Raw genomic sequence first — 112,314 nt, 5'->3', positions numbered from 1 at the left:
TTTCAAGACGCCGCTCAAGGTGGCGATGCAGGGCGGCTCAGGCGCCGGTGCCAGCGATAGTGTGCTCAAGGGCGGCGGCAACGACATGACCAAGAAGCAGGGGCAGATCAGGAAGGCCGAGGATATCGAGGCCAAGAAAAAGCCCGACCTGAAGACGGCCAAGGAAGAAGTGGCCAAGGCGGAGCTGGAAAAGCTCAAAGAGCTGAAGAAGCGCATTGAGGAAGCCATCGAGGCCAGCACGACGTTGCGCCAGTTCAAGAAGCAGCTGTTGCTGGACATCACCACGGAGGGCTTGCGTATCCAGATCGTGGATGAGCAGAACCGCCCGATGTTCGCTTCCTCCAAGGCGGAACTCCAGCCGTACGCGCGCCAGATCCTGCACGAGATCGGCCAGTTGCTCAATGACGTGCCGAACAAGATCAGCCTTTCCGGCCATACCGACTCGGCCCCCTATCCGAGCGGTGAGCGTTATTACAGCAACTGGGAGCTATCGTCGGACCGTGCCAACGCCTCGCGCCGTGAACTCGTTTCCGGCGGCATGAAGGAAGAAAAGCTGTTGCGGGTAGTGGGCTTGTCCTCTGCGGTGCTGTTCGATAAGGACAACCCGCTCAATCCCATCAACCGCCGCATCAGCATCATCATCATGAACAAGAAGGCGGAGGAAGAAACGATTAACGACAATGGTTCGGCGGAAGTGGAAGCCGCCGACGATGTGCCTGCGCTGACCGAGACTTTCAACAAGTCTTGATATTGATCAAGCGGGACTTTTCTCTTGTTTTTTACAGATTGAATACGGTCTGGACAGGATAGTGTATATGGCAAGTCAGACTATACCGATAGATGAATTAAAAGAGTTGCTGGTCAGCCTTGGCGGCTGGGGCGAAGAGCACCTGGAGCACGTGGAGACTGACCTGGGCCAGGCCAATGCGCTGCTGCGCGAAGCGATCAGCATGCTGGTGGATGGCTTCATGTCCATCAACCGGGCGGCGCAGGCGCAGCAGCAGATATTGTTGAGCCTGAGCGTCAGCACGCAATTATCTCAACAGCATATTGCCGAGGTGGCGATGTACAGCCGCCAGATCGAGAGCGAGGTAAACCGCGTCGTCACCGGCATGCAGTTCGAGGATATGACCAACCAATTGTTGACGCGCGCGCTCGCCCGAGTCGGCGGGCTCAAGCTATTGCTGCTGGCAATGGCGGACCAGCATGAGTCCCTGGTTGCCGGACATTCGCATCAAGATATCGCCGTCATTTTGCAAAAGATGAGCGAATCTCTCAACGAAAAACGTGCCTCCATGCATCGCGATTTACAGTCGTCCGTGAATCAGCAGCATATGGGGGCGGGCGATATCGAGCTTTTTTAGGTTTCTCTTTTAACAATGTCAGGAACGTGCCGGAGCGCACAGGCGCGCAAGAACGGGGATTGAAAGATATGGGAAAAACAATACTGGCTGTGGATGACTCCGGGTCGTTGAGGCAGATGGTGGTATTCAGCCTGAACGCCGCAGGCTACCAGGTGATCGAGGCCGTGGACGGCGAGGATGCCTTGAACAAGGCGCAGACCCAGGTCGTGGACCTGGTGCTGACTGACCAGAACATGCCCAGAATGGACGGGCTGACGCTGATTAAATCACTGCGCAGCCTCAGTTCTTACCAGAAAGTGCCGATATTAATGCTAACAACAGAGTCCAGTGACGAGATGAAGGCATTGGGCAAGGCAGCGGGTGCGACAGGATGGTTGGTCAAGCCATTTGATCCCAAGCGTTTACTAGATGTTGTTCAGCGCGTCATCGGGTAGGCCGTGCATTGCACAAGACTTATCCCAGTGAGCGTGGACAGCATGAATCAATGTGGAGTTGAACAATGACAATTGACATGAGCCAGTTTTACCAGGTGTTCTTCGACGAGTCGGACGAACTGCTGGCGGAAGCTGAGCGTTTGCTGCTCGAGCTTGATATCGAGAACCCGAGCGCCGAAGACCTCAATGCCATTTTTCGTGCGGCACACTCCATCAAGGGCGGGGCCGCGACTTTCGGCATGACGGACATGACCGAGATCACCCATGTGCTTGAGAACCTGCTGGACCGCATCCGCAAGAACGAGATGAAGCTGCAGGCGGAGCATGTGGACGTGTTCCTCTCCGCCAAAGACATTCTCAAGATGCAGCTGGATGGCCACCGCAATGGAAGCGCCGTGGACCAGGACGCCGTCAGGGAGATCAAGGCGACATTGCATAGCCTGGCCCAGGAGGGCGGCCAAGCTATTTCTTCCCCACCACAAACATTGTCACCGGCTGAAAAAGCGCCTGTAGAGGCGAATAGCGCCAAGGCTGGCAATGTGCCAGTTCAAGCCGCCAGTGCAACGAAGCAATTCCAAGTGCAGTTGCCGGAATTGCCGGAAAAGGATGTGACGGCATTGACCGAGGAGCTGGCCTTGCTGGGCGCGGTGGAGGCATTGCCTGCGGTCGGCAACCGCCATGTGCTTAAGTTGGACACGGACGAGAGTCTGGATAACATCGTGGCGATCTGTTCTTTTATTCTGGACCCGGACGATCTGGTCATCACCGAGCTTGATGCCGGCGCACGCAATGTATCCTCGGCGAAGCCAGCTGTCGCCGGCAGCCAGGGCTTTTTGATCGAAATCCCGGAAATCCTGGACAAGGACTGGAGCACATTGGTTTCGGAGCTCGAATTGCTCGGCAAAGTCGTCGTGCAGCCTGTGGTCGGCAACTTGCATTCGCTCTGGCTGGAAACCGAGGAGGACCGTGACAGCATCCTCGCGGTGAGCTCTTTTGTCGTCGACATCGACAAGATCAAGGTGACGGACAGAGGCGAGGCTCCGTTAACAGAAAGCGTCCAGGCAGCCCCGGCCCAGGCCAAGGAAAAGCCGCTGGACGAGGGGGATTTCGGCCTGTTCGATGCGGGTGCCGTCAAGCCGGCACCTGAGGAAAAGCCTGCCCCCGCAGCAGCGGCCAAGGCGAGCGGCGAGCCGCTGGAAAACAAGCGGGTGGCGCCGCGCCGCGAAGCCGACAAGGCGGCAGCAAGCCAGGAAACCACTTCCATCCGTGTCGGGATCGAGAAGGTGGACCAATTGATCAACCTGGTCGGCGAGCTTGTCATTACCCAGGCCATGATAGAGCAGCGTACCAGCACGCTGGACCCCATGCTGCATGAGCGTTTGCTCAACAGCGTAGGCCAGCTGACGCGGAACACCCGCGACTTGCAGGAAGCCGTCATGTCGATCCGCATGATGCCGATGGATTACGTCTTCTCTCGTTTCCCGCGCATGGTGCGCGATCTTGCGAGCAAGCTCGGCAAGAAGGTGGAGTTCGTCACCAACGGTGCGGCCACCGAGCTGGACAAGGGCCTGATCGAACGCATTGTCGATCCGCTGACCCACCTAGTGCGCAACAGCATCGACCATGGCATCGAATCGCCGGAAGTGCGCGCCGCCGCAGGCAAGAACCCGATCGGCCGTTTATCGCTGTCGGCTGGGCACCAAGGCGGCAACATCATCATTGAGGTGAGTGACGACGGCGGCGGCCTCAACCGTGAACGCATCCTCAACAAGGCCAAGTCCTCGGGCCTGAGCGTTTCCGACAACATGCCGGACGGCGACGTATGGCAATTGATCTTCGCCCCAGGTTTCTCTACCGCCGAGCAGGTGACCGACGTGTCGGGCCGCGGGGTCGGCATGGACGTGGTCAAGCGTAACATCACCGCGATGGGCGGCGTGGTCGATATACGTTCCGCCGCCGGATACGGCACCACTATTTCGATTTCACTGCCGTTGACGCTGGCTATCCTCGACGGCATGTCCGTGCGGGTCGGGGATGAGGTCTACATCCTGCCGCTCAGTTTTGTCATGGAGTCGCTGCAGCCCTCTGCGGGCGACGTCAAGGATGTGACCGGCCAGGGCCGCCTGGTCAAGGTCCGTGAAGATTACCTTCCGCTGATTCCGCTATACCAGATGTTCGGTATCGAGCCACTCTATCGCGAGCCCGAGGACGGCATCCTCGTGGTCTTGCAGGCGGACGGCAAGAAAGCCGCATTGTTCGTTGATGAACTGGTGGGGCAGCAGCAAGTCGTGGTGAAGAATCTTGAATCCAACTATCGCAAGGTGGCGGGCATTTCCGGCGCCACCATCCTCGGCGATGGCGGTGTCTCGCTGATTCTGGATGTTGCCAATTTGCTGCGGTCCAGCAGGCAGTTGATCACTGAACCTTCCATTCATTAAGAGGTGTTGTCATGTTAGAACCAACAAGCAGTAAAGCAGAGAGCCAGTCGCAACCGGTTCCATCAGGGGCAGCGCAAGGTGAAAGCAGCGAGTTCCTCGCGTTTACGCTGGGCAGCGAGGAGTACGGGATCGATATCCTCAAGGTGCAGGAGATTCGCGGTTACGAGAGCGTGACCCGGATCGTCAACGCGCCGGAATTCATCAAGGGCGTGATCAACCTGCGCGGCATCATTGTCCCGATCGTGGACATGCGCATCAGGTTCAACCTGGGCACGCCTACCTACGACCAGTTCACGGTCGTCATCATCCTCAATATCAACGGGCGCGTGACCGGGATCGTGGTGGACAGCGTTTCCGACGTCACGACGCTGAGCGCGCAGCAGATCAAGCCAGCGCCGGAAATGGGCTCCATTCTCAGCACCGACTACCTGATTGGCCTGGGAACGCTGGATGACCGCATGTTGATCCTGGTCGATATCGATAAGTTGATGACCAGTTCGGAAATGGGCTTGGTCGACCATATCGTTGCCGACGCTTAACCACCAGATAACGATAAAAACAGACATATTGAACTCGAAGGGCGGAGATTAGAAATGAAGCTACTGAATCCATTGATGAATTACATGTATGGTCAGAGGATCACCAAGCGCCTCGTGATCGGTTTTGGATCCCTGCTGGTGCTGCTGGCGGCGATTGTTATCCTCAGTTTTGTGCTGATGACATCCATGAATAACCGTACGGACGCGATTGTCGCGGAATCGGCGACCAAGCAGACATTGCTGAACGACTGGAAGCTGTATACCAGCATGAACATCATCAATGCTGCGGCTTATATCAAAAACCGCAGCCAGAGCCAGGAAGCATACTTCCTCGAGAGAATGAGTGAAAACTCTCAAGAGGTGGACAAGCTGCAGGCGCAGGCTCTCGAACTAATGAAGGGCGACGAGTACCAGCCCCTGTTGCAGAAGATCAGCAAGGCGCGCGAGGAGTACCGCAACGTGCGCAGCGAAGCCTTCAAGATACGGGTCGCGTTGAACGTGCGTGCGGCCGCGCTCGAGAACTGGCTGACCAACGAGCAGGTGAGCCTGGAGGAAAAGCGTAATGTCAGCAATAAGCTGGCCGCCGATGAAAAGGCATATTACGAGAGTGTCGACGGCAATTTCCAGGCTGCCCGCGACGCTTATCAGGGCGCGATGAACGAGATTTTGCAGTATGAGCGCGACCGGGCGTTGGAATTGGCGACGGCCAACAAGAGCGCCAGCATCCAGGGTCGCACCTTGGTGATCGTGCTGGGCTTGTTGGCCATCCTGATGGGCGTGGTGTTCGCGAGAGTGATTACGGTATCCATCATCGAGCCGATCAATTACGGCATCCGCGTGATCGGCCGTGTTTCCAAGGGTGATCTGGCGCCGCGCCAGAATGACCTGCTCGACATGATCAATGAAAACGCTTCCGATGAGCCTGGTAAGCTGCTGGTTGGCATCCGCTTCATGATCCAGGAGCTGCGCAAGCTGGTGACGGAAGTGCGCGGCAGTACAGACACGATGCTGGTCGCGACCAGCGAGATTTCCTCCGGCAATGCCGACCTCTCCTCGCGTACCGAGTCGCAGGCTTCCAGCCTGGAGGAAACCGCCAGCTCCATGGAAGAACTGACTTCCACCGTACGCCAGAATGCCGACAACGCAAGGCAGGCCAACCAGCTGGTGATCACCGCTTCGGAATCCGCGGTACGTGGCGGGCAAGTGGTCGACCAGGTCGTCAACACCATGGGCTCGATCAAGGAAAGCTCGCGCAAGATTGTCGACATCATCGGCGTCATCGACGGTATTGCCTTCCAGACCAATATCCTCGCATTGAATGCCGCGGTTGAAGCGGCACGGGCAGGCGAGCAGGGACGCGGGTTCGCGGTAGTGGCGAGCGAGGTGCGCAATCTTGCCCAGCGTTCCGCGGCGGCGGCCAAGGAAATCAAGGGCCTGATCGGAGACTCCGTCGAGAAGGTTGATATCGGCAACAAGCTGGTGGATCAAGCCGGTACCACGATGAGCGAAATCGTGAGCTCGGTTCAACGCGTGGCCGACATCATGGGCGAGATCACCTCAGCCAGCCAGGAACAAAGCTCCGGCATCGAGCAGGTGAACATTGCCATCGGGCAGATGGACGAAATGACTCAGCAGAATGCCGCCCTGGTTGAGCAGGCGGCGGCAGCGGCAGAAAGTCTTGAGGAACAGGCGCAGAAACTGTCCTCCACGGTCAGCGTATTCAAGATCAGCTAAAAATAAAATACTTGTTTTGATTAAAAGGCAGAAAAACGCAAACAGGGTGGTTGCATTGCCATCCTGACAATAGGAGAAAAAGTAACATGCGTATCAACATGCCTGTGACAACGAATGAGTATTTGCTGCAGGACGGCCAGTCGATTCTGTCGACGACCGACCTGCAGGGAAAAATCACTTATATAAACCAGGATTTCATCGAGGTAAGCGGCTTTACGGAAGAAGAGCTGATTGGCGCGCCTCACAACCTGGTGCGTCATCCGGACATGCCCTCCGAAGCTTTTGCCGACATGTGGGCGACGCTGAAAGCCGGATTGCCCTGGACGGGGATGGTCAAGAACCGGCGCAAAAATGGTGACTATTACTGGGTGTTGGCGAATGCCACGCCCATGCGCCAGAACGGCAGTGTCGTGGGATATATGTCTGTACGCGTCAAACCCACGCGCCAGCAAGTCGAGCAGGCCTCGCGGATTTATGCCAGCCTGCGCGAAAACAAGCGCCATGGCCTCAAGCTGTACCGTGGCGAGGTCCTGAAAACAGATTTAATCTCGCGGGTAAGAAGAGCAATGCAAATGACATTGAAAACAAGAGTGACCGTGACAACAATCGCCATCATTCTGGCGATGATTGTCGTCATAGCGGCGGCGCTCGGCGGGCTGGGTGTCGGCTTCGTGATCGGTGGTGCCTTGGTTGCCATCGTGGCGACCGTGGGGCTTGCCATGTCGCTTTCCGCCTCGGTGATCAAGCCGCTGCGCGAAGCGACCGACATCGCCAATTCGCTCGCGAGCGGCGATCTTTCGCATAAGTTCAGCAGCAGCAAGACGGACGAGACCGGCATGCTGTTGCGGGCGCTCAACCAGATGAATGTCAACATCGTCGCCATGATCTCCGACATCCGTACCAATATGCAGCGCATCAATATAGGGGTGAGCGAGATCGCCAAGGGCAACAACGATCTCTCTGCGCGTACCGAATCCCAGGCCAGCTCGCTGGAGGAAACCGCCAGTTCCATGGAAGAGCTGGCTTCCACCGTGAAGCAGAATGCCGACAATGCGCGCCAGGCCAACCAACTGGTGATATCCGCCTCCAGCGTCGCTGCCCGCGGCGGCGAGGTGATTGGCGAGGCCAGGGACAGGATGCGCCTGATCAGCGAGTCTGCCAACAAGATTTCAGACATCATCGGCGTGATCGACGGCATCGCCTTCCAAACCAATATCCTGGCATTGAATGCCGCGGTCGAGGCGGCCCGTGCCGGCGAGCAGGGGCGCGGGTTTGCCGTGGTCGCTGCGGAGGTGCGCAACCTGGCCCACCGTTCCGCGGCGGCAGCCAAGGAAATCAAGGGGTTGATTTCCGACTCGGTCGAGCGGGTCGAGGCGGGCGTGGTGTTTGTCGACCAGGCCGGCACGACGATGACGGAAATCGTGGCTTCGGTGCGCAGCGTCACCGATATCATGGGGGAAATATCGGCAGCCTCTACCGAGCAGAGTTCAGGCATCGACCAAGTGAACCACGCGGTCAACGACATGGACGAGGTCACCCAGCGCAATGCCGCGCTGGTCGAAGAGTCTGCCGCTGCGGCGGAGGCGTTGAAGCGGGATGTATTGCAGCTGGAGCGTGCCGCCAGCGTATTCAAGCTGGGCAACGGCAGGGATACGGTGCTGGAGCAACAGCCCGCGGTTCAGGCTAAAGCATCCGCGCCGGCACCTGCCAGGCCCAAGGCCGAGCTTGCGCCAAGCGCTCCCGTAAAGCCAAAAGCGGCTGCCGCAGCACATGATGCAAAAACAAAAACCAAAGGCGTTGCGGCACAAGCAGCGCCTGCGCCCAAATCCGCAATACCTAAGAAAGTGATTGGGCCGGATCTTTCCAGCGACGAATGGGAAGAGTTCTGATCGCGCAAGCGCATACGCAGAGGAATGTGTAATTGAATTCAAGCACAGTGAGCAAATCAAGTGCGGGCAAGGAGTTTGATTTTACAGAAGCGGATTTTGCCCGCGTACGCAAGCTGATCTATCAGGCGGCTGGCATTTCGCTGTCGGACTCCAAGCACGAGATGGTCTACAGCCGTCTTGCAAGGCGCTTGCGCGCGACCGGCATATCCAGCTTCCAGCATTACCTGGACGTGCTGGAAAGCGGTTCCGGCTCTGATGAGTGGGAAGCCTTTACCAATGCGCTCACTACCAACCTGACATCATTCTTTCGCGAACACCACCATTTCCCCATCCTCGCGGAACATCTCCGCAAGGCGGCGCAGCCTATTTCCATCTGGTGCTGCGCGAGTTCCACCGGCGAGGAGCCGTACAGCCTCGCGATTACCGCTTGCGAAGCCTTCGGCACGCTGCGCCCCCCAGTCGAGATCATTGCCACCGATATTGACACCAACGTGCTGGCAACAGCTGCCGCCGGCATATATACCTATGACCGCATCGAGAAATTGCCCATAGAGCAGAAGAAGAAATTCTTCTTGCGCGGAACCGGCAAGCAGCAGGGCTTGGTTCGGGTGCGCGATGATTTGCGCAAGCTGATCAGCTTCAGGCCCTTGAACCTGCTGAGCAACAGCTGGCCTGTCAGCGGGCCGTTCGATGCGATCTTCTGCCGCAATGTCATGATCTATTTCGACAAGCCGACACAAGCGACGATTCTCAAGCGCTTTGCCCCGTTGATGAAGCGCGACGGGCTATTGTTCGCCGGGCATTCGGAAAATTTTCTTTATGCCACTGACGCATTCAAGCTATTGGGCAAGACGGTATACACCCTCGACCAGCGTGGAGGCTGAACATGGCCAGCCCGATAGAAGAGCAGTTGGCCACCAACCTGTATTTCGACAAGACCTTCAATTGCGAGGCGGCCAAGATTTTGCCTGGGGAGTATTACACGACCAACCAGGACATCGTGATCGTGACGGTGCTGGGTTCATGCGTATCCGCATGTATCCGCGACAGGGTCTCCGGCATAGGCGGCATGAATCATTTCATGTTGCCGGAGAGCAGCCCCGCGGATGCCAATAACCCGGTGTCGGAGTCGGCCCGGTACGGTACTTACGCCATGGAAGTGTTGATCAACCAGCTATTAAAGAACGGCGCGCGCCGGGAGAACCTGGAAGCCAAGATTTTTGGCGGAGGCAACGTGTTGAGCGGCTTCACCGCCATCAATATCGGCGAGAAGAATGCGGCATTTGTACGCAAATATCTGCGCGACGAAAATATCCGCGTGGTCGGCGAGGACCTGAACGACGTCTATCCCCGCAAAGTGTATTTCTTCCCCAAAACCGGGCGCGTATTGGTGAAGAAGCTGAAGCAGATGCATAACAATACCTTGATCACGCGTGAAGAGAGCTACGCCAAGAAGCTCAACACGAACAAGGTGGCGGGCGATGTGGAATTGTTTTGAGTTCAGGCTCCAAGGTGGTGGCTGGGAGGAGACCAGATGCCAAGTGATAGTTAAATAAAAAGGCAATGTCATGACCATAAAAGTTCTTATCATCGACGATTCAGCGCTGATCCGCAGCCTATTGACGGAGATCATCAACCAACAGCCGGATCTCGAAGTGGTGGGTGCGGCTCCCGACCCGTTGATCGCGCGGGAAATGATCAAGCAAAAGAATCCTGACGTGCTGACGCTGGATGTGGAAATGCCCAAAATGGACGGGCTGGATTTTCTCGAGCGCCTCATGCGGCTGCGCCCGACGCCGGTGGTGATGATTTCCTCGCTGACCGAGCGCGGCTCAGAAATCACCATGCGCGCGATGGAGCTGGGCGCGGTGGATTTCATTACCAAGCCGAAAATGTCGATTGCCAGCGGCATGCATGAATACAGCGAGATGATTGCGGACAAGATACGCGCCGCTTCCAGGGCGCGCCTGATTGCCAGGAAACCGCTCACGCCGGCGGCAGACGGCGCCGGCTTGCCTTCGGTCGGCAACCCTCTCATCAGCAGCGAGAAGCTCATCATCGTCGGTGCCTCCACGGGCGGCACGGAGGCGATCAAGTCCTTCCTGATGCAGATGCCGTCCGACTGTCCCGGCATCCTGATCACGCAGCACATGCCCGCAGGCTTTACGCAATCCTTTGCCAATCGCCTGAATACCTTGTGCAAAATCTCGGTGCAGGAGGCGAAGGGCGGCGAGCGCGTCCTGCCTGGCCATGCGTATATCGCCCCTGGGCATTCGCACCTATTGCTGGCGCGTAGCGGCGCCAATTACGTGACGCAGCTGGATGACGGCCCGCCAGTGAGCCGGCACCGTCCTTCAGTGGATGTCTTGTTCAGTTCTGCCGCTAGCAATGCGGGCAAGAATGCGATTGGTGTTATTCTCACGGGCATGGGCAAGGATGGTGCCGACGGCATGCTGAAGATGAAGCAGGCCGGGGCCTACAATTTTGCGCAGGACGAGGCGAGCTGCGTCGTCTTCGGCATGCCCAAGGAAGCAATTGCCATGGGCGGGGTGGACGAGGTGAGCTCATTGTATGATATGCCTGGCAAAGTGCTGCAATACCTTGCAGCCAACAGCGCGCGGGCATTGCGTGTTTAATATGGAAGTGCCGCAGCATGATCGACCGGCATTTCCGGCAATACAAATAAAAGTTGAAATGGAGTAACAAATGGCAAATCCCAATACCAAATTTCTGGTGGTCGATGACTTTTCGACCATGCGGCGTATTGTGCGTAACCTGCTCAAGGAGCTGGGTTACAACAATGTCGATGAGGCTGAGGATGGCGTCATGGCCCTGGCCAAGTTGAGGAGCGGAAACTTCGACTTCGTGGTATCCGACTGGAACATGCCCAATATGGACGGGTTGACCATGTTGCAGCAGATACGCGCCGACCCGGCGCTGTCATCGCTGCCGGTATTGATGGTGACCGCCGAAGCGAAAAAGGAAAACATCATTGCGGCTGCCCAGGCAGGCGCCAATGGCTACGTGGTGAAGCCGTTCACCGCTGCGACATTGGATGAGAAGCTCAGTAAAATTTTTGAGAAGCTTGAAAAATCAGGGGGCTGATAATGAGTAACCCACTTCAAAACGTAGAACCCGTCCAAGGCGAAGCCGAGAATATGCAATCCCAGCATGATGAAATGCTGCACCGCATCGGCCTGATGACCAGGAACCTGCATGAAAGCCTGCGCGGACTCGGCTTCGACAAGCTGCTCGAGCAGGCGGCGCACGGAATACCTGATGCCAGGGATAGGCTCAATTACGTAGCGCGCATGACCGAGCAGGCGGCGGAGCGCGTATTGAATGCGACCGACATTGCGACGCCGTTGCAGGATGAGTTGAACCAGCAGGCCGTCAGTCTGGAAGAGCGTTGGAAAAGCATCCTGGCCGTGCCTTCGCTCAAGAAGGATTATGACCAGGTGGCCGACGAGACGGTGGCGTTCCTCACCAAGACGGTAAGCCATACCGATGCGACCAAGGCGCAATTGCTCGACATCATGATGGCGCAGGATTTCCAGGACCTGACTGGGCAAGTGATCAAGAAAATCACTGAGCTTGCGCAGGAAATAGAACAGCAACTGGTGCAGGTGCTCATCGACTTCTCCCCAGGCACAGGGGGGAAAAAGGAAGACAACAGCCTCATGAACGGCCCGCAGATCAATCCTGATACCGCCATCGACGTGGTCGCGAACCAGGAGCAGGTGGATGATTTGCTCGACAGCCTCGGTTTTTGAGCCGCTGGCATCCGATGGCGATGGACGGCTAGTCCGATTGGCCTATTGTCCGCCAATTAAGGATGAGCGACCATGCGTACCCAAGAGCAGTACAAAATAAAATGTGCAAAAAAGCACGCAGTACATCACATTTTCCAGGGGAGCTTCCGCGTTATACGCATAGAAGCGACAAGTTGCGCTTAACCTAATGGTAAATGACAATCGAGAGGTGGGGAGGCTGTGGAGATCACGGCCTTTTTAGTACGTGCCGTGATTGAAGGCACTGCTATTTGCGGAACTTGGCGACGGCCTGTGCGCGATTCAGCACATTGAGTTTTTTGAAGATGCGTTGCAAATGGTTTTTGACAGTGAAGGCGCTGATGTCGAGGATCATGCCGATTTCCTGATTGGTCTTGCCTTTGGTGACCCAGTCCATGATTTCCAGCTCGCGGCCGGAAAGAATGTTCAGGCTTTCATCCTTGGGCTCGGGTTCGACCTTGACGGGTGTCGGCTGCTGTTCAGGCAAATGCTCGATCTGCCGCAACGCACTGTCGATGTAAGGCAGTAGCGCTTCCAGCATGGGGCGCGAGGCCGGAGGAAAACTCAAGTTGGAGCTGAGCAACACATAAAGGCAATCGTGCCGGCCACGGTGATCCTTGATGGCATGCACCAACGCCGATTTCATGTTTTTTAAGTAATAGCTTGATTCTACGTTCGAGAACTCGCAGTCGTGCAAGATATTGTCGGCTGCGGCAAGCGTAAAGGGGGCCTTGGCATGGTTCAGCCAATAGTTGAACAAGTTCTGCAGGAACTTATTGATTTCGTGGCTGGCAATCTTGTCGGAGCGGATGCCAGGCAGGGGCGAGACAACATTGAAGTATATGACTCCAAGTGAAAAATCTCCCCAAGCCGTGATCATGATCTCATGCGGAAGGAAAATCTGCAGTTTCCCCTGCATCCAGAGAAAAAGCTCGAAGTGCGAGCGAATTCTCAAAGATTCGTGCATTAGCTCAATTAACTGGCTTTTCTCGATATCGTTTAAGTTTTTATTTAAGGACATGCGCTCGGTTATAATTTACTAAGCAATTCAGGTCTAATTTTTTGTGTCATATATATACTCTTGCATTATTATGACGCAAATAGCTTGAGTATGAGAGTTTTTGAGAGCATTTATCTATTAATTTCCATAAATATTTTACGGTTAATTAATAAATTCCTTTAAATCTAAGGACAAAAATTACATGTATCCTGATTTGGTGCATCTGGGCGGGGCCGATAAATACGTAGAAGAAATCCTTGAAATCGTCAATACGATCAAGCTGTTTGGCGATTTCACCGATGAAGAAGTGCGTTATTTGTGCTCTTACATGCAATGCTATGCTGCGCCCAGGGACTGTCAATTGCTGACCGAAGGCGATCCGGGCGATTACCTGCTCCTGATCCTCACGGGCGAAGTCAATGTCATCAAGGACATTCCGAATAAAGGCATCCAGACCATAGCCCAGGTTGGCGCCGGCGCGATTATCGGCGAAATGTCCATGATCGACGGCATGCCGCGTTCAGCCAGCTGCGTCGCCAGCTTGCCCACGGACTTTGCGGTGTTGACCAGGGAAGCGCTCTATCAGTTGTTGGCCAATATGCCAAAGCTGGGTAACAAGGTGCTGGTAAGGTTGCTGCAATTGCTCACGGCGAGGTTCCGCGAAACCTCCGACAGATTCCTGCCGAAAACTTTGGGCGAGCTGGTCTGACCGGGCAATGTCAATGTAAGGACTAGGCCGCTGGCGTTGAAAAGCGCGTCGAAGAATAAAGCCATCGAAATCCCGCTATGCGGGATTTTTTTCGCCTAGCAAAAATAGTAAATCTTCACCTTCACCCATGAATAGCGTCATCAATCCTGGACGCTATTCTCAAGATTCGCTTGCCAGTTAAATTGGCAGTTTTACGCGGTGGCGCAAGAATCAATTTTGACTCAAGCCTGCATAGCAAAAGCAGGTATTCACACTATGTCATCAGGCATTTCTACCAGGCGATTCCGGCAAATCGATCCATCCAAGCCCTATGGCCGTATCTTCTCGCCATTACATTAAAATAAATTTGTCAAATAAATTAACATTTTATATAGTAAATAATATGCATTAATAGTAAAAATGGATTGTGTGCGATAAGTCGATACGGGAGGAAAGGCTGGCATGTCCAATGGCGATGAATTCGTCTTAACCCATAATGCCAAGTATGTCATCGAGAAGAATTTCAAGGGTGTAGATATATTTTCTCTTTATTTGGAAGCTAAAGTGCTGGGCAAGAAAAGCAAGGTCAAGCGCCAAATACGTGAATTCGCCAGGGTGCGCGATATTGCATTGATGCTAAACGGCTTCAAGGGCAGGTATTTCAAAGCCACGTCATGCGGCGTGGTGTTTGTCATGGCTGTTCCCGAGATATGCATCACTATTTTCAGGTTGAAAGACCGGCAGCATATTGGCAATAGATTTGCCAATTCAAAAGACCAATCACAGTTGCCCTGAGGGAAAACGTTGGGTTCGAGTCGATGATCGTTGCTTGCAACCGGGGTCAAGCTCGAGACTAATTTGATTAAATTATTGTTTTTAAGGAGAGCCCGCCAATTTTGGCAGTGTTGCGGAGAGCAACAGGAGAGGCAGAAAAACAAAAGGCTTGCAAATATGCAAGCCTTGGTATGATTGGTGGGGCATGTAGGGGTCGAACCTACGACAAACGGATTAAGAGTCCGCTGCTCTACCAACTGAGCTAATGCCCCAATCGAGAAGCGAGATTATGCGTGGGTTTCGAGCCGATGTCAACTTGAAAGTGAGTAGTTAATCGAGTAAGTTAGCTGCTTGCATTAAACCTTAACCACCCCCGAAAGTATATTGCATGGCAATTCATATCATTACCACTCAACCGTTCAGCGACCAACGGCCGGGAACCTCAGGCTTGCGCAAACGGGTCACGGTTTTTCAGCAGCCGCATTACCTTGAAAATTTCGTACAAAGCGTGTTCGACGCGGTCAAGGCGCCTGTCGGCGCGTCATTGGTTGTTGGAGGGGACGGGCGTTTCTATAACGTCGAGGCGATACAGATTATCCTCAAGATGGCCGCTGCCAATGGCATCGGGCGCGTATTGGTCGGCAGGAACGGCATCTTGTCCACGCCGGCAGCTTCCTGTGTAATCCGCAAATATAAGACGTTCGGCGGCATCATCTTGTCGGCAAGCCATAATCCCGGGGGGCCGCAGGGCGATTTCGGCATCAAGTTCAACTCGGCCAATGGCGGGCCTGCGCCGGAAAAAGTGACGGAAGCGATTTTTGCGCGCAGCAAGGAATTAGTGCAGTACAAGATCGTGGATGCGCCGGACGTGGCGCTGGACGTCGTGGGGGAAACCGAGCTGGCCGGGATGAAGGTCGAGGTCATCGATTCCGTCAGCGATTATGTCGACTTGATGGCGACATTGTTCGACTTCGATGCCATTCGCAAGTTGCTGGCTAGCGGCTTCCGTTTGCGTTTTGATGCCATGCATGCCGTGACTGGGCCTTATGCGCGTGCCATTCTGGTCGACCGGCTCGGCGCTCCACCGGATGCTGTGATGAATGCCGAGCCGTTGCCTGATTTTGGCGGCGGCCATCCCGACCCTAACTTGACCTATGCGCATGACCTGGTCGAGATCATGTATGGCGATGACGCGCCGGATTTCGGTGCGGCGTCGGATGGCGACGGGGACCGCAACATGATCCTGGGCAAGCGTTTCTTCGTGACGCCTTCAGACAGCCTGGCCTTGATTGCCGCCGATGCGCGGCTGGTGCCGGGATATGCGCAAGGAATTGCCGGCGTCGCACGTTCCATGCCGACCAGCGCAGCGGTGGACCGCGTGGCGCAGGAGCTGGATATCCCCTGTTTCGAGACGCCGACCGGCTGGAAATTCTTCGGTAACCTGATGGATGCGGGCAAGGTGACATTGTGCGGCGAGGAAAGCTTCGGCACCGGGTCGGACCATGTGCGCGAGAAGGACGGCCTGTGGGCAGTACTGTTCTGGCTCAATATCCTCGCGATCAAGCGCCAGTCGGTGGAAACCATCGTCAAGCGCCACTGGGCGAGGTTTGGCCGCAATGTCTATTCGCGCCATGACTACGAGGAGCTGCCCAGCGATGCCGCCAACGGCTTGATCGAGCATATCCGCGCCCAGTTTGCGTCGTTACCCGGGAAAACCCTGGGCCGCTATACCGTGAAGACATGCGACGACTTCAGCTATACCGATTCCGTCGATGGCAGTGTGAGTGAAAAGCAGGGCATACGCATCTTGTTCGAGGACGGTTCGCGTATTGTGTTTCGCCTCTCGGGCACAGGCACCGCTGGCGCAACGCTGCGTATCTATCTTGAGTCTTTCGAGCCGGATGCCTCCAAGCATGATCAGGATGCGCAGGATGCCCTGGCGGAGCTGATCGCGATTGCCGAGCAAATCTCCGAGCTGAAGCAGCGCACAGGGCGAGAACAACCTACCGTCATTACCTAATGCCGTATCTTGCGGTCCCGACCGACAGATTGATGTTGAGGCAATGGCGTGAGGCGGATCTTGCGCCATTTGCTTTACTTAATGCCGACCCTGAAGTCATGGCGTATTTTCCTGGCACTCTGGATAGTCAGCAGAGCGACGCCATGGCAAGGCGTTGCGCCAGTTTGATCGAAGAACGCGGCTGGGGCCTATGGGCAGTGGAGGAGAAGCTCAGCCATAGTTTCATCGGTTTTGTGGGCTTGCATATCCCGGCCCATGATTTACCTTTCCAACCTTGTGTCGAAATCGGTTGGCGCTTGGCGCGGACGTATTGGGGACAAGGGTACGCCTTCGAGGCTGCGCAGGCTGCCTTGAGTATCGGGTTTGTAGAATTGGGGCTGGAGGAGATCGTGGCATTTGCCACTGCGGGAAATCGCCGCTCCATCGCGTTGATGGAGCGCCTCTCCATGCAGCAGGATATCGCAGGAAGCTTTGATCATCCCGCCGTTGCCGATATTCCGAGGTTAAGGCCTCATCTGTTATACCGCCTGAGGCTTCAGCAATGGCGGCAGGCGCAAGGCGCGCCTGCTATTCCTCAACCTGCGTAATCGTCATCTTGCCCTGGAACAGGCGTACGTCCATGCGCGCCAGGAACGACATCCCTAGCAGCACGTCGCCATCCAATCCAGGGGCAATCACCGCAGCGACATTCTGCGCCTTGACGCCGCCCAGCTGTACGGATTGCAGCCGGGTCATATAGGCCACGGTGTCGCCATTGGCGGTGGAGGTGCGGATCGCCTGGTTGCTTTGCAACTGCAGGCGTTCGGCAATGCGTTGCGAGATGGCAACGCCGGTGGCGCCGGTGTCCACCAGCACATTGACCACGACGCCGTTGATGAGCGCCTCGGCACGGTAATGTCCATCCATCCCACGCTGCAGGGTGACGCTGGGCGCGTCACCCAGGATGCCGACGCGGTTCGGGTTGATGGCGCGGTCTGCCAGGTGGTAGACGCCGCCCGCCAATGCCAGCCAGACGATCCACCATAGCAGCCGCGAGTTGCTCATGCTTAGAAGGGCAGCCTGGCGTCAGGTGCGGCAGCAAGGATGACGCTGCGGAATTGCTCCTGGATGCGCTTGAGCGCTTCCGCGTTGTCAGCCTCGAAGCGCAGCACGATCACCGGCGTGGTGTTGGAAGGGCGCATGAGGCCGAAACCGTCGCTGTATTCCACGCGCAGCCCGTCGATGGTGATGACTTCCTCGGCGCCTTCGAACTTGGCGCTGGCCTGCAACTGGCTGATGAGCTGGTGCGGCTCGCCTTCCTTCATGTTGATATGCTGTTCCGGCGTGCTGACGCTGTCCGGCAACGCATTGAGCACGGCGGATGGATCATCGAACTGGCTGAGGATTTCCAGCAGGCGCGCGCCGGAATACAAGCCGTCGTCGAAGCCGTACCAGCGCTCCTTGAAGAACACGTGGCCGCTCATTTCGCCAGCCAGCGCGGCACCGGTTTCTTTCATCTTGGCCTTGACCAGCGAGTGCCCGGTTTTCCACATCAGCGGCTCGCCGCCGCGCTGCTTGATCCAGGGAGCCAGGTTGCGGGTGGATTTGACGTCGTAAATGATGGTGGCCTGGGGATTGCGCTTGAGCACATCCTCGGCAAATAACAACAACTGGCGATCCGGGTAGATGATGCTGCCATCCTTGGTGACCACGCCGAGACGGTCGCCGTCGCCATCGAAAGCGAAGCCGATTTCGGATTGGCCTGTCAGCAGGTTCTCAATCAAGTCCTTGAGGTTTTCCGGCACGGACGGGTCGGGATGGTGATTGGGGAAATGCCCGTCCACTTCGCAGAACAGCTCTTCCACTTCGCAACCGAGCGCGCGGTAAAGCTTGCCTGCAAATGCGCCGGGCACGCCGTTGCCGCAATCCACGGTGAGTTTGAGCGGGCGCTTGAGCTTGATGTCGGAGGCGATGCGGTCGATATATTCAGGGGCGATGTCGTAGCTGCTTTCCGTACCGTTGCCATGCGTGAAGTCGTTGTTGTCGATGCGTGCGCGCAGCTTTTGAATGGTGTCGCCGGACAAGGTCTCGCCCGCCACGACCATTTTCAGGCCGTTGTATTCGGGCGGGTTGTGGCTGCCGGTGACCATGACGCCGGAACCGGTATCCAGGTGGTAGGCGGCGAAATACACCATGGGGGTGGCTACCAGCCCTAGGTTGATCACATTGAGGCCGCTCTTGCGGATGCCGCGCGAAAGCGCTGCGGCAAGCTCGGGGCCGGAAAGGCGGCCGTCGTAGCCAATGCAGATGGTTTTCTGCTCGCGCAACGCGGCTTCGCTGCCGATCGCATGGCCGATGGATTCTACAATGTCCGGGGTCAGGGTTTTGCCGACGATGCCGCGGATATCGTAAGCCTTGAAGATTTCTTTTGGTGCTGTCATGGAGTGCTTTTGATGAGTGGTAAAGATGCTTGAATTGTGGGTTATTCCGCTTCTTCTATCCATGCCATCTGGATGGCTTCCAGAATGCGCTCGCCGCATTTTTCCGGTTCGTCGTCGAAATCATCCAGATCAAGTATCCAGTCGTAGAGGTCGGTGAATCTTAGCGTTTTTGGATCCACGTCAGGATATTTGTCGTATAGCTCTTCAGCGATTCGCTGGCTGTCAGTCCATTTCATCATGTTTCCTTTCTTAGCTATGCCAGTCCAAGCTGGCACCTGCAATCGTTAAATATGCTTGGCACGCACATATTGCTCCGGCCATACAACATCGGTGCGCAATTCCTTGGCCGCATGCAGCGGCCAATGCGGGTCGCTCAGCAGTTTGCGCGCGAGCATGACGACGTCGGCCTGGCCTGTGACCAGGGTATGCTCGGCTTGCAATGCTGATGTAATCAGGCCCACCGCGCCAGTGGCAATGCCTGCCTCGTGGCGGATACGTTGTGCGAACTCGGTCTGGTAGCCGGGCCCGGCGGGAATCTTGGCATCCAGGACCAGGCCGCCGCTGGAGCAGTCTATCAGGTCGATGCCGATGTCCTTGAACCATTTGGCAAACTGTATCGATTGCTCGATGTCCCACCCACCCTCCACCCAGTCGGTCGCGGAAATACGCACGAAGACAGGCTTGTCCTGCGGCCATAATCCGCGCAAGTCGCGCGCGATATTGAGCGCTAGGCGGCAGCGGTTTTCCAGGCTGCCGCCGTATTCGTCCTCACGACGGTTCGACAAAGGAGAAAGAAACTCGTGCAACAGATAGCCGTGGGCACAATGCAACTCTAATACTTCAAAGCCTGCTTCCAGCGCGCGTTCGGCTGCTGCATGGAATTGTGCTGCGATCTGCTGGATTTCCTCACGGCTGAGGGCGCGGGGCGTGCCATGCTCAGACGTGACGGGAAGCGCGGAGGGCGCCACGGTCTGCCAGCCGCCTTGTTCCGGGCTGAGGAATTTGCCATCGCGCCAGGGCACGTCGCATGATGCCTTGCGTCCGGCATGGGCGATCTGGATCGCGGGAACGGCGCCTTGCTGCTTGATGAATTCCACGATGGGCTTGAACGCCTGGGTATGCGCATCGGACCACAACCCGAGGCAGGAAGGGGTGATGCGGCCTTCGGGTGCAACCGCTGTCGCCTCGGCGATGACCAGGCCCGCGCCGCCTACGGCCAGGCCGCCAAGGTGAACCAGGTGCCAATGGTTGGCAATGCCATCTTCGGCGGAGTACTGGCACATGGGCGAGACGAAAATACGGTTCTTGATTTCAGTCTCGCGGAAACGGATTGGGGTAAATAGTTTGGCCATGCGTGAATCCTGCCTATGTGCTGAAAATGGGGATGTCGGCAATCCGGGGGCGCCATTCGGCAGGGCCGGAGTCATGCACGGAGTGCCCCTGGCTGTCCACGGCCACGGTCACTGGCATGTCTTCCACCGTGAATTCGTAGATGGCTTCCATGCCCAGGTCGGCAAAAGCGACGACGCGCGATGCCTTGATGGCCTGCGAGATCAAGTAGGCCGCGCCGCCAATGGCAATCAGGTAGACCGATTTGTGCCGCTTGATCGCCTGCACGGTGGCTTCGCCGCGTTCGGCCTTGCCTATCATGCCGAGCAAGCCGGTCTTGGTCAGCATGGTTTCCGTGAAGCGGTCCATGCGCGTCGCGGTGGTGGGGCCCGCCGGGCCGATGATCTCGTCCCCCACCGGGTCGACCGGGCCGACGTAGTAGATGAAGCGGTTGGTGAAATCCAGGCCTTCCGGCATGGGTTCGCCGCGCGCGATTAGGTCGACGATGCGCTTGTGGGCGGCATCGCGGCCGGTGAGCAACTTGCCCGAGAGCAGCAGTTTCTCGCCCGGCTGCCATTGCGTGATGTCGTCAGGCGTCAGCGTATCCAGGTTGACGCGGCGCATGGGCGTGCTGGCATCCAGCGCAATCTGCGGCCAGTCTTCGAGCTTGGGCACAGGCAGCCGGGCCGGGCCGCTGCCATCCAGCGTAAAGTGCACATGGCGGGTGGCCGCGCAATTGGGAATGATGGCGACCGGCAATGAAGTCGCGTGGGTCGGGGCCTCGAGTATCTTCACGTCCAGTACGGTGGTGAGGCCGCCGAGGCCTTGGGCGCCGATGCCGAGTCGGTTGACCTTCTCGTAGATTTCGAGGCGCAGTTCCTCCGCGCGCGTCTGCGGCCCGCGCGCCTTTAATGCCTGGATGTCGATGGAGGCGAACAGGGATTGCTTGGCGAGCAGCACAGCTTTTTCCGCCGTGCCGCCGATGCCGATGCCGAGTACACCGGGCGGGCACCAGCCGGCACCCATGTCCGGCACGGTCTTGAGCACCCATTCCACGATGTCGTCGGAAGGTTCCAGCATGGCGAGCTTGGATTTGTTTTCCGAACCGCCGCCCTTGGCGGCGATATGGATGTCGACCGTGTCGCCGGGCACCATCTCGACATGCACGACAGACGGCGTGTTGTCGCGGGTATTGAGGCGTTTGCCCGCCGGGTCGCGCACGATGGAGGCACGCAGGCGGTTATCCGGGTCAAGATAGGCGCGGCGTACGCCTTCGTCCACCATTTCCTGCAAGCTCATGCTGGCCTGCCATTGCACGTTCATGCCGATGGAAACAAAGGCCACGACGATGCCGGTATCCTGGCACAGCGGGCGTTGCCCCTGTGCGCAGAGGTAGGAGTTGATGAGAATCTGCGCCATGGCATCGCGCGCTGCCGGGGAAGGCTCGCGTTGCCATGCATCGTGCATGGCCGCGAGAAAGTCCGGCGAATGGTAGCAGGCAATGTATTGCAACGCCTGGTGGATGCTGTCGATGAAGTCTTCTTGGCGGATGAAGGCCATGATGCGGAATTCGATATGAATATTAGGTAGAGATTATACCTGACCGGGGGGAAAAGGCCGCCAGCAACATCAGACGAAGAGGCTGCCGGCGGAGAGAGAGTGTGATGAGATGGGAATACATCTCAGGATGATCGTAGCAATCGATGTGCCAATTGTTAATTTATTTATATTTCAATTGGTTAAATATTTTATTGCTGAGCGGTCCGGCTGTATTGGTGCAAGTGGTGGTTGCAAGTTGGCTGCAGGCAGGCAATGAATCATTTTCATTGGCTGTGAATCTGTTTCAAAGCTGTTGTGCAATGAACATGTTAAAATCCCGCCTATTCATTTTCATCCCCGAGATATAGAACATGTTTAGCACGGCCAAAAACCTGAGCGTTGTTGATCCCGATCTGTGGAAATATGTAGAAGCCGAGCGTCACCGCCAGGACGAACACATCGAACTGATCGCCTCCGAGAACTACACCAGCCCTGCCGTCATGCAGGCGCAGGGTTCGCAACTGACCAACAAGTATGCAGAGGGTTATCCGGGCAAGCGTTTCTATGGCGGCTGTGAGTTCGTTGACGGCGTCGAGCAATTGGCGATCGACCGCCTGAAGAAGCTGTTCGGCGCAGAATACGCCAACGTGCAGCCGCATTCCGGCTCCCAGGCCAACCAGGCCGTGTATTTCTCCATCCTCAAGCCCGGCGACACCGTCATGGGCATGAACCTGGGCCACGGCGGCCACTTGACGCACGGCTCCCCGGCCAACCTGTCCGGCAAGCTGTTCAATATCGTGCCTTACGGTCTCAATGACAAGGAAGAGATCGACTACGACGAAATGGAGCGCATTGCACTGGAGTGCAAGCCAAAGCTGCTGATCGGCGGCGCTTCCGCTTACGCGCTGCGTTTCGACTGGGCGCGCATGGCCGAAATTGCCAAGAAGGTCGGCGCCTATTTCATGGTGGATATGGCGCACTATGCCGGCTTGATCGCGGCTGGCGTCTATCCCAACCCGGTTCCGCATGCTGACTTCGTTACCTCCACAACGCACAAGACCTTGCGCGGCCCGCGCGGCGGTCTGATCATGGCCAAGGCCGAGTTCGAGAAGTCGCTCAATTCCAGCGTGTTCCCAAGCCTGCAGGGCGGTCCGCTCATGCATGTGATCGCGGGCAAGGCGGTCGCCTTCCTCGAAGCGGCGCAGCCAGAATTCAAGGCTTACCAGGAGCAGGTGTTGAAGAACGCCGACACCATGGCCAAGACCCTGGCTTCGCGCGGCTTGCGCATCATCTCCGGCGGCACGCAGTCTCACGTGTTCCTGGTCGACCTGCGTCCTAAGGGCTTGACCGGCAAGGCCGCCGATGCCTACCTCGGCCAGGCGCATATCACCGTGAACAAGAACGCAATCCCGAACGACCCGGAAAGTCCGTTCGTCACTTCCGGCATACGCATTGGTTCGCCAGCGATCACCACGCGCGGTTTCAAGGAAGTGGAAGCCGCCGAAGTGGCCAACCTGATTGCCGATATCCTGGATAACCCAACTGACGAGTCGGTGATCGCCGCGACCAAGGCCAAGGTGCATGCCTTGACTTCGCGCTTCCCGGTATACGGCGCTTAGCGCGACTAACAAAACTCTCCTGGCGTTGTTGTGGTGCCTGTCGTACGACTTGTACTGTCTGCGGCAGAGCGCCTAGCCAGGAGCGCTACGTTGCGTTCTGTTAACGGGCTTGTACATCACTCATACAGAACGTGCCTTGCCGTAGGTGAAGGCTTTCTTCTTTAAATTGTAAGAATTGCGGGGCAGAATTACTCGATGAAATGTCCGTTTTGCGGTGCCGACGATACGCAAGTGATCGATTCCCGTGTCAACGAGGAAGGGGATTCCATTCGCCGCCGCCGGCGGTGCAATGCCTGCGACAAGCGTTTCACCACCTATGAAACGGCGGAACTGCATTTGCCGCAGGTGGTGAAGCAGAACGGCAACCGCGAGGAATTCAACCGGGATAAACTGCGCTTGTCTTTCACACGCGCCTTGCACAAGCGCCCGGTGCCGACCGAATACGTGGACAGGGCGCTCGAGCATATCGTGCAGAAAATTCTCGCCAAGGGCGAACGCGAGATCATTGCGCGCGATCTTGGCGAAATCGTCATGCAGGAATTGAAGGCTATCGACAAGGTGGCTTATATCCGTTTCGCGTCGGTTTACCGCAGCTTTCAGGATGTTGATGATTTCAGCGATGTGATTCGCGACCTGGATTGATTGCAGGGCTGGCGACAAGCCAGCAGCCTGAGTGAAAAGCACCGCTACCAGTGATCTGGGGCGGTGCTTTTTTATTTGGTATTGACTGGTGATAGTTGGGGTGGGTGCATCCTTGATTATTAATGGCGGGAGAATGCATTTCGCTTGGCCGGGTGAGCTCCTTTTCTTTATTAAGGGCGAGCGCAGCGAAGCCAAGTCGCCGTTGACTTTCCTCCCGTCTGGCTGCGCCGAGTAGCGCAGCTTTTAATGGAAACAGGACTGGCGTCTGTCTGAGCGCAGCGAGTTCAGCCAGTCCCCATTAAAAGCGAGCAACACAGGTTGCCCGGAACAACGTTCCGGGTCGCAGACAATCGGGTCGCCTTTTGGCTCCGCCGAAACTTCGTTTTCTTTCGTATCTTTCTTTTGGCGAAGCAAAAGAAAGATACTCGCCCGGCGAGGCGAAACCCATCCTCTCGCTAATCACAATATGGATGCAGACTAAAAACCGTTGAGTTTGATGGGGTTGAAGATTGGGGCTTGGATAGTGAATTAAGCAACCATGGTCTTGACCACTATCGCAGGTGATTGAACCATTGCCTTTCGCTTGTCAGCGAGTCCCTTTATTTTGCTTCGCCAAAATAAAGGAACCAAACAAAAGGCGACCCCGGAGTCTGCGCCGGGAGCAAGCTCCCGGTCCCCTGCGTTGCTCAATCTGTCTGGGCGCTTGCTGAACTCGCTACGCTCAAACAGACGCAAGCGCTTTTTCCAGACAGATTTGCGCTACTCGGCGCAGCCAGACGGGGAATCCAAACCCAAGGTCAAAAGCAACAGCGACTTGGCATCGCTACGCTCGCCCTTGGGTTTGTGGCGGGCAGGCACGCTGGCTATTAAGGACTAAACACTGCTGTTCTCTGCTTGTCTCCCGCCCTTGCCAGCACTTATCATGACAGCATGAACGCCTTTATTTCCCCGGAATTTTCCGCCAGCGACCATCAGTATATGAATCTTGCCTTGCGCGAGGCGGAGCGTGGTTTGTACGGCACCAGCCCCAACCCGCGCGTTGGCTGCGTGATCGTCAAGGATGGCAGGGTGGTCGGACATGGCGCGCATCTCAGGGCGGGCGAGCCGCATGCGGAAGTGCATGCCTTGAGGATGGCCGGGGAGCAGGCGGCAGGCGCCGACGCCTACGTTACCTTGGAGCCGTGCAGTCATTTTGGGCGTACGCCGCCATGTGCCGATGCCTTGGTCAAGGCGGGCGTCAGGCGCGTAGTCGCCGCCATGCAGGATCCTAATCCGGTGGTGTCGGGCAACGGGCTGAGGCGCTTGGCCGAACATGGCATCGAGGTTGCTTCCGGCTTGCTCGAACATGAAGCCAGGGCATTGAATGCCGGGTTCATTTCGCGCATGACCAGGCAACGCCCCTGGGTGCGCAGCAAGATCGCCGCCAGCCTGGATGGCAAGACCGGCCTGAGCAACGGGCAGAGCAAATGGATCACCGGGCCTTCGGCCCGCCAGCATGTACAGCAATGGCGGGCGCAATCCTGCGCGATACTCACTGGCGTCGGCACCGTGCTTGCCGACGATCCGCTGCTAACCGTGCGGGATGAAGGGCTTCTGCAGGCGCGGCATGGCGTCCAGCCCTGGCGCGTGATCGTCGATAGCCAATTGCGCACCCCGCCCTCTGCTGCAACGCTGTCGGCCGGCCGGGTGCTGGTCGCCCATGCGACAAGCCTGCCCGCGCAGGAAAAGGACTTGCGTGATGCCGGTGCCGAATTGGTAGCTCTACCTGGCCAGGCAGGGCGGGTAGACCTCGAGGGCCTGCTGCAAGCCTTGGCCCAGCGGCAGATCAACGAAGTGATGGTGGAGGCGGGCGCGGTGTTGAATGGCGGCCTGCTGCATGCCGGGCTGATTGACGAGTTGCTGCTGTATTACGCGCCGGTGCTGCTGGGCGCGGAGGCGCGCGATATGTTCGCCATGCCTGCGCTGCAGGACATGCAGCAGAAAATTCAATTGCAGATGCTGGATTCGCGCCAGGTGGGTGCAGACTGGTTCGTGCGCGCCAAGCCTGTGAAGTGACGGCGGGGCTCATGCTGATCGATACCCACTGTCACCTGGATGCGCCCGAGTTCGACCATGACCGTGCAGAGATGGTGCAGGCTGCTTTGCAGGCGGGAGTCGGCATCATCGTGGTTCCCGCGGTCGTGCGCAGCAATTTCGTTGCGGTGCAGGAGCTTGCAGCGCGTTACCCGGGCTGTGCCATGGCACTGGGCATACATCCTTTATTCGTCGACCAGTCGCAACCGCAAGACCTGGAAATCCTGGCAGGGGAAATCGCGAGCAACCGCGACCATGTGGTAGCCGTGGGAGAAATCGGCCTGGATTTCTTCATCGAGCATTACGATCGCGAGCGCCAGGAGTTTTACTTCGTCGAGCAGCTCAAGCTGGCGCGGGAATACGACCTGCCGGTGCTGCTGCATGTCAGGCGCTCTGTGGACCAGGTATTGAAGCAGGTGCGGCGGTTCAAGGTGCGGGGCATTGCCCATGCGTTCAACGGCAGCTTGCAGCAGGCGCAGGAATTCATCAAGCTGGGCTTCAAGCTGGGGTTCGGTGGCGCCATGACCTATGACCGCGCGCTCAAGATACGCCACTTGGCGCAGGCGTTGCCGCTGGAAAACATCGTGCTGGAAACCGATGCGCCTGACATTCCTCCTTCATGGCTGGGTCATCATGGACGCAACCAGCCGGATCAGCTTGTGCGGATTGCCCAGGTGCTCGCGGAAATCAGGCGCGAAGATGTCGAATCGATCATGAAAAAAACCACTCAAAATGCACTTGACATTTTGCCCGGGCTGGCGAATTTATACACACCACCTCAAGTGATACTTTAAAGCCTGTTAAAAAATGTTAACAATCCAATGGCTTACAATAAACCATTGATTTTAAATAGTTAATAAATAAGTTCATTTTTTGGGCGATTAAAAAAAACCATTATGGATTGGGAAGTTACACTTTTAAGTCACAGCTATCCACAAAATTATCCACAGAATTTGTGGATAGCTCAGCAGATAGCCAGCAGGCGCAATTTGAAGCAACACGGTTGGCTAAAAGTGGAGAATGCACGACCTGCATTGATGAGTCCAAAATCGGGATTACAAAAAGATGAAATTAAAGTTGCATTTTTACGGCAGATTTAATTTCACTTTTGCTGGATTGATCTATTGCCATAGTTCTTGTCGATCAATTTATGGTCAGTTGTGCACACAAGCTCAAGTATTACTTCAGCTTTTTGCAAGAACCTTAATGAATCCAAAGACATACTAAATTTTATTAAAAATCAATAACTTATTATTTAGTGCAAAAAGTGGGCAAATTGAAAAATTCCTTTTAATTACAATAGTTACAATTTCAAGTCACCCCTATCCACAAAATTATCCACAGATTTTGTGGATAGTAATATTTCTTGTTTCCAAATAGAAAAATGAAAATAGGTCAACAACAATTTCGCACCATCTGGCCGCTTGTTGCAGAAGGCGGAGATGCTTCGTATCGCGTGGGCATTATCGACCAGACGGCGCTGCCGCATGAATGGCGTATCGTTACGCTCGATTCGGTGCAGCAGGTGGCGGATGCCATCCGCCGGATGCAGGTGCGCGGCGCTCCATTGATCGGAGCCGCCGCTGCCTATGGAATGGCATTGGCAAGCCAGCATTCCGCCAGCGACGGAAACTTGCAGGCGGCGGCCGCGAGCTTGCTGGCAAGCCGGCCAACGGCGGTGAATTTGCGTTGGGCGGTGGAGCGCATGATGCTGAAATTGATGGCGGTAGCTGAAGCCCGGCGCTGCGAATACGCCTGGCGGGAAGCTGCGCAAATCGCCGACGAGGATGTCCGCACCAACCAGGCGATCGGACAGCATGGGCTGGCCTTGCTGCAAGCATTGGCGGTAGCCAAGTCGGGCCGGCTTAATATCCTTACGCACTGCAATGCCGGCTGGTTGGCGACCGTGGATTGGGGAACGGCGCTGGCTCCTGTCTATGCTGCCTTTGATGCTGGCATGGATATCCATGTATGGGTGGATGAAACCCGGCCGCGCAACCAGGGCGCCAGCCTGACGGCCTGGGAGCTGCAGCAGCACGGCGTGCCCTATACCGTGGTGTGCGACAATGCAGGTGGGCACCTGATGCAGCAAGGCAAGGTGGATTGCGTGATCGTGGGAGCGGATCGCGTTACGCGCACCGGCGATGTCTGCAACAAGATCGGCACCTATCTCAAGGCGCTGGCTGCGGCGGACAACGAGGTGCCGTTCTACGCTGCAGTGCCGACGCCGACAATAGACTGGCAGATTGCCGATGCGAAGGATATCCCGATCGAAGAGCGGGACGCCGATGAAATCCACATGGTGGTCGGGCGGGCGGAAAACGGATGCACGGCCAGCGTGCGCGTGACGCCGGAAGGCAGCGCGGCCGCAAATCCCGCGTTCGACGTGACGCCCGCGCGGCTGGTGACTTCCATCATTACCGAGCATGGTTGCTATGCACCAGGCCGTCTAGGCGATATCCTGCAGATTGTCGACGCAACAATCAATCCAATAACCAGCAATCATTAAGCCAGCCCATGAATCCTTTATATGATCTAGCTCAACTGCGGGAAATCGAGCAGCAGCATGCTGCCGATGGTTTGATGGAAAAAGCCGGCCTAGCGGCTGCCGATATGGCGCGCAAGCTGCTGTGCGAACATGAATACAGCGTGCTGGTACTGGCAGGGCCGGGAAACAACGGCGGCGACGCACTGGTTGCCGCACGCCATCTGAAGGCGGCTTGGCACCAGGTGACCGTGGTGTTTACCGGCGACAGGGCCAGGCTGCCTGCCGATGCCGCCGCAGCCTACGATGCATGGGTTGCCGCAGGCGGCGAGTTGCGTACTGAAATCCCGCCACACGGGCGTTGGCAATTGGTGATCGACGGCCTATTCGGGATCGGTTTGTCCCGCGAGCTGGATGCCCATTACAGCGGGCTGATTGCTCAAGTGAACGCGCTTGGCTTGCCGGTGCTGGCGCTGGATGTTCCCAGCGGCTTGTGCACAGCGACAGGGCGCGTGCTCGGCGCCGCCATCAAAGCAAAACATACGTTGAGCTTCATCGGCCTCAAGCCCGGCTTGTTTACCCTGGACGGCCCTGATCATGCGGGCGAAATTCACCTTGAGGCACTGGGACTGGAGATCGAGGATTCAAGTGCCGCTGGATCGTTGGTCGACCAACCTCCGGCCTTGCCCTTGCCGAGAAAGCTGAACAGCCACAAAGGCAGCCATGGCAGCGTTGGCGTGATCGGCGGCGCTGAGCATATGGCAGGGGCCGCCATCCTCGCTTCCAGGGCAGCGCTGCTGCTGGGGGCGGGGCGGGTGTATTGCGGTCTGCTCGCAAAACAGCCTTTTGTGCTGGATACGGTACAGGCGGAACTGATGCTGCGTGATACCGCCAGCGTACCGACGTTGTCCAACGTATTGGCAGTCGGGCCCGGCATGGGGGTCTCGAGCGCGGCGATGGCGGTACTGCACGAGGTGCTGGCACAGACTCAACCCCTGGTGCTGGATGCGGATGCGCTGAACCTGGTGGCGGAACACCCCGAACTTCAGCAGAAATTAAAATGGCGTGCCGCAGGCAGCACGGTACTGACCCCGCATCCCGGCGAGGCCGCCCGCCTGCTCGGATGCAGCAATGACGAAGTGCAGGCCGACCGTATTGCCAACGCGTTGAGGCTTGCCCATGCATACCAGGCTGTCGTCGTGCTCAAAGGCTGCGGCAGCATCATCGCCTTGCCGGACGGGCGCTGGTTCGTCAACCGGAGCGGCAATCCCGGCATGGCAAGCGCCGGCATGGGCGATACCTTGTGCGGCATCATAGCTGCCTTGCTTGCGCAGCGCATGGCCATGGAGCAGGCGGTGCTACTCGGGGTTTACCTGCACGGTGCTGCCGCAGATGCCTTGGTTCTGCGCGGTATCGGCCCGGTCGGGCTCACTGCCGGCGAAGTGGCATTGGCTGCAAGGGAACTGCTCAATGGCTGGGTATACGGCAAGGCTTGATGCCATGCCGCAGGCATGGTCAAAACAGCTCCTGAAGCGATCATTCAACTATTGAACCTTACCGATTGAATATTAATCATAACGGCTTGCCAAGCGCCGTGTAGGCGGATTTTCCCATTTGTCGGCAATAGGCGTTTGCAGTAAAATCTAACCCCGTCCGCAATGTCCCAAAGTTTTTATTCCATGACCAAATTCGTATTCGTTACCGGCGGGGTTGTTTCCTCATTAGGTAAAGGCATTGCAGCTGCCAGCTTAGGCGCAATTCTAGAGTCGCGTGGCATCAAGGTGACCATGCTCAAGCTTGACCCCTACATCAACGTCGACCCGGGCACCATGAGCCCGTTCCAGCACGGCGAGGTGTTCGTCACCGACGACGGCGCCGAGACCGATCTCGACCTCGGCCATTATGAGCGCTTCATCAGCGCGCGCATGGGCAAGCGCAACAACTTCACTACCGGCCAGATCTACGAAACCGTGATCAAGAAGGAGCGCCGCGGCGAATACCTGGGCAAGACCGTGCAGGTGATTCCGCATATCACCGACGAGATCAAGGCGCACGTGAAGCGTGGCGCCGAAGGCGCCGACGTGGCGATTGTCGAAGTCGGCGGCACGGTGGGCGACATCGAGTCCCTGCCTTTCCTCGAGGCGATCCGCCAGATGGGCATCGAGGAAGGCCGCACCAATACCTGTTTCATGCACCTGACGCTGCTGCCGTGGATTCCCACCGCGGGCGAGCTCAAGACCAAGCCTACCCAGCATTCCGTGAAGGAACTGCGCGAGATCGGTATCCAGCCCGACATTCTGCTCTGCCGTGCGGACCGCGCCATCCCCGAGGATGAAAAGCGCAAGATTGCCTTGTTCACCAATGTGCCGCATGAGGCGGTGATCTCGGTGATGGACGCCGACAGTATTTACAGCATTCCTCGCATGCTGCACGAGCAGATGCTGGACGAGATCGTCTGTCATAAGCTCAACCTGCTTGCGCGCGCGGCGGACCTGTCGAGCTGGAACCGCATCGTACATACGCTCAAGAACCCCAAGCATGAGGTCAATATCGCCTTCGTCGGCAAGTATGTAGACCTGACCGAATCCTACAAGTCGCTGACCGAAGCCTTGATCCATGCCGGCATCCATAACGAATCCAAGGTCAATATCCACTATATCGATTCCGAGGACGTGGAAAAGCAGGGCACTGGCGAACTCGAAAAGATGGACGCCATCCTGGTGCCGGGCGGTTTCGGCAAGCGCGGGACGGAAGGCAAGATCGCCGCGATCCGCTATGCGCGCGAAAGCAAGACGCCATATTTAGGCATTTGCCTGGGCATGCAGCTGGCTGTGATCGAGTTTGCGCGCAATGTCGCCAAGCTCGAGAATGCCAACAGCACCGAGTTCGACCCCAAGACTCCGCATCCGCTGGTGGGCCTCATCACCGAGTGGAAGAACGCCGACGGCAAGGTGGAGCAGCGCAGCGAGGATTCCGACCTCGGCGGCACTATGCGCCTGGGCGCGCAGAAGTGCCCCATCGTGCCGGATACCAAGGCGTTTGCCATTTACGGCGCCGAAGTCAACGAGCGCCACCGCCACCGCTACGAAGTCAACAACAACTATGTGGAGAAGCTGGAAAAGGCCGGCCTGGTGGTGTCGGCGCGTACGCCGACCGAGCAGCTCTGTGAAATGGTCGAGCTGCCAAGCGGCGTGCATCCCTGGTTCGTTGCCTGCCAATTCCACCCTGAATTCACCTCCAATCCACGCAGCGGGCATCCCTTGTTCAATGCCTATATTGCAGCGGCCCTGGCCAACAGAAAGGCGTAACCAACATGCAGCTTTGCGGTTTTGAGGTTGGCATAGACCAGCCCTTGTTCCTGATTGCCGGCCCATGCGTGATCGAATCGCAGGAAATGGCGATCGAGACGGCAGGCCAGCTCAAGGAAATCACCACTGCGCTGGGCATCAACTTCATCTACAAATCCTCCTACGACAAGGCCAACCGCAGTTCTAACAAGACCTTCCGCGGTTTCGGCATGGACGAGGGCTTGAAGATTCTCGACGAAGTGCGCCGTCAGCTCGGCGTGCCCATCCTCACCGACGTGCATACCGAAGAACAGGTGCCGCATGTGGCCGCGGTGGTGGACGTCTTGCAGACGCCGGCCTTCCTCTGCCGCCAGACCGATTTCATCACGGCCTGCGCCAAGTCCGGCAAGCCGGTGAATATCAAGAAGGGCCAGTTCCTGGCGCCTGGCGACATGAAGCAGGTGGTGCAGAAGGCAAAAGAAGCCAACGGCGGCGCGGATACCATCATGGTGTGCGAGCGCGGCGCTTCTTTTGGCTACAATACTTTAGTCTCTGACATGCGTGGACTCGCCATTATGCGCGAGACGAATTGCCCGGTGGTGTTCGATGCCACGCATTCAGTCCAGCAGCCTGGCGGCCAAGGGGACAAGAGCGGCGGCCAGCGCGAGTTCGTGCCTGTGCTGGCGCGCGCCGCAGTCGCCAGCGGCGTGGCAGGGGTGTTCATGGAAACCCATCCAGATCCTGCCAAGGCCTTGTCCGACGGACCGAACGCCTGGCCTTTGTCCAAGATGAAGGCGTTGCTGGAAGTGTTGGTCGACCTCGACCGTGTGGTGAAAAAAGCTGGCTTCATCGAACATACGGTGTAAGCCGGAACAAAAAATCCAAATCTAAATTGAGGAAATAAAGCATGAGTGCAATTGTTGATATTATTGCCCGCGAGATCATCGATTCCCGCGGTAACCCCACAGTCGAGGTAGATGTCCTGCTCGAGTCCGGCGTGATCGGCCGTGCGGCCGTGCCTTCCGGCGCCTCCACTGGTACCAAGGAAGCGGTTGAGTTGCGCGACGGCGACGCCGCGCGTTACCTCGGCAAGGGAGTGTTGCAGGCGGTCGAGAACGTCAATACCGAAATCACCGAAGCTATCATCGGCCTCGACGTGGAAGAGCAGAGCTTCATCGACCAGACCCTGATCGACCTCGACGGCACCGAGAACAAGAGCCGCCTGGGCGCGAATGCGATCCTCGCGGTCTCCATGGCCTGCGCCCGTGCCGCGGCTGAAGAGTCCGGCCTGCCGCTCTACCGCTACCTCGGCGGTTCCGGCTTCATGCAACTGCCTACCCCGATGATGAACATCATCAACGGCGGCGCGCATGCCGAAAACAGCGTGGACATGCAGGAATTCATGATCATCCCCGCCGGCTTGCCGACATTCCGCGAAGCCCTGCGTGCTGGCGCCGAAGTGTTCCATGCCTTGAAGAAAATCCTGCACAACGAAGGCTTGGCGACCACCGTGGGTGACGAAGGTGGCTTTGCGCCCGACCTGCCGTCCAACGAAGCCGCGATCCAGTACATCCTGCAGGCGATCACTGCCGCCGGCTACGAGCCGGGACGCGACATCCTGCTGGGTCTGGATTGCGCCAGCTCCGAGTTCTACAAGGACGGTCTCTACCACCTGGAATCCGAAGGCCTGCAACTGACGTCGGAGCAGTTCACCGACTACCTGGCGACCTGGGTCGACAAGTACCCCATCGTCAGCATCGAGGACGGCATGTCCGAGCATGACTGGGACGGCTGGAAGCTGCTGACCGACCGCATCGGCAAGAAGGTGCAGCTGGTGGGCGACGACCTGTTCGTGACCAACGCCAAGATTCTGCGCGAAGGCATCCAGAAGGGCGTGGGCAACTCCGTGCTGATCAAGGTTAATCAAATCGGTACACTGACCGAGACTTTCACTACCATCGAAACGGCCAAGCGCGCCGGCTACACCGCCGTGATCTCGCACCGTTCCGGCGAGACCGAGGACACCACGATTGCGGATATCTCCGTGGCAACCAATGCATTGCAGATCAAGACCGGTTCCTTGTCGCGTTCCGAGCGCATCGCCAAGTACAACCAGCTGCTGCGTATCGAGGAAGAGCTCGGCGATGCCACCAGCTATGCAGGCAAAGAAGCGTTCTATAACCTGAAGTGAAATTCCTCACCCTCATCTTCGTCGCCTTGATTGCCTTGCTGCAGTATCCGCTGTGGCTGGGCAAGGGCAGCTGGCTGAGGGTGTGGGACCTGAACCAGAAGATCGTTGCGCAGAAGAGCAGCAATGCCGAGTTGAAGCTGCGCAACGATACCCTGGACGCTGAAGTGCGCGACCTCAAGCAGGGCAATACCGCGATCGAGGAGCGTGCGCGTAGCGAACTGGGCATGATCAAGCAGGACGAAGTGTTCTATCAGGTGATAGACCAGCTTCCCAGCAAGCCGGCTCCCCAGCCTGTGGCGCCTCCCGGCGCGCAATGAGCTTTTGTCTAGCCGACTTCCATGAGCAGACATAAGCTAATTTTCCTCATTATCGCCATCCTGGCAACCGGTTTCATCGCCACCTCGGTGGTGAGCTACCAGGTGTCGCGGATGTCCATCCACAACGCGATCGTCGATAGCACGCTGCCGCTCAGCTCCGACAACATCTATTCCGAAATCCAGAAGGACCTCATCCGGCCGATTTTCGTGTCGTCCATGATGGCCTCGGATACCTTCCTGCGCGACTGGATTCTCGACGGCGAAGAGGATGTGGACAGAGTCAGCCGCTACCTGCAGGAAGTGCAGAGCCAATACGGCGCATTCATCAGTTTCCTGGTGTCGGAGCGCACGAGCAACTACTACTACGGCAAGGGCTTGCTGAAGCAAGTGCAAGCCGGTGAAGAACGGGATGCCTGGTATTACCGCGTACGCGACATGCGCAATCCCTATGAGATCAATGTGGACCGGGATATGGCGCATGCCGACGCCCTGACCATCTTCATCAATTACCGGGTGCTGGATTATGACAACCAGTACCTGGGCGCGGTAGGCGTCGGCCTGACCGTGGACTCGGTGCAAAAGCTGATCAGCCATTACCAGCGCCGCTTCAAGCGCGACGTCTATTTCGTCGATGCCTCCGGCCTGATCCGCCTGTCGGGCAGCAAGCACCAGGTGGTCGGCCAGAACATCAACCAGCAGCCTGCGCTTGCCGGCATCTTCCAGCAAGTGCTCGATACGGCAAAAGACGACACTCACGGCGGCAGTTTCCAGTACGAGGACGCCGAGACGAAGCAGCTCATCAATATCCGCTACATCCCGGAGCTGCACTGGTACTTGTTCGTCGGGCAGGATGAGCTGGAAGCAACCAGCGATATCCGCCAGGCGCTGCAGATCAATCTGCTGCTATGCCTGGTCGTGACCGCGATCGTCGTCGCGCTGACCCATGTGGCATTGCGGCGCTACCAGGACAAGCTGGAAACCATGGCAACGACGGATACCCTCACCGGCTTGCCCAACCGCCGCGCATTCGACGTGGTGATCAATGTCTTCCTCAATGAAAACGAGCGTGCGCGCAGCACCTTGGCGTTCATCGTTCTGGACGTGGATCATTTCAAGTCCATCAACGACAAGCTGGGGCACCTGGGCGGCGACCATGTGCTGAACGTGGTGGCGCGTACCATCAAGGCCAATACCCGCGCCGCGGATTTCGTGTGCCGCTGGGGCGGGGAGGAGTTCCTCATCGTGATCAAGGATTGCGACGAGCACAACGCCATGCTGCTGGCCGAGAAAATCCGCAGCGCCATCGAGGACGAGCTTGTCGCCTACCAAGGCAGCCAAGTCGCGATGACGGCCAGCCTCGGCGTCGCCGTTGCACGCGCTGGAGAGAAGCTGGAGCCGGTGCTGGAGCGTGCCGACAAGGCCATGTACGCCGCCAAGACGGCAGGGCGCAACCAGGTCCATTTAGGCAGTATTTAGGTCGGGTTGGGGTATTGCCGCATCAGCGGCATAATGCCGGAATCCGCGCCATATCCTCTGGGCTCAATGCCCCGGTCTTACGGAAACAGATCGCTTGTCTGCTATCTAGCACTACGGTAAAGGGCAGCGCGCCGATCTTGTTGCCGGCCTTGCGCATCAGGCCTGCGACATTCATGCCCGGCCGCAGCACGGTGGATTTCACTGGGTGCTGCTCCAAGAAGCGCTGCGCCATGGCGGCGCTATCCGTATTGACTAGCAAAACGCTCCAATCCGGGCGTTGGGCCGCGAATTGATCGAGCATTGGCAGTTCGGCCACGCACGGCGGACAATCCACACCCCAGAAATTGACCAGCACCGGCTTGGCGACCTGGCGCAATTCGACAAAGCGCGTGCCGTCCAGCGTCGGCAATTTGAAATCCAAGGCCGGTTCCGCTGCGGCATGGCTGCCCAATAGCAATAGCAGGATGAAAAGCGGTGCGCGCATCTGGTAGGAGATTCCGTCAGAAATTCAGCTTGAGCCCGGCATAGAGATAGCGGCCGCGTCCTGGCCCCCATAAATGCGTGAAGTCCACGTTGCCCGCGCCGTCGATCCAGAGAAAGTTTTCCTTGTTGACCTGCTGGTAGTCGAACAGGTTGTCGGCACCGGCATAGAGCGCCACGGTCTTGTTGACCTGGTATTCCGCGCGCACGTCGGTGGTGGCGTAGGAAGGGCTATGGCCGCGCTTGCGGCTGCCGTCGAAGTTGTAGCGCGGGTTGTTGGCATAGTCGTAGAACTTGGCGAGGTCGTGCGGCCCGGTCCAGTTGACGCGCAGGTAGGCGGTCCAGGGGCCTTGCTCGTAATCCACGGTGAAGAAGGCGCGCGCCTTGGGACGGGAGAATATCAGCGTCCCAGGCGTGAACTGGTAATGGAAGCGTTCGCCGCCGATGCTGACCACGGTGCTGGGCGTGAGCTGGTAGGAGAGATTGATGTCCACGCCTTGCACCACGACCTTGTCGGGCGAGTTCTCGAACAGCGTCACCGTGCCGGTGCCGCCGGCGGGGTCCGCCACGCCCGGCGTCAGGATCGCCATGTCGTGGATGCGGTTATAGTTGTAGGAGCCGACCACTGCCAGCCTCTCGTCGGCATAACTCAAGGCATAGCTGAGGTTGTCGGATTTCTCCGGCTTGCTCAGCAGCCGGATGATGCGGATGTCGTCGAGGATGCCGTGGTCCTGTTCGAAGAAGCTGGTCGGCGCGCGGAAGCCGCGCCCCACGCTCAGGCGGCTCGCGATTTTGTCCGTGTGGTGGTAGAGCAGGTTGAGCCGCGGCGAGGTGATGGTGCCGAACACATTGTGGTCGTCCGCGCGCACCGAGGCATTGAGTTCCAGCTTTTCCTCAAGGAAGGTGCGGTAGGCCTGCAGGAACATGGCCGGGGTGCGGTAGCGGTAATTGTCCACGCCCCGCACGAAGTCATCCTGCGCTGCGGAATAGCCGTGGCTGCGCAGGTCCTCGTAACGGTAGTTCAGCCCGGCGGTCAGCAGCCAGTCCGCCAGCGGGAACTGGTAGGATGCCTCCAGGTAATATTGCTGCTGCTTGGCCTTGTAGGTGGTGATTTCGTAAAAGCTGTCCTGCTTGTGCTGGGCGGCCCCGACAGCAAGGCGCAGCTTGCCGTCGCCGATTTGTTTTTCCGCCGAAGTGGTGAGCTGCACCCGGTCGGTGAAGATGATTTCCGACAGTCCCGCCCGGCCCAGATCCCAGGGCAGGAATCCGCTGCCGTCCGGTGCGAACCAGCCGTTGCTCACAGGCGAGCCATGCCGTCCGCGGCTGAAGTCGAAAGGATTGCCCGACTGGTCCGCCTTGATGGCGCTGTAGTGTTTGCCGAGCGCGCCGCCGTTGCGTTTTTCGTCCACGATGTCCAGGCGGCCGCGTACGGTGAATCCGCCCAGGTCGTCGGCGAACCAGCCTATGCCCAGCATCTTGCGGTCGTAACCGGTATATTCGGAAACGCCTTCGCCGCTGGCATCCACCGCATCATGGCGGTTCTGGCTGAACGTCGCGGTCAACGCGCCGCTTTCCAATGTTTTTGCCAGGTAGCCCTCATACAGCCGCGAGCCGAAGCTGCCGCCTTGAATGCGCAGCTTGGCGCTATCCTGCTGCGGACGCTTGCTGACGATATTGACCGAGCCCGCGAGCGCTTCCGGCGCGATCAGGCTGGCGCCCGCGCCGCGTGCGATATCGATGCGTTCTATGCCCCAGACGCTGACGCTGTCGAGGCCATAGGCCGAGGAGACGGACGAGTAGATGGGGATGCCGTCGATCAGCAATGTGGTATAGCGGCCGGGCAGGTTGTTGAGCAACACGTTACGCACGTTGCAGATCGAGCATTCCACCTGCACGGCAATGCCCGGCTGCTTCTCCAGCGCCTCCGTCAGGTTGACCGCGCCGGATTGCTCGATGCGGCGCTCGCTGATGGACTCGGTCTTGACGATGTCGTCGCGCAGCGCGCCGGGCCTGGTCGAACCCTGGTTGGTGCGGCTCTTGATGGTGATCGGCGGGAGCTGTATCTGGGAGGTGTCCTCTTCGGCGCGCGGGCTGGATAGGGGCAGTAATCCCAGGCAGAATGAGGCTAGCCATGCGGCAAAAAGTTTAGTGGGTGTCATATGCATCCCTTGAATAAGCGATAATTTATGAAAATGATAATTATTATCGTTTGTTGATGCAATCCCTTTTTGACGAAATGGCTTTGGCACGCTCCTGAAAGCGGATTATTTTTCCAAGGCATAAGGCAGGGATAATAGGGCTAGCTCCTGCCCCTGCCAGCTCAAGCCGCCAGCTTCCACGCTCTCGAGCCGTAATTCGGCAAGGACATCCTGCCCGTTAGCGGGGTTGCGTGCGCTGCGCACGATTTGGCCTGCGGCAATGCCATTGGCGTCAACGATTTCCTCGCCTGCCGCAGGCTGGGCGTCACCGGCGATATGGGCAAGATGCGTGCGGCGCTTGACCTTGCCCAAGTAGTGGGTGCGCGCGACGATCTCCTGGCCGGTGTAGCAGCCTTTCTTGAAGTTGATGCCGTTCAGCAGGTCGAGGTTGACCATCTGCGGCACGAACGCTTCTTGGGTAGCCGCCACGATCTCGGGAATGCCTGCCTGGATTTCGCGCCAGTCCCAATCGGCCTTGTTCGCCGGGACAAGGTGCTGGCTAAATGCGGTCCAGAGTTCGGCAGCCTGCGCGGCCGGGCTGACCAGCTCATAACGCGACAACGCGCCGGGCAGACGGATGACAGTGATGCCGTCCTGGCTCAACTGGGCATATTCGGTTTCAGGGATATGGCAGAAACGGGTTTTCAATGCCGCTTCCGCCGCATTGCCCGCAATGCCGATGCGCACGGTTTCGTCGCTGCGGTCCGCAACCACCACCTTGGAGCGCAATATGTACATGCGCAGCCGCTTGGCGATGGGTTCGAGTAGGCCGCGATCGAATTGCAGGTACAATTTTCCATCCTGGGCAAAGGCGAGGAACAGCGCCAGCAAGCGTCCCTTGGGCGAGCAATAGCCGCTGTAATGGCTGCTGCCGCCATCCAGCTTCTTGACGTCATTGGTCACTTGGCCCTGCAGGAACGTGACCGCGTCTTCACCCTCCAGCGACAACAGGCCATAATGCGACAAGTCGGCGATGATGCTGTCGTCAGCCTTGGCCTGGCCGGGAAATTGAATGATGCCGTCCTGCACTGTCGCGCCTTGTTCGGACAGGAATTGCTGCCATGAAGTCATGAATCATCCTCTGAATGAATAAACTGCAGAAAACACCGCACCATTATAGCGTGAAGCCGGTGACCCTGATCCTTGGGCCGTCGCGCTGGCTTGCTTTCCTGTTCCTGTCGATGGGTGCCATCGCCGGTGTTTCCATCATCCTGCTGCCGTGGGCATGGTGGCTGAAAGCCATCCTCATCGCCGCTATCACTGCCGCGCTTGCCCGGCAGATCTGGCGCGACGCCTGGCGCAGGCACCCGGCCTCGCCCGTGATGATCGAGCTGGATCATACAGGCAAGTTCTGGCTCGCCACGCGCAACGGCATGCGTTATCCCGCCCAAGTGCAGGGCAGTACGTTGGTGATGGCGGGCCTGACCGTGCTCAACCTCAAGCTGGAACATGGGCGGGTTGCATGCGTCATCTTGCCGGACGCCGTGGATGCCGAAGCATTCAGGCGTTTGCGCGTGTGGCTGCGTTGGCGGTACGATAATGCTTATGGTGCTGGATTCAACGACGAATGAACCAAGTCAATTTATGATGATCACATCAGGATGTTTTTAGGTCAGTTTTGAAGAAGTCAGGATATGGGCATGATGAACATGGCGCTATCACGCTGTGAGTGGCTGGCGGTGTTTTTGCCGCTGATAATGATACAGGTCGCAAATGCGGGAGTGGAAGAGGATGGCGCATATTGGTTCAACGTCCATATGCAGGGAGCCTTGCCTGTAAAGCACTTTAACTGGAGCATGGATACGAACCCCCGCTGGCGCGATGAAGGTAGTCATTTGGATCAGCTGTATCTACGGCCTTCCGTATTCTACAAATTCAATTCCAAAACCAGTATCTGGCTAGGGCATGACAACATCATCAGACACTCCGCTGGCAAGTCGCCCGCCCATGAATACCGCTTGTGGCAGCAATTCCAATATCAATTCGACCCGGTCTCCGCTGTTACATTCACCAACCGAACCCGCATCGAGCAACGCCGTCGCGAAGGTTTTCATGGTCTGGGATATCGCTTGCGGCAGATGGTCAAGGCCAGCGCTCCGGTCATGAGCGTCCCCCATCTTTCCCTGGTCGCTTCTGATGAACTATTTATCAATCTCAATCAAACCGAATGGAGCAGCGAGCGCGGGTTTGATCAGAATCGGTTGTTTGTGGGGTTGAACTGGAAATTCAACCAGTCCTCAAGTATCGAGGCGGGCTATCTGAATCAATTTATCCATACCCAAGCCCTCGATCGTGACAACCACGTGCTGGCGACTACGTTGGGGTTTAGTTTCTAAAGTTTGATCGTAAACATATGATTGGGAAAAAGCTCCATTTGTAGCAAGCCGCCTTCCATGGGTGATTACCTGATGCCGGAGCATCGGCGATCCCAATAGGTCTCGAACTGGTTTTTCTTGAACTCTTCAACCTCGTATGCAGAATCAGCAGGCTCTATCCACACTGACTCAAAACGCCCGGCTTCCTTGTCGAAAATCTTGATGAAGCGCGCCCATTCGGGTTCATCTGGCCGGTTCACCTCGCCACAGAGATTTAGGCTGTCGTCGAATTCCGTCACGATCAGCCCGCGGAATTGAATACTGTCACGGTTGGATTGCCCATTCAGCATATCCTGCTTGGCAGCTTCTTCGAATGTTTTTTTGTCGGCATACGGGCTTGCATGGGCTTGGTATTGAAATACCAATATCCAGGCAGACAAGGCGATTGCAATCAACTTCATACAACTTCCTGAGCATCCAAAGATTTTGGATTGTAATACATTGCTGAGATTGACTAATGGTCAATCCCATATTGGAGAGCACGGTATAAACCTGGGCGAGATGTTCCTATCATTGCGGCGCAATGCTTATTGTGATTTCGTCCTATGCGGATTGGAAATTTAAAACTGCCCTAATTGCCGGCGCAATGCCGCTACTTCTTCCATCAGGTCGACAGCGAGCGCGGCCAGTTGCGGGTCGGCATCGAAGCTGTGCTCCAGGTCGGCAATACGGCGGGCACGCAACAGGGTGGCGCTGGCAAACCGCCATTCGGCGGCAGCGTTGCCGTGAGCGGGGTGCAGTACGCCGGCTTCGACATGGGTGAGCACCCATTCGGGTGCCTGGCGCACGCAGCGGGCCAGTTGTTCCAGCGTCAGCGCTGCGTCTTCCAGCAGTTCTGTCAGTTCAGCGGGTACGAGGATAGGGGTGTTGGTGGTCATGGGATGGCTCCACAGGTAAGGTTCAGCGCGGATCAAAGCCGGGGTAGGCGGCGGCCAGGGCGTTCCAGGCGGCCTTCTGCGCATCAGTGACGGCGCCGGGCACGGCGATGTCCAGTTCTAGGTACAAATCGCCTGGGGCGCTGGCCGAAGGAATGCCGCGTCCCTTCAGGCGCAGCTTGCGTCCGCTGCCCGAGCCGGCGGGCACATTGACCTCGACCGTGGCGCCGTCAGGCGTGGTGACCTGCACGCCGCCGCCCAGTGCAGCCTCCCAGGGCGTGACCCACAGCTTTTGCGTGATGTCGCGGCCCTCGATGCGCCAGCGTGTATCAGGACGGAAATGCACTTCCAGGAACAGGTCGCCCTCAGCGCCGCCGCCGAAGCCGGGGCTTCCTTGGCCCGCCAGGCGGATAAGCTGGCCTTCCTTCACGCCCTTCGGAATCTTGACTTGCAAGGTGCGTTCCTCCGGTACAGGCTGGCCTTGCTCGTCCAGCTGCACGCCGCGTAGCGTGATGCCGCGCTCGGCGCCCCTGTAGGCATCAATCAATTCCAGCTCGATGCGGGCATGGCGGTCCTCGCCGCGCATCTGGGCAGAGCCTCGGCCTTGGCGGCCGCCGGTGCGCGCGCGACCCGCGCGGCCAAACAACTGCTCGAAGAAGTCGCTATGCTCGCCGTCTTCACCAAACTGGCTGTGGAAGGCATGGCGGAAAGCCCCGGCATTTCCATCGCCGCCGGAGAACTCGAAGCCCTCGTTCCAGCCTGGGGGCGGCCGGATATCGTCACCCGAGCGGGCGCCTGCAGCCCAGTTCTGCGCACCCACGGTGTCATAGGCCGCACGCTTCTCGGGGTCGGATAGTACGGTGTTGGCCTCGTTCACCTCGGCCATGCGCTCCGTGGCATCGGGTTCCTTGCTCACGTCGGGGTGGTATTTGCGCGCCAGCTTACGGTAGGCTTTCTTGATGTCGTCGGCGCTGGCTGATTTGTCCACGCCGAGAATCTGGTAATAGTCCTTGAATTCCATAAATAAACTTGCCTCAGTGCGCTGCGGTGGATGGTTTTCTAGTCTCGGGACTGCGTGCTCGTTTGCTGTAAGGTTGTTTCGCTGTTGAAAGCAGCATACTGGCCGAGCATATCTTTGTCGAGGGATGGACGTAGGTAGTGGGCGAGCGGATTGGCTGGAGCTGCCTGACCCGGTGCCGCACCTATGTAGTATCGTGCGCCCGCACTGAGCCAATTGCTGCCAGCGTAATGAATCCGGCGTATGAAGCAGCTGGAGGAGTTAGCGTCTAATTTGCTGCCTTGCGATGCAATAGACGCTTGAGCAGCCTCCTCAACCGTTGCGGCGTATACGAGGCAAGTACCAATCCCCCAGCGACAATCGCAAGCAGCCAATCGATATGCATAGGCGCAAAGTCGCGTCTGCTGGGCTTGAGCCGGTGCACCGCGGTTTTGACATCCTCGACATGGTCGCCGTTGACGTAGGCAGCGCCGATTTCCTCGCTGAGTTTGATCAAGTATTCCTCATCCAGGGTGGACTGGTAGCGGTCATTCTCGGAGACAGCCGTGCCCTTGTCGCGCGTGCCCAGGTTTTGCTGCGAAATCTGTGCGACGCCGGGTTGCAGGACGAAGTTTTCTGCCGACCAGTAACCCAGAAGCTTGTTGTTTTCATCGAATTTGGGGATGGGTTGCGGCTCCTTGCTGCCTATGCCGACCAGCAGCCAGTCGCCGTCTTTCTGGAAGTTGCTGAGGTCGCGGGTGTTGAAGGCATGCAGGCGCGGAGCTTCTTCGCCGTCGGTGAAGAAGATCGCCTGGGTGGGTTCGGGCATGGTGCGCAGCAGGCGCGCCAGTGAATCGATGCCTTCGCGCAGGCGGGTGTTGCCGGACCAGGCTTGGCGCCATTCTATGCGGGCGATGGTGTCCTGGATGGCGGCGTAGTTCTCGCAGACTTCGATCGGCGTGTAAAGCGCGGCGACGCTAAGGCCGGAGAAAAGCGCCAGGCTGACGCGGCTGCCGCACGGCATGCTGGCGACCAGGTCGTGCGCAACATGCTTGGTGTATTCCAGGCGTGAAATATCCTCGCCGCGCCAGGTCATGCCCTTGGTGTTCATGCTCTGGCTGATGTCGATCACCAGCATGGTGCTGTAGATGTTGTGAGGCACCGGGATGGTGGGCTTGAATGCGGCCGTCAATAGCAGCAGCAGCGCCAGCATCGGCAGCAGGGTCTCGCGGTGCATATAAGGCTTGAGGCGGGCGGGCAGCATGGTCTTGTTACGGCAGTCCTACCGGGATGTTGCCCATGATGAGGCCGGGCGAGTCTGATTCGCCCGATCCCGGCGTGGGGGTCGAGGGCAGCATGCTGAGCACGCGGTCGAGGTTATGGCGCGCATCCCAGAAGCTGTGGTCGAGACGCAGGGATTGCTCGTAGGCCGTGCGTGCCTGGTTGAGCAGGTATTCCGTCTCGTCTCGCACCGTGATGTCCCGCCCGTTCACCGCCAGGCCGCGCAGGAAGAAGATATTGCCGGTGTTGAACTGCACTGCGGATTTTTGCGTGCTGTCGCCTTTTTCCAGCAGTTGCCCGAACAGTTGCGTGGCTTCCTGGTAGCGCCCGTTGCGGGCCTGCCAGTAGGCCACCGCGAACTTGGCCTCATAGCTGTCCTGGCGCGTACTGGGGGATTTGCCTTGCTGGATGGCCTGGTTGAAGGCGCGGATTTCCTGGATCTGGTAGGCCTGCCATCCGGCCAGGCCGAGAGAGCCGATGGCGAGTAGGGCGAATCCCCAGGTAAGTTTTCTGGCGCTTAGTGCCATGTTCTGACCTCGATGAATTTGGCCAGCAGCAGCAACGACAACAGCACGGCTGCCAGCAGGTAGCAATAGGGAGCGAAATCGCGGCCGGGAATTTCTTCCTGGTAGCGGATGGGTTTCTTTTCCTTGCGGTTGATGTCCTCGATCGCGGCGGCTAGCGATTTCGGGTCTTCGGCCTCGTAGGCCTGGTAGCCGGTGCGCAGGGTCTTGAAGAAGTCGTTGAGCTCGAGCGCGGGCGGCAACGGCTTGTCTTCCGGCGGGACGTAGCTGGTATCGAAGATGCTGGTGGCGCCCGGTTGGCGCAGCACGATCCAGTACAGCGTCACGTTCATGCGCTCCAGCCAGTCGCGGATTTTCTGCTGGGTGTTGGCGCCCATGCGGCCGCCGCCGTCTGAGAGCAGGATAATGGCGCGCGAACCCGAGTCGGGGGTCTTGTCGAACTGGGCGAGGCCGGTGGTGAGGCCGCTGCCGATATTGGTCTGGAACAGGGCTGCGCCACCGGCAGCACGAATCGCCGCCAATATGGCCTCGCGGTTGTCCGTGAGCGGCAAGGCGTGCATCGCGGAGTTGCTGAAGGTGACCATGCCGAACATGTCGTTGCTGCGCTCATTGACGAAATGCGTAATGAGGCGTTCGGCCGCCGCGGCCTTGGATTCCCCGGCGACGCCGCTGGTTTCCGCACCGGAGAAGGCTTCGTCCATGCTCGCGCTGCGGTCGATCACCAGCACCAGTTGCGCGCCCTGGCCAATGCGCTCGATATATTGCGCATCGGTCGCCGGCCCGGCGGCGCCCAGCAACATGAAGCACAGCGCCAGCGCGGCAAGTATTTTCAGCAATATGCCCAGCAAATCCGAGAGGCGGTCGCGCGGCAGCAGGCTCAGCCAGGAGTAGCTGCGGCTATGCTGGCGGTCCAGCAACAAGGGCACCAGGCTGAGCGGCAGCAGCATGAGCAGCCAGGCATGGTTGAAGTTCACTTACTTCATCCCCCGCTCGATGTCGCGGCAACGGCGGGCGAACTGGCGCAGCCATGCATGCGGGTCGGCCGGGACGTTCTGCTCGGAGCTGTCGAAGAATATCGCGCGTGACAACAAGAAGAAGCGCGCAATATCGTCCGTAAGCGGGATGAAGTCGGGCTTGATCCGGGTGATTTCCTCGGCACTGAAGACGCTTTGCCTGCAACTCTGCTTGAACGCCTGGTGCAGGTGGTTGACGGCCGCCTCCAGCCCATTCGCGTCATGGCTGGTTTGCCTCAGTTTGCGATAAGCCTTGGCGAACGGACCGCCCATGCGAGGCAGCCAGGCGTGGTTGCCCAGGATGTACAACAGCCCGAGCAGGCTCAGGCCGAAGATGACGAATGCGCCGTAAAGAACCTGCCGTTGCCTATGATCGCTGATCAGCAACGGGCCGCGCAGCGGGCTCATGTCCTTACTGATATTGACCGAGCCATAGACGGCCAATGGCGAAATGCGGAAATTCCAGCTTGGGATGCGCACCTGGAACAGCTTGCCGTTGCCGGTGAACTTCACGAACTCGGGCGGCAGCGCCGCCGGCTTGGCGACGATGCTGGAGGTGAATACCTGGTAGCTGAGTTCCAGCGTGTAGATGTTCTGGCCGTTCTCATGCGACTCGCTGAGCTTGCTGGCGTAGAGCTCGATGCCTTGTTCCTTGTTGCGGTAGCGTTTCTGGTTGCCGGGAATGGGCAGCGAGGTCGGCAGCAGCTTGTACTGGTCGTTGACCTTGAGCGTGATGGTGCGACTGAGGACGTCGCCCACGTGGTATCCCACTTCGCGTACCGGGTTTTTGTCGATGATCTCGACAGGCGGGTCGTCGGCCTTTGCGGCAGTAGTTTCAGCCGCTGGAGCCTCAGCTGCTTGGGCCGGGATGATTGCCAGCATGACGGCCAGCAAGAGGAAGGTGTTGAATCTGTGGAGTGCGATCATGTTCATGCCGTCACAAACTGGTAGAAGTATTCCGTCAAGGCGTCTGCGTCGAAGCCTTGCTCGATAAAGAAGGGCGGGACGTCAAAGCGCATGAACAATGCGTTGAGTGCGGCATGGCGTTCTGCAAATGCCGCTTGGATGCGGGCGTGGGTGGATTTGCGCAACATCAGCGTGCGCTTCTCGCCGGTCTCGCTGTCGGTGACATGCGTCAGCCCGAATTCGGGGATGGCGCTGTATTCGGCGGCATCCCACAGTACGATCGGCACGATATGGTGCCGCTGCATGGAAACCAGCGCCTCCTCGAGCGCTTCCAGCGGCATGTGGAAGTCCGAGACCAGCAGGACCAGCGCGCGTTCGCGCGGCAGGTAGCGGCTGACGTGCAGGATACCTGCGCCGCCGACATGGGGAGGACGGTAGTCTTTCAAGGACTCAGCCAGCAAGTAGGCCGCCTGTACCCGCGTGCTGGCAGGGATCACCCAGGCGTCGTTGACCTCCTCGTCGAAGCCGATGAAGCCGAACGGGTCGTTGACGCGCGAGGCCGACTGTGCGGCGGAGGCGGTGATTTCCGCGGCAATCCTGAGCTTGTTGAAATGGCCGGAAAACCCCATGGAGCCGGACAGGTCGCAGGCGACGAACACGGGTACCGCGCTGCGCTGGTTGTAGATGCGCACATAGACCTGCTCCATCGGGTCGCGCAGGCTGAGGCGCAAATCGATACGGCGCGGGTCTGGATAGGAGATCAGGGGCGCATGCCCGACGAAGTCCATGCCCAGTCCGCGTTGCGCGCTGGCATGGCGGCCAGGATGGCGGCCGCGGGAACGCCAGCCGATCTGGTAGCTGAACTCCTTGGCTAGCTCGTTCATGGCGTTCAGGTGGCGCTGATGGTGTGAATGGCCTGGCTGAGCAGTTCGCGTGCAATCTCGGTGCGGCGCATTTCATAAATCGGGTTGAAGACCAGGCGGTGCGCGATGGTTTCGTGGAACACGGCATGAATGTCTTCGGGCAATACCGCCTCGCGGCCATTGAGCCAGGCGTTGACGCGCGCAGCGCGCATCATCATGGCAATCCCGCGCGGACTGGCGCCGGCCACCACCAGGCGCTTGATGTCCACGCCTTCCACCTGGAGGCCGTAATCGGTCGGGCTGCGGGTCGCCAGCCATAAATCGAGCGTATAGCGGCGCAGGGCCGGGCTGGCCTGCACGCTGGACTGGATCAGCGATGCGATCTGGTTGAGCCCGTCGAACTGCAGGATGTCCGGATTCACCTGGTCTACCAGGGCATCGACGTCGTGGAAGCGCGTCTCGAAAATCAATGCCTCCATGATGTCGATGTCGGCCGGGACGGTAATGGGGATTTCCATCATGAAGCGGTCGCGCGCGGCGGAGGGGATCTCGAACGTCTCTTCTTTTTCCACCTGGTTGCGGTCGGCGAACACCAGCATGTGGGGGAAATGGTGCTCGCGGTTGAAGGCGGACAATGTGCGTTCCGCCATTACGCGCAACAGCAGCGAGTGCACCTGCGGGCGGGCGCGGTTGATTTCGTTGAAGAAAAACACCGACAGGTTGGTGCCGTGCGACAGCAGCGGGCCCGGGCTCACGTGCGGGCGCCCGTCATCGCCGAGGTAAGTGTGGTACACCAGGTCGTTGGGCATCAAGTCTATGGTGCCCTCGATACGCTGGTAGCCGCCGCCGATGCCTCGCGTGAAGGCGCGCAGCAATGTCGTCTTGCCGACGCCGACATCGCCCTCGAGCAGTACGTGGCCGCGGGCAAAGATGGCGGTGGTGATCAGGCGTATCGCATTGGCCTGGCCGACCACGACCTGATTGACGTTGTTTTCCAATTGCAATGCCTGCGCACGCCAGTCGGCCAATTGACGGTCACTCATGTGGTGGATTCCAGTACTAGGTTGAATGGTTAATGGGGAAAATTTCCCGTATGGTAGGGTTTTTAATTCATGGTGTAAACAGATCGGTATAGTTTTGGCGCGGGCTTGCCGTTTTGTGCCGTCATACACGGCAAGCCGGTGGAATCTAGACTGGATTTGCGGAGATTTATTAATACTTTCACAGCTTAGGGCTTTTGTTAAAAAGCATTTCAGGCGAAAATAACGGGATTATCAGTACAGAATAATTAAATGCAAAAACAGAATAGTTTCACCTTTGAAGAATTGCTTTCCTGTGGTCGTGGCGAAATGTTCGGGGAAGGCAATGCGCAATTGCCATTGCCGCCGATGTTGATGTTTGACCGGATCGTCTCCATTACTGAGGATGGCGGTCAATATGGTAACGGGCAGATTATCGCGGAGCTGGATGTCAGGCCCGACCTCTGGTTCTTCAACTGCCATTTCGAGGGCGACCCGGTGATGCCGGGCTGTCTGGGCCTGGATGCCATGTGGCAATTGGTAGGTTTCTACCTCGGCTGGATGGGTGGCAAGGGCCGCGGCCGCGCACTGGGCGCGGGCGAAGTGAAGTTTACCGGCCAGGTGCTGCCTACTGGTAAACTGATTACTTATCGTATTGACCTCAAGCGCGTGATTATGCGCAAGCTGGTCATGGGCATCGCCGATGCCCACATGGAAATTGACGGTCGCGAGATTTATGCAGCCAACGACTTGCGAGTCGGCCTGTTCACACGCACCGACAATTTCTAGCAGATACATTCTGCTGAAACAGCCTATCGCTATTGATTGAATTAATGTGGGAGAACACGCAATGCGTCGTGTCGTCGTCACCGGGATGGGCATCATTTCCAGTCTCGGTAACAACAAATCTGAAGTCCTGGACAGCCTGAAGGCAGGCCGTTCCGGTATCCGTTTTCAACAGGAATATGTTGATCAGGGGCTGCGCTCGCACGTCGCCGGCTCGATCGAGAACCTCGAGCTGGAAGCCTTGATCGACCGCAAGCTCATGCGCTTCATGGGCAAGGGGCATGCCTATGCCTGGCTGGCCATGCAGGAAGCGATTGCCGATGCCGGCCTGCCGCCCGAACTGGTGTCCAATATCCGCACCGGCCTGATCGTGGGCCAGGGCGGCGCCTCGCACGAGAACATCCTGTCCGGCGTGGATACCTTGCGTGCCAAGGGCGTGCGCCGCGTCGGCCCTTACATGGTGACCAAGGCCATGGCGAGCGGGGTGTCCGCATGCCTAGCGACGGGTGCCGAGATCAAGGGCATCAACTATGGCATCAGTTCCGCCTGTGCGACCAGCGCCCACTGTATCGGCGCAGCCGTGGAGCAGATCCAGCTCGGCAAGCAGGATATCGTGTTTGCCGGCGGAGGCGAGGAGGAGCACTGGACGCTGTCCTTCATGTTCGATGCCATGGGCGCATTGTCCAGCAAGTACAACGCGACGCCGGAGAAAGCATCTCGCACGTATGACGTCGACCGCGACGGCTTCGTGATTTCCGGCGGTGGCGGCATCGTGGTGGTCGAGGACTACGAGCATGCCAAGGCGCGCGGCGCGAAGATCTATGCAGAAATCGTCGGTTACGGCGCGACTTCCGATGGCTACGACATGGTGGCGCCGAGCGGCGAGGGCGCCGAGCGTTGCATGCGCCTGGCCTTGCAAGGCGTCGAAGGCCCGGTGGATTACATCAATACCCACGGCACCAGTACGCCGGTGGGCGACGTGAAGGAACTGGAAGCGATCCGCGCCGTGTTCGGCGGCAGCGATGTCGCGATTGCTTCCACCAAGTCGCTGTCCGGCCATGCGCTTGGCGCTGCGGGCGTCAATGAGGCGATCTACACCCTGCTGATGATGGAGAATAACTTCATTGCGGCGTCGGCCAATATCGACCATCTCGACCCGGCAGCCGAAGGGCTGAACATCGTGCGCGAGCGCATCGACAACGCCAATATCCAGACCGCGGTGTCGAACAGCTTCGGTTTCGGCGGTACCAATGCCACCCTGACGTTTTCGCGCAGGCAGCTTGCTTGATCTGATTGAACGGGGCCGATGGCCCCGTTGTCATGTTGGAGTCTGGGGTTTGTATCAAGGGCTGTAGGTATGAAACGCTATGAGAAGCTGGTGCACGACATCGCGACCGCCATTCGCTCCGGCGTGCTCGCTCCAGGCGAGAAGCTGCCTTCTGTACGCCAGGCCTGCCTCAATCACAAGCTGAGCCCGGCCACCGTCTTCCGCGCCTATTACGAGCTGGAAAACCTGGGTCTGATCCGCGCCCAACCCAAATCGGGCTATTACGTCAGCAACCATGCCATCAAGCAGCTGGCTTCCAAGACCATACCCGCGCCCGAGCATGAAAGTACCGCTGTCAGCATTTCCGACATGGTGTTTTCCATCCTTAGCTCGATCAAGGACCCAGACACGGTGCCGCTCGGGTCGGCTTTCCCCTGGCCGGGATTGTTCCCGCTGGAGCGCCTGTCCCGCTCATTGGCGTATGCCACGCGCGACATGGGCCCGGCCGCCATCGTCGAGTCATTGCCGCCCGGCAACCGCGACCTGCGCCGGCAGATTGCGCGCCGCTATCTCATGCAGGGCATAGAGGCGGATGTCGATAGCATCCTGATCACCAATGGCGCCTTCGAGGCATTGAATCTGTGCCTCGAGGCTGTCACCAAGCCCGGCGACCTCGTCGCCATCGAGTCGCCGGCTTTTTACGGCTGCTTGCAGGCATTGGAGCGCCTGCAGTTGAAAGCGGTGGAAATCCCGGTAGACCCGGTATTGGGCATGGACCTCGAGTACCTGGAAAAAATGCTGGAAAAGTGCCCGATACGCGCTTGCTGGAGCATGACCAGCTTCCAGAACCCCATGGGGGTTTCCATGCCTGCGGAGCGCAAGCAGGCGCTGGTCGAGCTGTTGACGCGGCACCGCATTCCCTTGATCGAGGACGACGTATACGGCGAGCTCTATTTCGGCATGCAGGAGCACAGGCCCGCCAAGGCGTATGACAAGGAAGGCTATGTCATGCATTGCAGCTCGTTCTCCAAGACGCTGGCGCCCGGCTATCGCATTGGCTGGGCGTTGCTGCCAAGCCGCTTCGAGCGCGAAGTGGAGCGGCTCAAGGTGATCACTTCCTTATCCACCAGCACGATCGCCCAGGCGGCGATAGCGGATTTCCTGCAGCATGGCGGTTATGACCGTCACTTGCGCAAGCTGCGTACCAAGTTCGAGTTGCAGCAATACCAGTATTTGCACTTGATCGCACAGCACTTCCCCGCTGAGGCGCAGGTGACGCGCCCCCATGGCGGGTATTTCCTCTGGGTGGCCTTGCCGGATGAAGTGGACGCCTTGCTATTGTTCCAGCGTGCGCTGGAGCAGGGGGTGAGCATTGCGCCCGGCCCGATCTTCTCTGCCCGGCGTCAATGCTGCAATTGCATCCGCATCAATTACAGCAAGCCGGTGGATGCGGAGATCGAGCGGGCGTTCAGGATATTGGGAAGCCTGATGAGTAGGCTGGATGAACCTAATACGGCCAACAATGCAGGCGGAAGGTAATGCAAAGCCGCCTGGCTGCTATACCGGTCCGGCTCTGACAAGCTTTACTCCTTGATCGTGACGGACTGGATCACGATGTTCTGGAATGGCGCGTCGCCGCCGTCCGTGGGCATGATTGCGATACGCTGCACCACATCCATTCCCTTGATCACGCGGCCGAACACGGTATAGCCCCATCCCGTCTCGGAGCGTTCACTGAAATTGAGCGAGGCGTTGCTGGCTACGTTGATGAAGAACTGGTCGGAAGCCGAGTGGGGATCCCCGGTGCGCGCCATGGCGATCGTGCCGGTGGCATTGGTCAGGCCGTTGTCCGCCTCGTTCCTGATCGGCGGATGCGTAGGCTTGGGCTCGAAATTGGCATCCAGCCCGCCGCCCTGGATCATGAAGCCTGCGATCACGCGGTGGAATATCGTGCCTGCGTAATGGCCTTCCTTGGCATAGCGGATAAAGTTGGCCACGGTGTTGGGGGCTTTTTCGCTATTGAGGTCGACGACGATCAGGCCCTCGCTGGTCTGGATTTCGGCAAGCGGCTCGGCCATGGCCGGCATGGTTCCCAATAGCAGGGCTAGGAGTGTTGGCAAATGCAGGAGTTTGGACAGCATAGAACAATTTCCTCAATGACAGGTTGGGGCTGAAGATACGGACAGCGGGGCAAACAAATACACCAGGCCTTCCAGGTCGACGTGGTTGAGCGCGTAGGTGGCTTGCTGCTGCACAACGGGTTTTGCATGATAGGCCACGCCGCATCCGGCGGCAGACATCATCTTGAGGTCATTGGCGCCGTCGCCGATGGCGACCACCTGGTCGGGCCGCAGGCCTAGCTCCTGGCGGAAGCGCTCCAGATAGTCGGCTTTGGCCTGGGCGTCGACAATATGGCCGAGCAAGCGGCCGGTCATCTTGCCATCGACGATCTCCAGCGAGTTGGCCTTGGCGACGTCCAGATCCAGCATGGCTTTGACCCGGTCGGCAAAGAAATCGAAGCCGCCCGACACCAGCATGGTCTTGATGCCGTGCTGCTTGCACGCCGCGATCCAGGCTTGCGCGCCCGGCGTCAATTGCAGGCGCTCGTCGATCACGCGCTGCAAAGCCGAGGCGTCCAGCCCCTGCAACAGCGCCACGCGGCGGCGCAGGCTTTCGGCAAACTCGATCTCGCCGCGCATCGCGCTCTCCGTAATCGCCGCGACTTGGGGCTTGAGGCCCTGCATGTCGGCAATCTCGTCTATGCATTCTATGGTGATCAGGGTGGAGTCCATGTCCATCACTGCCAGGCCCAGGTTGTTCAGCGTGTGCCTGTCGTCCACCAGGGCAAGGTCGAGCGCCTGCTCCAGGCAGAACGCGCGCAATTCCTGCGGAATGGCGTGTTGGTTGGGCAGGCTATAGGCATGCTCGCCGGTCTGGATGAACTGCTGGTGCTGGCTGGCGCTGGTAAGCTGGTGGATATGGGCGAGTTGCTGGAAGCTGACTGCAGGGCCCTGGATGACGAGACGCATGTGTATGAACCGCTTGGGGTTAGTCAAATTAAGCCATTATTATACATAGCGGCAAGCGTGTTGCAGCTGTATGTTGAATAGCCTGCCGGCATGCCGCCGACGGCAGACATATAAGCCGCCATTAGCCAATTCGGATCATGGACAAGCTGGATAGATATTCTTAAGCTAACAACCTACTTCTATATGCACATGAAAAATATGGAAGTGATCCCCCCTGGCAAACTAATTAAAAGAAAGGATGATCATGCTGCAACAGTTGAAACGTGCTGCTACCGCCATGACAATTTCAGCGCTCGCTTTTTCGGCTTTCAATGCGAACGCGGAAGATTTTTCATTCACCGGCAATTTCTCTGCCGATAACGAAGTGCAAACCTTCAATTTCACCATTACCGAGGCGTCATTCGTCACCTTGCGTACCTGGTCTTATGCCGGCGGCGTCAATGCTGCCGGGCAAACCATTGCCCGAGGCGGCTTCGATCCCATCCTGGCGCTGTTCGATGCCGCAACCGGCCAGTTGGTCAACACCAATGACGACGGCGGCTCCAGCCTTGTGGCGAACGACGCGGTTACCGGCAACGCTTGGGACACCTACCTCAGTGCCGAGCTGACGCCGGGCGAGTACATCGTCTCCATCCAGCAATACGACAACTTTGCGGCGGGCAATAATATTGCCGATGGCTTCCGTTACGACGGCGCCGGATATGCCGACTTCCGCAACGGCTTCTACGACGTCAGCGGAGACCAGCGCGACTCGCACTGGGCATTCGACATCCTGAATGCCAATGTCGCGGTGGCCAATCCGCCGGCAGTGCCCGAGCCAGAAACCTATGGCATGCTGCTGGCCGGCCTGTTGGTGGTGGGTGCGGTCGCACGCCGCCGGAAAACTGGCTTAGTCTAAATCTTACTGCGGTCGATTGCAGGCCCTGCCATATGGCAGGGCTTTTTATTTGCCGCTTTCCTTACGACCTTGTCATTGGTGCTGACATGAAATTACCTACCGGACATTAAACAGGGAGTCCGCCCGGCATATGCCGATTGTGCGCAGGTGGCGGCGCATACCGTCATTGCCCGCCATTGCCGCCATGCTGGCGCAATACGGGGATTTGCGCGAAAATACGCTATTAGTCCATCACAAAAGTAAAAACATGAATTTGCATGAGTATCAGGCCAAGGCGCTGCTGCAGCGTTACGGCGTGAACGTGCCGCGCAGCCAGGTGGCGGAAACGGCACAGGCAGCGGTGGAAGCCGCACGAGCCCTGGAAGGCGACGCCTGGGTGGTCAAGGCCCAGGTGCATGCCGGCGGCCGCGGCAAGGCCGGCGGCGTCAAGCTGGTGCGCAATCTGGACGAGGTGCAGGATATCGCCGTCAGCCTGCTTGGCAAGCGCTTGGTCACCTACCAGAACGCTCCGGATGGCCAGCCCGTGGAAAAGGTGCTGGTCGAGGAAACCCTGCCGATCGCCCGTGAGCTTTATGTATCCATGCTCGTGGACCGTTCGCTGGAGCGTGTCGTGCTGGTGGCTTCGGCTGCGGGCGGTATGGAAATCGAGGAAATCGCCAAGGACAGCCCGGAAAAAATCCTGCAGGAGGTCTGCGACCCGCTGAACGGGCTGGTGGATTACCAGGCGCGCAATATCGCCTTTGCCCTGGGTCTGGCCGGCGACCAGATTGCGGCGTTCACGCGGCTGGCCAAGGGGCTGTACCGCCTATTCAAGGAAAACGACCTAGCCTTGCTCGAGATCAACCCGCTGATCGTTACCGCGGAAGGCGCCCTAGTGGCGCTGGATTGCAAGATGAGCGTCGATGACAATGCGCTCTACCGCCGCCGCGAACTCGCGGAGCAGCGCGACTGGAGCCAGGACGACGCCAAGGAGGCCGAGGCGCATAACGCCGGGCTCAACTATATTGCATTGAACGGCAATATCGGCTGTATGGTGAACGGCGCCGGCCTGGCCATGGCGACCATGGACCTGATCAAGCTGCACGGCGGCGCGCCCGCCAACTTCCTTGACGTCGGCGGCGGCGCTACCGCGACCACGGTGGCGCGAGCGTTTAAGATCATTCTTGCCGACCCCAACGTCAAGGCCATTCTCGTCAATATTTTCGGCGGTATCATGCGTTGCGACATCATTGCCGAAGGCATCATCACCGCAGTCAAGGAAGTGGGCATCGAGATTCCCGTGGTGGTCCGCCTGGAAGGCACCAATGTCGAGCTCGGCCGCAAGATGCTGAGCGAGAGCGGCTTATCCATAATTTCTGCCGCAGGTCTCACCGATGCCGCGCAGCAGGCAGTAGCAGCAGTGAAGGTGTAACGATGGCAATACTGGTCAACAAGCATACCAAGGTCCTCTGCCAGGGCTTTACCGGCAAGCAGGGCACATTCCATTCCGAGCAGGCGCTGGCCTACGGCACCCAGATGGTGGGCGGCGTCACCCCCGGTAAGGGCGGTCAACGCCATCTCGATCTGCCCGTTTTCAATACCATGCGCGCCGCAGTGGGCGAGACGGGGGCCAATGCCTCGGTGATCTACGTACCTCCCGCATTCGCCGCGGATTCCATCCTCGAGGCCTGCGATGCGGGCATCGAGCTGATCGTCTGCATTACCGAGGGTATCCCGGTGTTGGACATGCTCAACGTCAAGGCGGCACTCCAGGCCAACGGCGCCAGGCTGGTCGGCCCCAACTGTCCTGGCGTGATCACGCCGGACGAATGCAAGATCGGCATCATGCCCGGCAGCATCCACCTGCGCGGCAAGGTCGGCATCGTGTCGCGCTCCGGCACCTTGACCTATGAAGCCGTGCACCAGACGACGGCGCTGGGCCTGGGGCAATCCACTTGCGTCGGCATCGGCGGCGACCCGATCCGCGGCATGGACTTCGTCGACTGCCTCGAGCTGTTCGAGGCCGATCCGGAAACCGAGGCCATTATCATGGTGGGCGAGATCGGGGGCAGCGATGAAGAGGCCGCGGCGGAATACATCAAGCAATACGTGAGCAAGCCGGTGGCGGGCTACATCGCCGGCCAGACGGCGCCAGCGGGCAAGCGCATGGGGCATGCCGGCGCGATCATTTCCGGCGGCAGCGGCAAGGCCGAGGACAAGATCAGGGCATTGGAGCAAGCGGGGGTCGTGGTGGCTAGTTCGCCGGCGGGGCTGGGCGAAGCGGTCCAGGCTGCGATCAAGGCCAAGCAATAAGCTATCGGGTAGGCAATTTGGGTTCAATTTATCAGCCATGGAAATCTCTATGTTGCGTCGTTTAACTGCAGTGGTGCTCTGCAGCATGTTGCTGGGGGCGGCAGCGCCCGCCGTTGCGCAGGACCAGGTGCCTTACCTCCTGACCGTGTCGTCCAAGGGCGATCTCGCCACTGTCAAGTCATTGCTGAACAGCGGGGTCAACCCCAACACCAAGGATGCGGAAGGCATCACCGCCCTGATGTACGCGGCGCGCAAGGACAAGGCGGATGTCGCGCGCGCCTTGCTGGAAAAGGGGGCGGACGTGAACGCCAAGGATGCGGGCGGCTGGACGGCGCTGATGTTCGCGGCCAAGAAGAATTTTGTCGCCACCGCCAAGGTATTGCTCGAGCACGGCGCGGATGCCAAGGTGCGCGACGAATCCGGCTGGAGCGCATTGGGCATGGCGGCGACTTCCGGCTACAGCGAAATGGTGGGCCTGTTGGTGGAACGCGGCATCGACCCTAGCAGCAAGAGCGACGACGGCAAGAGCATTCTCATGTATGCCGCAAGAAACGGCGATATCGACACCATCAAGACCTTGCTGGCCCAAGGCGCCGACATTGCCGCACGCGACCGTTTCGGCCTCACCGCGCTCATGTATGCCGCGCGCGAGGGGAATGCAGAGGCGACTACATTGCTGCTCGACAAGGGCGCCAAGGTGGATGCCCAGGACAAGACCAAGTGGACCGCGCTGGGCTGGGCTGTCAAGAAGTCTCAGGAGGCAACGGCCAAGGTGCTGATCGAGAAGGGTGCCAACGTCAACCACAGGGATTCCGAAGGCACGCCCATCCTCCAATATGCAGTGAGCGAAGGCAATGTCGAGCTGGTCAAGCTGCTGCTGGCCAGCGGCGCCGACGTGAAGGCCAAGGACCAGTACGGCCTGACCGCGCTGGTCTATGCCCTGAAGGGCAAGAAACCCGAAATCGTGCAGTTGATCAAGGATGCAGGTGGTAGCTACTAAAGTGCAGCGCTATGTCAGATGCAGCAATATCGCGGATGCCGCCTCTCGCAAGTCGCAGGCGTGACATGAAGATCGCGATTGCGCAACTCAACGCCACGGCCGGCGACTTGGCTGGCAACGCCGCCAAGATCGTCGAACAGGCCCGGCGTGCCGAAGCGGCCGGGGCGACTTTGCTGCTCTGTCCCGAATTGGCGTTGTCGGGCTATTCTCCTGAGGACCTGTTATTGCGGGACGACTTCAACCAGGCATGCGAGCGTGCGCTGCATGCCTTGGCGCAGGAGTTGCCCGTTGCATTGACCGTGGTGGTCGGGCATCCGCGCAAGCATCTTGGCAATCGCTATAACGCTGCCTCGGTGCTGGAGGGCGGCAAGGTCCGCCTTACCTATCATAAGGAGCTGCTGCCCAACGACAGCGTGTTCGACGAGGTGCGCTATTTCAGCGAAGGCAGCGAAGCCCTGGTGATCGACCACCTGGGCCACAAGCTCGGCATCGTGATCTGTGCCGATGTCTGGGCGCCTGAGCCCGCCCGACGCGCGCGAGATGCGGGTGCGGACTTGCTGCTGGTGCTGAATGCCTCGCCGTATCATATCGGCAAGCAACAGGAACGCCATGCCGTGGTGCGCGACCGCATCAAGGAAACCGGGTTGCCCGTGGTCTATGTCAACCTGGTCGGCGGCCAGGATGAGCTGGTATTCGACGGCGCGTCGTTCGTGATGAACGATGAAGGCACATTGACGCAGCAACTGCCGTCATTTGAGGAGGCATTGGGCATCGTGTCCTTCAGCGATGGGGCGCCCGAGCTGGCGGAGGTTCACCCTGTGCCCGAGCTGGAACCGGCGGTTTACCAGGCGCTGAGCCTGGGGTTCCGGGATTACGTCGTCAAGAACAATTTTCCCGGCGTGCTGCTTGGCTTGTCGGGAGGCATCGATTCCGCGCTGACGCTGGCGATTGCCGTGGATGTGCTGGGTGCCGACAAGGTGCAGGCGGTGATGATGCCTTCGGAGTTCACGGCTTCCATCAGCATGGAGGATGCCCGTGCGATGGCGGGAGGGCTCGGCGTGCGCTATAGCGAGATTGCGATCGGCCCCGTATTCGAATCGTTCTGTGCTGCCTTGGCGCCGGAGTTTGCCGACAAGCCGTTCGATACTGCGGAGGAAAACCTGCAGGCGCGCATTCGTGGCACCTTGCTGATGGCGATTTCCAATAAGTTCGGCAGCATCGTCGTGACCACCGGCAACAAGAGCGAGACTGCGGTAGGATATTCGACATTGTATGGGGATATGGCGGGCGGTTTTGCCTTGCTCAAGGACGTTTCCAAGACCTTGGTCTACCAGCTGGCCAAATACCGGAATATGATCAGCCCGGTGATTCCCGAGCGTATCATCGTGAGGCCGCCGTCAGCGGAATTGCGCCATGGGCAGACCGATCAGGACAGCTTGCCGGATTATGCCGTGCTGGACGGTATCATGGAGGCTTACGTCGAGCACGACTATAGCTGGGAAGAGATATTGGCCCTGGGTTACCGTGAGCAGGATGTGCTCCGGGTCACCCGGTTGATCGACCGTAACGAGTACAAGCGGCGTCAAGCTCCTATTGGAGTTCGTGTGACGAAACGCGGGTTTGGCAAGGACAGGCGCTACCCATTGACCAACAAGTTTGCGTTCAATGGATAGCTTCAAGCGGAAAGCAAACAGGAGAAGGGATAAGAGATGAAGAAAATTGAAGCAGTGATCAAGCCATTCAAGCTAGACGAGGTGCGCGAGGCGCTGTCCGAGATCGGGGCGAACGGGCTGACCGTGACCGAAGTGAAGGGGTTTGGCCGGCAGAAAGGCCATACCGAGCTTTACCGCGGCGCAGAATACGTGGTGGATTTCCTGCCCAAGATCAAGGTCGAGCTGGTAGTGACCGATGATATCGTCGATGCGGCTGTGGAGTCCATCATCAAGGCCGCGCGTACCGGTAAGATCGGCGACGGCAAGATTTTTGTCACGCCCGTGGAGCAGATCATCCGTATCCGTACCGGCGAGACTGACGAGGCTGCCATCTAATTAGCCTACGCGTTCGTTTTACCCAAATGTTTGCCTTGAATGGAGGGTGAGCTGTGATCAAGATCAAGCAGATGCTGCATACCGGCATCATCGTGTCCGACATGGAGCGTTCGCGCGCTTTCTACGAGGGCTTGCTCGGCTTGGTGCCGAGCGACAAGCGCCCGCCATTGAGCTTTGACGGCGCTTGGTACGATATCGGCATCAACCAGCTGCACCTGATGGTCGTGCCCGACCCCTATGCAGATGCCGAGCTTCCCGCCCACGGAGGACGGGACTATCACGTGGCCTTTGCCGTGGACGACGTGATGGAGATCAAGCAGGCATTGGACGAGGCCGGCGTGGAGTATTCCATGAGCATGTCCGGGCGGGCGGCCTTGTTCTGCCGCGACCCTGACGGCAATGCGCTCGAGTTCTCCGCCGTGAAGATGGATTGATCGCGCTGTTCATTGCGTCGATCAGTCCGGGAGCAACTGGCTGATCCTGTCAAGCAGACAAAAAAGCCTGGCACGATGCCAGGCTTTTTTTTGCGTTTAATGTTTTTCCTGCTGCCGGCTGAGCAGCGTGCCGGCGACGATGAGCGCCAGCACTATGCCTTGCGCGGTAAGCGTCTGGATGGTGGGATGTATGCCCAGCAGCGGCAGGCTGAAGAAGTGGATGCGGTCTGCGGCAATGACGCCCGCCTCCTGCAACGCTGCGATGCCATTGCCTGCAAACACGACGGCCAGCAAGGCCAGCAGGCCTGCCGTGGCGGCAAAGAACTTGCCCAGCGGCAGGCGGACGCTGAATTTGAGGATCGCCCATGAGATGATCGCCAGCAGGACGGCGGCCGCTACGATGCCGCCGACCACTGCGCCCTGGCCTTCCGCTCCTGCCTGCGCCCACAGCGCCTGGTAGAACAGGATAACCTCGAACAGTTCACGATACACCGCGAGGAACGAAACCCCGGCAATGGCCCACCAGGTGCGCTTGTTGAGTGCGGCGGTTACGTGGTGGCTGATGAATTGCTGCCAGGCGTGGGCGTGCGACTTGCTGTGCAGCCAGTAGCCCACGTACAGCAGCATGGCGGCGGCAACCAGGGCGGTGACGCCCTCTGTCATCTCGCGACCCGCGCCGGAAATGGTGAGCAGGTAGCTGGCGACGAACCAGGTGACGCCTCCCAGCACGACTGCGAAGATCCAGCCGAGGTGGAAGTAGGGCAGGGCATCACGCCTGCCGGTCTTGCTGATGAAGGCGCTCAATGCGGCGAGAATGAGGATGACTTCCAACCCTTCGCGCAACAGGATCAATAGCGAACTGACGAATGCGGTCACGCCGGTCAGGCTGCCTGATCCCAGCCTTTCATCGGCTTCGTCCAGCAGGTCGTTGATCTGGTCGATTTGCGCTTCGACTTCATCAGCGCTGGCATTGCGCGCAATGGCGCTGCGCAGGTCCATCATGTGGCGCTCGATCTCAAGGCGGAGCGGCTTGTCGATGTTGTCCAGGCTGTTTTCCACCAACTCGAAACCTTCGAGGTAGGCGCTGATGGCATGCTGGCGCGCATTGGCATAGTCCTTTTCTCGGTAAGCTGCCAGCGCGGCCTCCAGCTTGCTGCGTGAAATATTGAGCGGGTTGCCGGCAACCGCCTGCAATGCGGAAGGCTGTGCGGCGAGGTAGGTTTGCACGTCGCTGAGGCCGGCCTGCTCAAGCTCGGCAGGGGCCTGCATCACCAATTGCTTCAGGCTGCCCAGTTCCGCCTTGCCGCGACCCTGTTGCCATGATTGCTCGCCAGCGGCCTTCTGCTCGTCGGTGGCGCGCAAGGTGCTCACATAGAACGCCAGGCTCCAGCGGTCGGCCTCGGGCAATTGTGCATAGGATTGCATCGGGGTGCCGTTCACGCCCAGGGTGATGGTGTTGTACAGGCCGTAGATGCTGCGCATGCGCATGCGGTCCTGGTCGTGGAAATTGCTGGGCTCCGGTTCCAGCCCCTTTGCCAGCGGGCCATCCCCGTGGCCGGTGGCGCCGTGGCAGGAGGCGCAGGTTTCACCGAACAATTGCGCGCCGCGGTTGAGGTCGGGAATGTCCTTGGGCGCGACGGTGATCTTGTACGCCTGGATCACGGCAAGACGCAGGTTGTTGGCGGTTGCAGATACGGCTTCGCCTTCCGCTTTTGCCAGGATCTGCTCGCGCAGCTTTGCCGCCTGCTTGAGCAATTCCGCCTGCTGGGTAACGGCAGGCAGTTCCGCGATCAGGTTGGCGGACTGGGTGGCGAACTCGAGCTGCTCTTCATATTCCTCGGGATTGAGCACTTCTCCGCCCTGCACGAACTCGGGGTAGTCCACGCTGACGTAATCCAGCATATGCACCGCAGTCTGCGCTTTTTCTTCGTTGGTGACGGCGAAGGCAGGATGCTGGCCAGCCAGCCAGATCAAGCCGCCGATCACAAGCGCAGGCAAGGAGGGCAGCAGGCGGGACAGGGCAATGGATGTCATGGGTTCTAACCTTGTGTAATGCAAGTGCGGGGAATCTAGTATTTTATCAACTTATGGCAAGCCAGTCCTGCCGCAATTGGTCCTGTGCCGGTTTGCGTTTGTCGTCCAGTGCGAGCGTAGCGTCGGCCAGCGCATGGTCGCGCGGCTTGATGACGGTCGTCATGAGTTCGTCGCGGCGGAAGAAATGCAGGCCGATTTGGTTGCGCCCGCGCTTGAGCTGCTGCTTGAGCCCTTTGGCGCTGGCCTTCAGGTTGTCTTGCGCGACGAGCACGTCGCCTGCCGCCAGGCCTGCCTGTTCAGCCGCGCTGCCGCTGAAGACATGGCTGATGCGGGTGTCGTCGTTCGCGAGCTGCAGGCCCAGCCATTGGCGTGCCAGGTCAGCGTCGCTGGCTTTGGGCGCGATGAAGCGGATGCCGAATTTCGACAACAGCTTTTCCAGCGGCGGGTCCCCGCAGCCTTGCACGCAATCGCGGAACAGCGAGGCGAGCCTGTCGCCGCAGGTTTCCCTGACCAAGTCCTGCATGCTGCCTTCATCCACGAGTACGCCGCGCTTGTAGTTGTCCCATAGCGCCAGTATGACGTCGTCGAGCGAGCGCCCTTTGAGCCGCAGGCTGAGGTCTATCGCCAAGGCGACCAGCGAGCCCTTGAGGTAATAGCTGATCTGGCTGTTGGGCGTGTTTTCATCCGGCTTGTAGAGCTTGATCCAGGTGTCGAAGCTGGACTCCTCCAGCGCTTGCACTTGGCGCCCCGGCGTGCGCAGGTAGCGCGTGAGATCCTTGCTCAACGCGGCAAGGTATTCCTGCTCGCTCATGAGGCCGCTACGCACCAGCGCCAGGGTGTCGTAATAGGCGGTGAAACCCTCGAACACCCATAGCAGGCGCGTGTAGGCCTCGCGGCTCAGGTCCAGGCTGGCAAAGGCGCTGGGGCGGATACGCTTGACGTGCCAGGCATGGAAATACTCATGGCTGCACAGGCCGAGAAAGTCCTGGTATTGCAGCTGGTCGTGCTGTTCATGCTTCACCGGCAGCCAGCTGCGCGGGCAGATCAGGCTGGTGGAGTCGCTGTGTTCGAGCCCGCCGTACTGGTTGTCGGCCGCGGCATAAAGCAGGAAGTCGTAGCGCTTGAACGGGGCTTCGCCGAAAAAGCGGATATGGTGCTCGCAAATTTTCTTCAGGTCGCGGCTGATGGTTTTGAGGTCCGCTTCGTGCCTGCCCGAGACGACCAGGCGGTGCGGCACGCCCATGGCCTTGAACTCTGCAATGGCCAAGGTGCCGATCTCGACCGGGTAGTCGATCAAGGCCTGGTAGTCGCTCGCCTCGTAGCGGCCAAAGCCGTTCGAGCTGGTTTTGCGGGCCGGCAGCGTGGTGGCGATGGTCCAGCCTGCATAGGCCTTGCCTGGGTGGTGGATCTCGACGCTGCAGCGCTCCTGCTCCTGGCCTGCTACTTGCAGGAACAGGCTGCTGCCGTTGAAGTAGGCGCGGGTGTGGTCGAGGTAGGCGGTGCGCACAGAGAGGTCGTAGGCGTACACTTGGTAGCTGACGACGAGCGGACGCTTGCAGGGCGCCGCGACCCAGGTGCTTTTGTCGACCTTGCGCAGCTCGACTTCTTGCCCATCGCTGCTGGCGCTGATACTGACGATGTGGCGCGCGAAATCCCTGACCAGGTAGCTGCCGGGCAGCCAGGCCGGCAACGACAGGCGCTGTCCTTCGGCAGCCGGGTTGGCGATGCGGCATTCCAGCTCGAACAAATGGCTTTGCGGCGTATCGAAACGCACGTCATAGTGGATATTGTGTGGCTTCATTGACGGTCGGCTCTATCAGGTCAGTATCAGTATGAAAAAAGCCCGCCGCCGGGCGGGCTTTTCAGGTCAAGCAAGGATCGCTTAAGGATTACTTGGCAACAGTGGCGCCGGCGGGAGCCTCGATCTTGGCCTTGCTGCGCAGGTCGGTCAGCAGCTTTTCCAGGTTGCGCTGCTGCAATTGCTTCTGCAGGCCATCCTTCACGTCGTCATAGGACGGTGGTTGCGTGGTGCGGGTATCTTCCAGCTTGATGACGTGCCAGCCGAACTGGGTCTGTACCGGCGTCGTGGTGTATTTGCCCTTTTGTAGCTTGGCGACAGCATCGCTGAACGGCTTCACCATGCCGGCCGGTGCGAACCAGCCCAGGTCGCCGCCTTTTTCCTGTGAACCGGGGTCCTTGGATTTTTCCTTGGCCAGCTTGGTGAAATCACCGCCCTTGCCGAGCTGGGCGATGATGTCCTTGGCTTCGGCTTCGGTCGGCACCAGGATGTGACGCGCGTTGTATTCCTTGTCTCCCAGCTCCTGCTTGTATTTCTCGTATGCCAGCTTGGTGTCGGCCTCGCTCACGGGATGCTTCTTGATGTAGTCCTGCAGGAAGGTGTTGACCAGCAGTTCGCGGCGGGTCAGTTCTTCCTTGGCAAGGTAGTCAGGCTGCTTGTCCAGGCCAGTGCGCTGTGCTTCCTGGTAGATCAGTTCACTGCCGATCAGCTTGTTGATGATGACGTTCTTGACGTTGTCGTCCACATTCTGGCCGCGGGAAGAGGCTTCCTTGGCAATGTAATCGTACAGGGATTGCTTGATCGGCTTGCCGTTGACGGTGGCAACGCTGCCGTTGGCGCCAGCAGCAAAAGCGGGTTGCAGGATACCAAAGGCAACCGTGGCAATCAGGGCGCTGGTAGTGAGTTTCATGAGAATTCCTTGGCTGGTTAAAATGGATGTCATAAAATTGAGCGTGCTAACGTATCAGTCAATTGTGACAACAGGAGGTTCATCTGCCGCAATTGCCTGGATGCTGAGTGCATGTATTTTCTGTGGAATCAGGTCGCCCAGTATTGCATAAACCTGGCGATGCCGCATGACCTGGGACTTGCCGGAGAATTGCGCGCTGGCAATGGTCAGGAAGAAATGCCCGCCGCCGTTGTTGCCGGCGTGGCCCCTGTGCAGGGCGCTGTCGTCACGGATCTCCAGCGCGGTGGGTTCCAGTATCGAGAGTCTGCTGCGGATTTCTTCTGTCAGGGTCATGCTGGCAATGTCTTGCGGAAAGGTTTGACTGTGACAGCCGAATAAACGCCTGCGTTCACGAACGGGTCGTCATTGGCCCATTCCTGCGCCGCCTCCAGGCTGTCGAACTCCGCCACGATCAGGCTGCCGGTGAAGCCGGCCGGGCCGGGATCATTGCTGTCGATCGCGGGGAAGGGGCCGGCCAGCAAGAGTCGGCCCGCATCCTGCAAGGCCTTCAGGCGCTCAAGGTGGGGAGGGCGGGCGGCTAGGCGCTTTTCCAGGCTGTTGGGGACGTCTTCCGCGATGATGGCATACCACATTATTTTTTATCCTGTTCGGTGATGTGCTTGTTGAGCAGCAAGGTCTGGACGATCACGAACACGAACATCAGGCCCATGGTGCCAAACAGCTTGAAATCCACCCAGAGGTCGGTGGAGTAGTTGAAGGCGACATACAGGTTGAGGAAGCCCAGCAGCAGGAAGAACATCGCCCAGGCCAGGTTGAGGCGGCTCCAGATCGGGTCCGGCATGGCAATCTGCTTTTCCATGAAGCTGCGGATCAGGTTGCGCTTGAACAGCCATTCGCTGCCCAGCAGGCCGACGGTGAATACCCAGTACAGGATGGTGGGCTTCCACTTGATGAAGCTTTCATCGTGCAGCCACAGGGTGGCGCCGCCAAACACCACGATGATCACGCCGCTCATGATAAGCGCGTTGTCCACCTTGCCGGTCTTGAGTTTGGCCCAAACGATCTGGGCGATGGTGGCGACAATCGCAGCGGCAGTGGCTTCGTAAATGCCGAACAGCTTGTAAACGATGAAAAAAAGAATAACCGGGAATAGATCGTAAAGAAACTTCATGTGTCGTCCGCTGGCCGTGCGCTAGAGTGCATCGGGATTAGGTTTTAAGTTGATGCGGTATTTTGCTATGATTCGGCAAGACTAACAAGCTGTACTGCCAACCCGCCTCCATGCCATCCCTTATCGACTTGCATAGTCACTCCACGGTTTCTGATGGACTGCTTGCGCCGGAGGCGCTGGTAGCGCATGCCGCCGAGCAGGGCGTAAAGGTATTATCCCTGACGGATCATGACGATACGGCGGGCCTGGCCACGGCCGCCAGCGCAGCGGCCGGGTACGGCATGCAGTTCATCAACGGCGTGGAAATTTCCGTGACCTGGCGCAGGCGCACCATTCATGTCGTGGGCTTGCGGGTGGATCCGGATTACGTCCCGCTGCGCGACGGGCTTGAAAAAATCCGCGCAGGACGCCATCTACGAGCGGAAGGCATCGCCGCCAGCCTGGAGAAGTTCGGCATCAAGGGCAGCCTGGAAGGCGCCTACGCCCATGCCAGCCAGGGCATCATCAGCCGCGCGCATTTCGCGCGTTACCTGATCGAGCAGGGATATGCCTCCAATATGAAGAGCATATTCAAGCGCTACCTGGTCAAGGGCAAGCCCGGCTATTTCGAGCACCACTGGGCCACGCTGGAAGAAGTCATCTCCTGGATCAACGGCAGCGGCGGCGTGGCGGTGCTTGCCCATCCCGGCCGCTACGATATCGGGCGCAGCAATATGCTGTTATTGTTGGAAGAGTTCCGCAACCTGGGCGGTGCGGCGATCGAGGTCGTCACCGGCAGCCATACCGCAGACCAGTTTCAAGAGTATGCGAAGCTCGCGCACATGTACGGCCTCAAGTCTTCCATGGGGTCCGATTATCACGGCCCGGGCCATGGCTATATTGAAATGGGCCGGCTGCCGGATTTGCCGCGCGGCTGCATCCCGGTCTGGCAGGATTGGCCGGAAACCCGATCGCTTAACAGTTAAGGTAGAGTCAAGTTGGCGCAATATTTTGTTATTCATCCTGAAAACCCGCAGACGCGACTGATCAACCAGGCGGTCGCCATCCTGCGCGATGGCGGCGTGATCGCCTATCCCACCGATTCCAGCTATGCGCTGGGCTGCATTTTGGGCAACAAGGAGGCGCAGGACCGCATTCGCGCCATCCGCGGCGTGGACGACAGCCATCATTTCACGCTGGTCTGCCGCAACCTGGCCGAGCTTTCCACCTATGCCCAGGTGGACAACAGCCAGTTCCGACTGCTGAAAGCCAATACGCCTGGGCAATATACCTTTATCCTCAAGGCCACGCGCGAGGTGCCGCGCCGCCTGCAGCATCCGAAGCGCAGCACCGTGGGCCTGCGCGTGCCGCAGCATGCTGTCACCCTGGCATTGCTGGAAGAGTTGAATGAGCCGATGTTGAGCATGACGCTGCAATTGCCCGGAGATGACGCGCCCCTCAACGAAGCCTGGGAAATCCGCGACCGGCTGGAGCACCAGGTGGAACTGGTGATCGATGCCGGCGCATGCTCGATTGATCCGACCACGGTGATCGACCTCACGGCGGAGAGCCCCAGCCTGATTCGCCTGGGGGCGGGCGACCCGGCGCCATTCGGATTGGAGGCATGATGGAGCTCACCCTGATCCAGAAAATCGCCATCTATGCCTTGCCGGTGATTTTCGCGATTACCGTGCATGAGGCGGCGCATGGCTACATCGCCCGCTATTTCGGCGACACCACTGCGGAAAGCATGGGCCGCATCACGCTCAACCCGATCAAGCATATCGATCTGGTCGGCACTATCCTGGTACCGGCATTGTTGGTGTTTTCCGGTACCGGCTTCCTGTTCGGCTGGGCCAAGCCGGTGCCTGTCGATTATGCGCGCCTGCGCAACCCCAAGCACGACATGCGCTGGGTGGCGGCTGCAGGCCCTGCGTCCAATTTCCTCATGGCGATTTTCTGGGCGATGGTCTACAAGTTTGCCACCACCATCTCGGGCGACTTCGCCGTGCCGCTCAGCTTGATGGGGCAGGCCGGCATCCTGGTCAACGTGGTACTGATGGTGCTCAATCTGCTGCCATTGCCGCCGTTGGACGGCGGCAGGATCGCGGTCAGCCTGATGCCCAACCAGATGGCGTACAAATTTGCCCAGGTCGAGCGCTACGGCTTTATCATTCTGCTGGTATTGATGTTCACTGGCGTGCTGTCCAAGATCATGATGCCTTTCATCATGCTCTTGCTGGCGATGTTCGCCGGTATTTTCAGCTGAGCTATCGAACCAAGAATCAGCAGATCAACAATCACCACACCAAGAATCACCAAGGAGGCTGTATGGCGATGCGGATTGTGCTCTGGTGCTGGCCTGACTCCACGGCTTGCCTGCGAGCTGCCCATTGAGGGCCGTGTGAGCAATGGCGACGCAACTTGCATTCGATGTGCGCATCTATGGCGAACAGCTGGACGCCATCCCGCAGGATCTCTATATCCCGCCTGACGCGCTCGAAGTCTACCTGGAGGCTTTCGAGGGCCCGCTGGACCTGCTGCTGTACCTGATCCGCAAGCACAATCTCGATATCCTCGATATCCCCATGGCGCAACTGACCCGCCAATACATGGAATATGTCGAGAAAATGCGCGAGAGCAAACTCGAGCTGGCGGCGGAATATTTACTCATGTCGGCAATGCTGATCGAGATCAAGTCGCGCATGCTGCTGCCCAAGCCGGAAAGCATAGAACAGGAAGAAGACCCGCGCGCCGAGCTGGTGCGCCGGCTCATGGAATACGAGGCGATCAAGCTGGCGGCGGAGCGTCTGGACGCCTTGCCGGTGGCCGGCCAGGAAATCCAGGTGGCGCGCGCCTATTACGAACATATTGCCGAGACGAGCTGGCCCGAGGTCGGTTTCGATGAACTGATGGCCGCCTGGCAGTCGGTGCTCAAGCGTGCAAGCCATTTCCAGCATCACAAGGTCGGACGTGCCGAACTCTCGGTACGCGAGCATATGAGCCTGGTATTGCGCCGCCTGCAGCAGGAGTCGCTGGTGGAGTTCACTGCCTTGTTCGACGTGGTGCACGAGGGGCTGCCGAAGCTGGTGGTGTATTTCCTTGCCATCCTCGAGCTGGCGCGCGAGGGCCTGGTGCGCATCACCCAGCAGGAACCCTTCAGCCCGATTTACCTGCAGGCCGCGGACATGCCGCTGGCGAGCGTCAACTAGGCCATGAGCGCAGCGCAAAACATCAATGAAATGAAGCAGGTGCTCGAGGCCGTGTTGCTGACGGCGGGCGAGCCCCTGTCGCTGGACATGTTGTTGCGCCCGTTCGAAGGCCGCATGGAGCGCGCTACCCTGCGCATGCTGCTCGACGAGCTAAGGCTAGAGTGGCAGGGCCGCAGCATGGAGCTGGTGCAAGTGGCGAGCGGCTGGCGTTTCCAGGCGCGCGCTGACCTTGCCCCCTTTATCGCCCGCCTCAATCCGGAGCGGCCGACGCGCTATTCGCGTGCCGCATTGGAGACCCTGGCGATCATTGCATACCGCCAGCCGGTGACGCGCGGCGACATCGAGGAAATCCGCGGCGTGGCGGTCAACCCCAACATCATGCGCCAATTCCTCGAGCGCAACTGGATCGATGTCGTCGGTCAGCGCGACGTGCCGGGGCGGCCTTCGCTCTACGCGACCACCAAGACCTTTCTCGACGATCTCGGATTGCGTTCCCTGTCCGAATTGCCGCCCATCCAGCATTTCACCCAGCAGGAAATTCCGCTCGATATCGGATAATCGGAACCCGTACGGCGGAATCGGTGCGCCTGGCTTATAATACGCGCAATATTCTCAAGGTTGATTCCATGGCCCGTCCGTTCAAGCAACAACGCAATCCCCGCAATACTTCTCCTGCCAAGCCCGCCGCGGCAGATCCCAATGCCTTGCCGCAAAGGCTGCACAAGCTCCTGGCGCTGGCGGGATTCGGCTCGCGCCGCGAGATGGAAACCCTGATTGCGAGCGGCCGCATCACCATCAATGGCAAGACTGCGGAAGTCGGCGCTAGCGTGGTGTCCAGCGACGTGGTGCGCATGGACAGTCGCCCGCTGCACCTGCCGTTCGAGCCGGAGTTGCCGCAAGTGCTGCTGTACCACAAGCCGGAGGGCGAGATCGTGAGCCAGGACGACCCGGAAAATCGGGCTACCGTGTTCGACAAATTGCCACGTATCCGCAACGGCAAGTGGATCGCGATCGGCCGCTTGGACATGAACACGTCGGGGCTGCTGATCTTCACCACCTCGGGCGAGCTGGCCAACCGCTTCATGCATCCGCGCTACGAAGTCGAGCGCGAGTATGCCGTACGCATTTTCGGCGAACTGACCGAAGGCGAGATGGCGCAACTTACCTATGGCATCGAGCTCGATGACGGCCCGGCCAATTTCGACAGCATACGTCCGCAAGGCGGCGAGAGTGCCAACCACTGGTATGAAGTCATTTTGCGCGAAGGCCGCAACCGTGAAGTGCGCCGCCTGTTCGAGGCGTTCCAGAAGCCCGTGAGCCGCCTGATCCGCGTACGCTTCGGCCCGGTCAACCTGCCGCCGCGCCTCAAGCGCGGGCAGATGCTGCATCTTGGTGTCAAGGAGGTGACTGGTTTGATGGAGTGGGCTGAATTGGAATTGCCGAAAGGTCCGCCACGGCAACTTTCTCCCAGAGAAAAGGAAAGTCTTGGCAAAACCTTCACGCCCAAGGCCAGAAAATCCCGCTTCGATTCTGAAGCCAGGCTGGAGGCCCGCGGTCCGCACCGCGTGACCAAGACACGGGAAGAAGCCATGCGCGAGGAATTCGCCCAGCAAGCGCCGGAAGGCCGCCAGAACAACAGAAGTCGGCGCGGGGAAGGCAGGCAAGCCAGCGAAAGCAGGACTAGGCACGAAGGGGCCGCCAAACCTGCAAATCCAAGGGCAACAAAGTCGCCTCAACGCCGCCGCGTACGCCAGACGTCGGATATCCCTGCCGCGCCCAAGCGAAGAAGTAGATAGGCATCAACCTGTGTACACACTAAAAAGCGGCCTTTGTAGCCGCTTTTTACTCACGTGCAAGTATGTATCAAGTGAGTTGGCGCTATTGTGCAGCAAGCCCGCTGAGTACTTTCCGAAAGCTGTTCAAGCCAGCCTCTAGATTCTCGATAATGGCTTCTGCCAACTCATCCGGCTCCGGCAGGTTGTCCAAATCGGTAAGGCTTTTGTCTTTTAGCCAGAACAGATCAAGACTGGTCTTGTCGCGGGCGATCAAGTCTTCATAGCTGTACTTGCGCCAGCGCCCTTCGGGGTTGTTCTCTGCGTGCCAAGTCTCGACGCGATCGGCAGGGTTTTGCGGGTTGTAGCACTGAATGAACTCTGCTAAATCCTCGAAGCGCAGCGGTTTTTTCTTCAATGTGTGGTGAATGTTGGTGCGGTAGTCGTAGTACCAGACTTCTTTCGTCCAAGGCTCCGGGCTGGCGGGCTGGTTGTCGAGAAACAGCACATTGGCCTTGACGCCTTGTGCGTAAAAAATGCCGGTGGGTAAACGCAGGATGGTATGCAGCCGGGTGTTGTCCAACAGTTTTTGGCGGATGATCTCGCCTGCACCGCCTTCAAATAACACGTTGTCCGGTACTACCACGGCAGCCTTGCCAGTGGTTTTTAACATGCTGCGAATGTGCTGCACAAAGTTAAGTTGCTTGTTGGATGTGGTAGCCCAAAAGTCCTGACGATTGTAAGTCAAGTCGTCGCTTTCCTGCTCACCGTCCTCGTTGGTGAAGCTCATGGCGCTTTTTTTGCCGAATGGCGGATTGGCCAGAACATAATCCACGCTCACCGGGCTGGGGGAAATCAGCGCATCGTTGGGAGAAATCAGGCTGTCGCCGTCCATCTCGCCGATGTTGTGCAGGAACATGTTCATCAAGCACAGGCGGCGGGTGTTGGCGACAATCTCGTTACCATAAAAGGTGTGGTGCTTAAGGAACGCTTTTTGTTCCTTATCCAGCGGCTGCGCCGCAAGAAAGTCATATGCAGCAAGGAAGAAACCACCCGTACCGCAGGCCGGGTCGGCAATGGTCTTTCCTGGTTGCGGGCGCACGCATTCCACCATCGCCCGAATCAAGGCGCGGGGCGTAAAATATTGCCCCGCGCCGGATTTGGTGTCCTCGGCGTTCTTTTCCAGCAAACCTTCGTAGATGTCGCCCTTCACATCCGCGCCCATCACCAGCCAGCCCGTGCTGTCGATCATGTCGATCAGCCGGTACAGCTTGGCCGGGTCTTGAATCTTGTTCTGCGCCTTGGTGAAAATTTGCCCCAACATCCCGCGCTGCTTGCCCAACTCGCGCAGCATTTCCACATACAAGACTTCCAACGCGGCACCCTTGGTGTTTTTCAGCGCCTGCCACGAATAGCGTGCCGGAATGCCCACATCGCGGTTGTAGGGTGGTTTGCCGTATTCGTCTGCCATCTTCAAAAAGATCAGGTAAGTGAGCTGCTCCAGATAGTCGCCATAGCCCACGCCGTCATCACGCAGGGTGGTGCAGAAACTCCAGACTCTGGAAACAATGGAAGACGCATTCATTCAGTACTGATCCTTGTCGGCAAGCGCTTGCCTGCCTTGCTCGGTTAAACGGTATTTTTGTGTGGGGCTGCGCGGCGAATCCGGCTGGGTCATTTCGATCAGACCCTGTGCCAAAGCAGGCTGCAAGTAATTCTGGATAAGCGTTGGGCGATGGCTCAGCTCAAGTTGCTTGAGCAAATCTTTGGTGCCCATGGCCCTTGTGCTCAAAGTGGACAACAAGCGGGTTACTTGTTCGGTTACTTGTTCGGTTACTTGTTCGGTTACTTGTTCGGTTACTTGTTCGGTTACTTGTTCGGTTACTTGTTCGGTTACTTGTTCGGTTACTTGTTCGGTTACTTGGCCGTACACCTCATCACGAGCTTGAGCCTTTTCTTCTATTGGAGCGAATGCCTCATGCACCGGCAGGCGAATCAGAAAATAGCTGTAGTCTTCATCCGTCTCGAAAACGGGCAGCGGTGAGCCGTTGGCCTGCATCACCCGCAGAATCTTGGGGATGCCGGTGGAGCGGCCTTCGGTCAGGTCCAATTCTTTCAGAAACTCACCGATGCGGCGATTGCGATAGCGGCGGCTGACGGCGCGGCCTGCCTGCAAATCCGTCAGGCGGATGGAACGATCCGGGCCGGGAAAGCTCAAGACCACCAATTCTTCCGAGGTGATGCGCACCTCCACTGGCTCGCGGATTTCGTAGGAACGGTGATATACCGCATTCACCACCGCCTCTTCGATGGCGGCCAGCGGGAAATTCCAAAAGCGTTCAGCTTCGGGGCGGTCAGGGTGCTTGACCACCATCTCGGTCAGGTAATTGCGCCCGATGTAGTCCACCGCATCGCGAGTGATGCGCCCCAGCGGGCCGCGAAACTCCTTCTCCTCAAAGCGGTCGCCACCCGGCCCATCAGGGAAATACACCACGTCGATCTGCGTGGCCGGGAAGAAGCGCTCCGGGTGCTCGTTGAAAAACAGCAAGCCCACATTCTTGGGAAACGCCCGCTCCGCCGGCCCACCGATCACGCCCATGCGCCGTCCCAAGGCTTCTACGTCCAGCGACTTGGCCTCTGCCGCCAGATCACTGCCCACTTCCTGCAAGAACTCGCGCATCAGATACGGTGAAAGATCATCCAGGCTGGCCGACTGCTGGTAACGGTCATCAAAAGGCATTGTTGCCGCCAGCGACAACAACTCCCGCTCATCATTTCCCCTGGCGCGTACCGTGCTGCTGTGCTTGCGCAGGTAAAATGCCCAATCCGTCTTCTTGTCGCCCAGACTCACCCGTGCCTTGTAAGGACGGGTTTCACCGCCTGGCGCCCACAACACCAAAATCAACCGGCCCTGCACTTCGTAAACAGCGGTGAGCGGATGATATGGTGGCTGGATGGCCGAGTTACCCAGGTTCAGCAACTCCTTCTGAATGGCGTCGATCTGCTCCGCTTGCAAGCCAACAGGCGGCAGTACCGGGCGACCGCCTTGTTCCGCAATTCCCACCAGCACATAACCGCCACCCAGGTTGTGAAAGTCATTGGCAAAGGCGCAAAGGCTGTGCAGGATGGACTCCGGGTTCCAACCTGCCTTGTATTCAACGCGCTCGCCTTCCACTGTGCGCTGGTGGAGGAGGTTATCGAGGTTGATGGGGAGTTTTGGTTGTTTCACAAGATGGCTCTTTTAAATGCGGCAGATAATTGTTCACTTGATGGTGAAAAAATCCTTTCTATTGGAACTCCTATTTCTTTACAGATATCTTCTGCGCTCTTTCTCTCTGCCTCCACAAGTTCCGAAATATCTTCAAGTGATTGAGGACTTCCTCTCAAAACCAATCGCTCTGCCACAACAGATAAAGGTGCCTCTAATAAAACAACCGAGGAAACCCGGAGCCTCCGAAAAACGCTGGCTGAAATAGGAGCAATATCTCCTTTTTCATTTCTTAGAACAAAATGACCATCAAGAACCAATGGAGCACCATTCTTTTCAAGAATTCTGGTAACAGCAGTCACCAGTAGCTCTTGATTTTCATCAACATCCGTGGTCTTTTTACCTTTATCCCAACTTACTCTTCCACCTCGTTCCTCGCGGATAAGTGAACTTGCCGTTGCGTATGATAAGCCTAAAAATTCTGCAACAGGGCGGCCGAGGAAAGTCTTGCCGACACCATGCACTCCTGCCAGAAAAATAACCATCTTTTAGCCTTCTAAGAAAGACATAGACTGTACAGCATCAAATTGCTCAGCCGTTAGATAAACATAAGACTGAGGAGCACGCATGCCAGGAATGGCTTCGGAAAGAGGTAATGGGGTTTCAAGGCGCCTTACGTTTTTTATCAATAAAGCATACCCTTTTGAAATACCATGAAAATAATTCCTCAAATTTTGCCGAGTAATACCACCACCATAAATTTTGGCCATATCCCATAACCCTTCTTTACCTGCTGAAAGCACATTATCTATTTCTGCTATGGCAGAAACTCTCATTTCTGGCGAAGTTGAATAGATAATCAGGTGGGTTATTTTCTCAGCTGTCCATACACGACGGAACTCTACTTTTTTAGAGCCATCCAGTATCCTTTCTACATATTTTGGATGAATGGAGATCAATACGGCCCTAGTTTCCCGCTGCATTTAAAAAACCCCTGTATCTTGATTCATCGAGCTTAACGATAGACTGAGGATGACCCGACAAAATTCCACGTGCCTTTAACTCCTTGTATGAAATAGGTGGCTGAAGATGTTTTACCACTCTGAAAAGGATGATTTTCACTTCCCTCTTTTTTGCCATATCAGAAATTTGCTCAAATGAATAGACTGTACGCCTACTGACCTGTGCCGAAATTTCTGCCGAATCACTCGATATGGTGAAGTCGTCTACTACACCTATTGTAGTCAACATTTTTTCGTCATGAGATCTATAAAAAAGCACAATATCTCCAGGAACAATACTTTTTGTTTGTGCATGACATAAATAAGCCAATTTAATGGCATTTCCAACATGTCGATTAGGGCTTTCAAAAAGTCCTAGTTGCATGCTGCTAGGACTCAAATAATCAGGAAATAGAATGTCATGATATTCAGGAACAATTGGAACAAGATATTTTGAGACTCCACTATCTTGACGATAATGCGGATAATAAAGCCGAACAAAGTCTTTCGCGTCAATTAAATCATCGGGGGCAGATACAGGGTGTTTCTTCACCCAAACAGTATCCCCTTCATAATTCTCTGAATGCCCGATGAAACCGAAATCTTCCAATAACAAGGCCAGATAATGCTGCTTACCTGCATTACCATGAATAAAAATATTGAGACATTCATTTTCAGTGGCATAACGAAAAGCTGCTTTCAGAAATAGCTCTCCTATTTTTCTACCTCGCACAGACTCGCCAACTTTAAAAGTACAGAGTTTAAGTGCTTTTCCCGTGAGAGCTTCACCTGAGTCGGTTATTTTCTCATTTACCTGTTCAGCGTATATACAGAGGCCACCAAGATTTCCTTGGTCATTTCTACATATCCATGCTCTCCTTCCTTCTTGGGCTTTTCTCCCAAACCAATCATTGAATCCTTGATAGTCACCTCTAAGACTATTAAAAAACTCGCTCTCCAATTCTGGTGAAAGAAAATGCAGCGGCACATCTTCAATATTGGGAAGATGAACTTCTGCTGGCTCATGTAAACGACGCAGCCAATCTTCAGCCGTCTGAATATTATAAACTCGGTCACTTAGCCCATGTTCTCTGGCTCTAGCATGGAGACCTCTATCCTCTGTGATTAGTGCATGAGCTGCATTACATTGAAGAGCATAGAGAATTTCATTATCGCATACGTTATTCGGTGAACTACTATCGGTGCTCCATGGACAACCAGAAACCGCTTCTAGTTTTTCATACTGATCTAACCGTGATAGTGTTCTATTCCGTCGATTCGCATCACTATCTCTTTCAATATCTACTAGCGAAGCAGGGTGATAAAGAAGCTGATGCCCCCCCTTACCTGCCAAACGAATGAAATTCTTGAGATTGTCATTCAAGACAATATATGAATCCTGTAGAGGAATAAGAATATTCGTGTCAAGCAAGAGGCGCATAAGAAAAGTCCCTACTCTATTGATGCTACAGAGAGTGATGAATCTGCGATTACCATCTTTCCAGTCTGATCGATAAGCTGCCCATAGAAGGCTTTTCTCAAGATGGATTGGCGGAGAGATTCGGATTTATTTAGCTCCAAATCAATTTCACATATAAAGTTATCGGTGAGCGATAACTTTCCTTCCAAGAGCTGGATGATTTCACGTTGTTCATCTGATGAGCAATAAGGAAATGGATAGCTCTGTAGCTTTTCGCCGTTAATGTTTGATTGATTAACGCCGTCAGTTTTTACAGTGCTTCCATACTGTTTTGCAATATGTGAATTAAGGAATAAATTAAGGTATTTAGCCTCCACGATTGAAGCAATCTGGTTAATGCGAATTAGATACCCTGCAAAGACTGCTGGCTGCTCATTCCTGTAAATAGAATCCAACCTAATTTTTCCCATGTCCACTTAGTCGGAATATTGGGTAAATTAGCTTTTATATCGAAAGCTAATTCAGTGACAGATTTCGGTTCCCTAGGCTTTGTTGGCCGTTTTCCTTTTTTGCCGTTAGATTCCCACTTTTTCTCCGACAGCTTCCATTTGACCAGCTGTTGCTGGTAGCAGGATTGGCGTTCTTGCTGGATGCGGGAGAGGAGTTGTTCAGGAGTTTCTAGTTTGTCGGCGTTTTCCTTGCGCCATTGTTCGGTGAGTTTGCCTTCAAAGGCGTGCTTGAGGAGTGATTGACGGTAGGTTTTGAGTTGTTCGCGGGCTGTTTTCAGGGATTGGATGCCGTTGTCCAGTTCGGAGAAAAGTTCTTCGATTTTGGCAACAATGCGTTTTTGATCTTCCAAATCAAAAAATGGAAGTTCAAATTTTGATATTTGCTTGTAGTTGACTCTTGGCCTGTCTCCAGAATCCAGCGAGTTAGCAAATGCAACAAAATCACTACTATTGAGCCTGTATGCCAAAAATTTTGCATTAATAAGGTCTGGTTGGTGAAAAATAATGAACTCGGACGAACAAAGGCCATCCCGATCAGCCACCCAAACTTTATTGAGATATGGACGCAGGCGAGAGTACAAGACATCCCCTTTATAAAATCTCTTAGCCGAACTTTTTAGGTCAGCTGAATCTTTGCAGCCCATAAGTCGCATCGTGTGTGCTTCTATATCGTCAAGACCAATGAACGGCACGCCAGCATGTGCTTTCGGCTCCACTTTCTCCGTTCTTTCGGCTATTTTTCCAAGTGAAATGCTGCTCACGCCACCAACTCCCGATTCATCTCCTCAATCACCCAATCCATCCTGTCGCCAAACAGTTGATACATCTTGCCCAGCCCGCCTTGCGCGTCGAAGGGAGACATGTCGAGGTCATCGTGCTCGAAGTGGCAGGAGTGGATGATGTGATCGCGGATGAGGTGGAGCCAGGCCATTTGTTGTTCGTTGAATTTGTCGCTGCCGCCTGCGTGATATTTCATCATCCACTGTTGAAAGTTCTTGCGCACGGTGGCGTCAAAGGGGGTGATGGTGGCGTCCAGTCCGCAGACACGGCGGATGAGAGCGACGAGAGTGGTCAGTTCCGAGACTGGATTCCCGCTTTCGCGAGAATGACGAGCATTTTGAGTGTTACGAGTATTGTCCAGATGTTCATACGCCTGCCAGACGCGCAGCGGGGCGAGTTTGGGGCGTTCCTGCTTGAGTTTGTCCAGCAACGCCTTGAGCTGTGGGTAGGTGATATGGCTGCGCCGCGCAGGGGTGTGGAAGTAGACGCTGAGGGCGTCGATTTCGTTTTGGTGCTCATGCAGGTAATCAGCAAATTCCTGCGTCAGCGCCTCGGCATTGGCTTGGGTTTCACCTGCCCATTCGGCTTTTATCAGCTCGTCCAGGTCTTCGTGGACCACGGTTTGTTCTTTGTCGCGGCGGATGGTGTCTATCAACTCAATCAATTCGCCATTGAAGACCTTGGCTACCTCGGCGACCAGTTGTTGTTGGGCCTGATCGCGGGCGCTGTCGCCGGGGTCTGAGCCTGCCGGCAGGCTGGTGATTTCCAGCGCCCGCTGCTCCACGCGGTCGCCGTCAATGGCGTTGAACAGCTCGCCTACAATGACGAGCAGCGGCATGCCGCCTGCCTTTTCGGCAATGCGGGCGCGTTCTTCGTCATCCAGTTGCTTGTCGAGCCGCGCCAGCCGGCCAGCCAGAGAGGAAACCGTATCGCTGTCGCTGGCGCCCATCATCACACCCATCGCTAAATCTTTGAGCGGCACGCCGGGCTTGGTAATCAGTGAGGTGCTGGCCGTTTTCAGTGATTTGGTGACGCCAATGGCATCGACAATCACATAGTGGGTCTTGCCGCTGGTGGCCGAGGGCGTGACTTTTTGCAGACTGTCCTTGTCCAGCGTGCGGGTGCCGCGTCCTTTCATTTGCTCAAAGTAGCTGCGGCTTTTCACGTCGCGCATGAACAGCAGGCATTCGAGCGGGCGCACGTCGGTGCCGGTGGCGATCATGTCCACGGTGACGGCGATGCGCGGGTAGTAGTCGTTACGGAACTGGGCAAGCACGGACTTGGGGTCTTCTGCGTTGTGGGTGATTTTCTTGCAAAACTGGTTGCCTTCGCCAAATACCTCGCGCACGGTCTGGATGATGTCGTCGGCGTGGCTGTCGGTTTTGGCAAAGATCAGGGTTTTCGGTACTTCCTTGCGTCCCGTAAAAATCACCGGCAATTTTTTGCGGAAAGTGTCGATGACGGTGAGAATCTGATCCGGGTTGACGATGTTGCGATCAAGCTGTTTGGCTGTGTAGACCTCGTCTTCATCTTGCGTTTCCCAACGCTTGCGGCGGGTTTGCCGCTCGCGTTTTTCCACCAGTTGCTCGGCGGTGATGGTGCCGCCTTGGGTGGATTTTTCGGTTTCGATGAGAAAAACTTCGTTGCCCACGTTGACACCATCGGCCACGGCTTTTTCGTGGTTGTATTCGCTCACCACGTTCTTGCGGAAGAAGCCGTAGGTACGGTTGTCTGGCGTGGCGGTGAGGCCGATCAAGTAGGCGTCGAAGTATTCCAGCACCTGTCGCCAGAGGTTGTAGATGGAGCGGTGACACTCGTCGATGATGATGACGTCGAAAAACTCCGGTGGCAGCTTGGGGTTGTAGACTACTGGCAATGGTGTGTTGGGCTTGGTGTATTGCTCGGCCAGACTCTGCTCTTCCAACGCCTCATCCAGCGGTTCGTCCTTGAGGATGGAGTACATGCGCTGGATGGTGCTAATGGTAATCTGGGTATCCGTGGCGACGTGCTGGCTTTTGAGCCGCTGCACGGTGTACAGCTCGCTGAACTTGCGGTTGTCGTCGTTAGGCAGGAAGCTCAGAAACTCCTGCTCGGCCTGTTCACCGAGGTTCTTGGTATCCACCAGAAACAGAATGCGATTGACGCTGACTGGCTCTTTGAGCAGACGGTAACTGGCTGTGATGGCAGTGAAGGTTTTGCCGGCGCCAGTTGCCATTTGTACCAATGCACGGGGCTTGTCCTTTTTGAGAGAGTCTTCCAGATTAGTGATGGCTGTAATCTGGCAGGCGCGCAGGCCATCGGTGTTCAGCGGCGGCAGGTCTTGCAGGCGGCCACGCAGGCTTTTGCCTTCCTGCATCCAGCGGGCCAGTGTTTCTGGGCGGTGAAAGTTGAATATTTCGCGTGAGCGCGGGTGGGGGTCAAGGCTATCCGTAAAGCGGGTGACTGTGCCCGTGCTCTCATAGATGAAACGCAGCGATTGATTGTTGACCCATTTCAGCTTGGCCTGTGCGTAGCCGCCGGACTGTTCTTCCACAGTGGTGATTTTCTCGCCCCAGCTTTCCGGCTTGGCCTCGATGACGCCTACGGCCTGCCGATCGACGAACAACACATAATCCGCCGGGCCGATATCGGTCTGGTACTCGCGCACGGCGATGCCTTGCGCGGCAGCAAAGTCGATTTTTTTATTGTCTTGTATGACCCAGCCTGCCTGTTGCAGCAGAGTATCTATCTGATCGCGGGCACGTTGTTCGGGATTCTGGTTGACCATGCTTCAGTTGCCTCGATTGGTGCTTGCTGAATGCTGATGAATCGTTGAAGGCTCTATGCGCTCCATTAGCTCACCGATACTGCAGTCGAATAATGTACATAGCTTGTCGAGCGCTGCCAGATCTACTTTCTGCGCAGTTTCTTTGTAGAGCAAGGTGACTGTGGCACGGCTCAGTCCAGTCTCTCTGGCAACATCTGATATACGCATTTTGTGCTCACCCATCATGCGGGCGAGATGGCAGCGGATCATGGTTTTTGCCCTTACCGTCAGGAGTTTGGAAAGAATGACCGAGGATATCACGGCCTTTGAATTTGCATGATGTTTTGCGAGCTTAAATTAAATTATGTTTGTCTGAATCGCAAATCTTCATGCAGGACTTTGCTGGGGTTATGGAAGGTTGCTGATAATAGGCATCCAATATCAGTAGCGTAGTGGCTGGTGACAACCTGCTAAAACAACATCAAATCCACGGCAAGCACAATGCCTGCAAAGGATATGGCACAGGCCAGCACAGTTGTTAGCCAAGGCACGGGTAGCTGAGGGACGTCTTCTGGGGGCAGGCTCTGGACATAGCGGTGATGATTGTATTGCGCGCAGAGGATGATAGCGGCGCCGGTGAGCACCAGGGCGACGCCCAATAAATCAGACAGCCAACGATGTTGCATCAGGTGCTCGACAGCACCGGGCGCGAGCAGGGTGAGGAACAGGCCGAAGCGCGCCACGACGAACCCCAGCGCCATGAGCGTCAGGCCGGAACGCAGCCATGCCAGCAGGGTGCGTTCGGCAGCGAAGAATACTCTTGGGTCTGACACGGATTCCCCTGTTTAAGGCAATTGTTCTTTGGTCAGCAGGAAGACGAATTCGTTGCCCGAATCCACTTCCAGCCAGGTAAACGGCAAGTGCGGATACGCTTCCAGCAGCGCGTCGCGATTGTGGCCGATTTCCACTACCAGCAGGCCGTTGTCGTTCAAGTGCTTCTTGGCTTCATGCAGCAGGGTTTGGGTGTGGTCCAGTCCCGCGGCGCCGCTGCCCAGCGCGATCTGCGGCTCGTTGCGGTATTCCTGCGGCAACAGTTCCATGGAAGGCGCGTCCACATAGGGCGGATTGCTGATGATGAGGTCGTAAGTCTTGCCTTGCAGGTTGCTGAACATATCGGACTCCACGGCGCTGATCTGGTCTTCCAGGCCGTAGTTGCGGATATTGATGTTCGCCACCGCCAGCGCGTCGGGAGAGATGTCCACGACGTCGATCTGCGCGTTGGGGAAGGCATTTGCCAGCAACACGCCAAGACAGCCGCTGCCGGTACAGATGTCAGCGGCGCTTTCCACCATTTCCGGGTATTCGATCCAGGGGTTGAGGCTGTCCTCAAGCAGTTCGGCAATGAAGGAGCGCGGCACGATGACGCGTTCGTCCACGTAGAACTTGAAGCCCTTGAGCCATGCCTCGTTGACCAGATAGGCGGTCGGGGTACGGTCGGTGATGCGGCGGCGGATCAGCTCTTTCAGGCGTGTACGTTCCGGCGGCAGCAGGCGCGCATCCAGGAAGTTGTCCAGGGTGTCGTGCGGCAGGTGCAGGGACGACAGGATCAGCCATACGGCTTCGTCATAGGCATTGTCGGTGCCGTGGCCGAAAAAGATGCTGGATTCTTCGAAGCGGCTGACGGCGAAACGCAGCCAGTCACGGATGGTGTGGAGTTCTTCAGTAATGCCGGGGAATCTCATCATTTCAATAGCGCTTCCAGGGTGAGCTTGTATGCATGCTGCAGGGGTTCTATGTCCGCGATGGCAACGCACTCGTTGAGTTTGTGGATGGTCGCGTTGAGCGGGCCGAATTCGACGATTTGGGCGGCAATGTCGGCAATGAAGCGGCCGTCGGAGGTGCCGCCGCTGGTGGAAAGCTCGGGCGTGACGCCGAAAGCCTGTTCAATCGCGGCCGAAATGGCAATGACCAGGGAGCCTTTCGGTGTCAGGAACGGCTTGCCGGAAAGTTCCCAGGCCAGGTCGTAGTCCAGCTGGTGGCTGTCGAGGATGGCGTGGACGCGCTGCTTGAGGCTTTCGGCAGTGCTGGCGGTGGAAAACCTGAAGTTGAACAGGATCTCGACTTCGCCAGGCACGACATTGGTGGCGCCGGTGCCGCCATGGATATTGGATATCTGCCAGGAAGTAGGCGGGAAATATTCGTTGCCTTCGTCCCATACGGCGTCGGCCAGTTCCTTGATCGCGGGCGCAGCCATGTGGATCGGGTTCTTCACCAGGTGGGGATAGGCGATATGGCCTTGTATCCCCTTGACGGTCAGTCTGCCCGAGAGCGAGCCGCGGCGTCCGTTCTTGATCATGTCGCCGCCGACCTTGCTGGAGGTCGGCTCGCCGACGATACAGTAATCGATCAGCTCGTTGCGCGCCTTGAGGGTTTCGACCACTTTGACGGTGCCGTTGACTGCCACGCCTTCTTCATCCGCAGTGATGATGAGGCCGATCGAGCCGGGGTGGTCGGGATGGTCTGTCACGAAGTCTTCGATTGCAGTGATGAAGGCCGCCAGCGAGGTCTTCATGTCGGCAGCGCCGCGTCCATAGAGCATGCCGTCCTTGACGGTGGGCTCGAACGGCGGGGTATGCCATTGCTCTACCGGGCCGGTAGGGACGACATCCGTATGCCCGGCAAACACCAGCAGCGGACCAGCATTGCCGCGCCGGGCGTAGAAGTTGTCCACATCGCCGAAACGCAGGCGCTCAATGGTGAAGCCCAACGGCTCCAGGCGCGAGATCAGCAGCGCCTGGCAGCCTTCGTCGTTGGGAGTGACGGATTGCCGTGCAATCAGGTCCTTGGCCAGTTCCAGCGTCCTGCTCATGCAGTGACCAGCTTGGCATAAGCTGCTTCGGTGAAGCCCAGGCTAATGAGCTGGCCATCCTTCACCAGCACCGGGCGCTTGATGACGGAAGTCTTGTCCTGCATGAGCTTGATAGCGGAAGTATTGTCGGTGACCGCTGCCTTTTCTGCCTCGCTCAGCCCGCGCCAGGTCATGCCTGCCCGGTTTACCAACTTTTCCCATTCCACCTGGCTGAGCCATTGCTTGAGCGTTTCTTCACTGATGCCGGATTTCTTGAAATCATGGAATTCGTAAGCAACGCCGTGCTCATCCAGCCAGGTACGCGCTTTCTTCACTGTATTGCAGTTGGGGATACCGTAGAGCTTCATGTATATGCATCTTGATGACTATGGATCCCTGCATTTTACACTAGCGCGCTGGCGTGAGGCCCTCGGTCGTCATCGCGGGGTATGTAGACCATGCGATTTCTTCAGATTGGGCTTTTTCCTGCGGAGATGCGAACTTGCTGGACATCAGGAACTCGGCCAATTGGGCCTGATGCACGGGGTTGGCACAGAAAAAGCCTTGGATTTCGTTGCATTCCAGGGACAGCAGCGCATTGCGCTCGTCCTCGTTGCTTACCTGTTCCGCCGCCACCTTGAGGTTCTGGGTGTGCGCCAATTCAATGATCGCGCCGGCAATCGCACGGGTTTTCTGGTTGCTGATAAGGTCCTGGGTGAAGCTGCGGTCCAGCTTGAGCAATTTCAGGCCCAGGTGCTGTATGTAGGGCAGGCTCGAAAAGCGCGTGCCGAAATTCTCCAGACTGATCTTGAGGCTGATGGCCGGCAGCTGTTTGAGCAGGTCGGTGTAATGCTCCGGCTGCTGCATGAAATCCGACTCAGCCACTTCCAGGATCAACGCGTCGGCCGGCAGCCTGAAGTGGCTCAGCTTGGCCGCGACCTGTCGCTGAATATCGGGAAAACGCAATTGCATGGAAGTGAGCGGCAGGTAGACCGGTACATGAATGCGCTGCTGGCGCAATGTATTTACGACGCGGTAGCTCTGTTCCAGCACCCAGGCATTGATGTCATCGATCAAGCCGATGTTTTCCGCCATGGGAGCGAAGGTGGCGGCAGGGATGGCGCCTTTGGTCGGGTGCAGCCAGCGGGGTTGTATTTCCAGCCCGGTGATGGTGTTGCCGATGATGTCCATGCGCGGCTCGAAGTAGAGCACCATTTCCCCGTTTTCGATCGCGTGGCGCAGCTCCTGCCGGGTTTCCAGCAGGTCGAAGGAAGAGGGTTCCAGCCGGTCGTCGAACAGGCGGAAACCATGGTTGTCGCTGGGCTGCACGCGGTGCATGGCAGCTTCGGCATAAGTCAGCAGCCGATCGGCATCGCCGTGCTTGGGGTACAAGGACAACCCGGCCCTGGCTTCGAGCGTAATGTCATGGCGGTCGATGCGGAATGTGGTGTTCAGCGACTGCATGATTCTTTCCATGACCGGCACGATGTCATGCTCGTGCTTGATGTCCTCGAAAAGCACGAGAAATTCTTCAGATCCGTTGTAGGCCGCCATGTCGCAACCGCGAATGGTGTCCTGGATGCGTTTTGCAGCAGAGCGCAGGACCTCGTCGCTGATGTGCTGGCCCAGCTCCTGTTTGATCAGCTTCAAGTTGTCGAGTTTGATGATGGCAACAGCCAGCGCACTGCCGAGGCGTGCGGTACGGCGGATGCCGATGTTGAGGTGATGCTGGAAATAACGGTGGTTCGGCAGCTGGGTGAGGTCGTCGAGCATGCTCATGCGGCTGAGCTTGTCCTGCGTGTCGGCGTGCAGCCAATTGTCCCTGTCGCGGTGGCGCGAATCCACGATGGTCAGGATGGCGGCAAGCAGGATCAGGGTACAGATGCCCAGGGCGATAATCACCGAGAACAAGCCGGGCTGTGATGCGGATGCCGCGGTGAAAACGAAATGGGGCGGAATCTCGATTGCGGCCATTGCCGTAAAGTGGGTGCAGGCAATGCCGCCAGCCATCATGGTGGAAGCGTAGAGCCGTGAGCTGAGGCGGGTGTTCATGGATTGGCGGTCGGCATGGAACATGCAAGCCAGGGCAAGGATCGAGATGGCGATGGCAATGCTGACGGATAATGCCAGCAATGTCTTGTTGTAGGTGATTTCGGGGTACATCTGCATGGCATGCATGCCGGTGTAATGCATGCCGCTGATGCCCAGCCCCATCACTACCCCGGCAACAATCAGTACCTGCAGGTTGAGGCCGGGCCTGCTGGCGATATCCAGCGCCAGCCATGAGACGCTGACGGCAATCAGCCAGGACAATATGGTTTCGTCAATCATGGATTCCATCGGAGTAGGCAGCGACCAGGCAAGTATGCTGATGAAGTGCATGGCCCAGATGCCCGAGCCCATGGCGACGGCGCCTAGACCCATCCACGCCTTGGCAGATCGGCCTTGATTGCGGACAACACGATTGGTGAACATGAATGCAGCCATCGATGAGATGAATGCAATCGCAATTGAAAGCAGCACCAGTTTGTAATCGTAATCGCCTGTCATGGTTATCCTTATATCCTGCAAAAAAATGTGGATTTGATATCCATATGGCAACTTTTATGCCGTCGGGAGAAAACAAGGTGGATGGGGATTTTTTTATTATATAAAACAGGCGCTTATTTGTTTGTTTGTGAATGGTATGAGGGCTGGCGATAGGCAATAAAAAACCTGCCGCCGGCAGGTTTTTGTTGGAGCTTCGACGCCAGTGTCAGAATATTGACAGCTTGGCTAGATGGTTTGGTTTAGATGCCACGCAGTAGTTCGTTGATGCCTACTTTAATACCGAAACTTTTGGCTCCGGCACGGCTCGCGCCTTAACTTGGGCAGATGCCCAAGTTAGCCTTCACCGAAAACGCTTGGTACTGCGATCGTTTTTACAGTGCTTAAATGCCGCGTAGCAACTCGTTGATACCAACCTTGCCAAGCGTTTTTTGGCTACGGCCCGGCTTTGCCTTAACCCGGGCAATGCCCGGGTTAGCCTACACCGAAAGACCTTGGGAACGCAGACTCAATTTCTCTTTGTTAAATACCGTTAAATACCACGCAATAGTTCGTTTATGCCCACTTTACCCAAGGTCTTTTCATCGACTTTCTTGACGATGACGGCGCAGTAGAGGCTATAGCTGCCATCCTTGGAAGGCAGGTTGCCCGATACCACGACGGAGCCTGACGGCACGCGGCCATAGGTCACTTCGCCGGTTTCGCGGTCGTAGATCTTGGTGCTCTGACCGATGTAGACGCCCATGGAAATCACGCAGTTGTCTTCGACGATGACGCCTTCGACCACTTCGGAGCGCGCGCCGATGAAGCAGTTGTCGCCGATGATGGTGGGGCCTGCCTGTACGGGCTCAAGCACACCGCCAATGCCTACGCCGCCGGAAAGGTGCACGTTCTTGCCGATCTGGGCGCAGGAGCCGACAGTGGCCCAGGTGTCCACCATGGTGCCTTCGCCGACATAAGCGCCAATGTTGACATAGGAAGGCATCAGCACTGCGTTCTTGGCAATGAAGGAACCGCGGCGCACGATGGCGTTGGGCACGACGCGGAAGCCGCCGGCCTTGAAGTCTGCTTCAGTATAGTTGGCGAACTTGGGCGGAACCTTGTCGAAATACTTAGTGACGCCGTCATCGAGCAGGACATTGTCTTCGAGGCGGAAGGAGAGCAATACGGCTTTCTTGATCCATTGGTGGGTTACCCAGTTCTGGCCGTCGGTGCGCTCTGCCACGCGCAGCTTGCCGCTATCGAGGTCGGCAAGCACGCTGAACACGGCATCCTTGATTTCTGCGCTGGCAGTGGACGGGGTAATCTCGGCACGACGCTCGAACGCGTCTTCGATAATGGTTTGCAAATTGCTCATCTAAGATTCCTAGGGATCGCTTCAGATAAAACCGCCATTTTACCTGAAAACGGCCCCATGGTTAGGCTAGAGCCGGGATAAGCACCGGCAGGTGCTTGAATCGCCTTATTTGCCTTGCTTCTTTGCTTGTTCGTACAGCGGCATCACGGAAGGGATGAGGCGCTTGATGTCCGCCATGCGTGACTCGTCCGAAGGGTGGGTGCTGAGGATTTCCGGCGGTTTCTCGCCGCCTACCGCGCTCATTTTCTGCCAGAGGCTCAAGGCGGCATTCGGGTTGTAGCCCGCGCGTGCGGCAAGCTCGAGGCCGATTTGATCGGCTTCGTGCTCCGCAGTGCGGCTGTTGGGCAGTGTCAGGGCGACCGCGGCGACGGTGCCGCCAACCGCGAGGGCCTGGACTGCGTTGTCGGCATTCTTGGTGCCGATGCCGACCACGGCGGCCAAGCCCAGCAGGCCGTATTGCTGCGCCTTGGCGCGGGACATGCGTTCGCGCACGTGCTCACGCAGGGCGTGGGCAATTTCGTGGCCCATCACGGCGGCGAGCTCGTCATCCGTGGGCTTGATCTGGTCGATCAGCCCGGTGTAGACCATGATCTTGCCGCCCGCCATGCAATAGGCGTTGATCTCCTTGCTTTCCTGCACGTTGACTTCCCATTTCCAGTTCGGGGCATCCGGGCGGAATACGCCGACATGCGCAATCAGCTTGTCGGCGATATTGCGGACGCGCTTGGTCTCGGCGCTGTCCGTATTCAGGAGTTTCTTGGATTGCGCGTCCTTGACGGTTTGCTGGTAGGCGAGGGCGGACTGCTCCACCGCCTCCTGCTCGGTAACGAGCCCGACGTATTGCTTGCGGTCGACGCCCACATTGCCGCTGCTGGTAGTGCTGACGGTGGTGCAGCTCGTAAGCTGGGCTAGTGCCAGCGCAATCAATATCAGTCTGATGGAATTCATGTTTACAACCTTATTAAGCGACTTGATGACGTCAATCGATATCTATTCTAGACCGTGCCGAGCTGGGCCGACAATCCTTAGAGCCTGTTCCATACCTTTTTAGCGACCACGCTGTCCTGGCAGGGTAGGCGATACAAGGCGCAAACCGCAGACGTGCCTATTGCCCGGCGAGGATTTGCAACGCAGCAGAGGCTGCGCTGCCAGGGCAACCCGGAGGGCACGGCTCCAAGACGCGCCTGCTCCGCGTTGTAGTCCTTGGCAAGGCAATAAGCATTACCTGCGGACTGCGCCTTGATCAGACACGTCTTGGAGCCGTGCGTGCCGATAAAAAGGTATGGAACAGGCTATTAGATTGTCACTTGCGCACCTAGTTCGATCACACGGTTTGGCGGCAGCTTGAATTGGTTGGTGACGCTGTCCGCATTGCGGAACATGCCGACGAACAGCTTGTTCCGCCAATACGCTATGCCCGCGGAACGGCTGGCAAACAGGGTTTCCTTGCCGATGAAGAACGAGGTATCCATGGTGTCTAGCTCCAGGCCCAGCTGTTTGGTCAGCTCGAGGTCGCGCGGCAGGTCCGGGTCGTCCTTGAAGCCGTAGTTCACCGTGATGCGGTAGAAGCCGTGCGGCAATTCCTCCAGCCCCAGCCGGCTGCGCTCTGCAACGTAGGGGACGTCGGCAAAGTTGACCGTCAGCAGGATATTGCGCTCATGCAGTATCTTGTTGTGCTTGAGGTTGTGCAGCATGGCATGCGGGACGCCGTGCGGGTTGGGCGTCATGAAGATGCCGGTGCCTTGCACACGCTGCGGCGGATGGGCGCCGATGGCGTCGATGAAGGGTTCCAGCAGCATGGACTCGTCGCGCAGGCGTTCGAGCAGCAGGCTACGCCCGCGCTTCCAGGTGGTCATCAGCGTGAAGATGACGATGCCGATCAGGATGGGCACCCAGCCGCCGTCGGGAATCTTGAGGATATTGGCGCTGAAGAATGCGAGATCGATGACGAGGAACAGGCCGACCAACGCCAGGGTGCGCGGCCAGCTCCAGTGCCAGATGCCGTGGAACACGATGCCGGCCAGCAGGGTGGTGAACAGCATGTTGCCGGTGACGGCGATGCCATAGGCCGCGGCCAGGTCGCCCGACGAGCCGAAGCCGACGACCAGCGCCATGACGGCTACCATCAGGCTCCAGTTGATGTAGGGCATGTAGATCTGGCCTTTTTGCCGCTCCGAGGTGTGCAGGATGCGCATGCGCGGCAGGTAGCCAAGCTGCAATGCCTGGGCCGAGATCGAGAATGCGCCCGAGATCACTGCTTGCGAGGCGATCACGGTGGCGAGCGTCGCCAGGCCGATCAGCGGGTACAGCATCCATTGCGGGGCCATGAGGTAAAAGGGGTTCTTGATCGCTTCCGCATCGTGCAGCACCAGGGCTCCCTGACCAAAGTAGTTCAATATCAAGGCGGGCAGAACAAAGCCGAACCATGCGTAGCGGATCGGCCTGGGGCCGAAATGTCCCATGTCGGCATAGAGCGCTTCCACCCCGGTGACGGCGAGCACCACGGAACCCAGCGCAACGAAGGCGATCCAGGGCGCGTTGATGAAGAACTGGATGGCGTAGAGCGGATTCAGCGCTTCCAGCACCCTGGGCTCGTGCAGGATGTTGATGATGCCAAGCGCGGCCAGGGTGCCGAACCACAGCAGCATCACCGGCCCGAACAGCGCGCCTGCCACAGCCGTGCCCTTGCTTTGCAGCCAGAACAGGGCGAACAGCACCGCCAGCGTAACGGGCACGATGAATTGGTCCAGTGCCGGTGCGGCCACCTCCACGCCTTCCACCGCTGACAGCACCGAGATCGCTGGCGTGATCATGCCGTCCGCATAGAACATACAGGCACCGACGATGCCGGCATACATCACCAGGCGTTTGCGCTCGCCCTTGATATTGCGGCTTGCCAGCGCAAGCAGCGCCATGATGCCGCCTTCGCCGTTGTTGTCCGCGCGCATGACGAACACGGTGTATTTCACCGAAACCACCATGATGAAGGACCAGAGGATCAAGGCGAGGATGCCGAAGACGTTGTCGTGCGTGAGCGGCACCGGGTGCGGGCTCACGGCAAATACTTCCTTCATGGTGTAGAGCGGGCTGGTGCCGATGTCGCCGAATACGACGCCCAGTGCGGCAAGGGCCAGGAGCGGGAGGGCTGGCTTGGTGGTGCCAGAGGGTTGCATATGGCAGCCTCAGTGAAAAATTGTCGCCATTCTACGCCCCTTGTAAATGCTTAGATAGCGTATGCAACCATGCTGGTTTGGCGGGAAATTGTGCGAGATCAGCGTTTCCGCCCGCGTGCGGCGCGTAATGCGGCGGCATAGGCGAGGCGTGCCCAGTAGGCGGCTTGTTCCGGCTCTTCGAGCATGTCGGCTGGTGCTTGGCAATAGGACATGGTGACCTCTTTTCCCTGCTTGGCGTAACGAAAGGCGGGCAGGCCGAGTGTCTCGAACTCCTTGCGGTTTTCCGCATCGGCCTTGAGGTAGAGCGTGTCGTCCGCGATCAACGCGAACATCAGGCCGTCGTGGTAAATGCCATAGCCGCCGAACATGCGCTTGGCATGGATGGGGCCGAAACCGTGCAGCAATTCTTCCAGGTGGCTGATGAGTTCGTTCATGCCGCCGGATGCTTGGGAGCATAAGAGTGACTAACGAAACTCAGCGCAGCGGTCCTGGCTAGGCGTTCTGCCGCAGGCAGTACAAGTCGTACGGCAAGGCAGGGCAACAACGCCAGGAGACTTTTGTTGGCCATTCTAGGTGCTTTTGTCGCGGATTTCAGCCTGGGCGCTGCCCTTGCCCAGGGTGAGCTTGACCTGGTCGCCGGGAGCGAGCTGGCTGCTGTCCTGCACCAGCTCGCCATTCAGCTTCTCCACCAGTGCGTAGCCGCGCTGCAATACCGCGCTCGGGTTCAGATACGTCAGGCTTTGCTGCACTGCCTGCAAGTGCTGGCGCTGCCTCTGCAGCTGCCTGGCCATGGCCTGGGTCAGGCGCAGATGCAATTGGGACAGGTGCTGCCGCTTGTGCTCGGCCTGCTGCATGGGGGACAACAGCCTGCGGCTGAGATAGTCGAGGTGCTGGCTGCGCTGCTGGAGCAGGCTTTGCATGCTGCGCGCCAGGCGGTTGCGGTGTTGCTGCAGGTTGCGCAGCAGGCTGCCGCGGTCAGGCGTGGTCAGTTCCGCGGCAGCGGTGGGGGTGGGCGCGCGCACGTCGGCGACGAAGTCCGCGATCGTGAAGTCGGTCTCATGGCCGACGGCGCTGATCACCGGCAATGCGCAGGCATGGATGGCGCGCGCGACGACTTCCTCGTTGAACTGCCACAAATCCTCGATACTGCCGCCGCCCCGGCACACGATGAGCACGTCGCATTCCGCGCGCTGGTCGGCGGCGCGGATGGCGGCGGCAATCAGCTTGGCCGCGCCCTTGCCCTGCACCGGCGTGGGGTAGATGACGACATTGACCGAAGGCATGCGGCGGCGCAGCGTGGTGAGCACGTCGCGCAAGGCGGCAGCGTCGGGCGAGGTAATGATGCCGATCTGGCGCGGGTGCGCGGGAATTGCAATCTTGTGCTCCGCGGCAAACAGGCCTTCGGCGGCGAGCTGGTTCTTGAGCTTCTCGTAGGCTTCGAACAGGTTGCCCAGTCCTGCGCGCTGCAGGAACTCGATGGTAAGCTGGAAATCGCCGCGTGCCTCGTAAAGCGTGACTACGGCACGCGCCTCGACCTTGTCGCCTTCGCGCGGCGCCCAGTCCAGGTAGGCGTTGCGGCCGCGGAACATCACGCAGCGTACCTGGGCGCCCTGGTCCTTGAGCGAGAAATACCAATGCCCCGAGGCCGCACGGGTCAGGTTGGAGATTTCGCCGCTGATCCAGAACAAGGGGAAGCTGGTTTCCAGTAGCTCGCGCGCCATGCGGTTGAGTTCGCTGACACTGAGGATGCGCTGAGGGTCTGCCATATCGGGTTTATATATTAGGTTTGTCTATTAAGGTTGTCTGCCGACCGTGCCCGGGTGTCGCAGCATGGATTGGTGCTAACCGGGCTGTATCCGTTACAATTGCGGGACTTCCATTATAAGTGCTGGGGCTTTATTTATGTGCAATAAGCTGTTTGCTGGGCGACGCGGGTATTTCCTCGGTTTCGTCGCCAGTTTCGGGCTGGTGGGCCTGGCCTTGTTCCTGCAGCAGAAATACAACCTGGAGCCCTGTCCATTGTGCATCTCCCAGCGGATTGCATTCATGGCGCTGGGGGTATTGTTCCTGGTTGCCGCGCTGCATAATCCCGGCAGCCTGGGCCGCAAGGTGTACGGCCTGTTGCACGTCATTGCCGCGGTGACCGGCATCGGCATCGCGGCACGCCATATCTGGATCCAGGCCAACCCGGACAAAGTGATGGCCGAATGCGGCGCGGGGTTTGACTACATCATGGAAACCTTTCCGCTGAAAAAGGCATTGGACTTGATCTTCAAGGGCACCGGCGAATGCTCGGCGATAGACTGGACCTTGTTCGGCCTAACCATTCCGCAGCTTTCCCTGGTCGCGTTTGCCGGCCTGGGGCTGTTCGCCGTCTTGTTGGCCTTCCACAAGAAAGCCTGATTTGGAATTCCGGGCAGGCCAGCCAGGCATGCCCAGCAACTGATTGAAACTACATGTATAAAACCCTGGATGATTTCGTAGGCAACACCCCCCTGGTCAAGCTGCAGCGCATGGCGGGCAAGACCAGCAACACCATATTGCTCAAGCTCGAAGGCAACAACCCTGCGGGCTCGGTGAAGGACCGGCCGGCGCTTTCCATGATCAAGCGGGCAGAGGCGCGCGGCGACATCAAGCCGGGCGATACCCTGATCGAGGCGACTTCCGGCAATACCGGCATTGCGCTTGCCATGGTGGCGGCGATGCGAGGCTACAAGATGGTGCTGGTGATGCCGGACAACCAGAGCGTGGAACGGCGCCAGAGCATGAAGGCCTACGGCGCCGAGCTGGTGCTGACGCCGCGCGACGGCGGCATGGAGCTGGCGCGCGACGTGGCGACCAAGCTGCAGGCGGAGGGCGAGGGCATCGTGCTCGACCAGTTCGCCAACCAGGATAACCCGTTGGCGCATTACGAAGGCACCGGGCCTGAAATCTGGCGCGATACGGCAGGCAAGATCACGCATTTCGTCTCCAGCATGGGCACGACCGGCACCATCATGGGCACTTCGCGCTATCTCAAGGAACAGAACCCTGATATCCGCATCGTCGGCGTGCAGCCTGACGAAGGCGCGCAGATTCCCGGCATCCGTAAATGGCCTGAGGAATACCTGCCCACAATTTATGACGCCAAGCGCGTCGACGAGCTGATGTACGTCAACCAGGAAAATGCGGAAAAAATCACGCGCAGGCTGGCGGAGGAAGAAGGCATCTTTGCCGGCATTTCCTCCGGCGGCGCCTTATATGCGGCATTGCAGCTCTCCAAGCGCGTGGAGAATGCCGTGATCGTGTCCATCGTCTGCGACCGCGGCGACCGTTACTTATCCACCGGAGTATTTCCTGCGTAGGTCGCACAACAATCCTTGCTTTACCGGGCGGCAAGCCCTGCGTCATCTTGCCGCCTTTCCTTTTTTTCTCTGTGTATTCTTTTATTGCTGGCTCGTGTTTCCGCTGCCGGCGCAGGCCATTACCAGCATCAGCATAGAGGCTGATAGTGTTGAAACGCCCTCGGCCAACCTGCGCAAGGTGCGCGGAGAACTGGGGCTGGACGGCAATGTAAGCCTGCAGGCGGAGCTCAAGCAGGAGGAGGGTGCTTCCTGGCAGCCCTTGCGCCTGGATTGCGCGCAGGCGGCGCAACCCGTCGCGCGGGAGTGGCGTTGCGAGCGCGGCGAGTTCGGTACCACCGGCGTGCACGTGCCATTCAGCCTGACCGTCAAGCAAGCTGCGGCCCAGGGTCAGCATTACCAGCTCGCCCTGTCGCTTAACAATGCCTCGTTCAACAACCAGGCCGGTACGCAGGCGGCAGAAAAGCTCAATGCCGATCTATCGCTGGATGTGCGCAAGCAGGCCGGCGGTTGGCAATGGCAGGCGTCGGTGCATTGGCGCGATGGCGAGCTTTACTGGCATCCCTGGTATTTCGCCGAGGGCGGGCACCGTCTGGTTGCCAATGGGCATTATGCCGGGGATGAGCTGGCGGTGGAGGCGGCCGATATCACGCTCGCCAAGGTGGGCAAGGCTGCGCTGCGCGCGCGCTGGAAGGCGGGGAACCTGCAGGATCTGTCCCTGGACGCAGACCGCCTGGAACTATCGGTGCTCTATTCATTGCTGCTGCAGCCTTTGCTGGCTGATAGCGCCTTGAATAAGCTGGATATCGCCGGCCAGGCCAGCGTGAAGTTCGAGCTGCGCGACGGCGAGCCGGTTTCTGCGTTGCTAGCGTTCAAGGATGTGGATATGGAGGACAAGGAAGGCCGCTTTGCGCTATACAAGCTCAATAGCCATATCCCGTGGTCGTATGATGAGCCGCACGTGGTCCAGCTCGCCTATGCCGGCGGCCATTTCCTCAAGATTCCCCTGGGAGAGGCCAGCGTGCTGGCTGAGGTCAACCGCTATTCATTGACCATGTCGCAGCTATACCTGCCTATCCTTGACGGCGCGCTCAGCCTGACGGATGTCTCGGCCACCCGTGCCGCGGGGGAGTGGCATTGGCACCTGCGCGCCAATCTCGTACCGATCTCCATGCCGGCGCTGAGCCAGGCGCTGGGCTGGCCGCGCATGGAAGGGAAGGTGGCTGCGGCGATCCCGATGGTCACTTATAGCCGCGGCCAGCTTACGGCCAATGGCGACATGCTGTTCCAGATGTTCAACGGCAGTATCGCCGTGCGTAACCTCGGCATGCAGACCCCGCTGGAGGCGGCTTCCAGGCTGCATGCCGACCTGGAGTTGCGCAGGCTGGACCTGGGCGACATCACGCGTACCTTCTCGTTCGGGGCGATCGAGGGCAAGCTGGATGGCGATGTGCGCAACCTGGAGCTGTCCAACTGGCAGCCCGTGAGCTTCGATGCGCGCTTCTACAGCAGCCCGGGCAGCTATCGCAAGAAGATCTCCCAACGCGCGGTGGAGAATATTACCGCGCTGGGCGGGGCAGGGGCTGCTGCGGCGATACAGCGCAGCGTGCTGCGCTTCTTCAGCGAGTTCAACTACAAGCAGATCGGCTGGAATTGCCAGTTGCGCAACGACGTTTGCCAGATGAGCGGCGTGGAATATACCCCGCAGGGCTATGTGATCGTCAAGGGCAGCGGCATCCCGGCGATCACGGTGATGGGCTACAACCACAACGTGGGATGGAGCGATCTGCTCACACGCCTCAAGCGCGTCACGGAAGGCAATGCCAGCCCGGTGATCCAATGACCGTTATCTCGAGCTTTGCATACAGACAAAGGGCTGGCTGAGGTACAATCCCGAGTGATAAACGGCGGCGAACCGGCTGCCAATGCAAGAGGAAACATGCGATGCAAATTACCTGGAAATGGGTGGCGCCCTGGCTGTTGGTGCTGGCGCTGCCGGCCTGCGTCACCATCAATATCTACTTCCCGGCGGCTGCGGCGGAAAAGGCGGCAGACCGGATCATTGACGATGTCTGGCAATTGAAGGAAAAGGCCGCGCCGTCCACCCCAGCAGAGGAGAAAGATAAATGAAGCGTTGCATCACCACATGCCTGTTGCTGGGCGGATTGTTGACCTCCGTACTGGCGCATGCAGCCGCGGACCTGGAGATCAACACCCCGGCTATTTCTTCCATCAAAAACAGCATGCAGGCCAGGCATGGGCAATTGTCCGGCTTCTATGCCAGCGGGGCGGTCGGCTTCACGCGCGATGGCCTGGTGGCGGTGCGGGACGCTAATGCCGTGCCGTTGGCGCAGCGCCAGAACCTCAACGCGCTGGTGGCGGCGGAAAACAACGACCGCAATGCGCTCTACAAGGAAATCGCCAATGCCAACAGCCATCCCGAATGGGAGGCAGAAGTGCGCAGTACCTTCGCCCAACGCTGGATCCAGAAGGCCCAGGGCGGCTGGTACTACCAGGACGGCAGCGGATGGGTGAAGAAATAGGCATGAAAACGAGCAAGGCCGCGACATGACGCCAACGCTGATATTCGACATAGAGACCGTCCCGGATACCGATGGCCTGCGCAAGCTGTACAGCCTGCCGCCAGGCACCACGGACGAGGACGTGGCGCGCGTGGCATTCCACAAGCGCCGCCAGCAGAATGGAAGCGAATTCCTGCCTTTGCACCAGCACAGGGTAGTGGCGATTTCCTGTGCGCTGCGCGAGGGCGATGGGTTTCGCGTCTGGACGCTGGGCAGCCCCGATGCGCCGGAACAGGAAATCATCCAGCGCTTTTACGACGGCATCGAGAAATACACTCCCAACCTGGTTTCCTGGAATGGCGGCGGGTTCGACTTGCCGGTACTGCATTACCGTGGGCTCGTGAACGGCATCGTCGCGCCGCGCTACTGGGACATGGGCGAGGACGACCGCGAGTTCAAGTGGAACAATTACATCAGCCGCTACCATACCCGCCACCTGGACCTGATGGACCTGCTGGCGCTATACAACGGCAGGGCCAATGCGCCGCTGGACGAGATCGCGCAATTATGCGGCTTCCCCGGCAAGCTGGGCATGGACGGCAGCAAGGTATGGGAAGCCTTCGCGAACGGCGAGATCAACGCGATTCGCGATTATTGCGAAACCGACGTGGCGAATACTTATCTCGTGTATCTGCGCTTCCAATTGATGCGCGGCGTGCTGGACCAGGCCGCCTACGAGCGCGAAGTCGCATTGGTGCGCGACACCCTGGCCGGATACCAAGGCCGGCATTGGCAGGAATTCTTAAATCACTGGCAGCAATGACATCGTTGTCAGGCATGACTTGAAACAACCCATGAGCACTACTCCTATTGCATTAGTCGAATCCCTGGATCACGAAGGCCGCGGCGTGGCCCACGTCGAGGGCAAGACCATCTTCATCGACGGCGCCCTGCCCGGGGAGCATGTCACCTACAAGACCCGCCGCCGCAAGGACAGGTATGAGGTCGCCGACGTGGTGGACGTCTTGCAGGCTTCGAATTTGCGCACCCAGCCCGCTTGCGAGCATTTCGGCGTCTGCGGCGGCTGCGCCATCCAGCACCTGGAGTTTTCAGGGCAGGTGGCAGCCAAGCAGCGCATGCTCGAGGGCAATCTCTGGCATATCGGCAAGACACGTTCCGAACGCATGCTGTCGCCGATCTACGGCCCCGCCTGGGGATACCGCCACAAGGCGCGCTTGCGGGTGCGCCATGTGGCGAAGAAGGGTGGCGTGCTGGTCGGCTTCAATGAAAAATCCAGCAGCTTTGTCGCAGACATGGATAGCTGCAAGGTGCTGCCGCCCCATGTTTCCGCCCTTATCGTACCGATGAAGGAGCTGGTGGGCCAGCTCAGCATACGCGACCGCCTGCCGCAGATCGAGGTGGCGGTAGGGGAGCTGACCACGGTGTTGGTGTTGCGCATACTCGAGCCCTTGCAGCCGCAGGATGCCGCGCCCATCAAGGCGTTTGCCGACCGCTACGGCGTGGAGGTCTGGACGCAGAGCAAGGGGCCGGATACCGTGCAGCCGTTCTACCCGCAGCAAGGCCCGGGGCTAAGCTATTCCCTGCCCGAATTCAACCTGACCTACCCGTTCAAGCCCACCGAGTTCACCCAGGTCAACCCGCACATCAACCGCGTGATGCTGCGTCGCGCGATGCAATTGCTGCAGCCGCAGCCGGGCGAGCGTATTGCCGATTTTTTCTGCGGCCTGGGCAATTTCACCTTGCCGATTGCGCGCAGCGGCGCCTCGGTGTTCGGCATGGAAGGCTCGGCCGCGCTGGTGGCGCGTGCCAATGAAAGCGCGGCCCTCAACGGGCTGGACGGGCAGGTGGAGTTCCAGGAGGCGGATTTGTTCAAGATGACGCCGGAGCTGTTGCAGTCCCTGGGCCGTTTCGACAAATGGTTGATCGACCCGCCGCGCGACGGCGCGATCGAGCTGGTGAAGGCATTGCCCGATATCGATGATGCGGATGCCGATACGTCGCACGTGCCGCAACGCATCGTGTATGTGTCGTGCAACCCGGCGACGTTGGCGCGCGACGCGGGGATATTGGTGCATACCAAGGGATACCGCTTGCTGGCCAGCGGCGTGATCAATATGTTCCCCCATACATCGCACGTGGAGTCCATCGCGTTGTTCGAGAAGGCAGGCCCGTGATGTGGCGGCAGGTATGGCGGCTCGGCAGCCTGGTCACCATGATGGTGGCATCGCTGCTATTGCTGGATGCCTGCAGCCGTGACACCGCCCCGGTGCAAATCCGCAGCGCGGTCAGCCAGTTGCCGCAAACGCTGGACCCGCGCTATGCCACCGATGCCGCTTCCGCGCGCGTCAACCGCCTGTTATACCGCTCCCTGGTCGATTTCGACGCCCATGCCCGCCCGACTTCATCGCTGGCAAGCTGGCGCGTGCTATCGCCGCGCCTGTTCCGCTTCACCCTGGGGCAGCATGGCCGCCATTTCCACGATGGGCGCTACCTGACGGCGGAAGACGTCGCCGCGACTTACCAGTCCATCCTGGAGCTTGCGGATTCCCCGCATGCTGCCGAGTTCGCCAATATCAGCAAGATAGAGGTGCGCGACGAGAATACCCTGGATTTCTTCCTCAATGACGCGGACAGCAATTTCCCCTCGCGCCTGATCCTGGGAATCCTCCCTGCCGAACTGATCGCGCGGCAGCACGACTTTTCGAACGAGCCTGTCGGCAGTGGCCCGTTCAAGTTTGTCTCCTGGCAGCGCTCCCTCAAGCTGGAGCGCCGGTCAGACCGGAAGCGCTTCGTGTTTGAGGAAATCCGCGACCCGACCGTGCGCGTGCTCAAGCTGGTACGCGGCGAGACGGATATCCTGCAAGGCGACTTGCCGCCGGAGCTGGTTAGCTACCTGCAAAAGCAGCCGGGGCTGCAGGTGCAGGAGTCCGAAGGGTCCAATTTCGCCTACATCGGACTCAATTTGCAGGACGTTGTCCTGCAAAATCCGCTGGTGCGCCAGGCATTGGCACATGCGATCGACCGGGAATCCATCATCAGGCATACCCTGGTCGGAGGCAGCCGGTTGGCGGAAAGCATCCTGCCGCCCGAACACTGGGCGGGCAACGGCAACCTGCAGCCGTATGAATACGACCCGGCGCTGGCGCGCGAACTGTTGCAGCACGCCGGGGTCAGCCTGCCATTGAAGTTGGTCTACAAGACCTCCACCGATGCACAGCGGGTCCGGCTCGCCACTATGATGCAGGCGCAGATGCGCGAGGCCGGCATCCAGCTCGAAATCCGCAGCCTGGACTGGGGAACCTTTTTTGACGACATCAAGCGCGGCAATTTCCAGCTTTACGGCCTGATGTGGGTGGGGATCAAGACGCCGGAAATTTACCACATGGCGTTCCATTCCTCCTCCATCCCGCCCAAGGGCGCCAATCGCGGCCATTATGCCGACCGCAAGACGGACGAGTTGATCACCGTGAGCGACTGGGCGAATGTCGCCGCGCGCGTTCACGAGCAATTGCCTTATATCCCGCTCTGGTACGAAGGCCAGTTCGCCGCCACACGCAATAACATCACGGGCTACCTGCTGCAGCCGGACGGAAGCTGGGACGGCCTGGTCAACGTCAAGCGTAGCAAGCTGAGGTCCGTATTCCCAGGCAAGAACCCATTGGAAGGGTTCTAGATGAGGATCGAAGTCTCCGTCCCGTTGCAAAAGCTGCGCGTGCTCGACGATACCGGGCGCTTGCTCAGGGAATATCCTGTATCCACGGCGCTCAATGGGGCCGGCGAGCAGAAAAACAGCTACTGCACGCCTCGCGGCCTGCATGTCGTGCGCGCCAAGATCGGTGCCGGACAGCCGCTGGGAGCGGTTTTCCGCGGCCGCAGGCCCACGGGCGAAGTATGGACGCCAGCACTGCATGCGCAACATCCCGGGCGCGACTGGATATTGACGCGCATCCTCTGGCTGTCCGGCTGCGAACCCGGTTTCAACCGCCTCGGTAACGTCGACAGCATGCAGCGCTACATCTATATCCACGGCACTCCGGATAACGAACCCATGGGCGAGCCGCATTCCCACGGCTGCATCCGCATGTGCAACTCCGATGTGCGCGAGCTGTTTGACTTAGTGCCGGCCCAGACCCAAGTGATGGTGCTGGATGCTTAAACGCGTGCTGGGCATTGTGCCGGTGGTCTTCGGCGTCCTCTTGCTCACATTCCTGCTGGTCCACCTGGTGCCGGGCGACCCGGTCGAGGTGATGCTGGGCGAGTCCGCCCCCATGGCGGACCGCGACAAGCTGCGTGCGGACCTGGGGCTGGACCAGCCTTTGCCGGTGCAATTCGCTAATTACCTGGCGGCGTTGTCACACGGGGATTTCGGCCGCTCCATCCACAGCCGCAAGCCGATCGCCGACACCCTGCTGGAGCGCCTGCCTGCCACTGCCATTCTGGCGTTATGCGCCTTGTTGATTGCCATCGGGCTGGGCTTGCCCCTGGGAATTGTCGCAGCCTTGAGGCAGGGCAAATGGCAGGATAGCCTGGCGACATTGCTGAGCCTGGCCTTGTCCGCCATGCCGCACTTCTGGCTCGGCCCCTTGTTGATGCTGCTGCTGGCGTTGTGGCTGGGCCTGTTGCCGGTCAGCGGCATGAGCGAGCCGGGCTCCATCGTGCTGCCTGCGCTGACCTTGGGCTTCGGCCTTGCGGCGATCCTTACGCGCATGACCCGCGCCAGCCTGCTGGAAGTATTGAACGAGGATTTTGTCCGTACCGCGCGCGCCAAGGGCATCAGCGAACGAAAAGTGATCCTGCGGCATGCCTTGCGGGCTGCGTTGTTGCCGATCGTCACCGTGGTCGGCTTGCAGCTGGGCAGCCTGCTGGCGGGTACAGTGATTACCGAGACCGTGTTCGGCTGGGAAGGCATAGGGCGGTTGCTGGTGGAGTCGATAGAAAAGCGTGATTATCCGGTGACGCAGGCCTGCGTCGTGGTCATTGCGCTGACTTACGTCGTGATCAACCTCCTGACCGATGTCCTGTATGCCCGGCTCGATCCCAGGGTGAGGTTCGCCTCGTGAAGTGTTGGCCATATTGGGTATTGGCCTTCTGGCTCGGGGCGGTGGCATGCTCGCTATTGCTCGACTTGAAGCCGGACGACATCGACTTGGCACAAGTGCTGGTTGCACCGGGAACAGATCACGTGCTCGGCACCGACGACCTCGGCCGCGATATCGCCGCGCGGCTTGCCGCCGGGGCGGGCGTTTCCATGCTGGTGGCATTGCTGGTGACGGCCGTGACGCTGAGCGTAGGTACCGCGATTGGATTGCTAGCCGGCTATTGCGGCGGCTGGGTGGACCGGGTGCTGATGCAAGTGACCGACGTATTCCTGGCCTTTCCCGGTATCCTGCTGGCGATCGCATTTGCCGCAGTGCTGGGGCCGGGCCTGGACAACCTGCTGCTCGCATTGTGCATGACTTCCTGGGTGGGCTATGCCCGCCTGACGCGTGCCCAGGCCCTGAGCCTACGCCAGCGCCAGCATGTGCAGGCAGCGCAATCGCTGGGGGCGTCGGCAGGCCGCATCATGCGCAAGCACATGCTGCCCCTGTTGGCGGCGCCATTGGTGGTGGAAGCGACCTACAGCATCGCCGGCCTGGTGATCGCCGAAGCTAGCCTGTCTTTCCTCGGGCTGGGCATCCAGGCGCCGCATGCCTCCTGGGGCGCCATGCTCAGGGAGGGCGTGCGCTATCTGCTGGTCGCGCCGCATTACGTACTGGCGGTGGGCATCAGCCTGATGTCGGTGGTGCTGGCGGTCAATGTGCTCGGAGACCAGCTGCGCGACGCTTGGGATGTCAGGCGCGCCAAGGATTGAGAGGAGGGGCCATGCAACAGCGCACTTACCGGTATTATGATTTCGTGATGGTGGCGTTCGTGGTGGTGCTGGTCTGCTCCAACCTCATCGGCCCGGCCAAGATCGCCCAGCTCGATTTGCCGCTGGTCGGCACCCTCACTTTTGGCGCCGGCGTGTTGTTCTTCCCGATTTCCTACGTGTTTGGCGACGTGTTGACCGAAGTCTACGGCTACGCCCGCTCGCGCCGCGTGATCTGGACCGGATTTGCCGCACTCGCATTTGCTTCTGCGATGGCCTGGATCATCGTCGCCTTGCCGCCGGCCCCGTTCTGGGAGAATCAACATGCCTACGAAATCGCGTTCGGCTCCGCGTGGCGCATATCGCTGGCCGGGTTGATCGCTTTTGCCTGCGGCGAGTTCGTCAACTCCATGGTGCTGGCGAAAATGAAGGTCTGGACCGAAGGACGCTGGCTCTGGATGCGCACCATAGGCTCCACCATCGTCGGCGAAGGCGTGGATTCGCTGCTATTCTACCCGCTGGCATTCTATGGCAGCGGCATCATCCCGGACGACAAATTGCCGCTGGTGATGCTGGCGCAATTTCTCGCCAAGACCGGGGTTGAGGTAGTATTGACGCCGGTGACCTACCGCGTGGTGGCATTCCTCAAGCGTGCCGAGAACGAGGACTACTACGACCGGCATACCGATTTCAATCCGTTCCGCCTGCAATAGCGGGCTTTTACACTGACTTGACTGAATAAACATGACACTAGGCCCCATCATGCTCGACGTCGTCGGCACCGAGCTTACCAAGGAAGACATTCGCCGCATCCGCCATCCCCTGGTGGGCGGCGTCATCCTCTTCGCGCGCAATTTCGAGTCGCCCTCGCAACTCAAGGCGCTGACGGACAGCATCCATGCCATGCGCCAGCCCCCCTTGCTGATTGCGGTCGATCATGAAGGAGGGCGCGTGCAACGCTTCCGAGAGGGCTTCACGCGCATCCCGCCCATGCGAGAATTCGGCAAGATCTGGGACGAGCATCCGCGCAAGGCAAGGCAACTGGTGGAGGAGGCGGGGTGGATCATTGCGGCGGAGTTACGCGCACATGGCATTGATTTCAGCTTCACGCCCGTGCTCGACATGGATTACGGTGAAAGCCAGGTGATCGGCGACCGTGCCTTCCACGGTGATAAGCAAGCCATCAACGAACTGGCGTTTTCACTGATTCAAGGCCTCAAGCGCGGCGGCATGGCGGCCGTGGGCAAGCATTTCCCAGGCCATGGCTATGTGGTGGCGGATTCCCATGTGGCGATCCCCGTGGACGAGCGCGATTTCGACCAGATCGCTTCAACGGATATGCAAACCTTCCGCCAGCTCATCGACGACGGCATCCAGGCCATCATGCCCGCCCATGTCATCTATCCCAAGGTGGATGACAAACCCGCAGGCTTCTCCGAGCGCTGGTTGCAGAAAGTGCTACGCCAGCGCCTGGGTTTCAATGGCGTGATCTTCAGCGACGACCTGTCGATGGAAGGCGCAGGCGTGGCGGGAGACGTGACCCAGCGTGCGCTGGCGGCGCTCAATGCGGGCTGCGACATGGTGCTGCTCTGCAACCAGCCCGACAAGGCAGACGAACTGCTTGCCAATTTAAAATGGGACATCCAGGCGCAGAGCCTGGCACGGCTTGCCCGCATGCATGGCGGGCGGCATCCTTCCAGCATGGTGGCCCTGCATGAAGATCCTGACTTCATGCATGCGGTACACCGGGTCGGCCTGGTAGGGAAGGCAGATGGGGATTTGCCGTTTGTTTGATGCCTAGATTTATTCAGAAGAGCGGCTCTAGAATTCTTTATTGATGAATAGGCAATAAAAAAACCCGCCGGAGCGGGTTTTTATCAGTTCGATGCCAAAAATTAGGCGGAGAACTTGGAGCGGCTACGTGCAGCAAAGCCGATCAGGCCCAGGCCTAGGGCCAGCATGCCGTAGGTGCTTGGCTCAGGTACAGCCGCAGTGATAGTGCCGGTGTAGGTGCCATTGAAACCTTGGGGCAGAACAGCATTACCTTCGATTACTAGCCTGTAGGATGCAGGACCGCTAACATTGCTGGTCAGGAAGCCGAAGGAAAATTGTGGGAGTGGGTTGGTAATATCATTCGCGATATAGCCCAACTCGGGGCCAACAACAACACCATCAACTACACTGAAAAGCTTGAAGCCTGTGAAAGAAATTTCACCTACTGGAGTGCTGGCAGTGATGCTTGCGTTGAGCAAACGGTCACCATTAACAGTAAAATCAAGAATATGGCTGAATACGCCATTACCAATGAATCCGGTATGAGCGAAGTTATAAACTTCTACATCTGGTGAAGAGTTCTGATCGCCGCCAACCAAAGCTGGATTGGCATAGGCACCAGCAGATGCGCCGATCAGTGAAACAGCCAACAAGATTGCCTTGAGATTCATTGCTTTCATTTCATTGCCCCTAGAAAAAGTTAAGTTTTAAAGTAACACGTTAAGTCAATATTTTTTAGAATATTGAAATAAATCTGAACTAACGATGCCTGAACAGAATATGCTGTAGCAGGGGTAGCAACAATAGCCCGATGGGACTAATAGATTTGAGGTCGTGAAGCTCATGAACAGGCTCTTGGCTCTTACCGTATTTATTAGCGCTAATCACGGCGATATGGTTGAAACTTTCATGGTTATTGGCTAGTCTTAGCCATAGTTTCGGTTTTTTACTAGGGGGTACATTAGAGATGCAAACGAATTATCAAGTCGCCAATACCCAAACGCTGCCGACAGGCGCGCATAAGGTATTGCGCAATACTTACATGTTGCTGGGCCTGACCATGGTGCCGACCGTGATCGGCGCGCTGGTCGGCATGACCATGAATTTCTCTTGGATGGCCGCCAGCCCGATCATGTCCTCACTGATCATGCTGGCAGTGATGTTCGGCCTGTTCTTCGCGATTTCCGCCAACCGCAACAACAGTTTCGGCGTGGTATTGCTGCTGGGCCTGACCTTTTTCATGGGCCTGATGCTCGGCCCGATCCTGCAAGTGGCATTGAACCTGCGTAACGGCGGTCAGCTGGTTGGCCTGGCTGCAGGCGGTACCGGCCTGATCTTCCTGACCTTGTCCGGGATTGCCAGCACTACCAAGAAGGATTTCAGTTTCCTCGGCAATTTCCTGTTCGTCGGCCTGATCCTGTTGATCATTGCCTCGCTGGCTAACCTGTTCTTCCAGGTGCCTGCCGCTTCGCTGGCGATTTCTGCCGTGGCAGTGCTGTTGTTCTCCGGCTTCATCCTGTTCGATGTGAACCGCATCGTACGTGGTGGCGAGACCAACTACGTGATGGCAACACTGGCCTTGTACATCAACATCTACAACCTGTTTGTCAATCTGCTGCAATTGCTGATGGCATTCATGGGCGAGCGTGATTGATCTTTAGCCGCTGAGCCAAGAACCCGTCCTTGTGGCGGGTTTTTTGTTTCGGCATATCATTAGGCATATCCTGTCGAATTCAATACATGACTGACCTTACCGCCAACTGGCCCTCTCTTGGCTCAGCGATCAAGCAGCGCACGCCCGGCATCCCAGTGACCAAATGCCTGATAGCCGCCAACCTGCTGGTGTTTGTGCTGATGCTGTTCAATGGCGCCGGTTTCTGGCACTCCCCCAATACTGTGCAGCTTGCCTGGGGAGCCAATTTCGGCCCGGCGACGCAGGATGGGGAGTGGTGGCGCTTGTTCACGGCCTTGTTCCTGCATTTCGGTGCCGTGCACCTGACGCTGAACATGATCGCGTTCTGGGACGGCGGCCAGCTCGTGGAGCGTATGTACGGTCATTGGCGTTACCTCGCGATCTATCTGGTCAGCGGCTTGGCGGGCAACCTGCTTTCGCTGGTATGGCAGGGTAACCAAGCGGTTTCCGGCGGGGCCTCGGGTGCGATTTTCGGCATCTACGGCGCGATGATCGTTTTCCTCTGGCTGGAAAGGGCATTGCTGGACCGCCATGAGTTCCGCTGGCTGTTCGGCGGTGCCTGCGTATTCGCGGTCGCGACCATCGCATTGGGTTTCATGATTCCCGCGATCGATAATGCAGCGCATATCGGCGGGTTTGTCGCGGGCATGCTGACCGGCTTGCTGTTGATGCGCGGCTTGAAGCCGCAAGAAGTAGTGCCGCGCCTGCCCAGGCTGATCGGCGGCGGCTTGCTGCTGGCTGCGGTTGCCGTCATGCTGCTCAAGCTGCCCACGCCTAAATACAGCTGGGGCGATGAATTGCTGTTGCAGAAGGAAATCAATGCCTTCATCCAGGAAGACCAGGCGATCAATCGCTCCTGGCTGCATATCATGCATGAAAGCAAGCAGGGCAACGTGACTTATCTGGAGTTGGGGGAGCAGATCGAGAACGATATCACCGACCGCTACCAGGAGCGCTACGAGGCCTTGTCGCAACTGCCCTACGACCCCAACCTGCCGTCTGCCGCCAAGCTGGAGAACATACTGCAATACACCAAGCAAAAACGCGATGCTTCCCGGGCTTTGGCCGAGGAGCTCAAGCAGGGCAGGAAGCCGGCCAAGCCTGTTCCTTGAGCATTGGACCTACCTGGTCTTGAGCCTGTCCAGCCATGTCACTAGCAGCGATAGCAGCCAGAGCATGGCCTTGAAGGTGTTCATGACCGGGATCAGGCTCCAGAACACGCTGCCGAGAATCTGCCTGCAGAGCATGGATTTGAAACAGGCCGTCTTGTAGATGGTGGAAAGCAGGCACAGCCCAAGCGATACGAAGTAGATCACGATATACTCTTCTGGAATCATTGTTTCCTCCTCGGTTCTCTTGCCTGTTTATTGGGCGTTCATATCAATTGTTGCCGGGTTTTTCTGCCTTTTGTTGCCGTCGCCGTTCGGCAAAGAATTGGGTAAGCGTAGCGCTGCACTCTTCCGCCAACAGGCCGCTTTCCACCTTGGTGTGGTGGTTGAGTTTTTCTTCTGCCATGAGGTCGATGACGCTGCCGCAAGCACCGGTCTTGTAATCATGGGCGCCAAATACCAGGCGTGCGATACGGGCGTGCTGGATTGCGCCTGCGCACATGGCGCAAGGCTCCAGCGTGACATACAAGGTGCAGCCGGTCAGGCGGTAGTTGCCCAGCCCGGCTGCGGCATCGCGCATGGCGCGGATTTCGGCATGGGCGCTGGGGTCGTGGCCCGCAATCGGCGCGTTGCTGCCGCGGCCAATTACCACGCCGTCTTTCACGACCACGGCTCCTACGGGGACTTCGCCGATCAAGGCCGCTTCCTGTGCCAGCTGTAGTGCGATGCGCATGAAATATTCGTCGGTGGCGGGGTTTTCTATATGAAGTGCTGGCATCAACAATCTAGTCTTTCAATCAATGACCGTAATTCTGCCATGGTTTTGCGATCAGCATGCACTTCTGCATGTGGTCCGTATCGGAGCGCGAGGTAAAGCTGGGTGATGCGGGCAATCTCTGCCGCGTTCTGCGGTAACAACGTGCTGGCGCGTTGCTGGATGCTGAGCGGCCCTTCGCCGGCCCCGGCCTGTATGCCGCGGCGCGAAAGCTTTGCCAGGTAGCGCAGGTAGAGCGTTTGCGCCGGGTCGATTGGCATGCGCTTGCGGCGGAACAGCAGGGCGCACAGCAGCAACGACATCAGCAGCAGGCTGCCGGTCAGCCACAGCATGAGTTGCTGCCAATTGACTGTCGTGCCCGTCATGCGCGAGAGCAATTCGAGCTGGCGCTGCTGGTTGTAGCCGAGCACCCATTGGTTCCAGCCGTTGTTGACGGCGTCCCAGTTCAGGTACAGCTTGCGTAGCCAGGCGTGATCCTGCCGTGCCAGGATGGGCAGCAGGGTATTGTCGGCCAAGGCGGTATTGATGCCGCTATCCACCCGGGCTGGCGCGGCAGCGGCGGTGGGGTCCAGCCTGACCCAGCCCCGGCCTTCCAGCCAGACTTCCACCCAGGCATGGGCATCGGATTGGCGCACGATCAGGTATTGTCCCACGGGATTGGTTTCACCGCCTTGGTAGCCCGTGACAATGCGGGCAGGAATGCCGGCGGCGCGCATGAGATAGGCAAAGCTGCTGGCATAGTGTTCGCAGAAGCCGCGCTTGCTGCTGAAGAGAAAATCGTCGATAGCATCGTCGCCAAGCTGCGGCGGGGTCAAGGTGTAGAAAAACCCCTGGCTGCGGAACATCGTCAATGCGGCATTGATGATGCGTTCCGGCGTTTGCAGCTCCCGTTGCCAGTCCATTGCCAGTGCGCGGCTGCGCGGATTGCCGCCCGGAGGCAGTTGCAATGCGCGGGCAAGCTCCCTGCTGCCGAGCCCGGCAGCCAGATGGTATTGCGTATGGGAGCTGCCGTTATAACGCATCCGCGTACGGACCGGCATGGGCGCGAGCACTTGCCTTTCGCCGGTGAGGAAAGTGCCTGCCGGCAGGATGTGCGGCACATCCAGCATCAACAGCCAGCGGCGGTTGTGCGGTTCCAGCGTCATGGTATAGCCGACGGCCTCTCCCAGCCCTTCCAGTTTTTCCACTGCATGGTCATTCCCTGCCATGTGCCAGCCGCGGCCGTCGAATTGCCAGAGCACCGGCCCGCGCCAATAAAGCTGCCGCTGCGCGGGAATTTCCCCCTGGAACTGCACGCGGAAGGCCACTGCGCCGGACAGGCTGAGCTCGCTGATGTCGCCTGGCCGCATATGGTCGCTCAAGCCGCTCATGGCGCGGTAGGCATCCTGTGGCACGCCCCAGAGCGGGCCGGGAATGCGCGGGAACAGCAGGAATAGGAGCATCATCAGCGGCGCTGCCTGCAAGAGCAGCATCACGCCAAGGCGGCTGCGCACGCGGTGGGGCAGGATGCCGTGCGGGTAGCTGATGCCGACCAGGCACGCTGTCAGGCCGAATACCGGGAGCAGCAGGTAGCCGCCGACCCATAGCGACTGGTCGAACAGAAAGGCGGTGACGGTGAGGAAGTACCCGGCAAAGATCAGGATGACGTAATCGCGCCGGGTGCCGGACTCCATGAGCTTGAGCGACAGCATCAGCGCAAGCAGCGCCACGCTGGCGTCGCGCCCGAACAGGGTGCGGTATTGCAGGTAGATCCACGCGACGCCCAGCAGGGTGATGGGCAACAGCAGCCATAGCCTGGGCATGGCCCACTGCCTCCATTGCAATAGCAGGCGCCAGGCCATGAATAACAGGATCAACGCGCTGGTCCACAACGGGAAGTGGCTGAAATGCAGCGCCATGGCGAGCAGCATGGCCCCCAGTAGCCAGTGGAGGTCGGCCTTGCCGGGCTTGATGGCGAGGCTCATTCAGCCTTCAGCAGGGCAAGCGCGCGCAGGCAGGCTTCATAATGGGCTTGGCTATGAGCGGGAGCGATATTGGCGCCGGGCAGGCGCAAGCCGTAACGCTGGTTGGCGTCATGCGCCTGCATGACCCAGCTGGTGAGCTGGCTCAGGCGCTGCTCCAAGTCGTTGCCGAGCGTCTGGGCCAGGTCCAGCCAGACCTCCTGCTGCGCTTCGGCATGGAATTCGCGGCTGTACATGCCTTGCTCGCGCGAGGATGCCTTCCAGTCTATGCGGCGCGGGGAGTCGCCGCGCTGGTAGAGCCGCAAGCCGGCAAAGTCTTCGTCCCCTGCCTGGGGGGGGAGACTGCCACCCCGGCCCGGCATATTGCCTTGCGGCAGTGGCAGGGAGCTGGATGCAGGGCGGGGATACACCAGGCAGTGTACGCCGGGTTCCAGTTTGCTCCACGCGCGAAACAGGCCGCCGGGGAACCCGGTGGAGAGGGTAAGTGTGCCGATATCGTGCCAGCCGCGCTTGAGCGTCGGGCTGCTGATTGCCAGCAAGCCTATGCCATTGGCGGGCACATCGACGAATAAAGGCGCTTGATTTCCGATGCTGGCGGCAATCGCGAGGCGTTCACGCCCGCGATCCTCGGCCAGGGATATTTGTAGCAGGACATCCTGCCCGGCGAAAACCGCGGATGGCGGGATAGTCTCTACCTGCAGCCACGCCAGGTTACGCCAGGTATGCAGCAGAGAGACCAGCGCCATGCCTGCAAGTAGGAAGGTGAGGATGAAGCCCAGGCTCAAGGTGTAATTGATCGCGCCTGTGAGCATGGCGAACAACACGATGGCAAGGCCCCAGCCAGCGCGGCTGGGCATGATGTAGATCCTTTGCGGCGTCAGCCGGGCGGGCAAGATTGCGCTGTGCCGCCGTAACAGCCTGGTCGGCCAGGCTGGCTTGATGTCAGGGGATGGCGACGGCATTCAGCAGATGCTGGGCGGTGTCCGCGACGGCACTGCCAGAGATGGGCTGCAGGCGATGGCCTGCCACGCCGGGCAGCACGGCCTGGATGTCCTCGGGGATGGCGAAGCCGCGGCCATGGATCAACGCCCAGGCTTGCGCGCATTGCCGCAGCGCCAGCCCGGCGCGGGGAGACAGGCCTGCCGTGAACTGGCTGGAATTGCGGCTGTATTGCAACAGCGCTTGCAGATAGTCCAACAGCGCATCGGAAAGATGGACACAGTCCACTGCCTGTTGCAGAGTGATCAACCCGGCAGCATCAATCGCCTGCTCCGGCGCATGGACGCCGTGGCGCCCGCCATTGTTCCGCAGCAGGGCGCGTTCGGCGCGCGGGTCCGGGTAACCCAGCTTGATGCACATGAGGAAACGGTCCAGCTGCGATTCCGGCAGGGCGAAGGTGCCGATATGCTGGGACGGGTTCTGGGTGGCGATCACGAAAAAAGGCGTCGGCAATGCGCGCGTTTCGCCTTCCAGCGTCACCTGGCCTTCCTCCATCACTTCCAGCAGCGCGCTCTGGGTCTTGGGCGTGGCGCGGTTGACTTCATCCGCCAGCAGCACCTGGGTAAACACCGGGCCGGGATGGAACTTGAAGTCGGCTTCATTGCGGTCGTAGACCGATACGCCGAGGATATCGCCCGGCAGCAGGTCGCTGGTGAACTGCACGCGGTTGAACTGCAAGCCCAGCACCTGGGCCAGCGTATAGGACAAGGTGGTCTTGCCCATGCCTGGCAGGTCCTCGATCAGCAGGTGCCCGCGCGCGAGGAGGGCGGCAAGGGCCAGCTTGATTTGCTGCTCCTTGCCGAGAATGATGCGGCCGGTATTGTGGATGATGGCCTGGATCTGGGCCTGCATGCTGTTTCCTTAAGGTTTGTTTCAATCGACCTGCTGCTTCTGGCCCCAGCGCACCAGCACGAACGTCAGCCCGAGCATGAGGCCCGCGCCGACCCAGAGCACCACTTCCATGGGGTCGGGCGTGACTTCCTGCACCGGCATGATGATGAGTTTGCGCAGCACCAGCACCATGGCGACCTCGATAAAGGTTTCCACTTCCAGCTTGGCGCCCATGAGGTATCGGATCTCGGCGGAAATCAACGCCGAGATCGACCACAGCAGCATCAGCGTGCCCAGGGCGTTGAGGAAGCCGTGCACGAGGTTGTTGGCGGCAAAAGCCTCGCGCACATCGATGAAAAATAGCCAGGTGAACATCATCACCGACACTGCGAGCGCCAGCCCGATGGTGATATGCGCGAAACCATTCAGCCAAAGCATGGCGCGGATGGTGTAGCGGTTGATGACGTTGAATTCGCGTGGAAAATGGTTCTGTGCCATGGTTGTGCCCTGTCTCCCCTTTGTTTGTTTATGGCGTGTTGTTATTCAACGGCATCATTGCTTGATTTTTGAGGTGGGACGCCGCTAAGAACCTGTTCGCGATCTTTTCATCAGGCACGTTGTCCCGGCAGCGGCTGCGCTGCC

At 58.3% G+C, this 112,314-nt stretch carries 112 protein-coding genes and 1 tRNA gene (1 of these 113 only partly in view); 60 read left to right on the top strand and 53 right to left on the bottom strand.

The features are described from left to right. The 12 genes from motB to cheZ form a co-directional block, all read left to right on the top strand. Window positions 1-748 carry the 3' portion of a flagellar motor protein MotB gene (gene motB / locus ACW4YW_RS10015; protein ID WP_457137402.1) on the top strand. It extends 179 nt beyond the left edge of the window, so only the last 748 of its 927 coding nucleotides appear in the window; the start codon falls outside the window, past its left edge; it ends in the stop codon at window positions 746-748. Between the two features lie 67 nt (window positions 749-815). Beyond that, on the top strand, window positions 816-1,364 hold the full coding sequence (locus ACW4YW_RS10010) for a chemotaxis protein (RefSeq protein ID WP_457137401.1): 549 nt from the start codon (window positions 816-818) through the stop codon (window positions 1,362-1,364). A 68-nt stretch (window positions 1,365-1,432) separates the two neighbouring features. Then, on the top strand, window positions 1,433-1,798 hold the full coding sequence (locus tag ACW4YW_RS10005; protein ID WP_407993850.1) for a response regulator: 366 nt from the start codon (window positions 1,433-1,435) through the stop codon (window positions 1,796-1,798). A 65-nt stretch (window positions 1,799-1,863) separates the two neighbouring features. Continuing rightward, on the top strand, window positions 1,864-4,236 hold the full coding sequence (locus tag ACW4YW_RS10000; RefSeq protein WP_457137400.1) for a chemotaxis protein CheW: 2,373 nt from the start codon (window positions 1,864-1,866) through the stop codon (window positions 4,234-4,236). 11 nt (window positions 4,237-4,247) lie between these two features. Further along, entirely contained in the window at window positions 4,248-4,775 is a 528-nt protein-coding gene (locus ACW4YW_RS09995) for a chemotaxis protein CheW (RefSeq protein WP_457137399.1), read from the top strand. 54 nt (window positions 4,776-4,829) lie between these two features. Next, entirely contained in the window at window positions 4,830-6,509 is a 1,680-nt protein-coding gene (locus tag ACW4YW_RS09990; RefSeq protein ID WP_457137398.1) for a methyl-accepting chemotaxis protein, read from the top strand. 86 nt (window positions 6,510-6,595) lie between these two features. Beyond that, window positions 6,596-8,398 carry a methyl-accepting chemotaxis protein gene (locus tag ACW4YW_RS09985; RefSeq protein WP_457137397.1) on the top strand — a complete coding sequence of 601 codons (1,803 nt, stop codon included), beginning with the start codon at window positions 6,596-6,598 and terminating at the stop codon, window positions 8,396-8,398. A gap of 47 nt (window positions 8,399-8,445) precedes the next feature. Further along, window positions 8,446-9,282 (top strand): CheR family methyltransferase, encoded by an 837-nt coding sequence (locus tag ACW4YW_RS09980; protein WP_457137396.1) that lies wholly within the window; start codon window positions 8,446-8,448, stop codon window positions 9,280-9,282. A gap of 2 nt (window positions 9,283-9,284) precedes the next feature. Further along, complete coding sequence (gene cheD, locus ACW4YW_RS09975; protein ID WP_457137395.1) at window positions 9,285-9,896, top strand: chemoreceptor glutamine deamidase CheD; 612 nt, start codon at window positions 9,285-9,287, stop codon at window positions 9,894-9,896. A 70-nt stretch (window positions 9,897-9,966) separates the two neighbouring features. Continuing rightward, complete coding sequence (locus tag ACW4YW_RS09970; RefSeq protein ID WP_457137394.1) at window positions 9,967-11,034, top strand: protein-glutamate methylesterase/protein-glutamine glutaminase; 1,068 nt, start codon at window positions 9,967-9,969, stop codon at window positions 11,032-11,034. Window positions 11,035-11,104: 70 nt separating this feature from the next. Next, window positions 11,105-11,503, top strand: coding sequence for a chemotaxis response regulator CheY (gene cheY / locus ACW4YW_RS09965; protein ID WP_457137393.1), 399 nt, complete (start codon window positions 11,105-11,107; stop codon window positions 11,501-11,503). 2 nt (window positions 11,504-11,505) lie between these two features. After that, window positions 11,506-12,171: a protein phosphatase CheZ gene (gene cheZ, locus ACW4YW_RS09960; RefSeq protein ID WP_457137392.1), complete on the top strand. Its 666-nt coding sequence runs from the start codon at window positions 11,506-11,508 to the stop codon at window positions 12,169-12,171. A gap of 265 nt (window positions 12,172-12,436) precedes the next feature. On the opposite strand, the gene epsA is transcribed toward cheZ, so the two are convergent. Continuing rightward, the gene (gene epsA, locus ACW4YW_RS09955) at window positions 12,437-13,210 is read right to left on the bottom strand and encodes an XrtB/PEP-CTERM-associated transcriptional regulator EpsA (RefSeq protein WP_309566509.1); all 774 of its coding nucleotides are present in this window, start codon (window positions 13,208-13,210) and stop codon (window positions 12,437-12,439) included. A 181-nt stretch (window positions 13,211-13,391) separates the two neighbouring features. Here epsA and ACW4YW_RS09950 point away from each other — a divergent pair, with 181 nt between their 5' ends. Together ACW4YW_RS09950 and ACW4YW_RS09945 are read left to right on the top strand one after the other, a co-directional pair. Continuing rightward, window positions 13,392-13,898 (top strand): Crp/Fnr family transcriptional regulator, encoded by a 507-nt coding sequence (locus tag ACW4YW_RS09950; protein ID WP_457137391.1) that lies wholly within the window; start codon window positions 13,392-13,394, stop codon window positions 13,896-13,898. A gap of 441 nt (window positions 13,899-14,339) precedes the next feature. After that, entirely contained in the window at window positions 14,340-14,672 is a 333-nt protein-coding gene (locus tag ACW4YW_RS09945) for a hypothetical protein (RefSeq protein WP_457137390.1), read from the top strand. Between the two features lie 175 nt (window positions 14,673-14,847). Here the strand turns inward: ACW4YW_RS09945 and ACW4YW_RS09940 are convergent. Continuing rightward, window positions 14,848-14,923: transfer RNA gene (locus ACW4YW_RS09940), tRNA-Lys, on the bottom strand. A 116-nt stretch (window positions 14,924-15,039) separates the two neighbouring features. On the opposite strand from ACW4YW_RS09940, the gene ACW4YW_RS09935 reads away from it, so the two are divergent. Together ACW4YW_RS09935 and ACW4YW_RS09930 are read left to right on the top strand one after the other, a co-directional pair. Continuing rightward, window positions 15,040-16,671, top strand: coding sequence for an alpha-D-glucose phosphate-specific phosphoglucomutase (locus ACW4YW_RS09935; protein ID WP_457137389.1), 1,632 nt, complete (start codon window positions 15,040-15,042; stop codon window positions 16,669-16,671). Then, window positions 16,671-17,258: a GNAT family N-acetyltransferase gene (locus ACW4YW_RS09930; RefSeq protein ID WP_457137388.1), complete on the top strand. Its 588-nt coding sequence runs from the start codon at window positions 16,671-16,673 to the stop codon at window positions 17,256-17,258. Before ACW4YW_RS09935 ends, ACW4YW_RS09930 begins: the two co-directional genes overlap by 1 nt. Here ACW4YW_RS09930 and ACW4YW_RS09925 read toward each other — a convergent pair. From ACW4YW_RS09925 to ACW4YW_RS09905, 5 genes are read right to left on the bottom strand one after another with little or no spacing between them, the layout of a single operon-like run. Beyond that, window positions 17,239-17,715 carry a retropepsin-like aspartic protease family protein gene (locus ACW4YW_RS09925; RefSeq protein WP_457137387.1) on the bottom strand — a complete coding sequence of 159 codons (477 nt, stop codon included), beginning with the start codon at window positions 17,713-17,715 and terminating at the stop codon, window positions 17,239-17,241. The two genes, ACW4YW_RS09930 and ACW4YW_RS09925, sit on opposite strands and share 20 nt — an antisense overlap. Window positions 17,716-17,717: 2 nt before the next feature. After that, window positions 17,718-19,091, bottom strand: a complete 1,374-nt coding sequence (locus tag ACW4YW_RS09920; RefSeq protein ID WP_457137386.1) for a phosphomannomutase/phosphoglucomutase — start codon at window positions 19,089-19,091, stop codon at window positions 17,718-17,720. Between the two features lie 41 nt (window positions 19,092-19,132). Further along, the gene (gene iscX / locus ACW4YW_RS09915) at window positions 19,133-19,327 is read right to left on the bottom strand and encodes a Fe-S cluster assembly protein IscX (RefSeq protein ID WP_457137568.1); all 195 of its coding nucleotides are present in this window, start codon (window positions 19,325-19,327) and stop codon (window positions 19,133-19,135) included. 48 nt (window positions 19,328-19,375) lie between these two features. Next, window positions 19,376-20,443: an NADH:flavin oxidoreductase/NADH oxidase gene (locus tag ACW4YW_RS09910; protein WP_457137385.1), complete on the bottom strand. Its 1,068-nt coding sequence runs from the start codon at window positions 20,441-20,443 to the stop codon at window positions 19,376-19,378. 13 nt (window positions 20,444-20,456) lie between these two features. Then, complete coding sequence (locus tag ACW4YW_RS09905; protein ID WP_457137384.1) at window positions 20,457-21,980, bottom strand: fumarate hydratase; 1,524 nt, start codon at window positions 21,978-21,980, stop codon at window positions 20,457-20,459. Between the two features lie 350 nt (window positions 21,981-22,330). On the opposite strand from ACW4YW_RS09905, the gene glyA reads away from it, so the two are divergent. From glyA to ACW4YW_RS09850, 11 genes are all read left to right on the top strand, one after another. Next, a complete protein-coding gene (glyA, locus tag ACW4YW_RS09900; RefSeq protein ID WP_457137383.1) occupies window positions 22,331-23,578 on the top strand; it encodes a serine hydroxymethyltransferase in 1,248 nt (415 codons plus the stop codon). A gap of 195 nt (window positions 23,579-23,773) precedes the next feature. Beyond that, window positions 23,774-24,220, top strand: a complete 447-nt coding sequence (nrdR, locus tag ACW4YW_RS09895) for a transcriptional regulator NrdR (protein ID WP_230341323.1) — start codon at window positions 23,774-23,776, stop codon at window positions 24,218-24,220. 930 nt (window positions 24,221-25,150) lie between these two features. Beyond that, window positions 25,151-26,275 carry a bifunctional diaminohydroxyphosphoribosylaminopyrimidine deaminase/5-amino-6-(5-phosphoribosylamino)uracil reductase RibD gene (ribD, locus tag ACW4YW_RS09890; protein ID WP_457137382.1) on the top strand — a complete coding sequence of 375 codons (1,125 nt, stop codon included), beginning with the start codon at window positions 25,151-25,153 and terminating at the stop codon, window positions 26,273-26,275. 11 nt (window positions 26,276-26,286) lie between these two features. Continuing rightward, a complete protein-coding gene (locus tag ACW4YW_RS09885; RefSeq protein ID WP_457137381.1) occupies window positions 26,287-27,087 on the top strand; it encodes a TatD family hydrolase in 801 nt (266 codons plus the stop codon). Window positions 27,088-27,677: 590 nt separating this feature from the next. Then, window positions 27,678-28,802: an S-methyl-5-thioribose-1-phosphate isomerase gene (gene mtnA / locus ACW4YW_RS09880; protein ID WP_457137380.1), complete on the top strand. Its 1,125-nt coding sequence runs from the start codon at window positions 27,678-27,680 to the stop codon at window positions 28,800-28,802. An 8-nt stretch (window positions 28,803-28,810) separates the two neighbouring features. After that, window positions 28,811-30,274 carry an NAD(P)H-hydrate dehydratase gene (locus ACW4YW_RS09875; RefSeq protein WP_457137379.1) on the top strand — a complete coding sequence of 488 codons (1,464 nt, stop codon included), beginning with the start codon at window positions 28,811-28,813 and terminating at the stop codon, window positions 30,272-30,274. Window positions 30,275-30,457: 183 nt separating this feature from the next. Continuing rightward, window positions 30,458-32,086, top strand: coding sequence for a CTP synthase (locus tag ACW4YW_RS09870; RefSeq protein ID WP_457137378.1), 1,629 nt, complete (start codon window positions 30,458-30,460; stop codon window positions 32,084-32,086). A gap of 5 nt (window positions 32,087-32,091) precedes the next feature. Continuing rightward, window positions 32,092-32,931, top strand: a complete 840-nt coding sequence (gene kdsA, locus ACW4YW_RS09865; protein WP_309566487.1) for a 3-deoxy-8-phosphooctulonate synthase — start codon at window positions 32,092-32,094, stop codon at window positions 32,929-32,931. A gap of 41 nt (window positions 32,932-32,972) precedes the next feature. Further along, window positions 32,973-34,256 carry a phosphopyruvate hydratase gene (gene eno, locus ACW4YW_RS09860; RefSeq protein ID WP_407996933.1) on the top strand — a complete coding sequence of 428 codons (1,284 nt, stop codon included), beginning with the start codon at window positions 32,973-32,975 and terminating at the stop codon, window positions 34,254-34,256. Further along, complete coding sequence (gene ftsB, locus ACW4YW_RS09855; protein WP_407996934.1) at window positions 34,253-34,573, top strand: cell division protein FtsB; 321 nt, start codon at window positions 34,253-34,255, stop codon at window positions 34,571-34,573. Before eno ends, ftsB begins: the two co-directional genes overlap by 4 nt. Before the next feature lie 21 nt (window positions 34,574-34,594). Further along, window positions 34,595-36,049, top strand: a complete 1,455-nt coding sequence (locus tag ACW4YW_RS09850) for a sensor domain-containing diguanylate cyclase (protein WP_457137377.1) — start codon at window positions 34,595-34,597, stop codon at window positions 36,047-36,049. A 22-nt stretch (window positions 36,050-36,071) separates the two neighbouring features. On the opposite strand, the gene ACW4YW_RS09845 is transcribed toward ACW4YW_RS09850, so the two are convergent. The 3 genes from ACW4YW_RS09845 to ygfZ all read right to left on the bottom strand — a co-directional run bounded on the left by ACW4YW_RS09845 (window position 36,072) and on the right by ygfZ (window position 39,798). Further along, window positions 36,072-36,533, bottom strand: coding sequence for a TlpA family protein disulfide reductase (locus tag ACW4YW_RS09845; protein WP_457137376.1), 462 nt, complete (start codon window positions 36,531-36,533; stop codon window positions 36,072-36,074). Window positions 36,534-36,549: 16 nt separating this feature from the next. Continuing rightward, the gene (locus ACW4YW_RS09840) at window positions 36,550-38,688 is read right to left on the bottom strand and encodes a TonB-dependent receptor plug domain-containing protein (RefSeq protein WP_457137375.1); all 2,139 of its coding nucleotides are present in this window, start codon (window positions 38,686-38,688) and stop codon (window positions 36,550-36,552) included. A gap of 105 nt (window positions 38,689-38,793) precedes the next feature. Next, window positions 38,794-39,798 (bottom strand): CAF17-like 4Fe-4S cluster assembly/insertion protein YgfZ, encoded by a 1,005-nt coding sequence (gene ygfZ / locus ACW4YW_RS09835; protein ID WP_457137374.1) that lies wholly within the window; start codon window positions 39,796-39,798, stop codon window positions 38,794-38,796. A gap of 14 nt (window positions 39,799-39,812) precedes the next feature. On the opposite strand from ygfZ, the gene ACW4YW_RS09830 reads away from it, so the two are divergent. Then, complete coding sequence (locus ACW4YW_RS09830; RefSeq protein ID WP_457137373.1) at window positions 39,813-40,298, top strand: protein YgfX; 486 nt, start codon at window positions 39,813-39,815, stop codon at window positions 40,296-40,298. 69 nt (window positions 40,299-40,367) lie between these two features. After that, the gene (locus ACW4YW_RS09825) at window positions 40,368-41,063 is read left to right on the top strand and encodes a DUF2490 domain-containing protein (protein ID WP_457137372.1); all 696 of its coding nucleotides are present in this window, start codon (window positions 40,368-40,370) and stop codon (window positions 41,061-41,063) included. A 65-nt stretch (window positions 41,064-41,128) separates the two neighbouring features. On the opposite strand, the gene ACW4YW_RS09820 is transcribed toward ACW4YW_RS09825, so the two are convergent. The 9 genes from ACW4YW_RS09820 to ACW4YW_RS09780 all read right to left on the bottom strand — a co-directional run bounded on the left by ACW4YW_RS09820 (window position 41,129) and on the right by ACW4YW_RS09780 (window position 48,604). Then, window positions 41,129-41,503, bottom strand: coding sequence for a hypothetical protein (locus tag ACW4YW_RS09820; RefSeq protein ID WP_457137371.1), 375 nt, complete (start codon window positions 41,501-41,503; stop codon window positions 41,129-41,131). A 159-nt stretch (window positions 41,504-41,662) separates the two neighbouring features. After that, window positions 41,663-41,980 carry a MerR family transcriptional regulator gene (locus ACW4YW_RS09815; protein WP_457137370.1) on the bottom strand — a complete coding sequence of 106 codons (318 nt, stop codon included), beginning with the start codon at window positions 41,978-41,980 and terminating at the stop codon, window positions 41,663-41,665. A gap of 22 nt (window positions 41,981-42,002) precedes the next feature. Further along, on the bottom strand, window positions 42,003-42,998 hold the full coding sequence (locus ACW4YW_RS09810) for a DnaJ C-terminal domain-containing protein (RefSeq protein WP_457137369.1): 996 nt from the start codon (window positions 42,996-42,998) through the stop codon (window positions 42,003-42,005). A gap of 265 nt (window positions 42,999-43,263) precedes the next feature. Next, window positions 43,264-44,238, bottom strand: a complete 975-nt coding sequence (locus ACW4YW_RS09805) for a vWA domain-containing protein (protein WP_457137368.1) — start codon at window positions 44,236-44,238, stop codon at window positions 43,264-43,266. Window positions 44,239-44,245: 7 nt separating this feature from the next. Further along, window positions 44,246-44,782, bottom strand: coding sequence for a tetratricopeptide repeat protein (locus tag ACW4YW_RS09800; protein WP_407996944.1), 537 nt, complete (start codon window positions 44,780-44,782; stop codon window positions 44,246-44,248). Continuing rightward, on the bottom strand, window positions 44,773-45,753 hold the full coding sequence (locus ACW4YW_RS09795; protein ID WP_457137367.1) for a vWA domain-containing protein: 981 nt from the start codon (window positions 45,751-45,753) through the stop codon (window positions 44,773-44,775). The genes ACW4YW_RS09800 and ACW4YW_RS09795 overlap by 10 nt, the downstream gene beginning before the upstream one ends. Next, the gene (locus ACW4YW_RS09790; RefSeq protein WP_457137366.1) at window positions 45,754-46,719 is read right to left on the bottom strand and encodes a hypothetical protein; all 966 of its coding nucleotides are present in this window, start codon (window positions 46,717-46,719) and stop codon (window positions 45,754-45,756) included. 2 nt (window positions 46,720-46,721) lie between these two features. Beyond that, a complete protein-coding gene (locus tag ACW4YW_RS09785; protein WP_457137365.1) occupies window positions 46,722-47,582 on the bottom strand; it encodes a DUF58 domain-containing protein in 861 nt (286 codons plus the stop codon). Window positions 47,583-47,587: 5 nt separating this feature from the next. Then, window positions 47,588-48,604: an AAA family ATPase gene (locus tag ACW4YW_RS09780; RefSeq protein ID WP_457137364.1), complete on the bottom strand. Its 1,017-nt coding sequence runs from the start codon at window positions 48,602-48,604 to the stop codon at window positions 47,588-47,590. A gap of 249 nt (window positions 48,605-48,853) precedes the next feature. On the opposite strand from ACW4YW_RS09780, the gene fabA reads away from it, so the two are divergent. From fabA to ACW4YW_RS09765, 3 genes are all read left to right on the top strand, one after another. Then, on the top strand, window positions 48,854-49,369 hold the full coding sequence (gene fabA, locus ACW4YW_RS09775; RefSeq protein ID WP_309566741.1) for a 3-hydroxyacyl-[acyl-carrier-protein] dehydratase FabA: 516 nt from the start codon (window positions 48,854-48,856) through the stop codon (window positions 49,367-49,369). Between the two features lie 61 nt (window positions 49,370-49,430). Continuing rightward, the gene (gene fabB, locus ACW4YW_RS09770; RefSeq protein WP_457137363.1) at window positions 49,431-50,654 is read left to right on the top strand and encodes a beta-ketoacyl-ACP synthase I; all 1,224 of its coding nucleotides are present in this window, start codon (window positions 49,431-49,433) and stop codon (window positions 50,652-50,654) included. Window positions 50,655-50,723: 69 nt separating this feature from the next. After that, window positions 50,724-52,172 carry an aminotransferase-like domain-containing protein gene (locus ACW4YW_RS09765; protein ID WP_457137362.1) on the top strand — a complete coding sequence of 483 codons (1,449 nt, stop codon included), beginning with the start codon at window positions 50,724-50,726 and terminating at the stop codon, window positions 52,170-52,172. A gap of 44 nt (window positions 52,173-52,216) precedes the next feature. Here ACW4YW_RS09765 and ACW4YW_RS09760 read toward each other — a convergent pair whose 3' ends face one another. Beyond that, window positions 52,217-52,774, bottom strand: coding sequence for a peptidylprolyl isomerase (locus ACW4YW_RS09760; RefSeq protein WP_457137361.1), 558 nt, complete (start codon window positions 52,772-52,774; stop codon window positions 52,217-52,219). Window positions 52,775-52,786: 12 nt separating this feature from the next. Next, window positions 52,787-53,662 (bottom strand): phosphoserine phosphatase SerB, encoded by an 876-nt coding sequence (serB, locus tag ACW4YW_RS09755; RefSeq protein ID WP_457137360.1) that lies wholly within the window; start codon window positions 53,660-53,662, stop codon window positions 52,787-52,789. A gap of 244 nt (window positions 53,663-53,906) precedes the next feature. Between serB and ACW4YW_RS09750 the strand changes: the two genes are divergently transcribed. The 7 genes from ACW4YW_RS09750 (at window position 53,907) to ACW4YW_RS09720 (ending at window position 60,334) form a co-directional block, all read left to right on the top strand. Beyond that, entirely contained in the window at window positions 53,907-54,560 is a 654-nt protein-coding gene (locus tag ACW4YW_RS09750; RefSeq protein WP_457137359.1) for a DVUA0089 family protein, read from the top strand. Window positions 54,561-54,807: 247 nt separating this feature from the next. Next, a complete protein-coding gene (sucC, locus tag ACW4YW_RS09745; RefSeq protein WP_457137567.1) occupies window positions 54,808-55,971 on the top strand; it encodes an ADP-forming succinate--CoA ligase subunit beta in 1,164 nt (387 codons plus the stop codon). Window positions 55,972-55,973: 2 nt separating this feature from the next. Then, a complete protein-coding gene (gene sucD / locus ACW4YW_RS09740; protein WP_407993811.1) occupies window positions 55,974-56,852 on the top strand; it encodes a succinate--CoA ligase subunit alpha in 879 nt (292 codons plus the stop codon). A 49-nt stretch (window positions 56,853-56,901) separates the two neighbouring features. Next, window positions 56,902-57,852 carry an ankyrin repeat domain-containing protein gene (locus tag ACW4YW_RS09735; protein WP_457137358.1) on the top strand — a complete coding sequence of 317 codons (951 nt, stop codon included), beginning with the start codon at window positions 56,902-56,904 and terminating at the stop codon, window positions 57,850-57,852. A 65-nt stretch (window positions 57,853-57,917) separates the two neighbouring features. After that, window positions 57,918-59,525, top strand: coding sequence for an NAD+ synthase (locus ACW4YW_RS09730; RefSeq protein WP_457137357.1), 1,608 nt, complete (start codon window positions 57,918-57,920; stop codon window positions 59,523-59,525). 36 nt (window positions 59,526-59,561) lie between these two features. Then, window positions 59,562-59,900: a P-II family nitrogen regulator gene (locus ACW4YW_RS09725; RefSeq protein ID WP_309566749.1), complete on the top strand. Its 339-nt coding sequence runs from the start codon at window positions 59,562-59,564 to the stop codon at window positions 59,898-59,900. A 53-nt stretch (window positions 59,901-59,953) separates the two neighbouring features. Beyond that, window positions 59,954-60,334: a VOC family protein gene (locus ACW4YW_RS09720; protein ID WP_407993808.1), complete on the top strand. Its 381-nt coding sequence runs from the start codon at window positions 59,954-59,956 to the stop codon at window positions 60,332-60,334. Window positions 60,335-60,430: 96 nt separating this feature from the next. Here the strand turns inward: ACW4YW_RS09720 and ACW4YW_RS09715 are convergent, their stop codons facing one another. The 6 genes from ACW4YW_RS09715 to ACW4YW_RS09690 form a co-directional block, all read right to left on the bottom strand. Further along, window positions 60,431-62,368, bottom strand: a complete 1,938-nt coding sequence (locus ACW4YW_RS09715) for an FTR1 family protein (RefSeq protein WP_457137356.1) — start codon at window positions 62,366-62,368, stop codon at window positions 60,431-60,433. A 46-nt stretch (window positions 62,369-62,414) separates the two neighbouring features. Continuing rightward, window positions 62,415-64,169: a M61 family metallopeptidase gene (locus tag ACW4YW_RS09710; protein WP_457137355.1), complete on the bottom strand. Its 1,755-nt coding sequence runs from the start codon at window positions 64,167-64,169 to the stop codon at window positions 62,415-62,417. Window positions 64,170-64,257: 88 nt separating this feature from the next. Then, window positions 64,258-65,109, bottom strand: a complete 852-nt coding sequence (locus tag ACW4YW_RS09705; protein ID WP_457137354.1) for a peptidylprolyl isomerase — start codon at window positions 65,107-65,109, stop codon at window positions 64,258-64,260. A 21-nt stretch (window positions 65,110-65,130) separates the two neighbouring features. Then, a complete protein-coding gene (locus tag ACW4YW_RS09700; protein WP_457137353.1) occupies window positions 65,131-65,409 on the bottom strand; it encodes a BolA family protein in 279 nt (92 codons plus the stop codon). Further along, complete coding sequence (locus ACW4YW_RS09695) at window positions 65,406-65,708, bottom strand: YciI family protein (RefSeq protein ID WP_457137352.1); 303 nt, start codon at window positions 65,706-65,708, stop codon at window positions 65,406-65,408. The genes ACW4YW_RS09700 and ACW4YW_RS09695 overlap by 4 nt, the downstream gene beginning before the upstream one ends. Next, complete coding sequence (locus tag ACW4YW_RS09690) at window positions 65,708-66,247, bottom strand: septation protein A (protein WP_457137351.1); 540 nt, start codon at window positions 66,245-66,247, stop codon at window positions 65,708-65,710. Before ACW4YW_RS09690 ends, ACW4YW_RS09695 begins: the two co-directional genes overlap by 1 nt. A gap of 110 nt (window positions 66,248-66,357) precedes the next feature. On the opposite strand from ACW4YW_RS09690, the gene ACW4YW_RS09685 reads away from it, so the two are divergent. The 6 genes from ACW4YW_RS09685 to ACW4YW_RS09660 all read left to right on the top strand — a co-directional run bounded on the left by ACW4YW_RS09685 (window position 66,358) and on the right by ACW4YW_RS09660 (window position 71,234). Then, window positions 66,358-67,212, top strand: coding sequence for a 3',5'-nucleoside bisphosphate phosphatase (locus tag ACW4YW_RS09685; RefSeq protein WP_457137350.1), 855 nt, complete (start codon window positions 66,358-66,360; stop codon window positions 67,210-67,212). A gap of 12 nt (window positions 67,213-67,224) precedes the next feature. Further along, a complete protein-coding gene (locus tag ACW4YW_RS09680) occupies window positions 67,225-67,854 on the top strand; it encodes an L-threonylcarbamoyladenylate synthase (RefSeq protein WP_457137349.1) in 630 nt (209 codons plus the stop codon). Then, window positions 67,854-68,495 carry a site-2 protease family protein gene (locus ACW4YW_RS09675; protein WP_457137566.1) on the top strand — a complete coding sequence of 214 codons (642 nt, stop codon included), beginning with the start codon at window positions 67,854-67,856 and terminating at the stop codon, window positions 68,493-68,495. Before ACW4YW_RS09680 ends, ACW4YW_RS09675 begins: the two co-directional genes overlap by 1 nt. Before the next feature lie 142 nt (window positions 68,496-68,637). Beyond that, complete coding sequence (locus ACW4YW_RS09670; RefSeq protein WP_457137348.1) at window positions 68,638-69,438, top strand: segregation and condensation protein A; 801 nt, start codon at window positions 68,638-68,640, stop codon at window positions 69,436-69,438. Window positions 69,439-69,441: 3 nt separating this feature from the next. After that, entirely contained in the window at window positions 69,442-69,996 is a 555-nt protein-coding gene (gene scpB, locus ACW4YW_RS09665; RefSeq protein WP_457137347.1) for an SMC-Scp complex subunit ScpB, read from the top strand. Window positions 69,997-70,064: 68 nt separating this feature from the next. Further along, window positions 70,065-71,234: a pseudouridine synthase gene (locus ACW4YW_RS09660; protein ID WP_457137565.1), complete on the top strand. Its 1,170-nt coding sequence runs from the start codon at window positions 70,065-70,067 to the stop codon at window positions 71,232-71,234. Window positions 71,235-71,316: 82 nt separating this feature from the next. Here ACW4YW_RS09660 and ACW4YW_RS09655 read toward each other — a convergent pair whose 3' ends face one another. The 19 genes from ACW4YW_RS09655 to xseA all read right to left on the bottom strand — a co-directional run bounded on the left by ACW4YW_RS09655 (window position 71,317) and on the right by xseA (window position 92,565). Next, window positions 71,317-72,795, bottom strand: coding sequence for an N-6 DNA methylase (locus ACW4YW_RS09655; protein WP_457137346.1), 1,479 nt, complete (start codon window positions 72,793-72,795; stop codon window positions 71,317-71,319). Continuing rightward, complete coding sequence (locus ACW4YW_RS09650; protein ID WP_457137345.1) at window positions 72,796-74,439, bottom strand: Fic family protein; 1,644 nt, start codon at window positions 74,437-74,439, stop codon at window positions 72,796-72,798. Then, window positions 74,436-74,963, bottom strand: coding sequence for an ATP-binding protein (locus ACW4YW_RS09645; RefSeq protein WP_457137344.1), 528 nt, complete (start codon window positions 74,961-74,963; stop codon window positions 74,436-74,438). The genes ACW4YW_RS09650 and ACW4YW_RS09645 overlap by 4 nt, the downstream gene beginning before the upstream one ends. Before the next feature lie 3 nt (window positions 74,964-74,966). Next, window positions 74,967-75,401, bottom strand: a complete 435-nt coding sequence (locus ACW4YW_RS09640) for a hypothetical protein (protein ID WP_457137343.1) — start codon at window positions 75,399-75,401, stop codon at window positions 74,967-74,969. Then, the gene (locus tag ACW4YW_RS09635) at window positions 75,385-76,860 is read right to left on the bottom strand and encodes a GNAT family N-acetyltransferase (protein WP_457137342.1); all 1,476 of its coding nucleotides are present in this window, start codon (window positions 76,858-76,860) and stop codon (window positions 75,385-75,387) included. Before ACW4YW_RS09635 ends, ACW4YW_RS09640 begins: the two co-directional genes overlap by 17 nt. Window positions 76,861-76,871: 11 nt before the next feature. Continuing rightward, the gene (locus ACW4YW_RS09630; RefSeq protein ID WP_457137341.1) at window positions 76,872-77,294 is read right to left on the bottom strand and encodes a hypothetical protein; all 423 of its coding nucleotides are present in this window, start codon (window positions 77,292-77,294) and stop codon (window positions 76,872-76,874) included. Further along, window positions 77,243-78,109 carry a restriction endonuclease subunit S gene (locus tag ACW4YW_RS09625; RefSeq protein WP_457137340.1) on the bottom strand — a complete coding sequence of 289 codons (867 nt, stop codon included), beginning with the start codon at window positions 78,107-78,109 and terminating at the stop codon, window positions 77,243-77,245. The genes ACW4YW_RS09630 and ACW4YW_RS09625 overlap by 52 nt, the downstream gene beginning before the upstream one ends. Further along, on the bottom strand, window positions 78,106-80,775 hold the full coding sequence (locus ACW4YW_RS09620) for a type I restriction endonuclease subunit R (RefSeq protein ID WP_457137339.1): 2,670 nt from the start codon (window positions 80,773-80,775) through the stop codon (window positions 78,106-78,108). The genes ACW4YW_RS09625 and ACW4YW_RS09620 overlap by 4 nt, the downstream gene beginning before the upstream one ends. Before the next feature lie 123 nt (window positions 80,776-80,898). After that, window positions 80,899-81,195 carry a helix-turn-helix domain-containing protein gene (locus ACW4YW_RS09615; RefSeq protein ID WP_457137338.1) on the bottom strand — a complete coding sequence of 99 codons (297 nt, stop codon included), beginning with the start codon at window positions 81,193-81,195 and terminating at the stop codon, window positions 80,899-80,901. A gap of 149 nt (window positions 81,196-81,344) precedes the next feature. Beyond that, window positions 81,345-81,707 carry a YidH family protein gene (locus tag ACW4YW_RS09610; RefSeq protein ID WP_457137337.1) on the bottom strand — a complete coding sequence of 121 codons (363 nt, stop codon included), beginning with the start codon at window positions 81,705-81,707 and terminating at the stop codon, window positions 81,345-81,347. Between the two features lie 12 nt (window positions 81,708-81,719). Continuing rightward, window positions 81,720-82,619 carry a 50S ribosomal protein L3 N(5)-glutamine methyltransferase gene (prmB, locus tag ACW4YW_RS09605; RefSeq protein WP_457137336.1) on the bottom strand — a complete coding sequence of 300 codons (900 nt, stop codon included), beginning with the start codon at window positions 82,617-82,619 and terminating at the stop codon, window positions 81,720-81,722. Further along, window positions 82,616-83,743 carry a succinyl-diaminopimelate desuccinylase gene (gene dapE, locus ACW4YW_RS09600; RefSeq protein WP_457137335.1) on the bottom strand — a complete coding sequence of 376 codons (1,128 nt, stop codon included), beginning with the start codon at window positions 83,741-83,743 and terminating at the stop codon, window positions 82,616-82,618. The genes prmB and dapE overlap by 4 nt, the downstream gene beginning before the upstream one ends. Further along, window positions 83,740-84,090 carry an ArsC family reductase gene (locus ACW4YW_RS09595; RefSeq protein WP_457137334.1) on the bottom strand — a complete coding sequence of 117 codons (351 nt, stop codon included), beginning with the start codon at window positions 84,088-84,090 and terminating at the stop codon, window positions 83,740-83,742. The genes dapE and ACW4YW_RS09595 overlap by 4 nt, the downstream gene beginning before the upstream one ends. Before the next feature lie 40 nt (window positions 84,091-84,130). Then, window positions 84,131-86,272: a putative bifunctional diguanylate cyclase/phosphodiesterase gene (locus ACW4YW_RS09590; RefSeq protein WP_457137333.1), complete on the bottom strand. Its 2,142-nt coding sequence runs from the start codon at window positions 86,270-86,272 to the stop codon at window positions 84,131-84,133. Window positions 86,273-86,801: 529 nt separating this feature from the next. Beyond that, window positions 86,802-87,626 carry a 2,3,4,5-tetrahydropyridine-2,6-dicarboxylate N-succinyltransferase gene (gene dapD, locus ACW4YW_RS09585; RefSeq protein ID WP_287111087.1) on the bottom strand — a complete coding sequence of 275 codons (825 nt, stop codon included), beginning with the start codon at window positions 87,624-87,626 and terminating at the stop codon, window positions 86,802-86,804. A 105-nt stretch (window positions 87,627-87,731) separates the two neighbouring features. Next, complete coding sequence (locus ACW4YW_RS09580) at window positions 87,732-88,574, bottom strand: M48 family metallopeptidase (protein ID WP_457137332.1); 843 nt, start codon at window positions 88,572-88,574, stop codon at window positions 87,732-87,734. Between the two features lie 347 nt (window positions 88,575-88,921). Beyond that, window positions 88,922-90,799, bottom strand: coding sequence for a potassium transporter Kup (locus ACW4YW_RS09575; RefSeq protein WP_457137331.1), 1,878 nt, complete (start codon window positions 90,797-90,799; stop codon window positions 88,922-88,924). Between the two features lie 98 nt (window positions 90,800-90,897). Next, window positions 90,898-91,233, bottom strand: a complete 336-nt coding sequence (locus ACW4YW_RS09570) for a TfoX/Sxy family protein (protein WP_457137330.1) — start codon at window positions 91,231-91,233, stop codon at window positions 90,898-90,900. A gap of 135 nt (window positions 91,234-91,368) precedes the next feature. Next, window positions 91,369-92,565, bottom strand: coding sequence for an exodeoxyribonuclease VII large subunit (gene xseA, locus ACW4YW_RS09565; protein ID WP_457137329.1), 1,197 nt, complete (start codon window positions 92,563-92,565; stop codon window positions 91,369-91,371). Between the two features lie 136 nt (window positions 92,566-92,701). On the opposite strand from xseA, the gene ACW4YW_RS09560 reads away from it, so the two are divergent. From ACW4YW_RS09560 to nagZ, 13 genes are all read left to right on the top strand, one after another. Next, window positions 92,702-93,202, top strand: coding sequence for a disulfide bond formation protein B (locus ACW4YW_RS09560; protein WP_457137328.1), 501 nt, complete (start codon window positions 92,702-92,704; stop codon window positions 93,200-93,202). A 53-nt stretch (window positions 93,203-93,255) separates the two neighbouring features. Then, window positions 93,256-94,143 (top strand): cysteine synthase CysM, encoded by an 888-nt coding sequence (cysM, locus tag ACW4YW_RS09555; RefSeq protein WP_457137327.1) that lies wholly within the window; start codon window positions 93,256-93,258, stop codon window positions 94,141-94,143. Between the two features lie 94 nt (window positions 94,144-94,237). Beyond that, window positions 94,238-95,983: a hypothetical protein gene (locus ACW4YW_RS09550; protein WP_457137326.1), complete on the top strand. Its 1,746-nt coding sequence runs from the start codon at window positions 94,238-94,240 to the stop codon at window positions 95,981-95,983. A gap of 101 nt (window positions 95,984-96,084) precedes the next feature. Next, window positions 96,085-96,270 carry a hypothetical protein gene (locus ACW4YW_RS09545; protein WP_457137325.1) on the top strand — a complete coding sequence of 62 codons (186 nt, stop codon included), beginning with the start codon at window positions 96,085-96,087 and terminating at the stop codon, window positions 96,268-96,270. Continuing rightward, window positions 96,267-96,683 carry a YdbL family protein gene (locus ACW4YW_RS09540; RefSeq protein ID WP_457137324.1) on the top strand — a complete coding sequence of 139 codons (417 nt, stop codon included), beginning with the start codon at window positions 96,267-96,269 and terminating at the stop codon, window positions 96,681-96,683. Before ACW4YW_RS09545 ends, ACW4YW_RS09540 begins: the two co-directional genes overlap by 4 nt. Before the next feature lie 25 nt (window positions 96,684-96,708). Then, entirely contained in the window at window positions 96,709-97,485 is a 777-nt protein-coding gene (locus tag ACW4YW_RS09535) for a 3'-5' exonuclease (RefSeq protein WP_457137323.1), read from the top strand. A 31-nt stretch (window positions 97,486-97,516) separates the two neighbouring features. Further along, window positions 97,517-98,857, top strand: coding sequence for a 23S rRNA (uracil(1939)-C(5))-methyltransferase RlmD (rlmD, locus tag ACW4YW_RS09530; RefSeq protein ID WP_457137322.1), 1,341 nt, complete (start codon window positions 97,517-97,519; stop codon window positions 98,855-98,857). Further along, window positions 98,857-100,356, top strand: coding sequence for an ABC transporter substrate-binding protein (locus ACW4YW_RS09525; RefSeq protein WP_457137564.1), 1,500 nt, complete (start codon window positions 98,857-98,859; stop codon window positions 100,354-100,356). Before rlmD ends, ACW4YW_RS09525 begins: the two co-directional genes overlap by 1 nt. Further along, window positions 100,357-100,839, top strand: coding sequence for a L,D-transpeptidase family protein (locus tag ACW4YW_RS09520; RefSeq protein ID WP_457137321.1), 483 nt, complete (start codon window positions 100,357-100,359; stop codon window positions 100,837-100,839). Then, complete coding sequence (gene nikB, locus ACW4YW_RS09515) at window positions 100,832-101,743, top strand: nickel ABC transporter permease (RefSeq protein WP_457137320.1); 912 nt, start codon at window positions 100,832-100,834, stop codon at window positions 101,741-101,743. Before ACW4YW_RS09520 ends, nikB begins: the two co-directional genes overlap by 8 nt. Continuing rightward, complete coding sequence (locus tag ACW4YW_RS09510) at window positions 101,740-102,534, top strand: ABC transporter permease (protein ID WP_457137319.1); 795 nt, start codon at window positions 101,740-101,742, stop codon at window positions 102,532-102,534. Before nikB ends, ACW4YW_RS09510 begins: the two co-directional genes overlap by 4 nt. 11 nt (window positions 102,535-102,545) lie before the next feature. After that, complete coding sequence (locus tag ACW4YW_RS09505) at window positions 102,546-103,244, top strand: queuosine precursor transporter (protein WP_457137318.1); 699 nt, start codon at window positions 102,546-102,548, stop codon at window positions 103,242-103,244. Window positions 103,245-103,275: 31 nt separating this feature from the next. Beyond that, complete coding sequence (nagZ, locus tag ACW4YW_RS09500; protein ID WP_457137317.1) at window positions 103,276-104,325, top strand: beta-N-acetylhexosaminidase; 1,050 nt, start codon at window positions 103,276-103,278, stop codon at window positions 104,323-104,325. A gap of 101 nt (window positions 104,326-104,426) precedes the next feature. Here the strand turns inward: nagZ and ACW4YW_RS09495 are convergent, their stop codons facing one another. Further along, the gene (locus tag ACW4YW_RS09495) at window positions 104,427-104,984 is read right to left on the bottom strand and encodes an FxDxF family PEP-CTERM protein (RefSeq protein WP_457137316.1); all 558 of its coding nucleotides are present in this window, start codon (window positions 104,982-104,984) and stop codon (window positions 104,427-104,429) included. Between the two features lie 287 nt (window positions 104,985-105,271). Here ACW4YW_RS09495 and ACW4YW_RS09490 point away from each other — a divergent pair, with 287 nt between their 5' ends. Together ACW4YW_RS09490 and ACW4YW_RS09485 are read left to right on the top strand one after the other, a co-directional pair. Beyond that, the gene (locus ACW4YW_RS09490) at window positions 105,272-105,958 is read left to right on the top strand and encodes a Bax inhibitor-1/YccA family protein (protein WP_457137315.1); all 687 of its coding nucleotides are present in this window, start codon (window positions 105,272-105,274) and stop codon (window positions 105,956-105,958) included. 86 nt (window positions 105,959-106,044) lie between these two features. Then, complete coding sequence (locus tag ACW4YW_RS09485) at window positions 106,045-107,109, top strand: rhomboid family intramembrane serine protease (protein ID WP_457137314.1); 1,065 nt, start codon at window positions 106,045-106,047, stop codon at window positions 107,107-107,109. Between the two features lie 9 nt (window positions 107,110-107,118). Here the strand turns inward: ACW4YW_RS09485 and ACW4YW_RS09480 are convergent, their stop codons facing one another. From ACW4YW_RS09480 to ACW4YW_RS09455, 6 genes are read right to left on the bottom strand one after another with little or no spacing between them, the layout of a single operon-like run. Continuing rightward, a complete protein-coding gene (locus tag ACW4YW_RS09480) occupies window positions 107,119-107,334 on the bottom strand; it encodes a hypothetical protein (protein ID WP_407993777.1) in 216 nt (71 codons plus the stop codon). 43 nt (window positions 107,335-107,377) lie between these two features. Continuing rightward, on the bottom strand, window positions 107,378-107,884 hold the full coding sequence (gene tadA / locus ACW4YW_RS09475; protein ID WP_407993776.1) for a tRNA adenosine(34) deaminase TadA: 507 nt from the start codon (window positions 107,882-107,884) through the stop codon (window positions 107,378-107,380). Beyond that, complete coding sequence (locus ACW4YW_RS09470) at window positions 107,884-109,845, bottom strand: transglutaminase TgpA family protein (RefSeq protein WP_457137313.1); 1,962 nt, start codon at window positions 109,843-109,845, stop codon at window positions 107,884-107,886. Before ACW4YW_RS09470 ends, tadA begins: the two co-directional genes overlap by 1 nt. Beyond that, window positions 109,842-110,804, bottom strand: coding sequence for a DUF58 domain-containing protein (locus ACW4YW_RS09465; protein ID WP_457137312.1), 963 nt, complete (start codon window positions 110,802-110,804; stop codon window positions 109,842-109,844). Before ACW4YW_RS09465 ends, ACW4YW_RS09470 begins: the two co-directional genes overlap by 4 nt. After that, entirely contained in the window at window positions 110,785-111,693 is a 909-nt protein-coding gene (locus ACW4YW_RS09460) for an AAA family ATPase (RefSeq protein WP_457137311.1), read from the bottom strand. The genes ACW4YW_RS09465 and ACW4YW_RS09460 overlap by 20 nt, the downstream gene beginning before the upstream one ends. Window positions 111,694-111,714: 21 nt before the next feature. After that, a complete protein-coding gene (locus ACW4YW_RS09455; protein WP_309566792.1) occupies window positions 111,715-112,170 on the bottom strand; it encodes a phosphate-starvation-inducible PsiE family protein in 456 nt (151 codons plus the stop codon). Window positions 112,171-112,314: the final 144 nt, after the last annotated feature.

Source organism: Methylobacillus pratensis (assembly GCF_054072455.1).
Note: the sequence above shows the minus strand (reverse complement) of the source record. Positions and strands in the feature narration are given on the sequence as shown.

Excerpts from the sequence above, each read along its gene's own strand:
- ACW4YW_RS09985 (WP_457137397.1), top strand. The coding sequence starts at position 6,596 with ATGCGTATCAACATGCCTGTGACAACGAATGAGTATTTGCTGCAGGAC.
- ACW4YW_RS09930 (WP_457137388.1), top strand. The coding sequence starts at position 16,671 with ATGCCGTATCTTGCGGTCCCGACCGACAGATTGATGTTGAGGCAATGG.
- serB (WP_457137360.1), bottom strand. The coding sequence starts at position 53,662 with ATGCGTCTCGTCATCCAGGGCCCTGCAGTCAGCTTCCAGCAACTCGCC.
- tadA (WP_407993776.1), bottom strand. The coding sequence starts at position 107,884 with ATGCCAGCACTTCATATAGAAAACCCCGCCACCGACGAATATTTCATG.
- cheY (WP_457137393.1), top strand. The coding sequence starts at position 11,105 with ATGGCAAATCCCAATACCAAATTTCTGGTGGTCGATGACTTTTCGACC.
- ACW4YW_RS09825 (WP_457137372.1), top strand. The coding sequence starts at position 40,368 with ATGATGAACATGGCGCTATCACGCTGTGAGTGGCTGGCGGTGTTTTTG.
- ACW4YW_RS09905 (WP_457137384.1), bottom strand. The coding sequence starts at position 21,980 with ATGGCCTTCATCCGCCAAGAAGACTTCATCGACAGCATCCACCAGGCG.
- ACW4YW_RS09800 (WP_407996944.1), bottom strand. The coding sequence starts at position 44,782 with ATGGCACTAAGCGCCAGAAAACTTACCTGGGGATTCGCCCTACTCGCC.
- ACW4YW_RS09750 (WP_457137359.1), top strand. The coding sequence starts at position 53,907 with ATGCTGCAACAGTTGAAACGTGCTGCTACCGCCATGACAATTTCAGCG.
- nrdR (WP_230341323.1), top strand. The coding sequence starts at position 23,774 with ATGAAATGTCCGTTTTGCGGTGCCGACGATACGCAAGTGATCGATTCC.
- ACW4YW_RS09645 (WP_457137344.1), bottom strand. The coding sequence starts at position 74,963 with ATGGTTATTTTTCTGGCAGGAGTGCATGGTGTCGGCAAGACTTTCCTC.
- ACW4YW_RS09580 (WP_457137332.1), bottom strand. The coding sequence starts at position 88,574 with ATGAATTCCATCAGACTGATATTGATTGCGCTGGCACTAGCCCAGCTT.
- ACW4YW_RS09815 (WP_457137370.1), bottom strand. The coding sequence starts at position 41,980 with ATGACCACCAACACCCCTATCCTCGTACCCGCTGAACTGACAGAACTG.
- ACW4YW_RS09810 (WP_457137369.1), bottom strand. The coding sequence starts at position 42,998 with ATGGAATTCAAGGACTATTACCAGATTCTCGGCGTGGACAAATCAGCC.
- ACW4YW_RS09535 (WP_457137323.1), top strand. The coding sequence starts at position 96,709 with ATGACGCCAACGCTGATATTCGACATAGAGACCGTCCCGGATACCGAT.
- ACW4YW_RS09935 (WP_457137389.1), top strand. The coding sequence starts at position 15,040 with ATGGCAATTCATATCATTACCACTCAACCGTTCAGCGACCAACGGCCG.
- ygfZ (WP_457137374.1), bottom strand. The coding sequence starts at position 39,798 with ATGACTTCATGGCAGCAATTCCTGTCCGAACAAGGCGCGACAGTGCAG.
- nagZ (WP_457137317.1), top strand. The coding sequence starts at position 103,276 with ATGACACTAGGCCCCATCATGCTCGACGTCGTCGGCACCGAGCTTACC.
- prmB (WP_457137336.1), bottom strand. The coding sequence starts at position 82,619 with ATGATGAGATTCCCCGGCATTACTGAAGAACTCCACACCATCCGTGAC.
- ACW4YW_RS09925 (WP_457137387.1), bottom strand. The coding sequence starts at position 17,715 with ATGAGCAACTCGCGGCTGCTATGGTGGATCGTCTGGCTGGCATTGGCG.
- ACW4YW_RS09760 (WP_457137361.1), bottom strand. The coding sequence starts at position 52,774 with ATGCTGTCCAAACTCCTGCATTTGCCAACACTCCTAGCCCTGCTATTG.
- eno (WP_407996933.1), top strand. The coding sequence starts at position 32,973 with ATGAGTGCAATTGTTGATATTATTGCCCGCGAGATCATCGATTCCCGC.
- cheD (WP_457137395.1), top strand. The coding sequence starts at position 9,285 with ATGGCCAGCCCGATAGAAGAGCAGTTGGCCACCAACCTGTATTTCGAC.
- ACW4YW_RS09950 (WP_457137391.1), top strand. The coding sequence starts at position 13,392 with ATGTATCCTGATTTGGTGCATCTGGGCGGGGCCGATAAATACGTAGAA.
- ACW4YW_RS09700 (WP_457137353.1), bottom strand. The coding sequence starts at position 65,409 with ATGACCCTGACAGAAGAAATCCGCAGCAGACTCTCGATACTGGAACCC.
- ACW4YW_RS09910 (WP_457137385.1), bottom strand. The coding sequence starts at position 20,443 with ATGGCCAAACTATTTACCCCAATCCGTTTCCGCGAGACTGAAATCAAG.
- ACW4YW_RS09685 (WP_457137350.1), top strand. The coding sequence starts at position 66,358 with ATGCCATCCCTTATCGACTTGCATAGTCACTCCACGGTTTCTGATGGA.
- ACW4YW_RS09790 (WP_457137366.1), bottom strand. The coding sequence starts at position 46,719 with ATGATCGCACTCCACAGATTCAACACCTTCCTCTTGCTGGCCGTCATG.
- ACW4YW_RS09660 (WP_457137565.1), top strand. The coding sequence starts at position 70,065 with ATGGCCCGTCCGTTCAAGCAACAACGCAATCCCCGCAATACTTCTCCT.
- nikB (WP_457137320.1), top strand. The coding sequence starts at position 100,832 with ATGCTTAAACGCGTGCTGGGCATTGTGCCGGTGGTCTTCGGCGTCCTC.
- ACW4YW_RS09570 (WP_457137330.1), bottom strand. The coding sequence starts at position 91,233 with ATGAACGAACTCATCAGCCACCTGGAAGAATTGCTGCACGGTTTCGGC.
- ACW4YW_RS09705 (WP_457137354.1), bottom strand. The coding sequence starts at position 65,109 with ATGACATCCATTTTAACCAGCCAAGGAATTCTCATGAAACTCACTACC.
- ACW4YW_RS09480 (WP_407993777.1), bottom strand. The coding sequence starts at position 107,334 with ATGATTCCAGAAGAGTATATCGTGATCTACTTCGTATCGCTTGGGCTG.
- ACW4YW_RS09990 (WP_457137398.1), top strand. The coding sequence starts at position 4,830 with ATGAAGCTACTGAATCCATTGATGAATTACATGTATGGTCAGAGGATC.
- ACW4YW_RS09945 (WP_457137390.1), top strand. The coding sequence starts at position 14,340 with ATGTCCAATGGCGATGAATTCGTCTTAACCCATAATGCCAAGTATGTC.
- ACW4YW_RS09830 (WP_457137373.1), top strand. The coding sequence starts at position 39,813 with ATGAATAAACTGCAGAAAACACCGCACCATTATAGCGTGAAGCCGGTG.
- ACW4YW_RS09495 (WP_457137316.1), bottom strand. The coding sequence starts at position 104,984 with ATGAAAGCAATGAATCTCAAGGCAATCTTGTTGGCTGTTTCACTGATC.
- ACW4YW_RS09875 (WP_457137379.1), top strand. The coding sequence starts at position 28,811 with ATGAATCCTTTATATGATCTAGCTCAACTGCGGGAAATCGAGCAGCAG.
- ACW4YW_RS09575 (WP_457137331.1), bottom strand. The coding sequence starts at position 90,799 with ATGCAACCCTCTGGCACCACCAAGCCAGCCCTCCCGCTCCTGGCCCTT.
- cysM (WP_457137327.1), top strand. The coding sequence starts at position 93,256 with ATGTATAAAACCCTGGATGATTTCGTAGGCAACACCCCCCTGGTCAAG.
- ACW4YW_RS09540 (WP_457137324.1), top strand. The coding sequence starts at position 96,267 with ATGAAGCGTTGCATCACCACATGCCTGTTGCTGGGCGGATTGTTGACC.
- ACW4YW_RS09675 (WP_457137566.1), top strand. The coding sequence starts at position 67,854 with ATGGAGCTCACCCTGATCCAGAAAATCGCCATCTATGCCTTGCCGGTG.
- ACW4YW_RS09640 (WP_457137343.1), bottom strand. The coding sequence starts at position 75,401 with ATGCAGCGGGAAACTAGGGCCGTATTGATCTCCATTCATCCAAAATAT.
- ACW4YW_RS09970 (WP_457137394.1), top strand. The coding sequence starts at position 9,967 with ATGACCATAAAAGTTCTTATCATCGACGATTCAGCGCTGATCCGCAGC.
- ACW4YW_RS09725 (WP_309566749.1), top strand. The coding sequence starts at position 59,562 with ATGAAGAAAATTGAAGCAGTGATCAAGCCATTCAAGCTAGACGAGGTG.
- ACW4YW_RS09655 (WP_457137346.1), bottom strand. The coding sequence starts at position 72,795 with ATGAATGCGTCTTCCATTGTTTCCAGAGTCTGGAGTTTCTGCACCACC.
- ACW4YW_RS09715 (WP_457137356.1), bottom strand. The coding sequence starts at position 62,368 with ATGACATCCATTGCCCTGTCCCGCCTGCTGCCCTCCTTGCCTGCGCTT.
- ACW4YW_RS09785 (WP_457137365.1), bottom strand. The coding sequence starts at position 47,582 with ATGAACGAGCTAGCCAAGGAGTTCAGCTACCAGATCGGCTGGCGTTCC.
- ribD (WP_457137382.1), top strand. The coding sequence starts at position 25,151 with ATGAACGCCTTTATTTCCCCGGAATTTTCCGCCAGCGACCATCAGTAT.
- ACW4YW_RS09765 (WP_457137362.1), top strand. The coding sequence starts at position 50,724 with ATGAAACGCTATGAGAAGCTGGTGCACGACATCGCGACCGCCATTCGC.
- ACW4YW_RS09490 (WP_457137315.1), top strand. The coding sequence starts at position 105,272 with ATGCAAACGAATTATCAAGTCGCCAATACCCAAACGCTGCCGACAGGC.
- fabA (WP_309566741.1), top strand. The coding sequence starts at position 48,854 with ATGCAAAAACAGAATAGTTTCACCTTTGAAGAATTGCTTTCCTGTGGT.
- ACW4YW_RS09840 (WP_457137375.1), bottom strand. The coding sequence starts at position 38,688 with ATGACACCCACTAAACTTTTTGCCGCATGGCTAGCCTCATTCTGCCTG.
- ACW4YW_RS09465 (WP_457137312.1), bottom strand. The coding sequence starts at position 110,804 with ATGCCGTCGCCATCCCCTGACATCAAGCCAGCCTGGCCGACCAGGCTG.
- ACW4YW_RS09845 (WP_457137376.1), bottom strand. The coding sequence starts at position 36,533 with ATGCGCGCACCGCTTTTCATCCTGCTATTGCTATTGGGCAGCCATGCC.
- ACW4YW_RS09690 (WP_457137351.1), bottom strand. The coding sequence starts at position 66,247 with ATGAAGTTTCTTTACGATCTATTCCCGGTTATTCTTTTTTTCATCGTT.
- ACW4YW_RS09870 (WP_457137378.1), top strand. The coding sequence starts at position 30,458 with ATGACCAAATTCGTATTCGTTACCGGCGGGGTTGTTTCCTCATTAGGT.
- dapD (WP_287111087.1), bottom strand. The coding sequence starts at position 87,626 with ATGAGCAATTTGCAAACCATTATCGAAGACGCGTTCGAGCGTCGTGCC.
- sucD (WP_407993811.1), top strand. The coding sequence starts at position 55,974 with ATGGCAATACTGGTCAACAAGCATACCAAGGTCCTCTGCCAGGGCTTT.
- cheZ (WP_457137392.1), top strand. The coding sequence starts at position 11,506 with ATGAGTAACCCACTTCAAAACGTAGAACCCGTCCAAGGCGAAGCCGAG.
- scpB (WP_457137347.1), top strand. The coding sequence starts at position 69,442 with ATGAGCGCAGCGCAAAACATCAATGAAATGAAGCAGGTGCTCGAGGCC.
- ACW4YW_RS09710 (WP_457137355.1), bottom strand. The coding sequence starts at position 64,169 with ATGAAGCCACACAATATCCACTATGACGTGCGTTTCGATACGCCGCAA.
- dapE (WP_457137335.1), bottom strand. The coding sequence starts at position 83,743 with ATGAGCAGGACGCTGGAACTGGCCAAGGACCTGATTGCACGGCAATCC.
- ACW4YW_RS09595 (WP_457137334.1), bottom strand. The coding sequence starts at position 84,090 with ATGAAGCTCTACGGTATCCCCAACTGCAATACAGTGAAGAAAGCGCGT.
- ACW4YW_RS09805 (WP_457137368.1), bottom strand. The coding sequence starts at position 44,238 with ATGCTGCCCGCCCGCCTCAAGCCTTATATGCACCGCGAGACCCTGCTG.
- ACW4YW_RS09920 (WP_457137386.1), bottom strand. The coding sequence starts at position 19,091 with ATGACAGCACCAAAAGAAATCTTCAAGGCTTACGATATCCGCGGCATC.
- ACW4YW_RS09545 (WP_457137325.1), top strand. The coding sequence starts at position 96,085 with ATGCAAATTACCTGGAAATGGGTGGCGCCCTGGCTGTTGGTGCTGGCG.
- epsA (WP_309566509.1), bottom strand. The coding sequence starts at position 13,210 with ATGTCCTTAAATAAAAACTTAAACGATATCGAGAAAAGCCAGTTAATT.
- ACW4YW_RS09470 (WP_457137313.1), bottom strand. The coding sequence starts at position 109,845 with ATGAGCCTCGCCATCAAGCCCGGCAAGGCCGACCTCCACTGGCTACTG.
- ACW4YW_RS09695 (WP_457137352.1), bottom strand. The coding sequence starts at position 65,708 with ATGTGGTATGCCATCATCGCGGAAGACGTCCCCAACAGCCTGGAAAAG.
- ACW4YW_RS09730 (WP_457137357.1), top strand. The coding sequence starts at position 57,918 with ATGAAGATCGCGATTGCGCAACTCAACGCCACGGCCGGCGACTTGGCT.
- ACW4YW_RS09780 (WP_457137364.1), bottom strand. The coding sequence starts at position 48,604 with ATGAGTGACCGTCAATTGGCCGACTGGCGTGCGCAGGCATTGCAATTG.
- ACW4YW_RS09505 (WP_457137318.1), top strand. The coding sequence starts at position 102,546 with ATGCAACAGCGCACTTACCGGTATTATGATTTCGTGATGGTGGCGTTC.
- ACW4YW_RS09455 (WP_309566792.1), bottom strand. The coding sequence starts at position 112,170 with ATGGCACAGAACCATTTTCCACGCGAATTCAACGTCATCAACCGCTAC.
- ACW4YW_RS09850 (WP_457137377.1), top strand. The coding sequence starts at position 34,595 with ATGAGCAGACATAAGCTAATTTTCCTCATTATCGCCATCCTGGCAACC.
- ACW4YW_RS09590 (WP_457137333.1), bottom strand. The coding sequence starts at position 86,272 with ATGACAGGCGATTACGATTACAAACTGGTGCTGCTTTCAATTGCGATT.
- ACW4YW_RS09525 (WP_457137564.1), top strand. The coding sequence starts at position 98,857 with ATGTGGCGGCAGGTATGGCGGCTCGGCAGCCTGGTCACCATGATGGTG.
- ACW4YW_RS10000 (WP_457137400.1), top strand. The coding sequence starts at position 1,864 with ATGACAATTGACATGAGCCAGTTTTACCAGGTGTTCTTCGACGAGTCG.
- ACW4YW_RS09995 (WP_457137399.1), top strand. The coding sequence starts at position 4,248 with ATGTTAGAACCAACAAGCAGTAAAGCAGAGAGCCAGTCGCAACCGGTT.
- ACW4YW_RS09670 (WP_457137348.1), top strand. The coding sequence starts at position 68,638 with ATGGCGACGCAACTTGCATTCGATGTGCGCATCTATGGCGAACAGCTG.
- ACW4YW_RS09520 (WP_457137321.1), top strand. The coding sequence starts at position 100,357 with ATGAGGATCGAAGTCTCCGTCCCGTTGCAAAAGCTGCGCGTGCTCGAC.
- ACW4YW_RS10005 (WP_407993850.1), top strand. The coding sequence starts at position 1,433 with ATGGGAAAAACAATACTGGCTGTGGATGACTCCGGGTCGTTGAGGCAG.
- mtnA (WP_457137380.1), top strand. The coding sequence starts at position 27,678 with ATGAAAATAGGTCAACAACAATTTCGCACCATCTGGCCGCTTGTTGCA.
- ACW4YW_RS09560 (WP_457137328.1), top strand. The coding sequence starts at position 92,702 with ATGTGCAATAAGCTGTTTGCTGGGCGACGCGGGTATTTCCTCGGTTTC.
- ACW4YW_RS09460 (WP_457137311.1), bottom strand. The coding sequence starts at position 111,693 with ATGCAGGCCCAGATCCAGGCCATCATCCACAATACCGGCCGCATCATT.
- ACW4YW_RS09485 (WP_457137314.1), top strand. The coding sequence starts at position 106,045 with ATGACTGACCTTACCGCCAACTGGCCCTCTCTTGGCTCAGCGATCAAG.
- fabB (WP_457137363.1), top strand. The coding sequence starts at position 49,431 with ATGCGTCGTGTCGTCGTCACCGGGATGGGCATCATTTCCAGTCTCGGT.
- xseA (WP_457137329.1), bottom strand. The coding sequence starts at position 92,565 with ATGGCAGACCCTCAGCGCATCCTCAGTGTCAGCGAACTCAACCGCATG.
- kdsA (WP_309566487.1), top strand. The coding sequence starts at position 32,092 with ATGCAGCTTTGCGGTTTTGAGGTTGGCATAGACCAGCCCTTGTTCCTG.
- ACW4YW_RS09820 (WP_457137371.1), bottom strand. The coding sequence starts at position 41,503 with ATGAAGTTGATTGCAATCGCCTTGTCTGCCTGGATATTGGTATTTCAA.
- ACW4YW_RS09735 (WP_457137358.1), top strand. The coding sequence starts at position 56,902 with ATGTTGCGTCGTTTAACTGCAGTGGTGCTCTGCAGCATGTTGCTGGGG.
- ACW4YW_RS10010 (WP_457137401.1), top strand. The coding sequence starts at position 816 with ATGGCAAGTCAGACTATACCGATAGATGAATTAAAAGAGTTGCTGGTC.
- ACW4YW_RS09885 (WP_457137381.1), top strand. The coding sequence starts at position 26,287 with ATGCTGATCGATACCCACTGTCACCTGGATGCGCCCGAGTTCGACCAT.
- rlmD (WP_457137322.1), top strand. The coding sequence starts at position 97,517 with ATGAGCACTACTCCTATTGCATTAGTCGAATCCCTGGATCACGAAGGC.
- sucC (WP_457137567.1), top strand. The coding sequence starts at position 54,808 with ATGAATTTGCATGAGTATCAGGCCAAGGCGCTGCTGCAGCGTTACGGC.
- iscX (WP_457137568.1), bottom strand. The coding sequence starts at position 19,327 with ATGAAATGGACTGACAGCCAGCGAATCGCTGAAGAGCTATACGACAAA.
- ACW4YW_RS09635 (WP_457137342.1), bottom strand. The coding sequence starts at position 76,860 with ATGCGCCTCTTGCTTGACACGAATATTCTTATTCCTCTACAGGATTCA.
- glyA (WP_457137383.1), top strand. The coding sequence starts at position 22,331 with ATGTTTAGCACGGCCAAAAACCTGAGCGTTGTTGATCCCGATCTGTGG.